Here is a 115,343-nt window from a genome sequence, read left to right as displayed (position 1 = left end):
GTGCCCGACACGTGAGGCCCGACCACGGCGGGACGGTGACCGTGGGCGAGGTGATGGTGCCGCTGGCGCAGCTCGTCGTCGTCGGACCGGACGACTCCCTGGCCGATCTGCTGCCCCGCATGTCGCCGGGGCCCGAGCACCGCGTCCTGGTCATGGAGGAGGGCAGGCTCGTCGGGATCCTGTCGCTGTCGGACGTCAGCCGGACGGTGAGGTACCTGGCGGAGACCTCCCCCCGCGCGAGACAGGGCCCCTGACCGCGGGCCACCGGCTCCTCGTACGCCATGGCCGTGTACGCCATGGCCGTGTACGCCATGGCCGTGGACGCCGTGCCCGTGGACGCCGTGCCCGTGGACGCCGTGCCCGTGCGCGGCCGTGCGGTGGTGTCGCTCACAGTTCGCCGGCCGCGGGACCGGTGCGGTGCGGCGGCGCGGTTACCCTGGCGTCGCTCCCGTACCCCCTGACCGCAGGCGAGGCCGCACGTGTTCCGGACGATGCTGAAGTCCAAGATCCACCGCGCCACCGTGACCCAGGCCGACCTGCACTACGTCGGGTCCCTCACCGTCGACGAGGACCTCATGGAGGCCGCGGACCTGCTGGCCGGCGAGCAGGTCGACGTCGTGGACATCGACAACGGCGCCCGGCTCACCACGTACGTCATCCCGGGCCCGCGCGGCAGCGGCGTGATCGGCATCAACGGCGCGGCGGCCCGGCTGGTCAGCCCCGGCGACCTGGTGATCGTCATCAGCTACGCGACGGTGGCCGACGCGGAGGCGAAGGCGCTGCTGCCGCGGATCGTCTTCGTGGACGGCGACAACCGCCCCGTCCGGCACGGCTCGGACCCGGCCGAGGCGCTGCCCGGCACGGCAACGGTGCGGGGCGACTCCGTGGCCGGCGACTGAGCGGACGTCACCGGCGGGGCCGCCCCGCACCGTGGTGGGCACAGCGGGCGGCGCCGCGGCCGCCCGCTGTCGTGCGCGTGGGCCTCAGGAACGGCCCGCCTCGATGTCCAGCGTGATCTTGATCTTGTCGCTCACCGCGGCACCGGCCGCGCCGCCGGTCACGCCGTAGTCGGAGCGGCTGATCTCCGTGCTCGCCGAGAACCCGACGACCATGCTGCCCTCCTGCTGGCCCGGCGCGAAGCCGCCGACCTCGGTCTCCAGGGTCACGGGGCGGGTCACGCCGCGCAGGGTCAGGTCGCCGTCGATCAGGTAGACGTCGTCCTTCTCGCGGATCCCGGTGGACTTGAAGGTCATCTCGGGGTGCGTCTCGACGTCCAGGAAGTCCGCCGTGCGTACGTGGTCGTCACGCATGTCGTTGCGCGTGTTGACCGAGGTGGTCTGGATGACCGCGGTGACCTCGGACTGCAGCGGGTCCTCGTGGGTCACGATGGTGCCCTCGACATGGTCGAACGTGCCGCGGACCCGCGTGACGCCCAGGTGCCGGACGACGAACGAGACGTCGGAGTGCACCGGGTCGATCGTCCAGGTGCCGGTCTGGTAAGCGGGGATCCGGTCGGCGTGACTGGTCATGGGGATATGCCTCTTCCGTAGCGGTGCCCACCACTGGGCAAGTGGTTGAACTCTCACCCAAAACTCTAACACTCTCTGGTTGAGGACTCAACTATAGGTATGCTGGACACATGACCGACGTACGCTGGCTCACCGATGACGAACAGCGGATATGGCGCCTCTTCATGAACGCCGTCCGCGACTTCAACGCGCATCTGGACCGCCAGTTGCGGCGCGACTCCGGGATGCCCGTGGCGTACTACGAGATCCTCGTGCACCTCTCCGAGGCTCCCGGGCGCAGCCTTCGGATGAGCCAGCTCGCCGAGCAGGCCCGCTCCTCGCGCAGCAGGCTGTCGCACGCGGTGGCGGCGCTGGAGAAGGCGGGGTACGTCTCCCGCTGCACCACCGACGCCGACCGCCGCGGCTCCGTGGCGCAGCTCACCGACGCCGGGTTCGGCGTGCTGGAGGCGGCGGCGCCGGGACATGTGACAGAGGTGCGCAAGCACCTCTTCGACGTGCTCACGCCCGAGCAGCAGCAGAAACTCGGCGAGATCAGCGGTGCGGTGCAGGACGGGCTGCGGCCGATCTGTGCGCAGGCGCGGGCCGAGGACGGGGAGGACGCCGAGGAGGCGGAGGGCGCTGCGGAGGCGGAGGGCGCTGCGGAGGCCACCGTGGAGGGCGCCGCGGGCAAGGCGCGGGAAGCCGTCGCGGACGCCTGACGCCCGCCGCTACGTCCCGCCCCCCGGCCCGCCGCGGCGCCGGCCGCCGCGCGGGTGCCCGCCCCGCCGCCGGGGAGCGTGTCCGCCGGAGCGGAGCGGGCGGGCCGCGTACGCCTTACTCGGACAGCGTCCACACCGCGTGCGCGAGCGCGTCGCTGTTCCGGTCCAGCGCCGTGTCGTTCACGTTCGACGTGGTGTCGCACGAGCTGTGGTAGCACCGGTCGAATGCCTGGCCGGCCGTGCCGCCCCATTTCGCCGCCTGCGCCGCCGACTTGGTCCGGCTCGCGCCCGTGAACAGCCCGCCGACCGGCACGCCAGCGCTCTTGAACGCCGCGTGGTCGGACCGGCCGTCGCCCTCGGTCTCGATCTCGGTGGGGACGCCGAGGCCGGCGTAGTAGTCCTTGAAGACCTTCTCGATCTGCGGGTCGTCGTCGTAGACGAAGTACCCGGGGTTGGGCGAGCCGATCATGTCGAAGTTCAGATAGCCGGAGAGCGCGGCGCGGTCGGCGGCCGGCAGGTTGCTGACGTAGTACCGCGAGCCGACCAGACCCAGTTCCTCCGCGCCCCACCAGGCGAAGCGCAGGTGCTCGCGCGGCTGGAAGCCGGACCGGGCGACGGCCAGCGCGGTCTCCAGGACGGCGGCGGAGCCGGTGCCGTTGTCGTTGATGCCGGCTCCCGAGGTGACCGAGTCGAGGTGCGCGCCGGCCATGAGGACCTGGTTCGCGTCGCCGCCCGGCCAGTCGGCGATGAGGTTGTAGCCGGTGCCGCCGCCGGCGCTGAACTGCTGGATCCTGGTGGTGAATCCGGCGGCGTCGAGCTTGCCCTTCACGTAGTCGAGCGAGGCCCGGTAGCCGGGGCGGCCGTGGGCGCGGTTGCCGCCGTTGGCGGCGGCGATGGACTGGAACTGCGACAGGTGCGCCTTGACGTTCGCGACGGGTATGTCCGGCGCCTGCTCGGGTGCGACGCGCGCCGCGGGCGCGGCGGTTGCACTGCCGGAAGCGGGCTGCGCCGCGGGTTCGGCGGCGACCGCGACCGGCACGAGCAGCGCGGTCAGCAGCCCGCCGGCGAGGAGCGCGGCGGCCGGCCGCGACCTGAGGCGTGCACGACGGAGGGGCATGGGTGCTCCCAACGGTGGGGGACTGTCGTGCACATGAGGCTGGCGGAGCTGTTGAGGCCGCGTCAAGAACCCATCCGGTCGCGCAAAACCGGTTATCGGACAGGTGGTGTACGCGGCCACCCGCCGTCGTACGCAGTCGCGCCCGGTCCCGCACCCGCTTCTGCGCCCGGTCCCGCGCCCCGTCGTACGCCGCCGGGCGCGCCCGCGCGCCGCCGCCCGCCCCGGTTCGTACGACCCCGCCGGCCGTCCTGACCGGCGCCGGGCCCCCGTCCCCGTATCGTCTCTGGCTATGAACATCATGGGAGTCGACATCGGCGGCTCGGGCATCAAGGGCGCCCCGGCCGACCTGGACACGGGCACCCTTGCGGAGGAGCGGTACAAGGTGCTCACCCCGCACCCCTCGGGCCCCGACGCCGTTGCCGACGGCGTCGCCGCGGTGGTCGAGCACTTCGCCGGGCACGAAGGGCCCGTCGGCGTCACCTTCCCCGGGGTCATCACCGACGGCGTCGTACGCACCGCCGCCAACGTCGACAAGAGCTGGGTCGACGTCGACGCCGCCGCCCTCCTCGGCAACCGCCTCGGCCGCCCCGTCCACATCGTCAACGACGCCGACGCCGCCGGTATCGCCGAACTGACCTTCGGCGCCGCCCGCGGCCGCACCGGCACCGTCATCGTGCTGACCTTCGGCACCGGCATCGGCAGCGCCGTCTTCACCGGCGGCCGGCTCGTCCCCAACACCGAGCTGGGCCACCTGGAGCTGCACGGCCACGAGGCGGAGAAGCGCGCCTCCGCCAAGGAGCGCGAGGACAAGGACCTGAGCTGGAAGCACTGGGCCCACCGGGTGCAGCGCTATCTCGCCCATCTGGAGATGCTCTTCACGCCCGAACTGTTCGTCATCGGCGGGGGCGTGAGCCGCAAGGCGGACAAGTTCCTCGACGACATCACCGGCATCCGCGCCGACGTCGTCCCCGCCGAGCTGCAGAACAACGCGGGCATCGTCGGCGCCGCGATGGCCGCCGCCGCAGCCGCGCGCTGACACCGCCGGTCCCCGGCGCTCCGGCCGCTCTCCCCTATGGTGAGTGGGTTCTGCACACGGAGCGTAGGGAGATGGTGACCGCACGTGCTCGACGAAGGGGTGGAGAAGCCCGCGGAAGGCGGCGGCGCACCGGGTCGCCCACCGCGTACCGACGCGGTGGTCTTCGGCGTCGCCGCCGCGCTGACGCTGGCGTTCGTGATCTGGGGTGCGGTGGCGACGGACTCCCTGGAGGACGTCTCCACGTCTCTGCTCAACGACACGATGCACTACGGCGGATGGGCCTTCGTGCTCGCCGCCTCCGGCTTCGTGATCTTCGCGCTGTGGCTGGCCTTCAGCCGCTACGGCCGCATCACCCTCGGCCGGGAGGGAGAACCGCCGGAGTTCCGCACGGTGTCGTGGGTGGCGATGATGTTCAGCGCCGGCATGGGCATCGGCCTGATGTTCTACGGCGTGAACGAGCCCCTCGCGCACTTCGCCACCCCGCCGCCCGACACCGTCTCCGCCAGCGCCGGTGCCGCCTCGCGGATGGAGGTCGCGATGGCGACCACCCTCTTCCACTGGACGCTGCACCCCTGGGCCATCTACGCCGCCGTCGGCCTCGCCATGGCGTACAGCGTCTTCCGCCGCAACCGCCGGCAGACCATCAGCGCCGTCTTCACCCCGCTCATCGGCCCGCGGCACGCCAACGGCGGCGTCGGCAAGGTCATCGACATCCTCGCCATCTTCGCCACCCTCTTCGGCTCCGCCGCCTCGCTCGGGCTCGGCGCGCTCCAGATCGGCAGCGGCGTCAAGGAGGTCGGCTGGACGTCGGAGGAGGTCGGCGAGGGGCTGCTGATCCTCGTCATCGGCGTGCTCACCGCCGCGTTCGTCGCCTCCGCGGTCTCCGGCATCGAGCGGGGCATCCAGTGGCTGTCGAACATCAACATGGTGCTCGCCGCGGTGCTCGCCGTGTTCGTCTTCATCGCGGGACCGACGATCCTGATCCTCGACCTTATTCCGACCTCCATCGGGTCGTTCTTCGCCGACCTGCCGCAGATGATGGCGCGTACGGAGGCCAGCGGCGGCTCGGACGTGGCCGGCTGGCTGTCGGGCTGGACGGTCTTCTACTGGGCGTGGTGGATCTCGTGGACGCCGTTCGTCGGCATGTTCATCGCGCGCATCAGCCGGGGGCGCACCATCAGGCAGTTCGTCGGCGGCGTGATCCTCGTGCCCAGCGTGGTCAGCCTCGTGTGGTTCTGCATCCTCGGCGGCACCGCGATGCAGCAGGAAGCCCACGGGGCGGGCATCACGGAGGAGTCGACGCAGGAGGGGCAGTTGTTCGCGGTGCTGAACGCGTACCCGATCGCCGGCGTCACGACGCTCCTGGTGATGGTCCTCGTCGGCATCTTCTTCGTCTCCGGCGCGGACGCCGCGTCGATCGTGATGGGCGCACTGTCGCAGAAGGGGACGCTGGAGCCGACGCGCATGGTGGTCGTGGTCTGGGGCGTGCTGACCGGCGCGGTCGCCGCCGTCATGCTGCTCGTCGGGGGCGGCGGGGACGCCGCGCTGACCGGGCTGAAGAACCTCACGATCCTCGTCGCGGTGCCGTTCACGGTGGTGATGATCGGGCTGTGCGTGGCGCTGATGCGCGACCTGCGGCACGACGAGCTGATCGTCATCGGCGAGCAGGGCGAGCAGGCGGTCGAGACGGCGGTACGGGCCGGACACCAGCACTACGACGGGGAGTTCGAGCTGCAGATCCGCGGGCTCGCGAGGCGGCTGCGGGGCGGCCGGGGCGCGGGCCGGGACCGCGGCGACGGCGAAGGCGACGGTGAGGGCGGGGGCACGGCTCCCGGGCCTGAGGACGGGCGGCCCGCGGACTGAGCAACGGGGCCCGGGGCCCGGTGCGTACGAGCCGGAAGCCCGGCCGTACGCGCCGGGACTCCCGGCAGGGGTCAACCGACCGGTGGACCCCCGGTTCCACCGGTCGCGGCTGTCGGGGACAGGGGCGCGATCGCGAGCATTTCCGGTATGAGAAATCTCCCTGTGCGCATGGCCCGCTGGAGCGCCCGGCATCCGTGGCGCGCGATCGCCGGCTGGTTCGTCTTCGTCGTGCTCTGCGTGGGCACCGGCGTCTCCGTCGGCGGCAACCCCGCCACCACCGAGGACTTCTGGGTCGGCGAGGGCGGCCGCGCCGAGCAGTTGGCGACCGAGGGCGGTCTGCAGCGCAAGCCCACCGAACACGTGCTCATCCGCGCCCAGTCCGGCCGCTCCCTCGACCACGCCGCCGCCCGCGCGGCCGCCCGGGACATCACCAGCCGGATGGAGCGGCTTCCCGAAGTGGCGTCCGTCGCCGCGCCCGTACGCTCCGCGAACGGCGAGGCGCTGCGGGTGCCGGTCGTGCTGAAGGGTGCCGAGCTGGACGGGAAGAAGAACGTCGGGCCCCTGCTGGAGCAGACCGGGAAGGCGGCCGCGGCGCACACCGGCGTCGTCATCGAGGAGACCGGTTCGCCCGCGATCAGCAAGGGGGTCAACGACCAGCGCGGCGAGGACCTGGCGCTCTCCGAGCGTATCTCGCTGCCCGTCACGCTCGTCACGCTGCTCGTCGTCTTCGGGTCCTTCGCCATGGCCGGCGTGCCGCTGCTGCTGGCGCTGACGTCGATCGCCGCGGCGCTCGGCCTGTCGATGCTGGCCTCCCACCTGCTGCCCGACCCCGGCGTCGGCACCAACCTGATCCTGCTCATCGGCCTCGCCGTCGGCGTCGACTACACGCTCTTCTACCTCAAGCGCGAGCGCGAGGAGCGCGCCCGCGCCGAGGGCAGGCTTTCGTCCCCCGCCCTCGTCGAACTGGCGGCGTCGACGGCGGGGCGCGCCATCGTCGTCTCCGGCCTCGCCGTCATCGTCTCCACCGCCACTCTCTACCTCGCCACCGACGTCATCTTCTCCTCCCTCGCCACGGGCACGATCCTCGTCGTGGCCGTGGCCGTCGTCAGCTCCCTGACGGCGTTGCCCGCGCTGCTCGTGACGATCGGCCGCCGCACCGAGCGGCGGGCCGCACGTCGTGAGGCGCGCGGGGCCGCCCGGCGCCAGCGCCGGCAACGCCCCGAGCACGGGCGGGTCTTCGCCGCCCTGCTGCGGCCCGCGCAGCGGCGTCCCGCCGCCACCCTGGTCGTCTCCGTGCTGGCCATGGTCGCGCTCGCCGTGCCCGCGCTCGGTATGAAGCTCGTGGACCCCGGCAAGGACACCTTCTCCCGCGACATCCCGGCCATGCAGACGTACGACCGGCTGACCGCCGCCTTCCCCGAGCTGAAGGTGCAGCACGAGGTCGTCGCCCGGGCCGCCGCTGAGCGCGCACCCGAGGTGCGGCGAGCGCTGGCCGGGCTGGGCCGGCGGGCGTCGGCCGACCCGCTGTTCGTCCGGGACGCCGAGCCCGCGGTACGTACCTCACCGGACGGCCGGACCAGCGTGCTCGTGCTCTCCGTACCGCACTTCGCCAACTCCCAGTCCGCGAAGGACTCGCTGCGGCATCTGCGCGACGACCACCTGCCCGCGACCGTCGGGCGGCTGGCCGGCGTCGAGACGGCCGTCAGCGGGGACGTCGCCCGCGGCACCGACTACGTCGAGGACGAGCGCGACAAGCTGCCGCTGGTCATCGGAGCCCTGCTGCTGCTCACCTTCGTGATGACGGTGATCGCGTTCCGCTCGGTGGTGATCGGGCTACTCGGCGTCGTGCTGAACCTGCTCTCCGCCGCCGCCGCGCTGGGCGCGCTCGTCGTCGTCTTCCAGGGCACGTGGGCCGAGGGGTTGCTCGACTTCGACTCGATGGGCGCGATCGCCTCCCGGGTGCCGCTGTTCCTCTTCGTGATCCTCTTCGGTCTTTCGATGGACTACCAGGTGTTCGTGGTCAGCCGGATCAAGGAGGCCCGGGACGCCGGGATGCCGGCGCGGGAGGCGGTGATCGCGGGCATCGGGGCGTCGGCGAAGGTCGTGACCAGCGCGGCGGTCGTGATGGTCACCGTCTTCGCCGGGTTCGTCGCGCTGCATCTGACCGAGATGAAGCAGATGGGCTTCTGCCTCGCGCTCGCCGTCCTGCTCGACGCGGTGGTGATCCGGTTGATGGTGCTGCCCGCGGCCCTGCTGCTCCTCGGCGAGCGGGCCTGGCGGCGGGCGCCGCGCCGGCCCGCACCGCCCCCGCCGGCGGTGGTGTCGGCGCCGGTGGACGGCGCGGACGGGGCGATGGCCCGTACGGCCCGGAACGTACCCTGAACGGCATGCTCCCCCGGCCACGGCGCGGCGACCCCCTCTGGATCTGGATGCTGCACGGCTGGGACGTCTTCTCCTGGGCGATCGTCGGCCTGCTGACACTGGTCACGATCCTCGGAGACGTCCCGGCCGGGGACCGGTACGGGTCGCTCGCGCTCGTGGCCGTGCTCGCTCTGGGCTATGCGGTCGTGCGCAGCCGTCCCGGGAACCCGGTGCGGCTCGCGTACGGCTACCTCGTCCTGCTGGTTCTCGTCCTGGGGTGCCTGTCCTGGCTCCGCGACGGCTTCGGCGTGCTCTACACGGTGACGCTGGCCCAGTTCGTGATCTTCGTGGACAGCCTGCGGGGCGCCGTCGTCAGCAGCGCCCTCGGCGCCGTCGCGATCACTCTCGGCGGTGCGCTGCGCGAGGGCTGGAGCATCGACAGCCTCGCCACCAACGCCCTCTCGTCCGTCGCCGTCTACGCCGTCAGCGTCATGATCGCGCTGCTGACCCCCCGGGCACTGGCGGTACGCGACGAGCGCGCCCGGTTGCGCAGCCGGCTGGCCGACGCCGAACAGCGGCTCGTGCAGGCGCAGAAGCGGCAGGGCGCCGCCGAGGAGCGGGAGCGCATCGCGCGGGAGATCCACGACACCCTCGCGCAGGGCTTCGCTTCGATCGTCGTCCTCGCCGAGGCGGCGCGCGCCGGGCTGGCCGCCGAGCCCGCGAAGAGCGCGCAGCAGTTGCGGTCCATCGAACGCACCGCCCGCGAGAACCTCGCCGAGGCCCGCGTCCTCGTCGGCGCCGCCCCGCGCAGCGGTGTCGCCACGGGTTCCGTCGCCACCACGCTGCGGCGCACCCTGGACCGCTTCGCCGAGGACACCGGGCTCGTGGTCGAGGCCCAGCTGCCCGACGTCGACTGCGACCAGCCGACCCGGATCGCACTGCTGCGCTGTACGCAGGAGTCGCTGGCCAACGTGCGCAAGCACGCGGAGGCGTCGACGGTCGGGGTGGTGCTGACGGCGGGCCCGGAGGGCATCGAGCTGGAGATCACCGACGACGGGAAGGGGTTCGCGCCGGGGGCGGTGGGGCAGGGCGCGACTCGTGACGGCGGTGCCGGTGACGACGGCGGCGAGGCGGACGGCGCCGTGCCGGCCGGGGGCTTCGGGCTGGACGGGATGCGCCGGCGGCTCGCCGAGTTCGGCGGCGAGCTCACCGTGACCAGCTCGCCCGGTGACGGTACCCGCATACTCGTCACCGTACCCGCCGCCGGGCCCACCCCGGACGGCACCCTCCCGGACGGGACCCGCGCAGCCGGGACGGCCGCCGGGACTGCCGCGGGCGGGACGCGCGCCACCGGACTCGCCACGGACGGACAGGTCTGAGATGACGACACACGCACATGGCACGCCGCTCCGGGTCGTCCTCGCCGACGACCACACCGTGATGCGCACCGGTCTCGTCGCGCTGCTCGCGGCCGAGCCCAGCATCGAGGTCGTCGGCGAGGCCGGCGACGGCCGCGAGGCCATCGCCCTCGTCGCCCGCCTCGATCCGGACGTCGCCCTGCTCGACCTGCGGATGCCGCAGCTCGACGGCGCCGGCGCCACCGCCGCGATCGTCGCGGCAGCGGCGCGTACCCGGGTGCTGATCCTCACCACGTACGACACGGACAGCGAGATCGAGCGCGCGGTCGAGGCCGGTGCCACCGGCTATCTGCTGAAGGACGCCACCCGCGCCCAGTTGGTCGACGCCATCCACGCCGCCTCCCGCGGGGAGACGGTCCTCGCGCCGCGCGTGGCCCAGCGCCTGGTCGCGAAGATGCGCAGCCCTGCCCCGGTGACGCTCACGCCGCGCGAGTCCGAGGTACTGGCCGGTGTGGCCGAAGGGCTGTCGAACGCGGAGATCGGCAAGCGCCTGTTCATCGGCGAGGCCACCGTGAAGACGCACCTGCTGCGCATCTTCGCCAAGCTCGACGTCGGCGACCGTACGCGCGCGGTCGTCGTCGCCCTGGAGAGCGGCTTGCTGCCGGGCCGCTGAGACCGGTGCTTTCCCGGCTGGCCCTCGGCACGACCCCTTCCCGCTTCCGCGCGGCGCGCGCACAATGCGGTCGAGACCGTCGCCGCCCGGAAGGCAGGGACCCGTGAGCCGACGCCGTACCGCACCTCCGTTACGCACCATCGCCACCGCCGCCGTCCTCGCCGTGCTCGGCGCGCTGCTGACCGTGCTCGCACCGCCCGCGTCGGCGTCCGCCTCGCCCTCCGCCCCGGCGCAGCCCGCCGCGGCGACCGCGGTGCGCGGCGGCGAGGCGCTGTACGGGGCCTCGTACGCCTGCACGCTCGGCTTCAACGCCGTGAGCGGCGGTACCTCGTACGGCATCATCGCCGGCCACTGCGCCGACGTCGGCAGCACCTGGGCCGTCGACGGGGAGAGCGGCCGCGTGTCCGTCGGCGTGACCTCGGGGGCGAGCTTCCCGGGGAACGACTACGGCGTCGTCCGCTACACCAACACCTCCCTGTCGTACCCCGGCGAGGTCAAGGGCAGCGGCGGCGCCCCGGTGGACATCACCGGCGCCGCCGACCCGGCGCCCGGCATGTCGCTGTGCCACTACGGGCGGGTCGGCGGCTACCGCTGCGGCACGGTGCAGGCGGTCAACCTGACCGTGAACTTCTCCGGCGGGGTCGTCTCAGGACTGTTCCGCTCCAACATCTGCTCGGAGCCCGGCGACACCGGCGGACCGGCGTTCTCCGGCGGCCGGGCGGTCGGCATCATCGTCGGCGGCAGCGGCGACTGCACCAGCGGCGGCGTGACGTACTACCAGCCCATCAAGGAGATCCTGGCGGCCTACGGCCTCACGCTGTCGTAGCCGCGGGCGTACGGGCGAGGAGGTCGCGCAGCGCCGCGGCCACCTCGTCCGGCGCCTCCTCGGCCATGAAGTGGCCGCAGGCCACGGTGGCGTGCCGCAGGTCGGGGGCCCAGGCGCGCCACCGCGCGGCGGCGTCGAAGCCGAGCGCGGCACCCCAGTCCTGCTGGAGGACGGCGACCGGCATGCGCAGCAGGTTGCCGGCGTCGCGGTCGGCGGTGTCGTGCTCGACGTCGACGCCCGCGGAGGCGCGGTAGTCCGCCACGATCGACGGCACCGCTTCGCGGGACGCGGCGAGATACGCGGCGCGTACGTCTGCGGGGATGGCGTCGGCGCCGCCGGACCAGATGTCGAGGAAGTGGCCGAAGAACGCGTCCGGGGCGGCGGCGATCATCTCCTCTGGCAGGCCGGGCGGTTGCGCCATGAGGTACAGGTGGAAGCCGACCGCGGCCGACACCCCGTGCATCACGTCCCACATGTCGAGCGTCGGCAGCACGTCCAGGCACGCCAGGTGGGTCACCGCGTCCGGGTGGTCGAGCCCGGCGCGGAACGCCACCAGCGCGCCGCGGTCGTGCCCCGCGAGCGCGAAGCGCTCGTACCCCAGCGCGCGGGCGAGCGCCACGACGTCCTCGGCCATCGTGCGCTTCGCGTACGTGCCGCCGCCGGGCCCGCCCGCCGCCTCGGCCGGCTTGTCGCTGGCGCCGTAGCCGCGCAGGTCGGGGCAGATGACGGTGTGGTCGGCGGCGAGCCGGGCGGCGACGTGCCGCCACATGAGGTGGGTCTGCGGGAAGCCGTGCAGCAGCACGACGGGGCTGCCGTCGGGGTTGCCGCCGACGGCGGCGCTCAGGGCGACGCCGTCGGCGACGGGGACGCGCCGGTAGTCGAAGCCGGGGATGCGGGGGGACATCGGGGGATTCCCTTCGTAGCCGATCGTTGCCCCCAGCGTGCGCGGCGCGGATGAGCAGCGGATGAGCGCGCTGTACGGTGGCGCCCGGCGGGGCCCGGGCAAGGCCGGGGCCGGGTCTGGAGAGGTGGTCGGCGGTGCGGGTCCTTTTCGGCGTACTGGGTCCTGTGGCGGCCTGGGACGGCGACGGGGCCGGGTCCTCCGGCGCCGGGGACGGCAGCGCGGAGGGCGGCGCGATCGCGCTGAAGGGGCCGCGGCACCGGGCCGTACTCGCCCGCCTGATCGTCGCGCGCCGCCGCGTCGTCCCCGTCGGCCTGCTGGTCGAGGACCTGTGGACCGACCCGCCCGCGAACGCCGTGGGTACGGTACGCACCTTCGTCGCCGCGCTGCGCCGCGCCCTCGAACCCGGCCGCCCGCCGCGCGCGCCCGCGCGGCTGCTGGTCACGCAGGGCCCGGGGTACGCGCTGCGCGCAGAACCTGACGCCGTCGACGCCTGGCGCTTCGAGAGCGCGGTGGCCGAGGCGGGAGCCCTGCCGCCGGGGGAGGCGGTGGCGCGGCTGGACCGGGCGCTGGGCTGGTGGCGCGGCCCCGCGTACGCGGAGTTCGCCGACCTGCCGTGGGCCCGTACCGAGCGCTCCCGCCTCGCCGACCTGCGCCTGCACGCCGTCGAGTTGCACGCGGAGGCCCGGCTGTCGCTGGGCCGCGCCGCCGAGACCGCGGCGGACCTGGACGCCCACGTGGCCGAGCACCCCTGGCGCGAGGACGCCTGGCGCCTGCTGGCGCTGGCCCTGTACCGCGCGGGCCGCCAGGCCGACGCGCTCGCGGTGCTGCGCAGGGCGCGCACGATGCTGGGCGAGCAGTTGGGCGTGGACCCGGGCCCGGCGCTGCGGCGACTGGAGACGGACATCCTGGTGCAGGCGGACCACCTGGAGGCGCCGGGCGGGCCGGGGGACGGCGGTGGTCCGGCGCCGGGCGCCGGTGGCGGTGGCACGGACGAGGGCGGCGGTCCCGGTCGTGACGGCCGCGTGTCCGGCGGGCGGGCCGGTGCCGGGCGGGACGGCGCGGCTGCCGGTGGCGGTGAGGGGGAGGAGGCACGGCGGGTGTGGGCCGAGGCGGCTGCCGCGTACGACCGGGCCGTCGCCGGCGGGGCACGGGCCCGGCTGGAGTCCACGGTCGGGCTGCTGCGCAGCCTCGCGGTCACCGGGGGCGGCGGGCTCCAGGCCGCGCGGCGGCACCGGGTGGCGGCCGTCGAGGCGGCCGAGGAGTCGGGCGACCCGGAGCTGACCGCCCGGGTCATCGGCGCGTACGACGTGCCCGCGGTCTGGACCCGCGTCGACGACCCGGAGCAGGCCGCCCGCGTCGTGGCCACCGCCGAACGCGCCCTCGCCGCGCTGCCGCCCGCCGAGCACGCCGCGGTACGGGCCCGGCTGCTGGCCACCGTCGCCGTCGAGTCCCGCGGCACCCGCTCGGCGCGCGGGCCGCAGGCCGCCCGGGAGGCGGAGCGGCTGGCCCGCGGCCTGGACGATCCGGCGCTGCTGGCGTTCGCGCTCAACGGCGTGTTCATGCAGACCTTCGGGCGCACCGGTCTGGCCGCGGAACGGGACCGGATCGGCGCCGAGTTGGTCGCGCTCGCCGCGCGGCACGGCCTCGCGACGTACGAGGTGCTGGGCCACCTCATCCGGCTCCAGGCCCGCGCCGCGCTGGCGGACTTCCCCGGCGCGGACGAGCACGCCGCGGCTGCCGACCGGCTCGCCCAGCGCCACGAACTGCCGCTGGTCGCGGTGTTCACCGGCTGGTACGCGGCCCTCCGCCTCGCCGAGACCGGCACCCCGCCCGCGTACGCGCACGCCCCCGCCGCAGCCGGGACCCGCCCTCCGCCCCCGCCGGACCTCTCCGACGCCGAGGACGCCTACGGTGCCGCCGCCCGGCTCCTCGACGGGGCCGGGATGCCCGGTCTGGAGCGGGGGCTGCTCCCCTTGGCCCTGCTCTGCCTGCGGCTGCGGCGTGGGCTCGCCGTGTCCGCCGGCGGCGGCGCCGACTGGGGCCCGTACGAGCCGTGGGTGCGGCCTCTGCTCCTGCTGGGCGAGGAGCGGCGGGCCGAGGCGGCGACCGCGCTGCGGGCTGTGGGCGAGCCGCCGCGCGATCTGATGCAGGAGGCCGTCTGGTGCCTCGTGGCGCGGGCCGCCGTCGAACTCGGCGACCGCGAGACCATGGCGCGCGCCCGCGACCGCCTCGCCCCCGCTGCGGGCGAGATCGCCGGCGCCGGGACCGGGCTGCTGACCGTGGGTCCCGTCGCGAGCCACCTCGCCGCGCTCACCGCCGCACTGGGCGATTCGCCGCCCGCGTAGCCCGCCTCAGAGCCGGACCTCGCGGCGGGTGTCTATGCCCGTGCCGTACACGGGGTCGCGGCCCGGGACGTGGACCTCGCAGCTCGTCGCCCGCGCCCGGTACAGGCGCAGTCCGGCGTCGCCGCTGAGGTCCTCGGGCCGGAACCGTATCGCCCCGGCGGCGACCGCGCCCGCGAACGCCTCGTCGCACGCCGCCGCGAGCTGCGTCTCGGGCACCTGCTCCGCCGTCGCGCCGACGTACACCGCGCGGCCCGCTCCGATCGCCGCCGTGGAGTCGTAGACGACGAACTCGACGCCGGGCCGCGCGGCGAGGTTGGCGGAGTGCCGCGCCCGGGGCGAGGAGACCCAGTAGAAGGTGCGGTAACCGGCGTGCGTGAAGAACACCGGCGAGACCCGCGGCCGTCCGTCGGGCTCCGCGGTGCCCAGGGTGAGATAGCGGTTCGCGTCGAGCACGCTGCGCGCCATCCCGGCCAGGTCGTCGGGAAGTGTCACGGCTGTCCCCCTTCACCGTATGCGGCCGCCGTCGGCCGTCAGGCGACGGTATCCGACGCGACTGACAACCGCCGCCGGGCCGCCCCGGCCCAGCCCTCCCCGCTCAGCCCCGCGCCTCCACCGGGTCCGCCGCCAGCAGCGACGTCAGCGCGGCGATGTCCGCCGCCCCGTCCAGCCCGTCCACCGCCGCCTTGATCTCCCGCGCCCGCTCCCCGCCCAGCACGTCCGCCGTCAGCGCCGCGAACTTGCGCTCCAGGTCCGCCTCCGACAGCGGGTTCTCGGCCGCGCCCAGCGGGTGTTCGACGTCGCGTACGTACGTCTCGCCCGAGCGCGTGGTCACTTCGGTCACCGACGCCACCGACTGCCGCAGCGCGCCCGCGCGTTCGTCCAGGCCCGCGTCCCCCGTGACCGTGATGCGCGCGCCGAGCGCGGCGATCGCCGGGTCGGTCGTGCGGAGGTCGGCCATGATGTCGGCGAAGCCGACGTGGCCGCGGTGTGCGGCGACCGCCAGGACGTACTGCATGCAGTGCGAGCGCAGCGGGTTGGCGTCCACCACGTGGTACGACGAGCGCGGGGCGCGGACGGCGACGCGGTCGACGTCCCCGGGGCGCAGGTCGTGGGAGCGCATGATGTCCAGCAGCCCGTCGAGGGCGGCGGGGATGAACACGCAGCAGGAGTTGCGCTTGAAGAACAGCTCCCCGACCGCGTACCGCTCGCCGATGCCGGCGAGCAGCGCCTCCTGGTCCCACTGCCCCGTGAAGGCCAGCCCGAAGGGGTACTTGCCGCCGAAGACGTCCGCCGGACCGCGCAGCCCGATCCCCGCGAGCGTGGCGGCCTGCACCCCGGCCTGGGCGGCGAGGCCGATGTTGAGGGGGCGGGACTGCTCCGTGGGGTCGTCCACCCACGACAGCAGCCCGGACGCGCTCGTGCCCGCCAGCCCCAGCGCGGCCGCGAACCGCTCCTCGTCCAGGCCCAGCAGCAGCCCCGCGGCGACCGCGCTGCCGAACGTGCCCGCGACCGTCGTCGGGTGGAAGCCGCGCGCGTACTGGACGGCGGGGCCGAGGGCGTAGCTGACGCGGGCGGCGACGTCGATGCCGGCGACCGTGGCGGCCAGCACGTCGGCCCCGGAGGAGTGCTCCCGCTCTCCCACGGCGAGCGCGGCGGGGGCGACGACGGCGATGGCGTGGACGTTGGCGGAGGGGTGGTGGCTCTCGATGTCGCAGTAGTAGGCGAGGGTGCCGTTGGCGAGGGCGGCGGTGCTCGCGTCGGTGCGCAGCGCGGAGCCGAAGAGGCGGGAGGTGCCGGGGCCGGCTTCGGCGGCGGTCTTCTCCAGCAGGTCCATCACCGGGTAGCGGCGGGAGGTGGCGGCCAAGAGGGCGCCGAGGCAGTCGTAGAGCGCGTTCTTCGCCTGGCGGACGACGGGGGCGGGGAGGCGGTCGTACGCGAAGACGTCGAGGCGGTCGAGGAGTTGCTGCGTGCGGGTGCGGGTGCGGGTGCGGGTGCGGGTGCGGGTGCGGGACATGGCGGGACCTCCGGAGTGCGGTGGTACGGAATCGGCGCGATCAGCGCGCGAGGGCGCGCAGCGCCGTGGTCATCCGGCCGAGGGCGGCCGCCCACACCGCCTCGTCGCGGGCGTAGCAAACCCGGAACGAGCCGATGCCGCGCGGCCCGAACTGGTAGCCGGGGCTGACCAGGACGCCCGCCTCGCGCACGAGCCGGTCGGCGAGGACGTGGTCGGGCACGCCGAGCGCGGAGGCGTCGACGAAGAGGTACGCGGTCCCCGGCGGCCGGGGGCCGCCCCGGGCCCGTAGCCCGAGGTCCGCCGCGTCCGCCAGCCACGCCGCCGTCTGCTCGCGCAGGGCGCGCAGGTCGGCCAGCCGGTCCCGGACGAACTCCTCGTCGTCGCGCAGCCACCGCGTCAGCAGGTGCTGCGCGTACGCGGGCGCCCGCAGGGACATCGCGGCGAGCACGTCCTCCGCGCCGTCGGCCACCTCTCCGGGCGCGACGACGACGCCGACGCGGTAGCCCGACAGGGACTCGGTCTTGGACGGTCCCGTGACGGTGGCGCAGCGCCCTCGCATGCCGGGCTCGGCGATCAGGCGGGGGAGCGGGGCGTCGTAGACGAGGCGGGCGTACAGCTCGTCGACGACGGCGAAGGCGTCGTACTCGCGCACGAGCGCGGCGATCCCGGCGACGACCTCGGGCGGGTAGACCGCGCCGGTCGGGTTGTTGGGGTGCGAGAACAGCACGACGGAGGCACCGCCGCGCAGCGCCGCGGCCAGCTCGTCCAGATCGGGTACGAGGCCGTCGTGCGGTCCTGCGCCGGCCGGGACCGGGATCAGCGGCACGTGGTGGACGTGCGCGCCGAGGAGCCGCAGGATGCGCTCGCTGAACAGGTAGTCGGGATCGACGAGCGCGACCGTGTCGCCGGGGGAGACGAGCGCGGCGAGGGTGGCGAAGAGCCCGGCCTGCGAGCCGGGGGTGAGGAGCAGTTCGCGGTCCGGGTCGACGGGGATGCCGAGGCGGCGGCCCAGCTCCTGTGCCACCGGCCGGCGGACGGCCTCGGCGCCGCGGTACGGGGTGTAGGCGTGGGCCCCGTCCGCCGCCGCGGCGGCGAACGTCTCGGCGGCCCAGGGCGGCGGCGGGAAGCGGACGGTGTCGAAGTGCGTGGTGTCCAGCACGTCGCCGGTCACGCCTGCGGCCACGAAGCGGTCGGCCTCGCGGACGGAGAGGCCCATGCGCCCGGCACGCTCGGGCAGGTGGAGGCGGCGGACGGCGGTGGCGCGGCCGTAGCCGGGCTTCCGGTCCGTACGCGGGGATCCGGGCTCCCGGCTCATCACGCCGCCTCAGGCAGGCCCAGCAGCTCCGGCAGGCCGCGCAGGTCGGGCAGTTGGGCCGTGGGCGCGGGAGTGGTCGGGCGCAGCTCCTGGCCCTGCCGGTTGATCCATACGGTCGGGATGCCCATCGGTACGGAGCGCGGCAGGTCGACGTACTGCGACTGGGCCACGTGCACCGCCTCGTGCGGCTCCACGCCCGCGCGGCCGAGGACCAGTTCGAAGAGCGCGCGGTGCGGCTTGTACGCGCCGACCGCCTCGCCGGTGAAGACGTACGTGAAGGGGTTGCCCAGCTTGCGCACGCTGACGTCGATGATGTCGCGCTGGCTGTTGGAGATCGTGGCCAGCGGCGCGTGCGCGCCCAGCAGGCGCAGCGTCCCGACGCTGTCGGCGAAGGGGTCGGCTTCGGCCATCACGTCGCCGAGCGCGGCCAGTTCCGCGTCGTCCGCGGTGATCCCGGCCTCCGCGGCGAGGGCCTCGGCCATGGTCGTGGCGAGCAGGTCGCGGTAGGGCAGGAAGCGGCCGTGGACGGCGGGCAGGGCGTAGCCGTAGTACCAGCGGCGGTAAAAGGCGGCGACGTCCGTGTCCTGCGCCCGCGCTGCGAACAGCGCGCGCAGGTGGGCGCGGAGGGCGCCGTCCCAGTCGATGAGGGTGCCGTAGGTGTCGAAGGTGATGAGCCGGGGGCGGGCCGGCAGCGGAGTGGGCATGGCTCGACCGTAGGATGGCTCATTGACATTGGTCAAGAGCTAATAACTCATGTACGCGGCGGGAGTGGCCAGCCGGCGCTCCGCGTGCGCTTGCGCTCCCGGTAGGCGGTGACGTGGGCGCGGTTGCCGCAGCTCTTGGTGTCGCAGTAACGGCGCAGCCCCGGGCGGGAGGCGTCGACGAAGACGTTGGCGCAGTCGGCGCCCTCGCAGATCCGCAGCCGCCCCGCGCCGCCGTCGGCGATCGCGGTCAGCAGCGCGACCACGCACGACGTCGCCACCCGCTCGCCCAGCGGCGCCCGCGGGCGGGCGTAGTGCCAGTGCCAGGCGCCGTCGTGGTCGGTGAGGTGGGGCTGCGCGCGCAGGTCGCGCAGGAGCGCGTTGAGGTCGGCGACGGACTTCTGCACGGGCGTGCCGCCGAAGACGAACCGCAGCCGCGGGCGCAGTCGCCGCAGCCGCTCCAGGTCGGCTGCGGACACCGTGCGGCCGACGTCCCAGTGGTGCCGGGCGAGGAGCGCGGCCGCGTCCTCGCTGTCGCGCAGCCGGTCCCTGCCGGTGATGACGTCCAGGCTGTTGACCAGGTCGACGGCCGTGAGTGCGGCCTGCCCCGTGTAATCACTTACGGCCATGGTGACTTCCGCTCGTACCCATTACTTAAGGCAAAGATACCAATGTCGGCGGGGTGCGGCCTGCCCGTCACGCGACGCCCAGCGCCGCCCGTCCCGCGAGGACCACGGCGGTGTGCCGCGCGACCCGCGCGCCCAGGTGCTCGGCGGTCGCGACGTCGGCCTTGTGCACGGCGTCGGTGCCCAGGTCGCCCATGGTGGCCGCGGCGGCGCCGTTGAAGTAGCCGAGGCGGTTGAGGTCGTTCTCGCTCTCGTGGCTGAGGTGCCAGCCGGGCGCGAGGCCGAGGTTGACCCAGTGCATCTGGTGCTGGGCGGCGAGGGTCGCGAAGTACCCGAGGGTGATGTGCTTGTCGCCGGCCTTGCACGACGAGTGCGTGAAGCCCGCCCCGATCTTGTCCTTCCAGGACTGCGTCGACCAGCGCGTGCTGGTCGACTCGGCGAAGACGTGGAACGCGCCGGAGGCGGAGCCCATGAGCGTCGGCGCCCCGAACACGATGGCGTCCGCGGCGTCCAGCGTCTCCCAGTCGCCGTCCTGCATCTCCTCGACGAGCACCATGGCCACCGTGCCGCCCGCCGCCTCGGCGCCGGCCCTGACGGCCTCCGCCAGCACGTGGGTGTGGCCGCGGCGCGAGTGGTAGGCGATCGCGATGCTGGGTGCCGTGTCCATCGAGTGGTTCCCCCGTTACCGGTCCATGGCCGATGCCTTAAAGGGCCAGGATCGGGCCGGGAGGTTGGCCGAGACTAACCCCTGACTTGACGCCCACTTGGCGCGGCAGCGCGCGGGGAAGGGGGGCGGTCCCGGCCGCTCATCCGTGGCCGCTCTCGTAGTGGGCGCGAAGGAGGTCCAGGCCCCAGTCGTGGCGCGTGTGGCGCCATACGGAGTGGGCGTGGTTGCCGTCGTCCTGGGTGTTGTCGTACTCGATGAGGAAGTCCGGGGCGCGTACGCAGTAGTAGTGCCGGTCGCCCGGGGCGAGGCCGCCGGCCCAGGCGAAGGAGAGCCGCTCCAGCCCCCCGGCCACCGTGTCCGACCAGCATGCGCGCGCGTACGCCTCGGGTGCCCGGGCCAGGTAGCGGCGGACCAGGCGCTCCAGCAGCGCGCGCTGGGCCGGGGTCATGGCCGCGTACGGCAGGCCCGGCGGCAGCAGGTCCGGGTCGGCGAAGGGGTCGGCGCGGGTGAGGATGTCGTCCGGGGGCTCGGCGGCGTAGACCGCCGTGGTGCGGGCGGCGGTGTCCAGGTCCGTGACCAGTTCGCGGGCCAGGTCCTCCTCGGGGCCCAGCAGCCGGCCCGCCCGCGGTCCCGAGGCGACGACCGCGGGCTCCGAGCCGACGAAGTGCGGCGTGACCCGCAGCCCGGCGGGCGTGATCAGCACGTGTACGGCCAGGTGGTGGCCGTTCATCCGCCAGCCCCACGGTCCTTCGCCGTCCGGGTCGCCGAGCAGCCGCAGCCAGTAGCGGTCGGGCCCGGGGCGGCCGACCAGCTCGCGGCGGTGGCGCTCCACCTCGATCGCCCCGGCCGCCAGCCGCCCGCCGTGCGCGCTGTGCGCCGCGGCGAGCAGCGCGTCGACGGCTGCGCGCTGGTCGTCGTCCAGCTCCTCGGTGGACAGGCCGGGGCGGGGTCCCGGCACGTACTTCCACTCGCGCAGCTCCGGCGCGTCCAGCCGGGCGGGCCCGGCGCGTAGCTCCCGTACCTGCTCAGGCGCCAGCACCGACAGCAGCGCCCGCGCGGCCTCCCGCATCCGCGCCGCGGTCGCCGCCGCGCCGGACGGCCCCGTCCCGGCCGTCGCCGTTGGTTCGTCGGACCCGCCCACCCGTTCCTCCCTCCCGTCACGCGGTCACCGGGGGCCGCGCCCCCGGTGACCCATGGTGCAGTACGCGCGCTGCGCGCGGGCGGGGCTCACGCCGTGTTGAGCGTCCACTTCTGGTTGGCGCCGCCCGTACACGACCAGATCTGCGTCTTCGTGCCGGTCCGCGGAGGTGTTGCCGGTGACGTCGAGGCACTTCCCCGAGCCCGCGCCCACGACGTCGTGGGTCACGGGATCGTACGACCACTGCTGCGCCGCCGTGCCGTTGCAGCCGTAGAGCTGGACGACGGTGCCGTTCGCCGTGCCCGCGCCGGCGACGTCCAGGCACTTGCCGAGCGCCCGTACGGTGCCGTCCGCGCCCACGGTCCAGCGCTGCGCGGCGCTGCCGTTGCAGCCGTAGATCTGCACGGGGGTGCCGTCCGCGGTGGCGCCGCCCGCGACGTCGAGGCACTTGCCCGCGATGCCGGTCAGCGTGCCCGTGCCCGTACCGGGTGCGGTGCCGGAGGGGGTGCCGGACCAGGTGAAGGTGGCGGTGGTGCGGGCGGGCAGGGAGTAGACGAAGGACTGGCCGCCCCAGTCGACGCGTACGGAGCGCGGGGACGTGCCGCCGTTGTGGGCGATCAGGGCCTTGGAGCCGTCCGGGTTGCGCCAGGCCACGTTCTGCACCGTGCTGCTCGCTGTGGAGGAGATGCGCCGGGCGCCGGGCTTGACGAACTTGGTGAGGTGGCCGGTGGTGTAGTACTCGATGGTGTTGTCGACCTGACCCGCCCGCGGGCCGCCCTCCTGCACCGTGACCAGGCCCGTGCAGGTGCCGCAGCCGCCGTTGTGCGGGCCCATGTTCTGGTTGAGCGCGAGGCTCCACTTGACCACGCTGCCGCTCCAGTTGCGGGTGTAGTTGACGATGTCGGCCATGTCCTCGTTGTGCTGGTTGCCGATCCAGGTGCCGCCGGGGCCGGGCCGCCGGGCACCCGGGGCGGCCGCTCCGGCCGGATTGTCAGAGGGGGGTTCTAGGGTGGCGGAGACCGCCGGCCGAGAGGGCCGCGCGACCGCTGACACACGGAGAGACGAGCATGGCCACCAGGAAGGACACGCCGGCGCCCGAGCAGCACGCCGCCGACAGCCACGACCTGATCCGGGTGCACGGAGCGCGCGAGAACAATCTGCGGAACGTCGACGTGGAGATCCCCAAGAGGCGGCTGACGGTCTTCACCGGCGTCTCCGGCTCGGGCAAGAGCTCGCTGGTCTTCGACACGATCGCCGCCGAGTCGCAGCGGATGATCAACGAGACGTACAGCACCTTCGTGCAGGGCTTCATGCCCACCCTCGCCCGGCCGGACGTGGATGTCCTCGAAGGACTGACCACCGCGATCATCGTCGACCAGGAGCGCATGGGCGCCAACGCCCGCTCCACCGTCGGTACCGCCACCGACGCCAACGCGCTGCTGCGCATCCTCTTCAGCCGCCTCGGCGAGCCGCACGTCGGCCCGCCGAACGCCTTCTCCTTCAACGTCGCCTCCGCCCAGGGCACCGGCGCCGTCACCGTCGACCGCGGTGCGGGGGAGACGGTCAAGGTGGCCTTCACCAGCACCGGCGGTATGTGCCCGCGCTGCGAGGGCATGGGCAGCATCTCCGACATCGACCTGAGCGAGCTGTACGACGAGACGAAGTCGCTCGCCGAGGGCGCGATCACCATCCCCGGCTACAAGGCCGGCGGCTGGATGGTGCGCCTCTACGCGGACTCCGGCTTCTTCGACCCGGACAAGCCGATCGGCAAGTTCACCGACAAGGAACTGCACGACTTCCTGCACCACGAGCAGACCAAGCTCAAGGTGAGCGGCATGAACGTGACCTACGAGGGTCTCGTGCCGCGGGTGCAGAAGTCCTTCCTGTCCAAGGACCGCGAGTCGATGCAGCCGCACATCCGGGCCTTCGTGGACCGGATCGCGACCTTCACCGCCTGCCCCGAGTGCGAAGGCACCCGGCTCAGCGCGGCCGCCCGCTCGTCCAAGGTCGCCGGCATCAGCATCGCCGACGCCTGCGCCATGCAGATCAACGACCTGGCCGAGTGGGCGCGCGCCCTGGACGAGCCCTCCGTGGCGCCGCTGCTCAAGACGCTGCGGGAAGCCCTCGACTCGTTCGTGGAGATCGGCCTCGGCTATCTGTCGCTCGACCGCCCCTCGGGCACGCTGTCCGGCGGCGAGGCGCAGCGCACCAAGATGATCCGCCACCTCGGCTCCTCGCTCACCGACACCACCTACGTCTTCGACGAGCCCACCACCGGGCTGCACCCGCACGACATCCGGCGGATGAACGACCTGCTGCTGCGGCTGCGCGACAAGGGCAACACGGTGATGGTCGTGGAGCACAAGTCGGAGGTCATCTCGATCGCCGACCACATCGTGGACCTCGGCCCCGGCGCCGGCACCGCCGGCGGCACGGTCTGCTTCGAGGGCACGGTGGACGGGCTGCGCGCCGCCGGCACGGTCACCGGCCGCCACCTGGACGACCGTGCCGGGCTCAAGGACACCGTGCGGAAGGCCACCGGTGCCCTGGAGATCCGCGGCGCCGGCACGCACAACCTCCAGAACGTCGACGTCGACATCCCGCTCGGCGTCCTCTGCGTGGTCACCGGCGTCGCCGGCTCCGGCAAGAGCTCGCTGGTGCACTCCTCGCTCCCCGCCGGCGCGGGCGTGGTCTCCGTCGACCAGGGCGCCATCCGCGGTTCCCGGCGCAGCAACCCGGCGACGTACACCGGGCTGCTCGACCCCATCCGCAAGGCGTTCGCGAACGCCAACGACGTGAAGCCGGCGCTCTTCAGCGCCAACTCCGAGGGCGCCTGCCCCGCCTGCAAGGGCGCCGGCGTGATCTACACCGACCTCGGCATCATGGCCGGCGTCTCCACCACCTGCGAGGAGTGCGACGGCAAGAGGTTCCAGGCGTCCGTCCTCGACTACCGCTTCGGCGGGCGCGACATCAGCGAGGTGCTGGCCATGCCCGTCGCGGAGGCCGAGGAGTTCTTCGCCCAGGGCGAGGCCCGTACGCCCGCGGCGCACCGGATACTCCGGCGGCTGACCGACGTCGGCCTCGGCTACGTCAGCATCGGTCAGCCGCTGACCACCCTGTCCGGCGGCGAGCGGCAGCGGCTCAAGCTGGCCACGCACATGGGCGACAAGGGCGGGATCTACGTCCTGGACGAGCCGACGACAGGACTGCACCTGGCGGACGTGGAGCAGTTGCTCGGGCTGCTCGACCGGCTGGTCGACGGCGGCAAGTCGGTCATCGTCATCGAGCACCACCAGGCCGTCATGGCGCACGCCGACTGGATCGTCGACCTCGGCCCCGGCGCCGGCCACGACGGCGGCCGGGTCGTCTTCGAGGGCACGCCGGCCGACCTGGTCGCCGACCGGTCGACGCTCACCGGGGAGCACCTCGCGGAGTACGTCGGGGCGTAGCGCGGCGGCGCGGGCGGATACGCGAAGCCGCCGGTCGGAGGTGCTGGGGGAGCGGGCCGACCAGCCCTTCGGGGTACGGGACCGCGCGTTCCGCGCCCCGGCCGGTAACCTGCTCCGCTTCAGCCGGCCGCCCGCGCCTGATCCCGCCGGGCTAGCGCGCGCCCTCCAGCCGGGCCGAGCGGGCCGCGGCGGCCTCCGCGACCCGGCGGCTCTCCCGCGCGGTGCGCTCGGCGTCCGCCACCCGCTCGCGGGCCTTCTCCACCTGCCAGTGCGCCGCGTCCCGCGCCGCGCTCGCCGCCTCCATCTCCCGCTCCAGGACGGCGATGTACTCCTGTGACTGGCGCAGCCCGGCTTCGGCCCTGGCGCGCTGCTGCTCGGCCTGGCGCACCTCGCCGTCCAGCCGGACGGCCTGCCACTGCGCCTCCTCGGCCTCCTGGCGCGCGCTGAGCATCTCCAGGAAGCCGGCCAGGTTCCGCACCGCGCCGGCCATCTGCTGAAGCATGAACGCGGCGGCCGCCACGTCGTGCACCTCGAAGTTGTTGGCGCTGCCGGTCTCGTCCGACACCCGCAGGAACGGCCGCCCGGGACTGCCGTCGGTCAACGAGTACGCGCACAGATCCACATCGAACCCCACTGTCTGGCGCGGGTCGCCCCGCCCCTGGAACATCGCCCCGGCATTCCAGCCCAGGTGCAGCACCCGGGTCAGGTCGTCACCGAGAGCCCCGAAATGGTCTTCCGGTGAGTCGGCCATGTTGCACCACGGCGGACAGACGAATTGGAGGCATTCATCCATGACGGTCACCCTCTTCGTATCGTCACGAACCGCCCCGGACTGGAGTGTTGTCGCCCGCAGGGGGTAAGAGGGGGCGGGAGTGCCGATGACGCGGGGTGTCGAACTCGCCGCGTACGGACCGGTGATGGCGGTGCTCGCGGCCCGGGACGCACCTGCATGCGCATGCGTACGCAGCAGCAAGTCCCGTGCCGCGAAGGGGAGTTACTTGTCGGCGAGCGCCCGGTCCACGAGCGCGCCGGCCGCGCCGGTGTACGAAGCGGGGTCGAGGAGCGCCGCAAGCGCCCGTTCGTCGAAGTGTTCGGCGATCGCGGGCACGGCCGCGAGGAGCCCCGGCAGGCCCGCGCCCGTACGCTCCGACTCCGCCGCCGCGTCGGTCAGCAACTGCTTCGCCCGCGCCTTGCCGAGCAGCGGCGCGAGCACCGCCGCGACCCGCTCGGAGGTGACCAGGTCCTCCGTCAGCCGCATGTTGGCGCGCATGCGCTCGGGCCTGACCTGAAGCCCCTCGGCCAGCTCGACGGCGGTGTGCGCCGCGCCGCCCGCCAGCCGCAGGCACTCGCGCAGCAGATGCCACTCGGCGTGCCACGCGCCGGCGGAGCGCTCGTCCTCGGTGACCATGCACTGGGTCACCGCGGCGGCCAGCGCGGGGACTTGGAGGGAGGCGCTGCGGATCAGGGTGGCGAGGACAGGGTTCCGCTTGTGCGGCATCGCGGAGGAGCCGCCGCGTCCGGCGACCGCGGGCTCGGCCACCTCGGCGACCTCGGTCCTGCCCAGGGACTGCACGTCGACGGCGATCTTGCCGAGCGCCCCGGCGACGACGGCGGTGACGGCCGCGACGTCGGCGATCGGGGTGCGCAGCACGTGCCAGGGGAGGGTGGCGGGCGCGAGCCTGGTCTCGTCGGCGAACGCCGCGGTCAGCCGCTCGACGTACGCACCGGAGTCCTCCGTGCCCGCGCCGTCCAGCGCCGCGTACTCCAGGTACCCGGCCAGCGTCCCCGCCGCCCCGCCGAGCGCCACGGGCAGCCCGCCGGCCAGCACCCGCTCCAGCCGCTCGGCCGCATCCAGCACCAGCGCCCGCCAGCCGGCGGCCTTCAGCCCGAACGTCGTCGGCACCGCGTGCAGCGTCAGGGTCCGCCCGGCCATCAGCGTGTCGCGGTGGCCGGCCGCCAGCTCCGCCAGGGCGCCCGCGGTGCGCAGCAGGTCGGCGTGGACGAGGCGCAGCGCCCGGTCGCACACCAGCATCGCGCCGGTGTCGAAGACGTCCTGGCTGGTCGAGCCCCGGTGCACGTACTCGGCGGCCGCGGGGTCGCGTTCGGCCACCACCCCGCTGAGCGCCTTGACCAGCCCGACGACCGGGTTGGCCGTCTCGCGGGCGGCGCAGGCGAGCGCGCGCAGGTCGAGCAGTTCGGCGCGGGCCGCAGCCGTGATCGCGGCGGCGGCGGTCGCGGGCATCGTGCCCGTACGGGCCTGGGCGCGCGCCAGCGCCGCCTCGGCGTCCAGCATCGCCTGCAGCCACGCGCGGTCCGACACGGCGGCTTCGACGGGGGTGCCGGCCCGTACGGGGGACAGGAGGCCGGCGTCGAGGTCGGTGGTCACGAAAGCTCCTTGGTGGCGTGTGGGCGTGGGCCGTCCGCGGGGGTGAGGGCGAGGACGGCGCGGGCGATGGCGTCGGAGTCGCCGAGCGTCACGGAGTTCACCCCGGGGCGTATGCCCGCGGCGGTCACCCAGTGCACGGCCTCGGTCGGTACGCCGTAGGCGAAGCGGCGGGGGTGGAGCCGTCCCGCGGCGTCGAGCAGGCGGTACGGGCGCTCGCCGACGGCCAGTCCGCCGGTCACCACGTCGGCGCCGGAGTCGCTGGAGATGCGGTACGGGCGGCACTGGCCGGTGGCGAGGAGGTGGGTGAGCAGCGGGTCGGCGGTGCGCCGGATGTCGGGCTCGGGCAGCCGCGCCTCGATGAGCGCCGCGGCCCGCACCGGCGGGCCCTTGACCCGGCTCGACTCGGCGACGAACGCCGGTTCCCCGCCCGTACGGTCGATGCGCACGCGCAGCTCCGGGCCCATGAACTCCAGGACGCCCGCGTTGGCGAGCGCGATGGTCTCCTCGATCCGGGAGGCGGGCGGGCCGATGGACAGGTAGGCGTTCAGCGGCGTGTACCAGTTCTGCAGGTCGTCGCGGTACGAGATGCCCTCCAAGCCGCCGTGGTCGACCACGAGGCGGATCTCGTTGCGCAGGTCGCGCAGCACGTCGAGCGCCGCCTTGAGCGGCCCGCTGACGTTGCCCTCGCGGGCCTCGCGGACGTCGTCGGCGAGGTGCCCGAGCAGCCAGTCGCGGAACTCGTCCCGTCCTGCGAACTCGCGTGTCGCGTACGGGCGGTCGATACGGTCCCAGTCCCAGCGGTCCGCGGCGGGGATCTGGTGCTCGTCGAGCAGCGCGGCCTCCACCTCGGCGGTCGGCGCGGCCAGGTACCGCGCGACGAACGCCTCCCGCTCCGCGCCCCGGCCCCGCGCCGCGAGGAGCGCGCCGTAGTAGACGCTCGCGACCTCCTTGGCGATCAGCGGCCACAGGTCGACGGCGAAGTACACCCGCCGGCCCGCGGCGCCGCGCTCGCGCAGCCGGGCGATGACCTCGGGGGTGAGCAGCCGCGGCTCGTAACGGCCGTGCGCGCCCTTCTCGTTGTGGCCGCGGGCGTGGTACGGAACGCCGCGCCGGGAGCCCGCGAACAGCCGCGGCTCGCGGCCCGACGGCCGGTACACCAGCCTGTCGCCGCTGCGTTCGAACCGGCCGCCGCGGCCGGTGGTGAGCAGGGCGAGGTGGTCGAAGAAGTTCAGCCCGAGCCCGCGCAGCACCACGTTCTCCCCCGGCCGGATCCCGGACAGGTCGGCGTCGGCGGGGTTCACGGGCGTGACGAGCACGAGCCCGCACGCGGCCGCCTCCCGCGCCAGTTCCTTCTCGCGTTCGGTGGCGCGCGCCGGCAGGTGCCCCTGGACGAGGACGACGGCGTCGAGGCGGCGTAAGCGGGTGCCGTCCGCGAGGGCGAGGCACTGGCCGGCCCCGTCCTCCTCCTCGTCCAGCGCGATCGCCGTGGACCGGTGGACGAGCACGGTCACGTGCTCCGGGGCGCCGGCCACCACCCGGCGGAAGGTGTCGCCGAGGTAGTGCCCGTAGAACGCCCGCGTCGGGTAGTCGTCGGGCCCCAACTGCCGTGCCTCGGCCAGCGCCCCGCCCGGCAGCCCGGGGCCGGCCCCGTCGCCCCGTACGACGGACCGCGCCCACTCGTACAGGCTGGGCCCGGCCTCGATCGGCCCCTCCATCTCCACGCTGTCGTCGGTGTAGACGGTGACCTGGGAGGCGACGGTGTTCATGAGCAGCAGATCCGGCTGGTCGGTGCGCCACACCCGGCCCGCCCCCGGCGGGTGGGGGTCGACGACGTGGATGCGCAGCTCCCCGTGGGCCGGGGACTTGCGTTCGTTGGCGCAGATCCGCTCAAGGACCGACAGGCCGCGCGGCCCGGCGCCGACGACGCAGACGTTCAACTGCCCGTTGGACATGGACACCTACTCCTCGGAAGCGATGTACAGACCCTTGGCGGGAGAATTCCACAATGCCCGACCTCACATCGATGACAAGTTCCTGTGAGGTGCGCGGGCCGGCTCCAGCGGCAGGGCGCTGACGTGCGGATTACCGCCCCGGCGGGCGCCTTGATGCGGTAGGAAGGCCGGGGCGGTCGTCGGTCCGGGAGGTGGCGCGGGTGGAGAACGTTCTTCCGGGCGTGGTGGGCGCGCTCATCGGACTGGCGGGGGTGCTGCTCGGCACCCCTGGTCGACCGGGCGCAGCGAGGACCGGCGGTGGCTGCGGGAGCAGAAGCTGAAGAGCGCGGCCGACATGATCACGGCCGGGCTGCACCCGTACGAGGCCCAGCTCGACGGCAGCGACCAGCGCCGGCTGAGCACGGCGGACCGGGTGGCGTGGCAGGACCGGCTGCAGACGGGCAGGTCGCACATCCACCTGCTCTGCGGTCCCGAGACGCGCGCCGCGGCGGACCGCTTCTCGGGGCTGGTGTGGCGGAACGAGGGCACCCGGAACGTGTCGGACCAGGCGGACGTGACGGCGTCGCTGCGCGCGTTCAACCGGCATCTGCGCGGCGAGATCCGGTCGGACGGGCGCCGGCGCGGGCCGCGAACCGCCTCCGGGCGCTGACCGCGCGCCGGGCAAGGACCCGCCGCCTCCGCACGTCCGGCCGGTGGAGCCGCCCCGCCACGTCAGCCCCCGGCCCGCGGCCGTCACGCGGTAGCGTCGGCCGAGTGCGCTACGTGACCACCACCCCGGTGTGCCGGTCGTGACCCCGGGCAGTACGGGCCTGCGTACCCGGTGGATGCGCATCCGCCGGTTCTGGTGGGTGCTGGCGGCCATGCTGATCACGGTGGGGCTGCTGCTGGCGGTCTCGCAGCGCGGCGAACTGCGCCGCGCCCTCGAATTGCTGACCCACGTGAGCCCGGCCAAGGCGCTGGTCGCGCTGGGGTGCCAGGCGGCATGCCTGGCGTGCCTGGCCGGGCTGCAGCAGTGGCTGCTGGCGGTCGGCGGGGTGCGGGTGCCGCTGGCCGCGATGGGCCGGATGGTGCTGGCGGCGAACGCGATGGCCGGTGCGCTGCCGGGCGGCGCGGCCTTCGGTGCGGCCTGGCTCTATCGCGAGTTCCGGCGCCGGGGCGCCGACCGGGCGCTGACGGCGGGGGTGCTGGCGGCCTCCGGGGTGCTGTCCGCGCTGGCCCTGGTGGCCGTGATCGTGCTGGGCGTGCTCCTGGCCGGGACCCGGGGTCCCGGTATGGCCCTGCTGTGGACGCTGGCCATCCTGGCGCTGCTGGCCGTGGCCGGCCTGATCGTGCTGCGCTCGCCGGCCGTACGGAAGGCGATCATCCGCCGCTGGGAGCGGATCGCCGCCCGGCACGAGAACCTCGGCTCGGCCGGCCGGGCGACGCGGGACCTGATCGCGCACGCCCGCACCGCCCGGCCGGGGCTGCGGCCCTGGCTGACGCCGGCCGGGCTGGCCCTGCTCAACTGGCTGCTCGACGCGGCCTGTCTGCTGGCCAGCCTGTGGGCGCTGGGCCTCCCGGTGCCCTGGAGCGGCCTGCTGCTCGCCTTCGCGCTGGTGCAGATCCCGGTCAGCGCCCGCATCACCCCGGGCGGCCTCGGCATCGCGGAGGCCAGCCTGACGGGCCTGCTCGTCGTCTACGGCCTGAACCCCGGCCAGGCGTTCGCCGCCACCCTGCTCTACCGGATCTTCAGCTACTGGCTGCTCGAACCGATCGGCTGGGGGTGCTGGCTCGCCACCGTGCTGGAGCGGAAGCGGTGAGCGGGCCGCGGGTGGTGCGGCCGGCCGTGGCATCCGGAGTCATCCGCCGCCCAGGCGGACGGCCTTGACCAGCAGGAGCACCGCGCCGAGCAGCAGGTGGCAGCGCAGCAGGATCATGGCGGTCCTGCGCCCCGCCGACCACCGTACGGGCGCGAGGAGGGGGCCGGCGGCGGCATGCGCCAGGCCGCCTCCAGCAGATCCGCCAGCACGGCAGGCTTCAGCCGTCCCAGCCGGCCGTGCACCCGCCGGCCAGGCACCGTGGCGGCGTGCCCGATCAGCGGCTCGAACGACTTCCAGTCCCGCCAGCCGGAACCGGCCCGGCCGCCGCGGCGCAGCCAGCGGGGCCTGCGCCGCCGGGTGCCGACCCGGGTCACCGCCCAGCCCGCGGCCACCGGCTCCAGCGGCACGTCGTACACCCGGACGAACTCGGCCTCCCGCACGTCGATCAGGCGGTGCCCCAGCACGTCGGTACGGAGCAGCACCTCGCCCCCGCGCCGTTCGAACGCGCGCACGTCCAGCCGCCCGCTCGTGGGCGTCACTCCTTCCGTGCCCCACCGCTCCACCTGGTCGGCGGGCACGAACACCTCGCGCTGCCCCAGTTCCCCGACCACCCCCGTCACCAGCGGGTACTCCGGTCCGCGCAGCCGCACGATGACGTCGGAAAGACGCCCGACGACCTCCCCGTGCCGGCCGAACAACGGCCTGCCCACGACCTCCGCCAGCCCCAGGGAACCCTCCATGGGGAACAAAATAGACATTCAGCCCAGGTCGCGCGGGCGCGGACACGATCCCGGCCCGTGCCCCTGACGCCGCGGACGCCGCGGACGCCGGGGGACGCCGGGTGAAGGGGCGGTGTCGCTGACCTGCAGCCCGGGATCGGTGCCCCACGCTTGCCGGGTGACGGGAACGACGGGGCACGTGGGCGGCAGCACGGCGGGTCCGCCGGGGCCCGCCGCGGTGCTGCCGAGCCTGAGCGAGGAGCAGGTCCGGGCGCTGCGGCGGGTCGGCAGGGCCTGGGGGCGGGTGTCGGCGGCCCCCGAGGTGTGGCGGCGGGCGCTGCCGGTGGAGCCGGACGTCGGGTCGTTCCCGGCGAAGGCGGAGGCGAGCGCGGCGTGGTTCGGGCGGGTGGTGCCGCTCTCCCCGCTGCGGGCGCGGGCCGCGGAGGGCCGGGAGGTGCCGGAGGGCGGCGGCCCGGCGGAGGCGGGCTCACACGTGCGCCGGGTGCTGTTCGGGGCGCCGCTGGCGAGTTCGGCCTTCGTCAAGGAGCGGATGCGGAAGCTGGTGGCGCTGCCGGTGCTGTCGGCGGACGTGCTGTCGTCGGTGGCGTACGCGCCGGAGGCCATGCTCGCCGTGCTGGTGCTGGCGGGCGCGGCGGGTCTCGCGTACTCGCTGCCCGTCGCCGCGGTGGTCGTCTTCCTGATGCTGGCGGTGGGCGTGTCGTACCGCCAGACGATCCGCGCCTATCCGCACGGCGGCGGCTCGTACATCGTCGCGGGCGACAACCTGGGGCCCGTCGCGGGGCTGGTGGCCGCGGCCGGGCTGATGACGGACTACATCCTCACCGTCGCGGTCTCGATCGCGTCCGGGATCGCCGCCGTCACCTCCGCGCTGCCGGGGCTGCGGCCGCTGGCGGTGCCGCTGGGCGTGCTGGTGATCACGGTGCTCCTCGCCGGGAACCTGCGGGGCATCCGGCAGGCCGGCAGCCTGTTCGCCGCCCCCACCTACGCGTTCATCATCGCCATGCTCGCCCTGATCGGGTACGGGCTCTTCGACGCGGCGCGCGGCGGCTTCCACCGGGTGCCCGCGCCCCAGGTGCCCGTCACCGAGACCGTCGGCGTCCTGCTGATCGCCAGGGCCTTCTCCTCGGGGGCGACCGCCATGACCGGGATCGAGGCCATCTCCAACGCCGTTCCCGCCTTCCGGCCGGTGGAGTGGCGCAACGCCCGTGCCACCCTGACCGGGATGCTGGGCCTGCTGATCACGATGTTCGTCGGCGTCGTGGCCCTGATCCACCTCACCGGGGTGGTGCCCACCGCCAAGGAGACCGTGCTCTCCCAGCTCGCCCATCTCTTCTTCGGGAACGGATGGTTCTACGTCTACGTCCAGGCGGCCACCGCCGCCGTGCTGCTCCTGGCCGCCAACACCGCCTTCAACGACTTCCCCCGGGTCCTGTCGCTGCTGGCCCGGGACGAGTACGTACCCAAATTGTTCCTGCGGCTCGGGGACCGGCTGGCGTACAGCGGCGGCATCGTGCTGCTGTCCCTGGCCGCGGCCCTGGTGTACGTCGCTTTCGACGGCAAGACCAACGCCCTCATCCCGCTCTATGCCGTCGGCGTCTTCCTCGCCTTCACGCTCTCCCAGACCGGCATGGTCGTGCACTGGTGGCGGCGGCGTGACGCGCACTGGCGCAAGAGCCTCGTCTTCAACGCCACCGGCGCCGCGCTGTCCGGGCTCGTCCTCCTGACCGCCGGAGTCAGCAAGTTCACCGCGGGCGCCTGGGCCGCGCTCATCGCCATCGCCCTCTTCCTGCTGGTGACCACCCGCATCAAGCGCCACTACGTCACCGCGCGCGAGACCCTGCGGCTGCGGCCGCACGCCGTCGACCTCCCCACGCGCATCGAGGCCGGACCGCTGGCCCCCGCCGGCCGCGCCGCGGACGGGCTGCCGGCCGACCGGGAGACCGAGGAGATCCCCGGGGAGATCCACCACCTGTCGGTGGTCCCCATCGCCACCCTGGACCTCGCCGGCATGCGCACGCTGGCGTACGCCGCCTCCCTCGGGCAGCCCGTGCTGGCCGTCCACATCAGCATCTCCGAGGAGGAGGAGCGGCGCTTCCGGGCCTACTGGAGCCTGTGGGGCGACCACCTCCCGCTGCAGACCGTCCTGTCGCCGTACCGCGCCCTCGTCGCCCCTCTGGTGCACTACATCGAAACCCTCCACCGGCTCAATCCGGACCTGACCCTGACGGTGATCCTGCCGGAGGTCGTCACCCGGCACCGGCGGCACCAGATCCTGCACAGCCGCACGGCGGGCAGGCTGCGGCGGGGCCTGCGCCATCTGCCGAAGATCGTCATCACGACGGTCCCGTTCCACCTGCCGTGCTGAGGGCCGGCGGGCGGGGCCGGCCGGATGCCGCCCGATTTTCGGGAATGGGGGTGGCGAAACGGGGGATGCGAGGCGCAGGGAGCGCGGTGACCGGCGGCGGGGTCCGCAGGTTGGGCCCTCCCTGGGGGAGGAGGGCAGCCCTGCGCCCCCGGCAGGACTCGAACCTGCGACCAAGCGCTTAGAAGGCGCCTGCTCTATCCGCTGAGCTACGGGGGCCGGTGTGGCGTGGAACGGTGGCCGGGCTCGGCGGATCCGTGACCTTGCCAGGGGTCAAGGATAGGGCTCCGTTGAGCCACACCCGGTAGCTTCACTCCGGCACCACCTTGTGGAGGTTCAGTGAAGCGTCCCGATAATCGCAGGCGAGTGCGATTCGCGCACCGCTTTTTCCCCGCGGTGCCGGTGGTGTTGTGCAGTCGTTATGCCCGCCGGGCGGGAGCTTCCGGGTTGAAGAAGGCGCGCTGCGGGGCTAAACGCTTTCAAATTCGGATGGAAGCGGGCATTCTTCGCATGTGGCGACCTCGGACGTACGGCCTGACCTGCTGAACGCACTCTCCACGCTCCGCGAGAGCGTCGCCGCCGCGCGCTTTCCGCTCCCCCTTCCCGGGGCGGACGGAGCGCGGCGGAGCAGAGCGGAACTGCTGGCCCAGCTCGACGACTACCTGGTGCCCAGGCTGCACCGGCCGGACGCGCCGCTGCTCGCGGTGGTGGGCGGATCGACGGGGGCAGGGAAGTCGACGCTCGTCAATTCGCTCGTCGGCAGATGCGTCAGCGAGTCCGGCGTGTTGCGGCCCACGACGCGGATGCCCGTCCTGGTCTGCCACCCCGACGACCAGTCGTGGTTCGCCGGGCAGCGGGTGCTGCCGCATCTGACGCGGGTGTGGATGCCGCGGCAGGACGCGGCGCACGGGCGCGTCGAAGCCTATGAGTCGTACGGGGCGTACGAGGCCCAGGAAGTCGAGGAGCCGTACGGGGACGGCGGGTGTGCGGGGGACGGCGGCGGGGCGCGTCAGCCGTTCGGGGATGGTGGTTCCCGTGCGGCGTACGGGGGGAGCCCGCGTGAGGCGTACGGGGCGAACAGGGGTGCCTTCGGTGCGTACGACGTGCGTGACCCGTACCCCCCGCGGCAGGGCCCGGCGCCCGGCGCTCTGACGCGGGACGGTGTGACGCCGGACGGTGTGACGCGGCGCGGTCTTGCCCGCGGGGCGGCGACCTTCGGCGAGGGCGGGGGCGGGCCCGACGGGACGCTGCTGCGGATCGAGGTCGACGAGAACGTCCCCAGCGGGCTCGCCCTCCTCGACGCCCCCGACATCGACTCCCTCGCCGGGCACGCGCGTGAGCTGGCCGCCGAGCTGGTGTGCGCCGCGGACGTGTGGGTGCTGGTGACGACCGCCTCGCGGTACGCGGACGCGGTGCCCTGGCACCTGCTGCGTACGGCGAAGGAGTACGACGTCAGCCTGGTCACCGTGCTCGACCGGGTGCCGCACCAGGTCGCCGGCGAGATCTCCCTGCAGTACGCGACGCTGCTGCGCAAGGCGGGGCTCGGCGACGTGCCGCGCTTCACCGTCCCCGAACTCCCCGAGTCCGCAGGCGGCGGCAGCGGGCTGCTGCCCGCCACGGCGGTGCGGGAGCTGCGCGACTGGCTCGCCCACCGCGCCCAGGACCCCGCGGCCCGCGCCGACGCGGCCGTACGGACCGCGAACGGCGTGCTGGCGTCGCTGCGTTCGCGGGTCACGTCGCTGGCCGGGGCGTGCGCCGCGCAGCACGCGGCGTCGTCGCGGATGGCGCACCGGGTGGAGCGGTCGTACGAGGAGGCCGCGGAGCAGGCGCACGCCGACCTCGTCGGCGGCGCCGCATTCGCCGGCGACGCCCTCGCGCACTACCGCAACCGCGCCCTCACCGGCGCCTCCGGCGCCCTTCTCGACGCCCTGACCGGCAGCGTCGCCGCCGTCCTGTACTGCGCCGTGGCCGCCGCCGACGAACGGTTCACCGCCGAGCTGCGCCGCGAGCCGGGCGCGGCGGCGGTGCCGTTCCGCGAGGCGGGCGTGGGGGCGCAGGAGCGGGTGGGCGTGCTCGTACGGCGCTGGCAGCGGTGCCTGGAGGAGCTGGCCGACGAGGCGGTGCGGGTGGCGGAGCGGCCAGGCGACGCGGATCCGGAGGAGGTCGCGGCTCTGCTGGCGGTGGCCCTGCTCGGCGGTGAGAACGGACACGGGGCGGCGGACGAACTGGCGGCGCTGCTGGGGGCGAAGGAAGGGCTGCGGCTGCGGAGCCGGGGCGGAGGGCTGCTCGGCACGTACTTCGAGCGGGTGCTGGACGGCGAGCGGGACCGCCGGCTGGCGGCGATCGACGCCCTGGAGGGGCAGTCGGGTCAGCAGGCGCAGTTGATCGCGGCCATGTCGGTGCTGCAGCGGGAGAAGTGACGGGAGAGGTGCGCGAGGTGACGGGCGAGGTGCGCGGCGTGACGGGCGAGGCGGGCGAGGTGGGCGGCGAGGTGGGCGAGATGCGTGCGGAGGAGACGCCGGGGCGCGGCGAGTCGGCGGAGGTTCCGGTTCCAATTGGGGAGGCGGCGGAGCCGGTGGCGAGGGTCGCCGGGGTGGATGGGGCAGGTGAGATGGCTGAGTTGTGTGGGGTCGCGGGGGCGGATGGCTCCGGTGGGGATGCGGCTGGGGATGCGGGTGGGGCGGGGGATGTGCAGGGTTCAGGGGACGTGCGGGGTGGGGTCGGCGCGGGGGCGGTGCCCGCGGCCGGGGGGATGTGGGACGACGGGTTGATCGCGCGGCGCGCGGCGCGCTGGGGCGTGCGGCGGGAGCGCCGGGAGGCGGTACGGGCGGAGGGCGGCGCGGGGGTGGGCGACTCGGTGCCGGTGCCGGTGCCGGTGCCGGTGCCGGTGCCGGGGTGCGAGGGGGAGGCGGGGGACGGGGCTGACTCCTGCGGCGGGGCGGTGGCGACTGCCGCGGGGGATAGGGCGGTTGGGGTTGTCGTTGGGGCGGTGAGGGCTGGTCGGGCTGACGGGGTGGCCGAGTCGGGGGGTGCGGTTGCGGGGTCCGGGGATCCGGCCGCGGTCGGCGTGGATACGGGGGGCGGTTCCGGCGCCGGGTTCGGTGCGGAGCACGGGGGTCCGGCGGATGGCGGTGGGCGAGAGGGCGGTGTCGCGGAGATGGGCGCGGACGGCGGGTTGGACGTAGGGGCGGAGGGGGTGCCGGAGCCGGTGGGTGGTGCGGCGGCGGGGTCGGCGGAAGAGGGCGGCGGCGGTGCGGGTGCCGGCGCGGAGGGCGGGGGGCGGCCGGGCACCGGTGCCGGTGCCGTTGCGGATCCGGGTTCCGGCGCCGGTGCCGCCGCCGGTACGGGCCCGGGCGGCGACGACTTCTGGGTGGGCCAGGAGGACGGGGACTCCGCGGACGGCCGGGGGCGCGGCGGTGCGTACGACGGTGACGGTGCCGTGCCGCGTGCTGCGGGCCGGGGTCGCGGCGGGGCCCGCGCGGGGTACGGGGCGGACGCGCGGCTGCCCGGAGGATTCGTACCACGTGCCGAAGGCCCCCTGCGGGGGCGCCTCGACGCTCTGCGCGAACTCGTCGGCCTCTCCCGTACGCGACTCGACGGGCGCACGCTCGCCGAGGCGGGGCGCGTCCTCGACGAGGCCGCCGACCGGCAGCGGCTCTCCCTCGACCACGCCGTCGTCGCCATCGCGGGCGCCACCGGCAGCGGCAAGTCCAGCCTCTTCAACGCGCTCGCCGGCGCCCCCCTCTCCGACGTCGGCGTGCGCAGGCCCACCACCTCCCAGCCCGCCGCGTGCGCCTGGCGCGGCGCCGGCGACCACGCGCCCACCCTGCTCCTTGAACGCCTCGGGCTGCCGGCGCGCGCCGCCCGCCCGCTCCGCGACGACCTCGGGCTGCGCGGGCTCGTCCTGGTCGACCTCCCCGACCACGACTCGGCGGTGGACGAGCACCGCCGCCGCGTGGAAGACCTGCTGCGCCGGGTGGACGCGGTGATCTGGGTGGTCGACCCGGAGAAGTACGCGGACGCGGCGCTGCACGAGCGCTACCTGCAACCGCTGGCCGGCTACGCCGAGGTGATGTTCGTCGTCCTCAACCAGGTCGACCGGCTGCCCGCGAACGCCGTCGGGCAGGTACTCGACGACCTGCGCCGCCTCCTCGACGAGGACGGCCTGGCGCTCGGCGAGCACGGCGAGCCCGGCGCGTGCGTGCTGTCGCTGTCCGCGCTCACCGGCGAGGGCGTGGGCGATCTGCGCGCGGAGCTGGTGTCGTTCATCGCGGAGCGCCGGGTGGCGGAACGCCGGCTGACCGCGGACGTGGACGAGGCGACGGCGCGGCTGCGCGAGGTGTACGTCGGCGACGGCGGCGGGGGCGGTCTCGACGAGCGGGTCAGGGCGGAGTTCGAGGACCGGCTCGCGGAGGCGGTCGGGGCGGCGGCGACGGGGCAGGCGGCGGAGCAGTTGTGGCTCCGCGAGGCGGAACAGGCGTGCGGGGCCCGGCTGGCGGAGCTGTGGCGACGCCGGCGGGCGGGTACGGCGCCGGTCGGCGGGGCCAAGGGACGGGTGCGCCCGGGCGGTGCGGGGGATCGGCTGAGCCGACCCGGATCGGACGGGCAGCCGGCGGACGCCGGCGCGCTGATGCCGGAACCCCGGGACGGGCAGCAGGGGCTGGTCCCCGCGCGGGCGGTGGTCGAGCAGGCCGTACGGACCGTGGCGGAGGAGGCGGGCGCCGGGCTGCCTGCACCGTGGGCGAAGGCGGTGCGGGAGGCGGGGGTGCGCGGCGCGGAAGGGCTCGCCGACGGGCTGACGCGGCAGGCGGCGGACCCCGAGGCGGGCGTGGAGTCGCCGGGCCCCGATGCGTCCGGCGCCGGCGGTCCTGCCGCGGGTGAACCGGCCGCGGGCGACGGGCCCGGGCCCGGGGCCGTGCCGCGGCCGCGGTGGTGGTCGGTGGTGGGTGCCGTGCAGCGCGGCCTGCTCGGCGCGCAGGCGCTGGCGGTGCTGTGGCTGGTCGCGGCGCTGTCCGGCGTCACCGGGGTGCCGTGGCCGCTGCCGCTGGCCGTCGTGGCGGTCACCGCGGCCGCCGGTCCCGGGCTGGCGCTGGCCTGCCGGTTCGCGGCGCGCGGCGCGGCGCGGCGGTACGGCGAGGAGGCGGAGCGCCGGCTGCGCGAGTCGGCGGCCGCGAGCGGGCGCGCACGGGTGCTGGAACCGATGGTGGCGGAGCTGCTGCGCTACCGCGAGGTGCGGGAGCAGTACGCCGTCGCGTCAGGCGGCGGTACGCGGCCCTGACCTGCTGCTACGTGGTCCGGGCCGGAGTTATCCACAGGGGTCGCGGGGGCGGGGAGGAGCAGGCAGCATGGGGGTCAGCGGGCAGGTGAAGTGCCCGGACGGGGGAGGTGCGTTGGAGATGAACGAAACGATGGTGACCGTGGTCGGGAATGCGGCCACGAACGCGGATTACCGCACGACGCAGTCGGGGGTGCCGGCGGTGCGTTTCCGCCTGGCGGCGACGGTGCGGCGGTTCGACCAGGCGACCGGTAGCTGGAGCGATTCATATACAAATTTCTTTACGGTCTGGGCGTGGCGCCAGTTGGCGGACAATGTGGCGGCTTCCGTGGCCATCGGCGAACCGCTGCTGGTGCGGGGCCGATTGCGGGTCAGGGAGTACGAGAAGGACGGCGTGCGCTGCACGGACCCGACGATCGACGCGACGGCGGTGGGCCACGACCTCGGCTGGGGCACCGCGGCGTTCCGCCGGGTCTCGCGAGTCAGGCCGTCCTTCGCGGACCCGGCGAGGACGGAACTGGACGCCGCGGTTCGGGACGCCCTGACCCCGGCGCTGGAGCCCGGGACACCGGACACGGCGGACCAGGAGCCCCGACAGCCGGTGCTGACCCCGGACTTGGGCTGACGCGCCCCCCGGGGCCAGGGGGCGGACCGAGCCCGGGAAGGTCTGAGCCGGGCCCGGACACGGCGGTCCGTGATGCAGGGGTCGGAGTCCGGCTCCCGGGCCCGCCTCCTGGCCCAACTCCTGGGTCCGGCACCGGAGTTGCGCGGCCGGCGGCCGGCCACGCGAGGGCCGGACGGTGACGGTTCTGAGACGATCAGTTCGACTGGGGCACGAGAACTTCTGCCGGTCCGCTGGGGTCTGCCCGAAATAGTCGTTGCCCCATGTAACGATTACGTTCTAAAAACCTGTTCCCTTGGGGCATTTGAGGTTCGCGGGACGAGGGGAGTCCATAGGATTCCGAGCGGCTCGACGAGCCCGGAGCGAAGGCGTTTCTTACGGCGGGGGCAATCCGAGCCTTGACCAACCCGCCCGGAGGGGATTTTCGACCATGACTTCTGTTCGGAGGCCGTCGCATCGGCGGTCTGCTCGGTTCACCGCGGCTGTACTGGCCGCGGGCCTGGCCACTGCCGGTGCGATAGCCGGAGCCGCTCCCGCGGCGGCGCAGGACGCGCCGCCCGCCAACGGCGCCACCGCCACCCTGGGCGGGCTCACGATCAAGGACACCGCCATCGTCGACGGTGGCAAGGAGATCGGTGCCGGTCTGTTCGAGATGGCCGTCGACCAGGGCGGCACCATCCAGACCTACTGCATCGACTTCGGCAACCCGACCCAGCCGGAGGCCAAGTACCAGGAGGTGCCCTGGAGCGCATCCTCGCTGCAGAACAACCCCGACGCGGGGAAGATCAACTGGATTCTGCAGAACTCCTACCCGCAGGTGGACGACCTGACGGCGCTCGCGGAGGCGGCCGGTGCGGACGGGCTGACGGAGAACACCGCCGCGGCCGGCACCCAGATCGCCATCTGGCGCTTCTCCGACAAGGTGAACGTCGAGGCCAAGGACCCCGCGGCGGAGCAGCTCGCCGACTACCTGGAGGCCGGTGCCGAGGCCATCGAGGAGCCCGCGCCCTCGCTGAACCTCGGCCCGACCGCGGTCTCCGGCAAGTCCGGTGAGAAGCTCGGCCCGGTCACGGTGAACACCGACGCCGGCAGCGCCAACCTGTCGCTGTCGCCGGAGGCCGAGTCCGCGGGCGTCAAGGTCGTCGACGCCGACGGCAAGGCGCTGACCAGCGCCTCCGACGGCGCCGAGGTCTTCCTCGACGTCCCCGCCGGTACCCCCGACGGGTCGGCGACGCTGACCGCCGAGGCCACCACCCAGGTGCCCGTCGGCCGCGCCTTCGCCGGCGTCGGTGAGCACGCGAAGAGCCAGACCCAGATCCTGGCCGGCTCCAGCGACACCACCGTCACCGCGCAGGCCACCGCCAACTGGGCGAGCGAGGGTCCGATCCCGGCCCTGTCCGCCGACAAGAACTGCGCCAAGGGCGGCGTGGACGTGACCGCCGAGAACAAGGGCGACCAGCCCTTCTCCTTCGAGCTGGCGGGCGAGTCCCACACCGTGGCGCCGGGCGAGTCCAAGACCGTGCTGGTCGAGGTCGCCGAGGACCAGGCGTACGAGATCACCATCAACGGTGACGACGGCTTCAGCGAGAAGTTCACCGGCGTGCTCGACTGCGAGACCGCGGGCAACGACACTCCGGCGCCCAGCGAGCCGAGCCCGGCCTCCGCGGGCGGCTCCGCCGGCGGCGACGACGCCGGTGACGACGGCGGCGACCTGGCGAACACCGGTGGCAGCAGTGCCACCCCGGTGATCGCGGGCGTGGCGATCGGCCTGGTCGTGGTCGGCGGTGCGACCGTCTTCCTGCTCCGCCGGCGCGGCAGCGGCGGCGCCGGCGCCGCCTGACGACGGCCCTCCGGCCGGCGCCGGGAAGCGCGTAGCAGCGCCGAACGGTGCCGGCCGGCGGACGCCGGCTGACGGCTGACGCTCTGCACGGCACAGGGGCCGGATCCTCCGGGATCCGGCCCCTTCGCGTGCCCGCCCGGCGGCCCCGGCGGCGCCCCGTGCCCGTCCCGGCCGCCGCGGGCGGCGGCCGGGACCGGGGGCGTTTTCGTGCGGGGGCGCCCGTGCGGCAAGATGGGTGCATCTGCCCACCTCGGATCTGCCGGACGGTTTCTCTTGGCTGAGTTCATCTACACCATGCGCAAGGCACGCAAGGCGCACGGCGACAAGGTCATCCTTGACAACGTCACCTTGAACTTCCTGCCCGGCGCCAAGATCGGTGTCGTGGGCCCCAACGGCGCCGGGAAGTCCACCGTGCTCAAGATCATGGCGGGCCTGGAGCAGCCGTCGAACGGCGACGCCTTCCTCTCGCCCGGCTACAGCGTCGGCATCCTCCTCCAGGAGCCCCCGCTCAACGAGGAGAAGACCGTCCTCGAAAACGTCCAGGAAGGTGTCGCCGACACCAAGGGCAAGCTCGACCGGTTCAACGAGATCGCCGAGCAGATGGCGACCGAGTACACCGACGAGCTGATGGCGGAGATGGGCAAGCTCCAGGAGGAGCTGGACCACGAGAACGCCTGGGACCTCGACGCGCAGCTCGAACAGGCCATGGACGCCCTCGGCTGCCCGCCCGGCGACTGGCCCGTCACCAACCTCTCCGGCGGCGAGCGCCGCCGCGTCGCGCTCTGCAAGCTGCTGCTGGAGGCCCCCGACCTCCTCCTCCTCGACGAGCCCACCAACCACCTCGACGCCGAGTCCGTGGCCTGGCTGGAGCAGCACCTCGCGCAGTACGCGGGCACCGTCGTCGCCATCACCCACGACCGGTACTTCCTCGACAACGTCGCCGGCTGGATCCTGGAGCTCGACCGCGGCCGTGCCTTCCCCTACGAGGGCAACTACTCCACGTACCTGGAGACCAAGGCCGCGCGCCTGAAGGTCGAGGGCCAGAAGGACGCCAAGCGGCAGAAGCGGCTGAAGGAAGAGCTGGAGTGGGTCCGCTCCAACGCCAAGGGCCGGCAGGCGAAGTCCAAGGCGCGCCTCGCCCGGTACGAGGAGATGGCGGCCGAGGCCGAGAAGATGCGCAAGCTCGACTTCGAGGAGATCCAGATCCCGCCGGGTCCGCGCCTGGGCAACGTGGTCGTCGAGGTCGAGAAGCTCAGCAAGGGCTTCGGTGACAAGCTGCTCATCGACGACCTGTCCTTCACGCTCCCGCGCAACGGCATCGTCGGCGTCATCGGCCCCAACGGCGCCGGCAAGACGACCCTGTTCAAGATGATCCTCGGCCAGGAGAAGCCGGACTCCGGCAGCATCCGCGTGGGCGACACCGTGAACGTCAGCTACGTCGACCAGTCCCGCGGCAACATCGACGCCAAGAAGACGCTGTGGGAGGTCGTCTCCGACGGCCTCGACTACATCAACGTCGGCCAGGTCGAGATGCCCTCGCGGGCGTACGTGTCCGCCTTCGGCTTCAAGGGCCCGGACCAGCAGAAGCCGGCCGGCGTCCTCTCCGGCGGCGAGCGCAACCGGCTCAACCTCGCGCTCACCCTCAAGCAGGGCGGCAACCTGCTGCTGCTCGACGAGCCGACCAACGACCTCGACGTCGAGACCCTGTCCTCGCTGGAGAACGCGCTGCTGGAGTTCCCGGGCTGCGCCGTGGTCATCACCCACGACCGCTGGTTCCTGGACCGCATCGCCACGCACATCCTCGCGTACGAGGGCGACAGCAAGTGGTTCTGGTTCGAGGGCAACTTCGAGTCGTACGAGAAGAACAAGATCGAGCGGCTCGGCCCGGACGCGGCGCGCCCGCACCGGGCGACGTACAAGAAGCTCACCCGTGGCTGACGTGGCCCGGCACGTCTACCGCTGCCCGCTGCGGTGGGCGGACATGGACGCGTACGGCCACGTCAACAACGTGGAGTTCCTCCGCTATCTGGAGGAGGCCAGGATCGACTTCATGTTCCGGCTGGCGCCCGGCGAGGGCGCCGGCGGGGGCGGTACGTCCTTCGCGGGCGGGTCGGTCGTGGCCCGGCACGAGATCGACTACCGGCGCCAGCTCGTGCACCGGTACGAGCCGGTGACGATCGAGGTGTGGGTGACGGAGATCCGCGCGGCGGCGGCGACGCTGGCGTACGAGGTGAAGGACGCCCCGGAGGACGGCGGCGCGGTGTACGCGCAGGCGTCGACGGTCATCGTCCCGTTCGACTTCGCGGCCGGCCGGCCGCGGCGGATCACGGCGGGGGAGCGGGCGTTCCTGGAGAAGTATCTGGGGCCTCCGCCGCCCGCGGGATCGGGGAAGCCCCGGAGACCGGGGGAGGCAGCGGCGGCATGACGCGGCGGCTGGTGTTCGCCGAGGGACGGCAGGCGGAGAGCCTGGCGGTGTTCCTGGGGCGGCTGTTGCGGTACGACAGGGGCGCGGCGGTACGGCTGCGGGTGGCGCCCGGCGCCGGGGGCGGGACCGGGGGAGCGGCGCTGGCCGTCTTCGGGCACGCGCCGGCGCTGGAGGTGATCGTGGTCCGTACGGCGCTGCTGACGACGGCGGCGGAGCTGGACGAGACGGTGTCGGCGGGGGAGCTGGCGGAGGCGATCGACGCGGCGAACGCCGGGGCGGCGAACGCCGGGGCGGGGTCCGCGGAGGCCGCGGCTGCGGCCCCTGGTGCCGGATCCCCGGCCCCGGGGCGGGAGCCGGCCGTGGACCTGCCGCAGCCGGTGAGCGGGCCCGGGTGGGCCGGGCTGCTGCCGCCGCGGAGCGGCTGGGAGCCGGTGGCGGGGCTGCCGCGGCCGGAGGAGTTGCGCGTCGCGGTGGTGGCGGGGGTCGCGGAGTTCAAGTCCCGGGTGGAGGCGCTGCCCGAGGAGAAGCGGACGCGCTCGGAGGTGGACCGCATAGGCGGCGACATCTGGAGCCGCCCGCTGGGCGAGACCCCGCTGCCCCTGCGCGCCGCGCACGCGGCCCGCGTCTTCGGCCTCCTGCCGCACCCCGCGGACCCGGCCGAGCCGGCCCTGCTCGCCGCCGGCAACTGGCTCCGCCTGCGCACCCCGTACGGCTCGGTGGCCCTCCGCCGCACGGGCGGCCTGGGCCGCCTGGGCGTCACCCCGGTCTGACCCGCCCCGCGGGTCGCCGCCCGGGCGGCGACGGAGCCGTCACGGTCGTCCGTACGGTACGCAACCCGCGGACGCTCCACGCCCGTTGGCGCGTTGGGCGAACACGACGGGAGGGCAGGGCCTCGCCGGGACGCGACGAGCCTGCGGCCGCCGCGCGTCCGGTCCGCAGAGCCCGGCTGTCGCGGGCCCTGCGTGCCCGGGGCGGTGCCTGCCTGCCTTCCGGGTCCCGCCTGCCGACCCGTTCCCAAGCCCCCCGCCTACTTCTCGTCCTCCCGGTCCGGGCTCACTCTGATGTGGTCCTCCTCCAGGTCCAGGACCACCCGGTCGCGGATGTCCAGTGCCTCCGCGTACTGCTGGGGGAGCTGGAGGCGGCCCGTGCGGTCCACCGCGGCGTACTCGCGGGCCACCACCCTCTCCTCGCCGCTCGCGTCGACCTCCGTGCGGCGGACGACCTCCGACGCCATCCGGCCGTCGCGGATCGCGACCGTGCGGCGGACCTGCGTGGCCACCGCCTGGTCGTGGGTGACGATGACGATCGTCGTGCCCAGTTCCTCGTTCGCCGTGCGGAAGGCGGCGAAGATCTGCTCCGCCGTCGCCGAGTCCAGTTCGCCCGTCGGCTCGTCCGCCAGGATCACCGCAGGGGAGTTGGCCAGCGCGACCGCGATCGCCGCGCGCTGCTGTTCGCCGCCCGACATCTGCTGCGGGCGGCGGTCGCGGCAGTGGGCGAGGCCCAGGAGGCCCAGGAGGTCCTCGGCGAACGCCACCCGGCGGCGGCGCGCGTGGCGGCCGCCGCCGCCCTCGCTGAGCTGCATCGGGAGCACGACGTTCTGCACGGCCGTCAGGTACGGCAGCAGGTTGCGCGCGGTCTGCTGCCAGACGAAGCCGACGACCTCCCGGCGGTAGCGCAGCCGCGCCCGCGCGTCCATCGCCAGCAGGTCGAAGCCCGCCACGGTGGCGGTGCCCGCGGTGGGGACGTCGAGGCCGGCGAGGATGCCGAGCAGGGTCGACTTGCCGCTGCCGGAGGCACCGACCAGGGCCAGCAACTCGCCCTCGGCGACCAGCAGGTCGAGGCCCTGGAGCGCCTGCACCTCCACGCCGTCGGTGCGGAAGATACGGACGAGCTGGTCGCAGGAGATCAGCGCGTCGTGCCCGTACGCCGGTTTGGCGCGCTGCTCCGCCGCCCGCCGCTCCAGGTCCTCCAGCGTCGTCCCGCTCCTCATACCGCCCGTGCTCTCTTGCGTCTGGGCCATCTCACTCCCTCTCCTAGGGCCTGTCGTCAATCTCGCGTCGTTCGCCCGCAGGGCGGGCGGCGCGGCGTCCGGTGCGTGCGATCGCAAGGCGGAGGGTCGTCCGCACAGTGGGCCCGTTCGGTCGATCCCGACAACGCAGCGAGCGTGCGTGCCGGGGGTCGCGCCGCAGGCGGGAGGTTGACGACAGGTCCTAGGCCCGCAGTTCCTGTACGGCCCGCCGTCTGCCGCCCCACCACGCCTGCACCAGCACCGCCGCCAGCGCCAGCGCCGGCACCGCCACCGACGGCAGCGCCAGCGCCAGCGGGTCCGCCCGCAGTTCCGCGCCGCCGGGGCCGAGCAGGTCGGGGCTCTCCTCGCCGAGCGCGAGCGCGCTCAGGTCGATGCCGGGCCCCAGCAGCCGTACGGTGACCAGCCCCGCCAGCGCCCCGACCAGACCGGCCGCGACCAACTGCGGCAGCGCCTCCAGCACCAGCAGCCGCCGCCCGTGCCGCCGGCTGAAGCCCATCGTGCGCAGCCGCGCCAGCAGCGCGACGCGCTCGGGGGCGGCCCGCAGGAGCGACAGCAGGACGGCGAGCAGGGCGTAGCCGGTGGCGGCGACCGCGGCGGCGGCGTACAGCCGCTCCGCGCCGCGCTGGAGCTCCGAGGCGGCCAGGTCGTCCGTCACGTCGTCGCGCAGCAGCAGGGCGGCGCCGGGCGCGGAGTCGCGGGCCAGCTCGCGCAGCGCGGCGCCGTCCAGGCCGCCGCCGGCGGCGGAGAGCAGCAGCGTGTCGGGGCGGGCCTCGGTGACCGCCTCCGTGCCGGGCAGTTGCCGCGCCACGCTCTCGGCGTCCACCACGGCGAACTGGCCGCCCGTCAGCGCCGGCGTCATGGTCCGTACCGCGGCGACCTCCGCCGTGATCCGGCCCCGGGACGACTGCAGCCCCAGCGTGCCGTCGCCGATCAGGTCGGCCACGCCGGGGGAGACGAGCGCGGGCAGCGCCCTGCCGCCGTTCCCGTCCCGCAGCCGGGCGGCGTCGAAGGGGCCGAGGCCCAGGTCGGCGCTGAGCCGCGCGTACGCGCTCGCGTCGACGGTCAGCAGCGTGAGGTCGCCGCTCAGCCCGATGACCTGGAGTCCGCTCTCGGTGCTGACGGACGCCACGTGCCGTACGCCCCCGACCTTCTCCGCCTTGGCGGCGAGGCCGTCGGGCAGCGGCGCGGCCGAGGTGAGGCGGGCGTCGCCGCCGACGCTGTGCAGCGACGCCGTCTCGCGCGCGTCGGCGACGCCCGCGAGCACCGAGCCGCCGAAGGAGGCGGTCGTCAGCGCCACGAGCAGCGCCAGCAGCGGCAGCGCCGACGCCGCGGGGGCGCGCCCGGCGCGGGCCAGCGACAGGAAGCCGAGTGCACCGCGCGCCCACGCCGCCGGCCGGGCGGCCAGCCGCAGCGGCAGCGGATAGAGGCGTACGAACACCGCCGCGGCGACCACCCCGACGAGCACCGGCGCCGCGCTGACCAGCGCGTCGGCGCCGCCGCCCGCGTCGCCCCTGCGGCGCAGCACCACGATGGCGCCCACCGCCAGCACCACCGCCGTCACCTCCGCCACCAGCCGCTGCCGTGAGGGCCGCGCCCTGACCAGGTCGGTACGGACCGGGGGCCGCGGCCTGCGGACGGCCGCCACCGCGAGCAGCGGCAGCGCGCACAGCGCCGGCGCCGCCGTCGCGCCCGCCGCGAGCAGCGCGGGCGTGTGCCGGGCACCGGGCAGCAGCAGGACGGCGAGGCCGTAGCCGGCCGCGGCGGCGGGCAGCACGGCGGCGGCGTTCTCGGCGAGGAGGCGGGTGGCGATGCCCCGTAGCGAACCGCCGCGGGAGCGGAGCAGCGCCAGCTCGGCGCGGCGCCGGGACGCGGCGAGGCCGCCGCTCATGCCCAGCACGACCGCCGCGACCGCGCCGACGCCGAAGGCGGCGACGGCCACGACGGGCGTGACGGCGTCGCGCACCTCCGTGTAGCCGGCGAGCAGCCCGGTGGCGCCGGTGGAGATGTCGAGCGTACCGCCGGTCTTCTGGGCGAGCCGCTCGAAGCCGGGGCCCTCCTGGAGGGTGGACAGGGCGTCGAGCACGGCGGCGACGTTCCGGCCGCGGAGCGCGCCGCCGGCCACGGGCACGTTCCAGTACGGCGAGGTGCCCGCGTCCTCGAAGGACGGGCCGAACGACTGCGTCCCGGCGAAGAGCGCGGGGCCGCTGTCGGGGTGGAGGAGGAAGGCGGCGGCCCAGTAGCGCTGCGGTTCGAGCGACTGCGGCTTCTGGCGCAGCTCGGGGGTGCGCAGGAGCGGGTCGACGGACCAGTAGTCGCTGCCCGGCGCCTTCGGCTCCAGGATGCCGGTGACCTCGACGACGACCGTGCCCTGGGACTGCGGGATGTGGACGCGGGAGCCGACGCGCAGGTGCAGCTTGCCGGCCGTGGCGACGGTGACGGCGGCCTCGAAGGCGACGTCGCCGCCGCCCTCGGCCCCGTACGCCGTCGGCTCCGGCAGCCGTCCCTCGACCACCCGGGCGCGCTCCTCGACCCCGGCGCGCGCGTCGAGCTGCACCTCGGGCCGCTGCCCGTCGGTCTTCGGCAGCCACGGGTCGTCGGTGACGAGCACGGGCTTGGTCCGTACGCCGTACGAGACCTGTCCGCGCTCCGCCCGCAGCGGGTCGCGGAACTCCCCCAGGACCGGCTGCACGAACCGCTCGACGACCCGCCCGCCCATCGACTCCGCCTGGTCCTCGGACATCACCTCGGGGTCCGGCTGCGCGGTCACCGCCACGTTGCGCTCGGCGGCCGTGGCGCCGTCGATGAGCCGGCGGGCCTCGCGGTCCTCGTACGTGTCGACGCCGCGCGGGAACGCGGCGGCGAGGAAGGCGGTGACGAGCACGAGCAGCGCCAGCGCGACCGCGCCGCCGGGCGCGGCCCGCAGCCGGGTCCGCACCCAGGGGGCGGCGCCGGGCGGGCGGGGGCCGTGCTGCGGGTCCGCGGGGGCGTCCGGGGTGACCGCGGCCTCCGGGACGTCCGGGGACTCGGGTGCCTCCGGCGGGTCCTGTGCGGGCATGTCACCGACCTCCCGGTCTCGAAGGGGCGGGCCGGGCAGCGGCGCGGGCGGGCGGCATGTCACTCGCCTCCCAGGCGCAGTGCCGTCGCCGGGTCGCCGCGGCGCAGCGCGACGAGCACGGTGACGAGGACGGGAACGGCCGCGACCGCCGCCAGCAGACCCGCCACGGACCCCGCCGGCAGCTCCACCACCACCGGCGGCACCGGCTGCGCGGCCCGTCCTGTGAGGGTGATGAGCGGGATGACGGAGCGGGCCAGCGCCCAGCCGAGCAGCATCCCGGCGGCCAGCGCGAGCGCGATGAGCACGCCCTGCTCGGCGGCGAACGTGCGCGCCAGCTGCCGCTGCGGGGCGCCGAGCGCGCGCAGCACGGCGAACTCGCGGGTGCGTTCGCGTACGGACGCCGCCGCGCTGACGGCGAAGCCGAGCGCCGCCAGCACCGCCGCGGCGACGGCGGTGGCGGCGAGCGCGGCCTGCGGTCCCGCGCCGAGCGGGTCGCTGCCGAGTGCGTCGGCGAGTTCGTCGCGTACGAGGACGTTGCCCGGGTCGGTGTCGGCGCGGTCGCGCAGGGCGGCGACGGTGGTGTCCGTCTCGCCCGGCCGCGTCGTCAGCCACCACTCCGAGGGCAGCAGCGTGGCGAGGCCGCGCTGGGTCAGCGCGCTGTTGGCGGTGGGCAGGTCGAGCAGCAGGGCGCCGCCGAACCGGGCGCGCGAGGGCTCCGCGGCGGCCGCGGGGGAGCCGGGTCCTGTGGTCGGCAGCTCCTGCACCGAGCCGGTGATCTTCGCGGAGAGGCTGCCGCCGGGGACGGGGACGCTGATCGTGTCGCCGACCTTCGCGCCGGTGGACTTCAGCATCTCGTCGGTGGCCAGCGCGGTGAGCGGCGGGGTGGGCCCGCGCGCGGCGGTGACGGTGAGGGTGACCAGGGGCGGTCCTGTCCAGGTGTCGTAGTTCTGGTCGCCGGTGTCGTAGTTCAGGGAGAGCGCGGAGTCGCCGGTGGTACGGGGCCGGTCGGCGACCGCCGCGGGGATCTCGTCGTGCAGCGCCTCGGGTTCGGAGACCGCGCGGGCATGCCACTTGAACCCGTCGGGCAGCGGCACCTCCCGGGCGCCGGTGGCTGCGTCCTCGTCGCCGATGGGCTTGGCGACCTCGATGCGCGCGACGTCCAGCCGGCGCTCCCCGCCGTCCCTCGGCTGCGGGTGTACGAGCCGGAGCCCTGTGAGCCGCAGCGGCCCCGCGGGGCGGCCGTCGGGGGCGCCCGCGGCGGCCGCGACGTCGGCGGTGAGGGTGTGCGTACGGCCGTCGGCGGGGAGGTCGCCGGCGGGCAGTTCGTACGCGGCCCCGTACCGGTCCTCGACGAGCACGGTCACCGCGGCCCGCCCGCGCGCGGTCGCGTCGGCGTCGAGCCGCGCCACCACCCGCACCTCCCCGGGCAGCCCGGGCAGCTCCAGCCCGCCGGCACGGGTCCGCTCCGCGGGGGCTGCGGAGGCAGCGGGGGCCGCAGCGCCCGCGCCTCCGGCGCGCGCCGCGGCCGGGACCGCCTGGTCCGGCGAAGCCGGTTGGTTGACCGGGTCCGGGTCGCCGACGGCGCGCTCCGCGCGCGCGGCGGGGTGGGCCGCGGTGTCTGCGGGCGCGGTTTCCGCGCGCCGCGCGTCCGGGGGCGGGCTGCCCGCAGGGCGCTCCGCGCCCGCGGCAGGGTGCCGCGTGCCGCCTGCGGCGCCCGTGCCGCCCGTGGCGCCCGTGGCGCCCGTGGCGTACGCGCCGGAGCCTGCGTCTTCCGCGCCCGCGGCCGACTCCCGCTTGTCCTCCGGACCCGGCGGAGCCGACTCCTGCTTCCCCACCGGACCCCCCAGGGCCAGTTTGCGTAGCAGCTCCGCGCCTCCGGTGCCGGCCGCCAGGTCGTCCCGCAGCCGCAGGCCCTCCGCCGCCTGGGCCGTGTCCAGCGCCAGGACCTCCGCAGAACCGCCGCCCGACAGGCTCATGCCCCACCGGGCCGCCGGTGCCGCGGCGGCCACGCCCGGGACGCGCTCCATCATGCCGCCCTGGCCCAGCTCGGGGAGCCGGCTGGTCAGGACCCGTACGTCGGTGCCCGCGTGGAAGTCCGCCTGGTCGCGCTGCGAGCGGTCCCAGGAGGCGCCCTGGGCCAGCGCCAGCATGCCGATCGCCACCGCCAGCACCAGCAGCAGCACGGGACCCGCGCCGCGCAGCGGGCGGCGGCTCAACTGCCAGCCCGCGAGCGCCGAGGGCAGCCCCCGCCCCGCCGCCGCGCGGCGCTCCGCGAGGCGGGCGACGGGCGGCAGGAGGCGCAGCGTCAGCACCGTGCCGGCCAGCAGCGCCAGCGCGGGCGCGGCGACCAGCACCGGGTCGATGCCCAGGGTGCCGGAGCGGTCGCCGCTCAGCGCGCCGCTGCCGGAGGTCTGCCGGTCCAACTGCCAGTAGGCCACGCCCGCCACCACCAGCAGCGCCCCGTCCGCGCCTGCGCGCAGCGGCGCGGGCAGCGGCTTGGCCCGTACCGTACGGCCCGCGGACAGCACCCCGTCGCCGCCGCCGCGCAGCAGCGTCGGCGCGACGACCGCCGCCGCGCAGCCCAGCGCGCAGGCCGCGGCGACCAGCCAGGTGCCGCGGCCCGCGGCGGAGTCCGGGGTGAGCCCGGCCCGCTCCAGCGGGCCCCGCGCGGACAGCAGCCGGATCAGCGGCCCGGCGAGCAGCGGCGCGGCGATCGCTGCGGGCAGCGCGAGGAGCAGCGACTCGGCGGCGGTCAGCACGCCGATGCGCTGCCGCGAGCCGCCGCGGGCGCGCAGCAGGTCCGTCTCGCCGCGGCGCTCCGCGCCGAGCAGCCGGGCGACGAGCATCAGCGCGTACGCGGCGAGCAGCACGAGCTGGAGGGCGACGATCAGCAGCGTCGACCGGCTGACGAGCAGGGCCCGTTCGGTGCCGTCGAGGAGCTGCGGGAGCCGGGTGGCGGCCACGGCGCGGCCGTCGAAGACCGGCTCGTCCGCGAGTGCGCCGGAAGCTTTCTTCACCGACGCGCGCAGGGCGTCCGCGCGGCCGGCGGTCATCTCGCCGAAGTCGCCGCGCAGCACCCACGCCCCGGCGGCCTGCGCCACCCGGCCGGAGGCGAAGGAGCCGGGGTCGGCGAGGAGGGGGCCGTAGGTGGTGTAGCCGCCCTGCTGGACGCCCTTGCCGCGGAGTTCGTCGGCGAGCCAGTACGGGGCCTCGCGGTCGCGGGGGCGGTAGACGCCGGTGATCTCGACGGGCAGCGGCGGGTCGTCGTCGCTCCGGCCTGCGAGGGTGAGGGTGTCGCCGGGGGCGAGGCCGAGCCGGTCGGCGGCGATCTGCGGCACGGCGACCTGCACGGTGCCGCCGTCCCGCGTATCCGACGTGTCCCCGGCGTCCGGTGCCTTGGCCGCCGCCCCCGGCCAGCGGCCCGCCGTCAGCGCGACCTCCGACCGCTCCAGCGCCCCCAGATGGGTCAGGTCCGGGTCCTCCCCGGCCCGCGCCGCCGGCGGCTGGAGCCGGCGCGGCAGCTCGTAGGGCCCGGAGCGGTCCAGGCTCTGGACCCGTACCGGCAGGCCCGCGAAGGCCGCGCGCGCGTTGTCCTCGACCGCCTTGCCCGCCGCCTCCCGGTCCGCGCCGGTCAGATACGGGACTTCCAGGGTCAGCGCCGCGTCGGCCGCCGCGTCACCGGCCAGCGTGCGGCGCAGCGCGGCGTCGCCGACGGTGCTGGAGAAGGCGGCGAGCGTGGCCAGCACGGCGGTGGTGAGCAGCACGGCGAGGAGGGCCGCGGCGAGGAGCAGCCGGTGGGCGCGTGCCCGCAGCAGAACGAACCCCGTCACGCATCCCCCTGACACCACCGTCGAATTGTCTGGATGCTGTCAGAGCGCGCTCGCACGCGGTAGCGAGTGACGGGGGAAATTGACCGGATCGTGACCGGCTGTAACCCGCGGGTACGGAGCGGAATCCGCCGGTCAGCCGGGGGTGTTGACCATCGAGGCCGCGGCGTACACGAGGTAGTCCCAGAGCTGCTTCTCCTGCGCGGGGGGCAGCTCCAGCTCGTCCACCGCCGTGCGCATGTGGCGCAGCCAGGCGTCGTGCGCCGCGCGGTCCACGGCGAACGGCGCGTGCCGCATGCGCAGCCGCGGGTGGCCGCGCGCCTCGCTGTACGTGCGCGGGCCGCCCCAGTACTGGATGAGGAACAGCGTCAGCCGCTCCTCCGCGGGCCCGAGGTCCTCCTCGGGGTACATCGGGCGCAGCAGCGGATCCTCCGCCACGCCCTCGTAGAACCGGTGCACGAGGCGGCGGAACGTCTCTTCGCCGCCCACCTGCTCGTAGAACGTCCCGGGCGGCGGCGGTCCCACTGGAATCTCTGTCATCGGATCCATCGTCTCATCCCGCCCGGCCGAGTACGGAAGTCGTAGGACCAGGGCTCGGCCGGGCGGGATGAGGGAAGCCACGGGCAGGCCGGGCCACAGGCTTGCGGAGTACTGGCCCACCCGCCAGCACCCCGCCGCGGCGGCGGCCCGAGCAGAGCCCGGTTGCGGTCACCGTCCGCTGAGTTTCACTGTGCGTCGGCTGGGCGTGCCAGCCCCCCGCCCGGCGTCGCGTTCGGGGAGTCTGTGAGCGGGGCGCCCATGGCGTGGTAGCCACCGTCGACGTGCAGGATGCTGCCGGTGATGCCCCGCGACAGCTCGCTGAACAGGAAGGTCGCGGTCCCCGCGACCACGTCCGGATCACGGACGTCCCAGCCGAGGGGTGCCTGTTCCTGCCAGGGGCCCGCCAGCGACTCGAAGCCCGGGATGGACTTGCTGGCGATGGTGTTGAGCGGGCCGGCCGAGATGGTGTTGAAGCGGATGTTCGAGGGTCCGAGGTCGCGTGCGAGGTAGCGGTTGACGGATTCCAGTGCGGCCTTGGCCGGGCCCATCCAGTCGTAGATCGGCCAGGCGACCTGGGCGTCGAAGTCAAGCGATACCACGGAGGCGCCTGATGGCGCTTTCTCCATGAGGGGCCGTAGCGCTACGGCCATGGCCTTGAGGCTGTAAGCCGAGACGTGCATGGCGGTGGCGACGGACTCGAAGGGGGTGTTGAGGAAGTTCCCTCCGAGGGCGTCGCCGGGTGCATAGGCGATGGCGTGCAGAAAGCCGTCCACATGGTCCCACACCGCGGCGGTCTCGGCGGCGAGCCGTTCCATGTCATCCAGCTGGGTGACATCTGCCGGTACCAGAGCGACCGGCGTGCTCGGGAGCCGCTTGGCGATGCGTTCCATGATCGAGGCTGGTCGTCCCGGCGCGTTTGTCAGGACGACCTCCGCGCCGTGTTCCATGGCCTGGCGGGCGATGGCGAAGGCGATGGAGTCGTCGGTGAGGACGCCGGAAAGAACGAGGCGTTTGCCGTCGAGCAGCACGGGCTCTCCCAGGAGTTGCGGTGGTCGGTGCCGGCCACGTATTCGTCCAGGCGGGACGCTTCAACATAGCGGCCGTCGGACGTGGTCAGCGGCAAGGCGAGGTCGGGCCGCAGGACGCAGCCGGTGGCCTTGAGGTCGGGGGTGATGCGGATGCCGCAGCCCATCCATCCCTCCAGGCACGCGTCTTTGACGCGGCAGTTCTGGCAGACAGGCGCCGTGTGCTGGGTGCGCGGATAGTTCAGGTTCGTCTCGATCGAAGCGCCGCCGCGCAGCCACCACACCATGTTGACGCGGCCGGGCAGTCCGTAGGTCCACACGGTGATCCGTTCGGTACGGCCGGACCACAGGTGGGTGATCTCCTGCCAGGAGATGTGATTGCGCAACCACTGGTCGTCCTGGCGTGGCATCCACATCACGTCGTAGAGGCGGACCCGGAGCCGGCGACGGTCGATCCAGTCGAGGAAGCCGGGGATGTCGTCGTGGAAGCCCCGTAGCAGTACCCGGTTGATCGCGACCGGCATGCCGATGGCGACGGCCAGGTCGATGACCTTCAGCGCGTTGGGGAAGGCGTCGTGGCCCATGATGTCGGCGTACGCTTCCCGCTCGAATGCCTGCACCGAGAGCACGATGTCGGACAGACCCGCGTCCTTGAGCCGTTCGAGCCAGTCCAAAAGCTTCAGCCCGTGGCTGACGAGCGAGATTTTCGCGATGCCGTCAGCGCGCAGGTGCGCAATGAATCGAACGAAGTCGTCGCTCAGCCGGGGTTCGAGTCCTGCCAGGGTGACCTGGGTGATGCCGCGTTCACGCCGGATGCCGGCGACCGTGGCCCGCAGTGCGTCCAGGTCGGCGTCGCGCAGCCCGTTACGGATCATGCCCTCGTTGTGACACCAGACGGTGTCGTCCCCCGGGTAGCCACAACGCATCGCGCACGTGGCGGTGCTCAGCAGCCGAATGTTCTGAAAGTGGCTCGCGGTCCGGATCTCCTCGACGGGGATGCCGGGGAACGCTGCGCTGATGTTGTCGACCGTTTGCAGCGGTAGTGAGTGCAGCCGCTCCACGACGGCCGGTGAGGGGGCGATGGAGCCCGTGCCTTGCACGGGCACCAGCGGCAGCGTACGGCGGGGGCTCATCGGGTCGGCTCCCTCGTCCACAGACCGCACAGGCCGTCGTCGGGGGTGCCGTAGAAGGTGTGGACGGTGGTGTGGAGGCCCCATGCCTGTAGCTGGTCGCGGGTGACGGCGTGGACGTGGTCGCTGTCCATGGCGAGGACGTCGACCACGTCGGCGTTCGGTGTCGTCAGCACAAAGCCACGGCCCGCACGCTTCATCATCTCGATGAGCCGCCCCGGGTTCTGTAGATGCTCCAGGATCTCCAGGGCTGCGAACCAGTCGGCGTCACGGGGCGGCGTCCATGTCTCCAGGTCCGTGCCGTCGATCCAGCCGTCCACTGGTACGTATCGGCCGCGCCAGCGGTGTTCGGTGCGCAGGCAGTAATCCAGTTCGGTGCCGCCGGCGCCGAGGTCCAAGAGGATGTCGCGGTCGCAGAATCCGCCTCGGTGGAGCCGATCGGAAGCAACCTGGTACCGCGCTTTCCGCTCGTTGTAAGGGCGTCGATCCGTGCAGATGTAGGCCGCGCAACGATCCATCATGCGCTGCGCCTCGTCGGGTACCGGCGACCTCGGGGCCGTATCGCGCGCCGACTCGGTGCAGACGGGCTTGGCGGCCGGCTTGGGCTTGAGGTGTTCCACCGTCACGCGGACGTGGCGGCCCATCCGCCGGTGCATCGCGGTCGCGACGGTCGCGGAGAGATGGCCGTCCGCGCCTCCCACGGCTACGCTGACCGGCCCGTCACCCGGCCCGCTACGGAACGCACTTACCACGGGAACGATGCCCTCGATCAACTCTGGAAGACCGTCCGCTTCCGGCGCCAGGGGGGCGCACGTGTCACAGACGGTGATGCCGGTGAGGTTGTCAGGCTCCAGCTCCAAGGAGTCGCCGAACTGACGCAGATCGAGCGTGATGTCCGCGACGGGGATCGGACCGTGCTCGTAGGTGAAGCTCGTGACGTGGACAGCTGCGGGCAGTTCCTCGGCCAAGTCGCTCGTCGTCGGGTGGCGGTTCGCATGCTCGGGGCCGACTGCTAACGGCACCTGCCACCGGTTGGCTGTGCCCTTGACGTTGCCGTTGGTCATCGTTCTTCCCTCGTCTCTTCGCGGTGGGCGGATCGCGACGGTCTCGCCGATCGGCGGACTCCGGGGCGCGTCTGGGATGTGCTCGGTGCGTGCTGGCTGCGGGCCCGGGGGCGGACGGGCTGCTGCCGGGGTCCCGCGGTTCGCGGCCGGTCCGGTTCCGGGAGGGCGGGCCGTCCGTCCCTCGGGGAGAGGGCGGAGTCTGTGAGGTGCTCGGCGCGGTGTCGGAAGCCCGACTCGTCGCCGGGACGCCGGCCCGCGGCCCGGCGCAGGGCCCGGTGCAGGGCCTCGCGGAATTCGCGGTCCGCTCGTTCGGGAGGAAAGAGCGCGTGGGCCTCCAGCCGGTGAGCGACCCGGTTGGCGATGCGCTCCTCTTCCTCGGGGGTAAGCTCGCGCGGCGGCGGCAGATGCGCGGCGTGGAACTGCCGGTACAGCCCGGGGCACTCGCGGCAGGCCCGCGCCTCTCCCAGAATCCACCACACCCTCGCGAGTACGTCACGGAAGCGGTTCACCCCTTACCCGCCGATCTCGTGTCGTCGGACTGCTCGTAACGCCGACTTCGCTGTGGTCGCCGGGATGGCCAGTTGCGCCCACACGCTGGTGCCCGCGAGCCCTCGGACTGCGCCCCACCGATCCGCCAGTTCTCCGACCAGGAACAGCCCGCGGCCGGTGAGGGCGAGCGCGTCGCTCCCGGCGGCCTCGTTGGTCTGCCGGTCGGCCCAGTCCGGCCCGGAAGGACCCTGGTCGATCACTCTGATCGTCAGCCGCCGTCGCTCCCGGCCGGTGATCTGGACGACCACGATGATCTGTGAACTATCTGTGTGCACCGTTGCGTTGGTCGTCAGCTCACTGGCGATCAACACGGTGTCGTGGACCGGATCAGGCGGGATCTGCCAGGCAGTCAGCCAGGATCGGACGATGCCCCGAGCGCACTCGGGCGTCGCTGTGGATCCGCCCGGCAACACAGCGCACGCGCGGCGAGCCATCACGTCACGTCGTAAGGCCCTGGTCGTGCGTAGAACGTCGATGCAGGGTGCATCGCCGCAGGTCTTTCGGGGGTTGCTCGGACTCGGCATGAACGGCCTCGGCTTCGTCGGAGGGGGCAGCGGAGGCCCGCCCTCACGGGGGTGGGAGTGCGGACCTCTGCCCGGACCGGCGGCCCGGCCCGTGCGGCGGCAGGCGTAACCGTGCGTCACGACTGACCGTGAATTGACGCACAGTCACGCCCCGTTGGACTCTGAGTGTGCTCCTTTTGGCGGTCTTGACGCAACTCGATCCTGATACCGCCAAAGGGATCGATCTCTTGTGCCCATGGCGACCGGAGTCGCTAACGTGCCAAACTGCTGCCATGACGCAGAAGCGAGCAACGCCGACTATCAAACGTCGGCGAGTTGGCGGTCAGTTGCGTCGGTGGATGGGGTCGATGAAGTCAGGCGACGCTGCCAGACTCATGGGCTGGGACACCACCAGGCTCAGCCGCATCCTGCGTGGGACGTACAGGATCTCCGGTGACGATGTCCGCACGTTCTGCGGCAAGTTGGGCGTGGACGACCCGGCCGGCGTGGACGAGGTCGCGCGGGTCGCCGAGGAACCCATCGGCGAAGGGTGGTGGGCGGCCTATGCCCGTCGCATCGGCCAGAACTACCTCGACTTCATCGAGCTGGAAGCCGAGGCCCAGACGCTCCAGATCCAACACCCCGTGATCATCCCCGGCTTGCTCCAGTCTCCGGGGTACGTCCGGGAAATGATCACCCGCAGGCCCACCACCGTATCGCCGGCTCAGGCCGAGATGCTGGTGTCGATCCGTCTGGCACGTCAAGCCGTTCTCAGCAAGGCAGCGAAGCTGCATGCCCTGGTGCCCGAGTCGGCGCTTCATGCCACGTTCGACTCAGGACCGGCAATCATGCGGGACCAGATCCGCAAACTTCTCGACGCATCACAGATGACAAACGTCGATCTTCAGCTCATTCCACTCACGGCCCACCCCACGTACGGATCGAACGGGGCCATCACCGTCCTGTCCTACAAGCACCCGTGGGCGAACGTGGCCAGCGTCGACAGCCCATTGGGCGGCAACCACACCGACGACGCACAGCAGGTGAGCTATCTGGAGAAGGAGTTCACCGCCATCGCCGAAGTCGCACTTCCCGTAGACAAGTCACGGGATGTTCTTTACGAGTACCTGGAAGGACAGCGGAAGTGACCACGAAGATCGGACACGCCCTGATGGCACCTGAGCTGGAAGCTGCTGCCTGGAAGAAGTCCTCTTACAGCGGGGGAAGCGAGGGTCAGTGCGTCGAGTGCGCCGACGTGATCCAGACGCATGCCCATATCGCGGTTCGCGACTCGAAGGACCCTGAAGGTCCTGCCTTGCTGTTCACTTCCGATGCGTTTGACGGATTCATTGCAGCCGTGAAGAGGGAAGAATTCGACATCTGACCGACAAACACAAGCCCGACCGTGACCAGAAGCGGTGGCGGTCGGGCCGCGTGCTGTACGGAAGTCGTAGGACCCCGCCCGGGGGCTACGCCGCGTCCCAGCGGAAGAACCGGTGCGCCAGCGCCGTGAACACCGCCGCCGTCAGCAGCAGCACGCCCATCGTCGGCAGCGCGTCCGACCAGCTCCCGCCGCTCGTCAGCACGTCCTGCATGGCCTGCACCAGGTGCTTCAGCGGCAGCGCCTCCGCAATCGTCCGCACCCACGGCGGCGCCTGGTCGAGCGGGAAGAACGAACCGGACAGGAAGGCCATCGGCAGCACGACGATCTGCGCCAGCCCGTTGGCGGCGTCCTCGGTCTTCGCCCACGCGCCGATCGCGAAGCCGATCGACATGAACGCCACGCTGCCGCAGGCCACCAGCGGGATCACCAGCCACCAGTCGCCGGTCAGCTTCAGCCCGTAGAACGGCACCGTGGCCACCAGCAGGAAGATGGCGGTCTGCCCGAACGCCAGCAGCATGTTGACGCCGAGGCGGGCGGAGATCACCGGGCCCGCGCGCACCGGCGCCAGCCACAGCCGCCGCAGGATGCGCTTCTTGCGCCAGTTGACCAGCCCGAGCGCGGCGCTGAACACCCCGCCCATCGCCACCGCCCAGCCCAGCAGCCCGGGGGTGAAGTACTGGATCGCCTGCAGCGACTCGTCCTCGACCTCCCCGCCGGTCAGCGTGTACGCGGGCGGCTGCCCGGTCGCCGCGATGCTCGCCTGGTCCACGACGGACCTGAGGACCCCGCCGACGCTGCCCGCCTGCACCGGGTCGGCGGCCGAGACCCGCATCTGCACCTTGCCGCCGGGCTCCTCCCACACGGCGGCGTCGGCGTCCCCGTCCCGTACCTTCGCCAGCGCCCCGGCCCGGTCCCCGGACTTCTCGATCTCCAGTACCTCGTCGAGGCCGGCCCGCGCCTTCGCCGGCATCTCGTCGAACACCTCGACGGCCCCGACCTGCACCACCGTGGCGCGGGAGACGCCCGCGTCCTTGAAGAGCACGCCGAACAGCGCGAGGAACATCAGCGGGAAGACCAGGATGAAGAACACGGAGGCCCGGTCGCGCAGCAGCCCCAGGGCCATGGCCTTCGACAGGCTCACGAACGGCTTCACTCGCGGTACTCCCGCCCGGTCAACTGCAGGAAGACGTCCTCCAGCGAGTCCACTTCCAGCTCCGCGGCCAGCTCGGCGGGCTTCCCGACGCGCAGGATGCGGCCCGCGTCCATCACCGCGACGCGGTCGCAGAGCACCTCGGCCTCGTCCATGTAGTGCGTGGTCAGCACCACGGTGCGGCCCGCGGCGTTGATGCCGCGCAGCAGGTCCCACAGGTTGCGCCGGGCCTGCGGGTCGAGTCCCGTGGTCGGCTCGTCGAGGAAGACCAGCTCGGGGTCGTGCACCAGCGCGCAGGCGATCGACAGTCGCTGCGCCTGGCCGCCGGAGAGCTTGTCCTCGCGGGTGCCGGCCTTCTCGGTGAGGCCGACCTCGGCGAGCATCGCGTCGGCGCGCTCGTCGGGGATGCCGTAGAGGGAGGCGAAGGTGCGTATCTGCTCGCGGGCGGTGAGCTTCTCGAAGAACGCGGACGCCTGGAGCTGGACGCCCATGCGCCGCAGCAGCGCCGGGTTGCGCGGCCAGGACGGCTCGCCGAGCAGCACCGCCCGGCCCTCGTCGGGCCGGCGCAGGCCCTCGACCATCTCCAGGGTGGTGGTCTTGCCGGCGCCGTTCGGCCCCAGCAGCCCGAAGAACTCGCCCTCGCGGACCTCGAAGCTCACCCCGTCGACGGCGCGCACGTCGCCGTAGCGCTTGCGCAGGCCGGTGACGGAGATCGCGGCGGTCATGGGGCCGACCCTAATGGCGGAACTATTTCTTCCGGGAGGGGTGGGGGGTTGCCGTTTCTGCAGTTCGGGGGTGGTACGCGCGCGAGGGCGCGGGTCAGCCGCAGATCCCCGTCATCCACGGCCGCCGCTCCTCGAACTCCTGCACCTTCTGGATGTTCCGCAGCCACGGCAGCGGGTCGAGCCCGTCCGCGGCCAGGTACTCCAGCGCCGCGTCGTAGAACGCGTCGCGCACCGCGGGGGGCATCACGTCGGAGGCGTCCAGACAGCGCGGCAGGGTGGTGTCCTCCAGGTCGCGGACGATCCGCCGCGTCACCGCGTTCTCCTTCCCCTGATCCGGCATGCCCCGTTCGGAGTTGGCGCTGTAGACCGGCGACTCCGAGGTCCTGGCCCAGGCCCGCTGTCCCTCCCTGGAGGCGAGGAACCGGAACACCTCCCGCGTCTTCTCGCGGTCGTCGAAGAGCGCCGCGAAGTCCCCGCTCACCTCCCGCCCGCGTGCCCCGGTCGTGCCCGGCAGGTACCGCCTCGAAGCGCGCGGTGTTCCGGCTGATGTCGTCCGCGTACGCCCAGACCTCGCTGGCGTCGTACGGGTAGCAGATCCGCGGCGCGCCGCCGCCGTGCAGGACCGCGAACGCCATGCCGTCCGGCAGCGCCGTGATCGCCGCGGCGACCGCCCGGCGGGTCTCCGCCAGCCGCTGCGGCGCGAAGTCCAGGGCCACGAGGACGCCGGTGTCCGCGGCCGCCGGGACCGGCCCGCCCGCGGCCTCCGCGGTGATCTCCACGGTGCTGTCCCCGGTGTGCGCGGCCACGTCGGCGCGCAGCCGGTGCTGCGCCTCCGCCGCGTCCGCGAGCGTGACGCCGAACCGCAGCGTGTCCATCGGGGTGCGCCTCCAGGGGGGCGGGTCAGACGACGGTGGGCGGGCGGACCGCGTTGTGCAGCTCGATGAGCTTCGCGCGGTCCTCGTCCCGGCAGTGCCGGGACAGCCTCCGGTAACAGGCCGCGAGCAGCAGCCGGATGGTCCGCTCGGGGGTGTCGCGGGCGGCGGCGGGCCGGGACGGCAGCGCGCGGGGCAGGGGGCGTTCGCCGGCGCGCGGGCGGTACGGCTCGCCGAAGAGCCGGCCGTACGGGAAGCCGTCGCCGTCGCCCGCCGCGTCCGGCCCCGTGACCAGGTCCAGGGCCCACTCCAGGAACTCCGCCTCCAGCAGCAGCCCGTGCTCCTGCGCCAGATGGAGCGGCGCCGCGCTGCCGGTGTCGGCGGCGTCGGCGAGCCGCGCGCGGGCCCCTCCGATCTCGGCGAGCGGTGGCAGCGCCCGTCCGCCGGCGCCCAGCCGCGCCGCCGAGACCCGCAGGGTCGCGATCCACGCGGCGCCGTGGTCGGGGGAGTCCATCGGCATGTTGTCCAGCACGTCGACCGCCTCCTGCCGGCTGCCGCGGGGGAGTGCGAGCCGGGCCAGGCCGAACGCCCCGTTGCCCTGCATGCGGTTGCGGTACCAGACGGTGCGGTAGTGGTCGGTGGCGATCCGGCGCAGTTCCTCCGGCGTGCGCCCGCCGGCCGTTCCGGCCGGGTCGGCCGCCGCGGCGGCGGCCAGCCGCTCGGCGCAGTAGCCGAGCGCCGGCTTCGGCGCGTACTCGCCGGGCAGCCGCCGGTAGACCGCCTCGTAGTGGCCGTACGCCCGGTTCAGCGCCGCCACTTCGGGTGACACCGCGTCGCCCGGGCCCTGTTCACCCTCCCGGAGCCACCCGGGCCCGTACCCATAACCCCTCGTCGCCCTTCGCCGGGAAGCCGCCGATGAGCACCTTCGCGCCGGTGTACCGGGGGATGCGGCGCAGCGGCGCCGGGCGGGCCTCGGTGCGGGGCGGGTCGAGGGACAGCAGCGCGACGTCGCCGTCGGCCGGTTCGGTGCCGCAGGGCCTGACGGAGCCGGGCAGCGGGCGGGCGCGGCTGGGCGCGACGGCGCCGCGGTAGTCGGCGTAATCGACGGTCAGCTCGCCGTCGGTGCCGTCGAGGACGTGTGCCGAGGTCAGGGCCCGGTCGGGGGTGATGAGGATGCCCGCGCCCAGCACTCTGCCGCCGGCGCGCAGCCGCAGCCGCCAGCCGTTTCCCTCCGCGGCAGCCCGATCCCCCATGACGGCTGACGATAACGCTCCCGGCGGCTCCCCCTCTACACTCTGGCACGCCTCAATGACAGGTAGTCATGAGGTGAAGGGGGGGCTCGCTGATGGCGCACGAGGCGCGGAGCGACGAGTCGGTGGGGCTGGCGGACGCGATCGCCGAGGTACGGCGGGAGCTGGCGCAGGCGGAGCGCGAGGAGGAGCGGAGCGACTGGCGGTTCCGGGTGGACCGGGTGAGCCTGGAGTTCGCGGTGGAGCTGCACCGTACGGGGGAGGGGCGGCTGTCGCTGCGGCTCGGCGTGGTGGAGGCGGGGGCGGGGGATCCGCGACCCGGGTGGGTACGCACCGGGTGCAGCTCGATCTGGTGCCGCACGGCGCGGCCGGGGACCGGCCGATCAGCCGCTGAGGGCGCCTCGCCGTTGAGGCGGCGGTGGTGCGGGGTGGTGCAGTGGTGCGGGGTGGTGCGGTGTTCGGCGGTGGCGTACGGGATGGGGTCCGTACGACATCGCCTCTGCCGTCCGGCTCGGAACGATGCGGCACCGGGCCTTCCGGGTCCTGCGGGATGAACGGGCGGCTAGCCCCGCTCGATGCGGATCGTCGTCCACGCGCCGACGTGCACCCGGTCGCCCTCTTTCAGCGGCACCGGGACGAAGGGCTGGATCGGGTCGGCCGCGCCGTTGACGGTCGTGCCGTTGGTGCTGTTCTGGTCGACCACCGCCCAGCCGCCCTCCGGCTGCTCGACGAGCATCGCGTGCTTGTGCGAGACACCCGGATCCTCCGGCGGTCTGGCGAGGTCGATGTCGGGCACCTCGCCCGTCGACTGCCGTTTGCGGCCGATCGTGATCTGCGGCCCGACCAGCGGCACCTTCTGCTCGGGCGAGTACGCCGGCAGGTTCAGCCCGTGCGCCTCGGGACCGCTGCGCGACATCATCGCCGCGAAGTACTCCCGGTCCGGCGCGACGACCGCCACCCAGCCCACCGGCTGCGGCGGCGGCCCCTGGCCGGGGAACTGCTGCCCGTGCTGCCCGTGCTGCTGCGGCGGCGGCTGCGCGGAACTGGGCGGCGTGATCACGAAGTCGCCGCCCATCCGCGGGTCCTGCTGCGGCGGCGCCTGCGGCGGCATGCCGAGCCCGGGGCCGGGCGGCGGCGGGGGCGGCGGAGGCGGAGGCGGTGGCGCCTGCGCCGCGCCGGTGTCCGGGCCCAGCGGCTCGGGGCCGCGGTGGACCTGCGAGGGTCCCGAGGGCTGGTACGTCAGCCCCTGCGGGTGCTGCGGGTGGAAGCCCTGCGAGAAGCCCTGGGCCATCGTCGGCGGCACGTACGGCTGGGCGCTCTGAGTGACGAAGTTGTACCGGCACTCCTCGCAGAACTGCGCCTGCCCCTCCCGGGGCGTGCCGCACGACGGGCAGGGCTCCGCGGGCTGGGTGGGCTCGCCGGCGGGGGGACCGGGGTAGCCGTAGCCCCCCGGGCCCGGCGGCGGGACCTGGGCGGCTGGTGGCGGGACGGCGCCCGGCATGCGGATACCGCACACCTCGCACCAGTCCTCGGCTCCTGACGGGTGACCGTTCGGGCAGGTCGCCATCTCGGTGGATCCCCCTGTCTCACTCTCGTCACTTCTTGACGCGGACGGTCTTCGTCGACCGTGTCTCCAGTGTCATCTCGTCGGCCTCCGCGACCTTGGCCTTCAGACGCACAGTACCGCTCGCCGCGTCCACCACGTCCACCACCTTCGACAGTAGCTTTGCGGTGTCCGCGTTGCCGGAGGCGCTCGCGAGCTGGACCGCGCGCCCCAGTTTGGCCGTGGCGCCGTCCATGTCGCCGGCCTTGCGGTCCTCCAGGCCCGCCTGGATGACCTGGGCGAGTTCCGCCTGCCCCGTGTAGTGCGCGACCTGCGCGTTGATCCGGGTCGAGGCCGCCATGTCGTCCGTCCACACCGCCCGGATCAGCCCCTGGGAGAGGGTCTGCGCGCTGCCGTCGGGGCGCGGCAGGATCAGCGAGACGCGGGCGGCGAGCATCTCCTGGCCCACGGAGGCGGGGGGCACCTCGACGCAGACGTGGTAGTCGCGGGACTCGTCGCCCCACGAGCCCGTGGGGTAGTCGCCGGCGCGCGGGCCGGCCTCCGTACGCCGCTCGGTCAGCTCCTCGACCGTGGGGGCGACCTGCTTGACGAACTTTATGACCGAGCCCTGCGGCGTCCACAGCCGCAGCGCCACGTCCGCGACCTCCTTGCCCATCGCGGTCTCCATCATCTGCGTGAAGTCCGCGGCCAGGCCGGCCGGGTCGGCGACGATGTCGGCGGTGCCGAGCAGCGCGGAGGCGATGCCGGTGACCTCCTTGACCTCCCAGTCCGTGCCGACGCCGCGGGCGTCGCAGGTGAACCGGCCGGCGCAGGCGTCGAGTGCGGCGCGCAGGTCCTCCGGCGACTCGTGCTCGTTGCGGCCGTCGGTGAGCAGGATGCCGTGCCGGATCGCCACCTCGGAGGAGCCCAGCAGCTTGTCCGCGAGCCGCAGCCAGGTGCCGATCGCCGTGCCGCCGCCGGCGCTCAGCTTGCGCAGCGCCTCCTTGGCCTCGGTACGGGTCCCGGCGTCGGCGACCGCGAGCCGGCCGCCGCCGGGGTAGACCTCGCGGGCCACGTGGGTGCCGGCGACGACGGCGAACGCGACGCCGTCGCGTACCGTCTCGATCGCGGCGGCCGTGGCGTCCCTGGCATTGCGCATCTTGGTGGGGGGATAGTCCATCGAACCCGAGCAGTCGACCATGATCACCACGCCCGCGTCGGGACCCGCGGAACCGAACTGCATACGCGCCGGATCGGCGGCGGGCAGCGGCATGCCGCCCGTCGTGCCGCCGCCCGTCGAGGCGACGGTGACGATCGCGTTGACCTCGCGGCCGCCCTCGGGCAGGTACTCGTTCTGGTAGACCTCGACCGAGAACTCCGGCGCGTTCGACTTCGAGAAATTGGCCATCTCGTCCCCTCCCACTGATGGTATTTAGATCTATGTAGACAATTCACCGGGCAAGAGAGGCTGACTACGTTACGCGCGCCGCCCCCCGTGGCGGATCAAACCCCCTCGCGTTCCCCCTCCATCACGAAGGGCCTGCCCCGCCCGCCGGTCCTGGGAACGGGAGTACCGCCACTGTTACGTTGTCGTGGCCGCCCCCGTCCAGCGCGTGGCCGACGAGCACCTGGGCCGCGTGCAGCGGCCGGGTCGCGGCGTCCGGCGGCACCGCGGCGGCCAGTTCGGCCGCGGCCTCGGCGTAGTTCCACAGCCCGTCGGTGCACACGATCACCACGCCGGGCCCGTCCGGCTTGAACGAGGCCGTGTGCGGGTCGAGTTCGTGCGCGTCCGCGCCCAGCCAGCCGGTGATCGCGTGCGCGCGCTCGTCCGCGTACGCGTCCGCCTCGGACATCAGCCCGGCGGCGACCATCTGGGCGGCCCACGAGTCGTCCTCGGTGAGCCGGGCCGACGGCGCGGCGCGGTCGTCCGGCACCCAGTAGGCGCGCGAGTCGCCGACCCAGCCGACAGTCAGGATGCCGCCGGCGATCACCGCGCTGACGATCGTGCAGGCCGGCGCGTTCTGGTGGCTCAGCGGCGAGTGCTGCGCGGCCAGTTCGTTGACCGAGCCCGCGGCGGCCAGCAGCGCCTCGTGCATCGCCTGTTGCGGGTGCAGCCCGCGGCCCAGCGTGGTCTGCAGCGACGCCCCCGCGGCGACGCTGGCGGCGGCGGACGCCTCGTCCGGGCGGCCGGCGGAGGACACGCCGTCGCAGACGACGGCGACCGTCGCCGGTGCGCCGTTGGGCAGGGCGGTCTCGGCGATGGCGAAGAAGTCCTCGTTGCGGTGGTGGCGCAGGCCCCGGTCGCTGACCGCGGCGACGCCCTCCACCTCGTGCTCCATGTGGTCCCGCTCGCGCGGCTGCGCGTGGCCGCAGCGCTCGCAGTAGCCGTCGACGTCGATCGCGCCCGTACGGCACGCGACGCAGCGCCGCCCGGGCGGCACCGGACCGGCGGCCGGCGCCTCGGCGGCGGCCGGGGCGTCCGGGGCGGCGGTGCCGAGCGCCGCGCGCGGGTCGGCGCCCTGCGGCGCCACCGGCTCGGCGATGCGGTAGTGCTCCGGGTCCTCCGCGGGCGTGTCGAGCAGGAACTCGCCGGAGTCCCCGCCGCCCTGCGGGGCGGTCCCGGGGCCCGCGATGCGGTAACTGCCGGTGCGCTGTCCCTCGGAAGACCGGCTGTCCGGCACGGCGGCCTGGCCGGCGGGCGGCCCGCCCGCGGGAGCCGCGGCGGGCGCGGCGCCGTTGGGGCCGGCCGCGGGTGCCGCGGCCGCCGGTGCGGCCGCCGCGGGCGCGGGGGCGGGGGCGGGGGCGGCGAGATCCGCGCCGCACGCCCCGCAGAACAGGTCACCCTCCTCCAGCGGCTCCTCGCACGAGGGGCACGAGTTCAGTTGGGATACGGGAGGTGTGTTCGCCATGGGCTTTCCTCTCATACCCAGGTCTTCGGCCGGTAGCGGTTGGCCCGTTCGACCATGTCGATCCGCTCATGGCCGTGCTGTGCGAGACGGGCCAGCACCCGGAAGGAGTTTTCCAGACCGAGCCGCAGCCCGTCCTCGTCCAGCGTGCACCCCAGCAGCGGCTGCTGCGGCGGCGGACCCGCCGGTGCGGCCGGGACCGCGCCGGCCCCGGTGCGGCCGGTCAGCACCCAGTCCAGCGCACTGCCCAGCACCTCGGTGGACAGCCGGGCTCTGCGGCCCGCGTCCAGGCCCACGTCCTGTAGCCGCTCCACCTGCGTACCGGCCGCCTGCAGATCGGTCAGCAGCGGCTCCTGCGGGGCGCGCTGGCGCAGCCGGGCCCTGATCGCCGCGACCCGCGCCGCGGTGTAGTGGATCGACGCCTCTGGTACGGACTCCAGCGCCCGTACCGCACCGGACCTGTCGGCCGCGGCGAGCCGCACCCGGGCGAGCCCGAACGCGGCGCTGACGTAGGCCGGGTCGGTCGTCCACACCAGCCGGTAGTACTCGGTGGCGTTGTCCAGCTGGCCCAGCACCTCGGCGCAGATGCCCAGCGCCAGCTTCGGCGCGGGCTCGCCGGGGAAGGCGTCGTAGATCGCGTCGAAGGACAGCGCGGCGGTCTCGAAGTCGCGGGTGGCCAGGGCCTGGAGCCCGCGGTACCAGACGATCCGCCAGTCGTCGGGGTGCTGCTCGCCCAGCTCGGCCAGCGCGGAGCCGGTCGCGGCCAGGTCGCCCAGCTCCAGATGGGCGCGTACCCGGCGCAACTGCAGCTCGATGGAGTCCGTCGGCGCGTTGGACAGCGCCGCGGTCAGCTCCGCCGGCGCGGACGCCATCAGGCCCGCGAGGAAGCCCGCGTTGGGGTCGCTGGGGCTCACCCGCGGCACCGGCAGCGCCAGCGCCGCCGCGGGGGAGTCCAGCGGCAGCGTGTCCGCGATCTGCGCGGGCAGCGCCACCTGCGTGCCCATCCCCTGCCCGCCGCCCGGCAACTGCGGCGGTACGCCCTGCGCGGGCGGCAGCGCCGGGACGCCGTTGCCCGCGGCCCGCGCCGCGCGCTCGCGCTTGTTGACGGGCCGGGCGCCGAGCTGCGAGGTCTCGCCGGTCGCCGGCGGGAACAGCTCGGTGTCCACCACCCGCAGCTCGGGACCGAAGAGCGTGGACAGCGCCGGCTGCGGCTTGCCCGTCTGCAGCGCCACGACCTCCCGCAGCACGCCCGTCAGTTGCTCGGACATCTCCGCGGCCGAGGCGAACCGGCGGGCCGGGTCGGGGTCGGTGGCGCGGACCAGCAGGCGGTAGAAGGACTCGTACCGGTTGAAGACGTCGATCGAGTCGGGGTCGGGCAGGGTGTCGACGAAGACGTTGGTGTAGCCCTGGAAGTCGAAGGTCAGCACGGCCAGCGTGCGCGCCACCGTGTACAGGTCGGAGGCGATGGACGGGCCGACGTCGGCCACCTCCGGCGCCTGGTAGCCCACCGTGCCGAAGATCGCGGACTCGTCGTCGTCCATGCGGCGCACCGCGCCCATGTCGATCAGCTTGAGCTGGTCGCCCTGCTGGATCGCGTTGTCGACCTTGAAGTCGCAGTAGAGCAGGTTGCGGCTGTGCAGGTGGCCGAGCGCCTCCAGCGCCTCGATGCCGTACGCACACGCCACCTCGACCGGCAGCGGGTCGCGCTTGCCGTCCGGCGTGCGCCGCTCGTTGGCGATCTCCTTCATCGACTTGCCGCCGACGTACTCCATGACGATGTAGCCGTCGAGGCTGCCGGTGCGCTGGTCGAGGTGCTCGACGAAGTTGTAGATCCGCACGATGCCCGCGTGCTCGATCTCCGCGAGGAACCGGCGCTCGGAGACGGCCGCCGCGATGGCGTCCTCGTCACCGGTGTTCAGCAGGCCCTTCAGGACCACCCAGCGGTCGGCGACCGCGCGGTCGATGGCCAGGTAGATCCAGCCCAGGCCGCCGTGCGCGAGGCAGCCCGCGACCTGGTACTGCCCGTGGACGATGTCGCCCTCCTGGAGCTTGGGCACGAAGGAGTACGGCTGTCCGCACTTGGTGCAGAAGCCCTCCGTACGCCCCGGCCGGCCGCCGCGCGAACGGCCCACCGGCGCCCCGCACTCGCTGCGGCTGCAGTACCGCTTGCGCTCGGGCACCTCGGGGTTCGCCAGCACCGCCGTGCGCGGGTCGGGCCGCGGTACCTCCGGCACCGTCACCAGGCCCGCGCCCAGCTTGCCGCGGGAGGCCACCGCGGACGTACGCGAGCTCTTCACCGAGACGGAACGGCTCGTCGACTCCCCGGTCAGCGCGCGCGACAGCCGCCCGGACACCGACCGGCGCGACGCCCGCGAACTGCTCCGCGACGTGCTGCTCGACCGGCTCGACGCGCTGGAACCGCTCGACGAGGAACTGCCCCTGCTGCCCCGGCTGCCACGGCGGTGCCCCGTCACCCCGGTGGGCGCCGAGCCGACCACGCCGTCCGGCGAGACGACGGGGGCGAGCCCGCAGGTGTCGCAGTACAGCTCGCCGCCGCCGACGTCTTCGTACGTGCCTCCGCAGCCCGGCCGCTGACATGCCTGCGCGTTGCTCATGACTCCCCCAACTCCGTTCCGTCCAGCCTCACGCCGTGCCCCCGGGCCGATCCACCGGACCCGCCGCGAGCACCTCCGCCGTGGCCCGCTGGTAGCGCAGCACCGCCTGCTCCGCCGCGATCAGATCGCAGGGCGCCGACCACAGCAGCCGGCGCGCCGCGTCGTACCGCTCCACCAGGATGCGGTCCTCGGCGAAGCCGTGCCGGGCCACCTTCGCCTTGTACGCGTCCAGCCGGCCGCGCAGCTCCGCGCGCACGGCCAGCGGCGCGGTCACCGCCGTCAGCGACTCCCGCGCCCGTAGCAACTCCTCCTCGGCCCGCTGCTCCAGGCTCTCCAGCAGCGGCGAGAGCCGGTGCCACTGGGCGCGCCTGCGGAACTCGACCGCGTTGGCCAACTGCTCGTTCAACGCGGTCGGCGGGCCGCTGACCGCCGGCACCTCGGAGGCCGCTATCTTCGCCAGCACCTCGCCGCGCGCCCGCCGCGCCTCGCCCAGCGTACGGTCCGCGCGCGACAGCACGTCGCGCACCTTGATCAGCCGCTCCTCCGCGTCCTGCCGGACGTGCAGCACGGCGTCGATCTCCCGGCGCACGTCCTCGAGACCGCGCGCCGCCGCGTCGTAGCGCGCGGTGTCCGGCGTGCCGCCGCCGGGCGCCGCACCGGGGCTGCGCCCCGCGGGCCGGGACCAGAACGCCAGCGGGTCGCGCACCACCTCGTCGCGCAGCGACGCCAGTTCCGCGGTGATCCGCTCCAGGTCGTCGCCCGCCGGGTGCTCCCCGGAACGTACGCCGACGGAGTGGGCCAGCGACCGGGTGCGCTGCAGCTCGGCGGCGAGCAGGTCGATGCGCGCGGGCAGCGCCGACCACACGGAGTCCGCCGCCGCGACGACGTCGATCACCTCCGCGTACCACCGGTTCATCCGCTCCACCAGCTCGTCCAGCTTCAGCGACTCCGACAGCCGGGCAGGACCCGTCAGCGACGCCGGATAGCCGCCGGCGAGGGTACGCGGCAGGGCCGCGGCGCCCGGCGCGATGGTGACGCCGTGGTCCCGCAGCAGCGACGTCAGCTCGGCCAGCTCCGCGGCGCCCGGCGAGCGGCGGCGGGCCCGGATCTCCCGGGCCGAGCGCAGCGCGCCGGTGTACGCGTCGAAGTGCGCCCACAGCAGCGAGATCGCCTGCTCGGCGGCGGCCCAGCGCTCCTTGGTCGTCCCGGACAGCTCGGCGCCCTCCAGCAGCCGGCGTCCCGCGTGGTCCTGGAGCGCGAGCAGCGAGGTCTCGATCGCCTCGTGCTCGGCTCCCAGCCGCGCGAGCGCACGATCGACCTCCTCGCGGTCCATCGAACCCCGTGGCGGGAGCGGCATCTGTTTCCCTCCGTGCTGCCGTACTCTGCCCGTTGCCCTGCTGTTCCTGCTCCGGCGTGCGCCGGCTCAGTCCTGGTACTTGGGGGCCGGCGGTCCTTCGATCCCCGGCATGGCGTCGGCCAGCCACTTGTCGTACGCGTCCTGCCAGCGCCCGTCCTTGCGGTAGTCATCGAGCAGCTTGTTGACCCGGCGCACGAGGTCCTCGTCGCCCTTGTTCATCGCCACGCCGTACGGCTCGGTGGAGTTCAGGGTGCCGAAGAGCTTCATCGACGGGTCCTGCGCGGCCTGGCCCGCCGCCAGAGCGTTGTCGGTGACGACCGCGTCGGCCTCGCCGAGCTGCACCCGCACCAGGCAGTCGAGCTGGTTGGGCACCAGCATGACCTCCGCGCCGTGCGAGTCCTCCTCCAGGGCGGCCTGGCCCGTGGAGCCTTCGGCGGTGCAGACGCGCTTGCCGTCCAAGGTCTCGTCGAAGCCGGTGATGCCCGCGTCCTCGGGCGCCAGCACCTGCTGGTCGCCGGTGAAGTACTCGGTGGAGAAGGACACGTCCTGGATGCGCTCGCAGTTGATGGTCATCGTGCGCACCACGATGTCGACGTCCTTGGCCTGCAGCGCCGGGATGCGCTGGCTGGTCGGGATGGAGCGGAAGACGATCTTCTTCTCGTCGCCGAGGATCTCCCCGGCGATGGCCCGCGCCAGGTCGATGTCGAAGCCTTCGAGCTGGCCGGTGAGCGGGTTGCGGTAACCCCACTGGAAGCTGTTCTGGTCGATGCCGGCGATCAGATACCCGCGATCCTGGATCCGTTTGACGCCGTCGCCCGACGCGGTCGCGGACGGCCGCAGGCTCGCCTCCGGCGTCTCGCACTCCTCCTGGCTCGACTTCGCCGACTTCGCCGGCTGCGCCGCGACCGCGCCGCCGGCAGCGCGGTCGTCCGAGGCGCCGTCCTGGCGGCCGTCGCCCGTGAGACCGGGCAGCAGGGCGGCGGTCAGCGCGACGGCCGCCGCCGTCCCGGCCACGCCGCCCCAGCCGCGCAGGTTCCGCCTCGTCCTCGGTGCCTTCGCCGTCCGCATCGCTGCCTCCCCCTTCGCCGTCATCGGTACTCCGAGAGCCTGCGGCCGATGCCGAACACCGCGCCGGCCGCGCCGAGCACGGCGAGCACCCCGGCGCCGATCCACAGCCCGGCGAGCGCCCCGCGGCCGTCCTCGGCCGCGGACTTGAACTCCTGCCGCTCGTGCTCCAGGGCCTCCCTGAGGCTCTCGTCGACCTGGTCGAAGAACTCGCTGGTCGACTTCTCCCCGTCGCCGCCGATGACCATGTCCTTGGCGTCCTCGTACTCGCCCGCGACGTTCTTCTGCTGCGCCTCGCCGTGCAGCTTGCGCCATGCGCGTACGTTGTCCACGGCCTCGGCGACCGGCTCGCGGCCCTGGTCGTCGTCGGCCAGCTCCAGGGCGCGGCCGAGCAGGCTCTGCTCCGGCGCCGCCTTGGCGTCGGCGTTCTTGCCGGCCAGCTCGGTCATCCCCTTGAGGTAGCTGTCCTCGTACTTGTCGAGGCCGTCCTCGGTGGTGACGGAGCCGCGGTTGACGTACGTCAGGTTCTCGTCGGCGCGGGCCCGCAGGGTGTTGATCCGCGCCTCGTTGAGCGCGTGCATCGACTGGGCGCCGTGCCGGTCGGAGTCGCCGAGTCCCGAGCGGGCGAAGGTGTGCCCGACGGTCAGCCAGAGCAGCACGATCACGGTGGCCGCGGAGGCGGCCAGCAGGCCCTGGTTGAACACCCGGTTCGTGCGGAGGTAGTGGCGGCGCTGCGCCCAGAACAGGACGCCGAGGGTGAGCAGCCCGCCGGCCAGCGCGGCCCACGGCCACGACTTGGCGTCGGAGTAGTCCTTCTCCAACTGGCCGGTCTCGGACAGGTAGAGCTGCTCGGCGGCGGGCAGCAGCGTCTCGCGCATCTGCTCGTCCGCGTAGCGCAGGTACGCGCCGCCGAGCGGCAGGCCCTGGCGGTTGTTGGCGCGGGCGGTCTCGACCAGCGAGGTGTAGACCGGCAGCGCCTGGTTCAGCTTCTCGATCTGCTTCTGCGACTCCGCGGCGCCCTGGGAGTTGGCCGCGGCCTTCACCAGCAGCTTCGACGCCTGCTGGATGTCCGCGTCGTACCGCTCGCGCACCTTGGCCGGCTCCTGCCCGCCCTCCAGGAAGCCGGTGGCCGCCGTGGTGTTGGCGCCGGCCAGCGAGCGGTAGATGTCGGCGGCGTCGGCGCTCAGCGGCTGGCTGCGGTTGATGACGTCGTCGGCCGCGGCGGAACGGTCGGACACCTGCCAGGCGGTGAGCGCCCCGAACAGCACGACCAGCGCCGCCAGTACGGCCCCGATGATCCGCAGCCGGCCCGGCTCGGTGGCGGCGGCGGCGCGCAGCCGGTCGACACCCTCGGCGAACGCGGAGCGCCGCCCCGGTGGCACGGCGGGCGGCGGCGGTGCGGCGGAGCCGCCCGCGGGGGAGCCCGGCTGCGGTACGAGTGGGCCGTCAGGGCCGGCCTGCGCGGGAAACGCAGGCGCGGTCCGATGCTCCGGCGGCGCGGCGCTGCCGGCCGGCGGCGGGTACGTCACGTGACCTCCCCCTGGGTCGCTGGCTGTTCGCCCGGTCGCGTGGGCGGGTCCAGTCCACCCCGGGCACGTCGGCAAGTATGGCGGCCCGCTCAGGCCGTCACACCGCCATTCCCGGGATCTTGTTCGGATCGGTACCGTAGCGCGCCACGCGATGGACGTCTGGGTCCCATCCTGCCCTTCTTCACGCGCAGCGCATCCGTTCGGTTCCTGTTCCGACCGGCCTGTGCGCCCCGGGGGGAGTACCGGGGTGCCGGGGCCGCGGCGGGGGTCGCCGCGGGCATAACAAAGGCCCGGTTCTAGGCAGAGATGCCGTCGATCCGGGCCAGGGCCTCGTCCGCGCCGTATGGCTGCAGGTAGGGCAACCAGCGCGGGTCCCTATGCCCTGTCCCGATGATCCGCCAGGCCAGTCCGGACGGCGGCTCGGGCTGGTGGCGCAACCGCCAGCCCAGCTCGTGGATCGGCCGGTCGGCCTTCACATGGTTGCAGCGGCGGCAGGCCGCCACGACGTTGTCCCAGCGGTGCTGGCCGCCGCGGCTGCGCGGGATCACGTGGTCGACGCTGGTGGCCACTCCGCCGCAGTACGCGCAGCGCCCGCCGTCGCGGGCGAAGAGCGCCCGGCGGGTGAGCGGAACGGGCCCCCTCACGGGGACCCGTACGAACCTCTGCAGCCGCACGACGCTTGGCGCCGCTATCACCCGCGTGGCGCTGTGCAGGAAGGCACCGGATTCCTCCAGGCTGACCGCTTTGCCGTTCAGCACCAGCACGAGCGCGCGGCGCAGTGGCACGACGCCGAGCGGCTCGTACGAAGCATTGAGGACGAGGACGTGCGGCACGGTGCCTCCTTGTACGCCGGCGGCGCGTGGCTTGCGCCGGGACGATCTGGTCAACAGTGTGTCCTGCACTCCCGCCTCCGCGCCACCACGATCAGGTAAACGGGCCAACCGCCCGGCAAGGTTCCACGGCCGCCCCCGTGATGTTGATCCCCCCTTCCGGCCCGCCCTACGCCTGGTCCCACCGGGCGGTAACCGGACCGCAACAACGGGCGCCGCCGGCGGGCCCCGCGGCGCCCGCCGGACGGCGCCGGGATGGTAAAGCGACGCTAAAGGGGCAGGCCGGAGCGGCGGGTAGGGTGAGGGCGTCCACCCCTGAACGGAAGGTTCCACGCCGTGTTCGCCACCGCTCGCCCGGCTGCCGAGAGCCCCTCCCCGACGCCGCTAGAGGACTCGCGCAAGAGCGCGGAGGAGACGGCCGGGTGGATCCAGGAGAACTGGGCCTCCTGGCTGGGCGTGGGCCTGCGGATCCTGCTCGTCGTCGTGATCGCGTACGTGCTGCGCCGCGTGGTCCAGCGTATGATCACCAAGCTGATAACGCGGATGACGCGCACCGCCGACGCCGTGGACGGCACCGCCCTCGGCGGGCTCCTCGTCAACCACGAGAGACGCAGACAGCGGTCCGAAGCACTCGGTTCCATCCTGCGCAGCAGCGCCTCCTTTGTGATCCTCGGCACAGCCGCCCTGACCGTGCTCTCCGCCCTCAAGATCGACCTGGCGCCGCTGCTGGCCAGCGCCGGCGTCGCGGGCGTCGCGCTCGGCTTCGGCGCCCGCAATCTGGTGATGGACTTCCTCTCCGGCGTCTTCATGCTCATCGAGGACCAGTACGGGGTCGGGGACACCATCGACGTCGGCGAGGTCACCGGCGAGGTGATCGAGGTCGGGCTGCGCGTGACCAAGCTGCGCGGCGACGACGGGGCGATCTGGTACATGCGCAACGGCGAGGTCAAGCGGATCGGCAACCTCAGCCAGGGCTGGGCGACGGCCGTGGTCGATGTGCCGGTGGCGGCCGGCGAGGACCTGGACCGGGTGCGCGACGTGATCGCCGCCGCCGGCGAGGAGTTCGGCGGCACCGAGCCGTGGAGCGAGCAGTTGTGGGGCGAGGTCGACGTGCTCGGCCTGACCGCCGTCGCGCAGGGCACGGCCATCATCCAGGTGCAGGTCAGGACGATGCCGGGGAAGTCCATCGGCGTCGAGCGCGAGTTGCGCTGGCGGATCCGGGAGGCGCTGCTCGCGGCCGGGGTCGTCATGTCGGACGTACCGCCGGGCGCCATGGTGCCGCCCCGGGCGGAGCAGGTGGCGGTGCCGCGGCAGGCGCCGTCGGGCGGCGGTGGCGGCGGGGAGTAGGCCCGGCCCCGGGCCGCCGCGGGCGGCCCGGCGCGCGTTTCGCCCGCACTCTTGACGCGCTTCGTCCGCGGCATTACTTTCGCCGCACTCCGATAGGAAAGTTTCCTAACCATTCGGGGCGGCGAGCGGGACGGCACCCGTCCGGACCGGGGAGAGGTGACGCCCATGGCCGGTGGCCCGGGGACGCTGCGCGCGATGAACGACCGCGCCGCGCTGGAGCTGCTGCTGGAGCACGGCACGCTCTCGCGCACCCGGCTCGGCAAGCTCACCGGCCTCTCCAAGCCGACCGCCTCGCAGTTGCTGGCCCGTCTTGAGGCGGCCGGGCTGGTCATCGCCACCGGCACCAGCGAGGGCAGCCCCGGACCCAACGCCCAGCTCTACGCCCTCAACCCCGCCGTCGCCCACGTCGTCGGGCTCGACGTCACCGCCGCCCGGATCCGCGCGGCCGTCGCCGACGTCACCGGGCGCACGGTCGGCTCGTACGAACTGGCCACCGCCAAGCGCACCGGCGGCGGCGCCGCGGAGGGGACCGTGCGCCGCGTCGTCCGCGCCGTCGACGGCGCCGCCAAGGACGCCGGGCTCACCCGTGCCGAACTGCACCGCGCCGTCATCGGCACCCCCGGGGCCTTCGACCCCGGCACCGGCCGCCTGCGCTACGCCTCCCACCTGCCCGGCTGGCACTCCCCGACGCTGCTGGAGGAGCTGGCCGCCGCCCTGCCCATGCCGCTCGCGTACGACAACGACGTGAACCTCGCCGCCGTCGCCGAACAGCGCCGCGGCGCCGCCCGCGGCCACGACGACTTCGTCCTGCTCTGGAACGAGGAGGGTCTCGGCGCCGCCGTCGTCATCGGCGGCCGGCTGCACCGCGGCGGCACCGGCGGCGCCGGCGAGGTCGGCTTCCTGCCGGTGCCCGGCGCCACCCTCGTCCGCCAGGTCACCCGCGCCAACAGCGGCGGCTTCCAGGAGCTGGCCGGCGCCCAGGCGCTCGCCCCGCTCGCCCGCGAACTGGGCCTCACCCCCGGCCGCGGGCACTACGCCGAGGTCGCCGCGGGACTCGTCGCCCGCGCCGCCGCCGCACCCGAAGAACCCGGCCACGCCGAACTGCTCGACCGCTACGCGCAGCGCCTGGCCGTCGGCCTCGCCTCCGTCGTCGCCGTCCTCGACCCGCAGCTCATCGTGCTCTCCGGCGCCGTGCTGACCGCCGGCGGCGACCGGCTGCGCGCCCTCGTCCAGTCCGAGCTGGCCGAACTGGCCGCGCCCCGGCCGCGCCTGGTGACCGGCGCGGTCGAGCGGCACCCCGTCCTCACCGGCGCGCTGGAGAGCGCGCTCGCCACCACCCGCGACGAGGTCTTCGACACCACCGCCCGCTGACACCCGCCCGGCCCGTCTCCCGGAACGCCCGCCCCACCCGGCTCGCCCGCTCCCGCCCCACCCACAACCTCACCGTGGCGGCCACGGTCCTGGTCATGGCCCCGGTGATCGTGGTCTTCTTCTTCGCCCGGAAAGTCTTCATCGAGGGCGTCACGCTGACAGGAGTCAAAGGGTGAAACTCGCAGTGGTAGGCGGCGGCTCGACCTATACGCCCGAGCTGGTCGACGGGTTCGCGCGGCTGCGCGAGACGCTGCCCGTCGACGAGCTGGTGCTCATCGACCCCGCCGCCGAGCGGCTGGACCTGATCGGCGCCCTGGCGCGGCGGATGTTCGCCCGGCAGGGCCACGACGGGCGGGTCGTGACCACCGCCCGGCTCGAAGAGGGCGTCGAGGGCGCCGACGCCGTGCTCGTCCAACTGCGCGTCGGCGGGCAGGCGGCGCGGCAGCAGGACGAGACCTGGCCGCTGGACTGCGGCTGCGTCGGGCAGGAGACGACCGGCGCAGGCGGGCTGGCCAAGGCGCTGCGCACCGTGCCCGTGGTGCTCGACATCGCCGAACGGGTGCGCCGGGCCGCGCCCGACGCGTGGATCATCGACTTCACCAACCCCGTCGGCATCGTCACCCGCGCGCTGCTGCAGGCCGGGCACCGCGCGATGGGGCTGTGCAACGTCGCGATACATCTCCAGCGGACGTTCGCGCGACTCCTGGATGCCCCTCCCGCGGACGTCCACCTGGAGCACGTCGGCCTCAACCACCTCACCTGGGAGCTGGGCGTACGCCTCGGCGGGCCGGGCGGCGTCGACGTGACGCCGAAGCTCATCGGCGAGCACGGCGCCCGGATCGCCGCGGAGCTGCGGCTGCCGCCGGACCTGCTGACCCGGCTCGGCGTCGTGCCCTCGTACTACCTGCGCTACTACTACGCCCACGACCAGGTCGTAGGCGAACAGCGCGAGGGTCCCTCGCGGGGCGCGCAGGTCGCCGGGATGGAGGCCGAGCTGCTGCGGATGTACGCAGACCCGACGCTCGACACCAAGCCGGAGCTGCTGTCGCAGCGCGGCGGTGCGTACTACTCCGAGGCCGCCGTCGCGCTCGCCGCGTCGCTGCTGGGCGGGGACGCGGGCGCGGTGCAGGTCGTCAACACCGTCAACCGCGGCACCCTGCCCTTCCTCCCCGACGACGCGGTCGTCGAGGTGCAGGCCGAGGTCACCGCCGAGGGCGCCAGGCCGCTGCCGGTCCCGGAGCTGGACCCGCTGTTCGCCGGCCTCGTCGCGCACACCACCGCGTACGAGCGCCTCGCGCTGGAGGCGGCGCTGGCGGGCGGGCGCGAGCGCGTCTTCCGCGCGCTGCTCGCGCACCCGCTGGTCGGGCAGTACGACCGGGCCGAGAAGCTGACGGACGCGCTGATCGCGCACAACCGGGAGCATCTGCCGTGGGCCTGAGCCCGGTCGCCGTGCTGGCGATCGACGCCGGGAACAGCAAGACGGACGCGGCGGTGGTCGCGGCGGACGGCACGGTGCTGGGCCAGGGGCGCAGCGGCGGCTTCCGGCCGCCGGTGACCGGGGTGGCGGCGGCGGTCGACGTGCTGGCGGAGGCGGTGGCCGGGGCGGTACGGCAGGCGGGGGGCGACGGCTCCGGCGGCGCCGTCGCCGCGCATGTGTCCGCGTGCCTGGCCAACGTCGACCTGCCCGTGGAGGAACGCACCATCCGCGCGGAACTGGAGGCGCGCGGCTGGGGCCGTACGGTCGCCGTCCACAACGACACGTTCGCCCTGCTGCGGGCCGGCCTGCCGCCGGGCGCGCAGCCGCGCGGCGTCGCCGTCGTCTGCGGCGCCGGCATCAACTGCGCCGGATTGCTTCCCGACGGCCGCACCCACCGGTTCCTCGCCCTCGGCAGGCTGTCCGGCGACTGGGGCGGCGGCGCGGGGCTCGCGGCCGAGGCGGTCTGGTACGCGGCGCGGGCGGAGGACGGCCGCGGCGAGCCGACCGCCCTGGCCACGGCGGTGCCGGAGCACTTCGGCCTCGGCACGATGTACGAGCTGATCGAGGGCGTCCACCTCGGCACCGTCCCGGCGGCGCGCACCCAGCGGCTGGCGCCGCTGCTCTTCGCGGTGGCGGCGGCGGGTGATCCCGTGGCGCGGTCGATCGTGGACCGGCAGGCGGACGAGGTGGTGGCGCTGGCGGCGGTGGCGCTGGAGCGGCTCGGCCTGCTGGACGAGGAGGTGCCGGTGGTGCTCGGCGGCAGCGTCCTGGCCGCGGGCCACGCGCAGTTGGACGACCGGATACGCGCCCTGCTCACGGCCCGCGCTCCGAAGGCGGTCCCCCGGGTGGTCACCGCCCCGCCGGTCCTGGGCGCGGCCCTCCTGGGCCTGGACCGCACGGACGCCCCGGAGGGAGCCGAGTCCCGCACCCGCGCGCACTACGGCTGAGCGCCGGGCGCCGCCGCGCAGCGGTCAGTCGCGGACGGCCCGTACCTCCAGGGCGTAGAGCGAGTAGCCGAACTCCGTCGCGCGCTCCACGCCCTGGACGCGGACGTAGCGCACCTCGCGCTCGTCCATCCGGACCGACTCGCGGCCGCCCCCGCCGTCGTTCACCGCCGCCGCCGTGCGCCAGCGGCGGCCGTCGGCGGAGACCTGCACGCGGTAGCGCTTCGCGTACGCGCTCTCCCAGTTCAGCGCCACCTCGCCGACCCGCACCGGCTTCGCGAGCCGCACCTGCACCCAGGCGCCGTCCTCGGCCGGCGACGACCACCGGGTCTCCGGGTCGCCGTCCGCCACCGCCGCCGCCGGGAAGTCCGGCGTCTCGTCCGCCGACGACGAGGCGCGGCCGTCCCGCGCCAGGTCGGGGCCGCCGACCGCGGGATAGGCGTGCACGGTGACGCTACGGACCTGGGCGGCGCCGCCGTCGTCCAGCTTCACCGGAATCTCGTACGTGCCCGGCGCCACGTCCTCCGTCGCCCGGATCTCGATCGGGGCCCTGGCCGTCGTGCCGCGGGCTATCCGCACCTCGCCGGGGGACTCCGCCTTCAGCCCCTCCGGCGCCTTCGCCGTCACCTTGCCGCCCGCGTCGCCGGGGCGCCGCGCGGACAACTCCGCGTCCACGACCACCGGATCGCCGCCGATCGTCACGTCCGCCTCGTCGCGGGAGAGCGACAGCCGGGCGCCCGGCTCCGCGGCGGACCACGGCACCACCTCGTGCACCACGGGCGCGGTGGTGTCGGCGGCCCACACGAGCCGTACGGCGTCGGAGTCGGCGCGCTCGGCGGGCAGCTCCGTCCAGCCGCCGCCGTCGAGTTCGCCGACCGGGCGCCAGGAGGTCCCGCCGCCGTCGCGTACCCGGATCTGCACCTCGGCGCGGGTGCCCGTGCCGGGCTGGGTCAGCACCGTCACCGCGCGCAGCGGCTGCCGGTCGAACTCCACCACCAGCGCCTCGTGCGTGCCGGGCGACGGCGGCCTGGCGGCCTCGTACGCCGTGGCCGGCTCGCCGTCGGCCGCCGCCGCCACCGACGAGCCCTCCAGCGGCTCCGCGCCGCCCGAGACGGCCGCCCCGGTGCCGGCGGAGCGCTTCGCGCCGCCGCCCGCGCCCAGCCAGGAGTCGGAGTCCGTCAGCGCCCGGCTGAGGAAGGCGTCGAGCACCCCCGCGCCCACCACCCCGCCGCCTGGGGGTACCGCCCACGCGCGCCCTGGCGCGCTGTGGGGGACGGCCTCGCCGGCGAGGCGCTGCAGCTCCAGCCGCGCCTGCCACGCCTCCTCGTTGCGGCCCGCGGCCTGCGCGGTGACCATGTCCACCGCCCGCTCGCCGGCCGCCCCGTACCGCGCCAACTGCGCCAGCCACGGCCGCACCTCGTCGCCGAACGTGCCGTCCGCCAGCGGCGCCAGCTCCTCCGGCGCGCGGCGCATCACGGTGAACGCCTCCCGCAGCCGCGCCGCCGCCTTCTCCGCGTCCCGCCTGCCGCCCGCCGCGCTCTCCCGCGCGCGCCAGAAGTCCGCGATCAGCGGCCGCAGATACGCCGACTCCGTGGCGCCCAGCTCCGACGACGCCGAGTTCCCGGCCAGCGCGGCGAGCGCGGCGCCCGCCTTCTCCGGTTCCGGGGCGTCCGCGGCGAGGTCGCGCACGGCGGCCCGCCAGGAGGCATCCGGGTCGTACGCGCGCGGGTTCCAGGCGTAGTCCGCGACCGTGAACAGCGGCACCCGGGAGGCGGCGGGCTGCTCCATCGCGCCGGCCAGCACGCCCGCGGAGCCGGCGGCGACCGCCGGGTCGCGGCCGTCGTACGGGCCGAGGAAGATGCGGTCGCGGGCGTAGTCGTTGACGGGGTAGTTGTCCTGCGTGACCAGCGGGTGGCCGCCGAACGCGGCCTGGGTGTCGCGCAGTTGACCGCCGCTGATCTCCTTGGGCACCGCGCCGACGCCGGACCAGGCGACCTCGACCCGCTCGTCCAGCTCGCCGGCGAGCGCGGAGCGGTAGTCGGTGGTGCCGTCCTGGTAGTACTCGGTCGGCAGCAGCGACAGCGGCGCCGCGTCCGGGTGCCGCCGGGACAGGTGCGCGGCCAGCGCGTTGGCGGTCTCGGCCTGCGCGCGGGCGGCGGCCTCGGGGCCCGAGCCGTACTCGTCGGCGTCCTCGCCGCAGGCCCACTCGCTGTAGCTGACGTCCTGGAACTGGAGCTGGAAGGCCCGTACGCCCAGCGCCCACATCGCGTCCGCCTTGGCCAGCAGGTCCTTGCGGTCGCGCGCCGAGGAGAAGCAGAAGTCCTGGCCCGGTGCCACCGCCCAGGCGAGCGTCACGTGGTTGGCGCGGGCCCGCTCGGCCAGCTCGCGGAACCGGGCGCGCTGGTCTGCCGGGTACGCCTCGCGCCAGCCGGCCTGGCGGTACCGGTCGTCGCCGGGGGAGTAGAGGTAGCGGTTGAGCTTCGTGCGGCCCATGAAGTCGAGCTGCGCCAGGCGCTGTTCGTGGCTCCAGGGGCGGCCGTAGTGGTTCTCCGCGATGCCGCGCACGGCGGTGCCCGGCCAGTCGCGTACGGACACGGCGGGCAGCGTGTTCTCCGTACGGGCCGCGCGGGCCAGTTCGCGCAGCGTCTGCACGCCGTGGAAGAGGCCCGCGGCGTCGGTCCCGGCCAGCGCGACGACGTCGCGGCCCTCGTACTGCCCGGCGGCCAGCCGGTAGCCGCCCGCCGGCAGGTCGGCCTGCTCGCCCGCGCCCAGGGCGCGCAGCGCCGTGTCGGCGGGGGAGCGGCGCGGCGGCGGGCCCGCGACGCCCGCGGGGCCGGCCGGCGCCTGGTCGGCGTAGACCACGAGTCCCGTCGCCGGCAGCGCGGCGCCGGGGCGTACCTGCGTGAACTCCCGTACGCCGACTGCCCGCAGCACCTCGTGCAGCTCCGCGAGCGCCCGCGGGTCCGCGCCCTCGGGGGTGACGAGCACCGCCTCCCCGCCCGCGTGCACCTCGCCGGCGCGGGCGCGCAACTGCTGCGGGCGCGGCCACACCGCGTCGCGCAGCGCCTCCTCCGCGGCCGGCGTCTCGGCTGCACCGGCCGATCCGGCGCCGCCGGCGTCCGGCTGCTGCGGCTGGGCGGCGGCCTCCGGCGCGCGGCCGCCGAGCAGCCCGCCGATCACGGCGGCGGACAGCGCCGTCGCCGTGGCCATCCGCCGCCTGACAGCTCCGCCCAACTCCGCCCGCCCTCCGTCCGTTTCCGGTCCCGCTCCCCGGCTGCCGGCCGTCTTGCCGACCGTAAGCCGACGCTGTCGACTGCTCATCGCCCCCGCGTTTCACGGCGGTTAAGGATGCGCGTACGTGTGCCGTACACCAGTCCCGCGCCGCCCGTGCCCGCGCGGGGCGCAGGCCGAGAGCCCACCACCGCGATGCCGCCGCTGTCAACGCGCCGGTCGGCCCCGATCCGCCGGGCGAGCGAGCCAGGGTACCCGCGCCGTACCGCCGCGGCACCCCCGGCCTGCGCGGGAGTGGTGCGCGGGAACCACCGCGGTGCGGCGAGGCGCTCCGCCCGGTGCGCGGTCCCGTGCGCGGCCGTCTTCCGCCCCGCCCGCCCCGGCGGAAAAAGCGGGCCGCAAGGGCGCACGTGCCCCAGCTCTTGCGTTCCACAGGGCCCCCTACAGTGAATTCGCCCGTTCCGGGTACTGTGACGTATGGCACGAACGCGTGTCGCCACGACTGCCGGGCCCTTGATCGGGTAGCGGCGGACGTGACCAGCCGTCGACCGAGGAGGACCCGCGGTGGCCGCTCCCGCTCCGCTCGAAGTCAGCCACGACCATCACCACAAACCCGTCGAGGGCGCCGACCCCGACTACGGCCTGGCGGGCTCCTGCTCCTGCGCCGAGCTGCCGCTGACCAGCGAACCCCCGCTGGCCGCGGGCACTCCGCTGACCAGCGAGCCGCCGCTCGCCGCCGACGACAACCTCATCAGCGAGCCGCTGCCGCCCGTTCACTTCACGTGACGGCCTGCTGACGGCGCGCGGCTGCCGCAGTACGATCAGCCTTCCGGCTCACCCCGGCGGCGACCCCCCGGGGCCCGCGACTGGTACATGTGGGTGACGCCGGAGCCGATGACGTCGCATACCACCTGGGGGTGGCATGTCTCTGGCGCGGTTAGCTGCGCTGCACGGAGTCGCGGTCTCGTACGAACGCACGCCAGGCCGCGCCGTCCCGGTCCCCGAGGACACCCTCGTGGCCGTCCTCGCCGCGCTCGGCGTGGACGCCGCCGGGCCCGCCGCCGTCGCCGCATCGCTCGCGGCGTACGAAGCGGCCGAACGGGACCGCCTCCTGCCCGCGACCCTCGTGCCGCGCGCGGGCACCGTCCTCGACCCCGGGCCGCTGCCGCCCGGCACCGGGACCGCCGTAGCCGGCGAGGACGGCGCGGAACTCGACCCGCGTGCCCCGCTCCCGCCCGGCGTGCACACCCTCACCGCCACCACCCCCGACGGGCGCACCGGCAAGGCCACCGTCATCGCCGCCCCCGCGCGCGTGCCGCAGCCGGCCAGGCGCGGCGCCGGGCTCGCGCTCCCGCTGCCCGCGCTGCTGTCGACCCGCTCCTGGGGCATGGGCGACCTCGGCGACCTGGCGGAGCTGGCCGCATGGTCGGCGCGTACCCACGGCCTGGACTTCGTGCAGTTGGGCCCGTTGCACGCCGCGGTCCCCGGCGCCGCGGGCCGGACCGCGGAACCGTCCCCGTACCGGCCGTCCTCCCGGCGCTTCGCCGACCCCGTGCACCTGCGGATCGAGGACATACCCGAGTACCGCTACCTCGCCCCCGCCGACCGCGCGCAGGCCGCGGAACTGGCCGGCCGCGCCGCCGCGTTGCGCGACCAGGTGCGCGCCAAGGGCGGGCTCGTCGACCGCGACGAGGTGTGGCGGCTCAAGCGCGCCGCGCTGGAGCTGCTGCTGCGCGTCGAGCTGACGCCCGGCCGCCGCGTCGCGTACCACCACTTCCTCGCCGAACAGGGGCAGCCCCTCGACGACTACGCCGCCTGGTGTGCGCTGGCCGAGATCCACGGCCCCGACTGGCGCTCCTGGCCCGGCGGCCTCGCCGACCCGCGCTCCACCGCCACCACCCGCGCCCGGCACGACCTGCTCGACCGCATCGACTTCCACTGCCGGCTCGCCTGGCTCACCGACAACCAGCTCTGGCGGGCCCAGCGGATCGCCCGGGACGCGGGCATGGCCGTCGGCGTCATCCACGACCTGGTGGCCGGCGTGCACCCCTCGGGCGCCGACGCGTGGGCGGAGCAGTCCGTCCACGCCGCCGGCTGCACCGCGGGCACCGCGCCGCGCGGCGCCGACGCCCGCGGCACCGACCGGGGCGTGCCGGTGTGGCGGCCCGACCGGCTGGCGGCGGCGGGCTACGGCCCGTACCGCTCGGTGCTGCGCGCCGCGCTGCGGCGGGCGGGGGCGCTGCGCGTCGGGCACGTGAGCGGGCTGTTCCGGCAGTGGTGGGTGCCGGCGGGCCGGCCGGCGGCGGAGGGCACGTACGTCTCGTACGACGCGGACGCGATGCTCGGCGTGCTGGCGCTGGAGGCGCACCGGGCGGGTACGCCGCTGATCGGCGACGACCAGGAAGACCCGGCGGAGCCCGCGGTACGGGACGCGCTGGCGGCGCGCGGCGTGCTGGGCACGTCGGCGCTGTGGACCCAGCGCGAACCGGCGCCGGAGATCCCCGGCGGCGTACCGTGCCCGCGGCCGCCGGAGCGCTGGCGGGCCGACACGCTCGCCGCCGTCACCGGGCACGGCCTGCCGCCCACCGCCGCCCGGCTCAGCGGCGCGCACCTGGCGCTCCGCCACGAACTCGGCCTCGTCGAAGGACCGCTGCCCGCCGCCCGCGCCGCCGACGCGGTGGAGGTCGGCGTCTGGCTCGACCTGCTCGAACGGCTGCGGCTGCTGCCCGGCGGCCGGGCCGACGAGGCGTCCGTCATCACCGGCCTGTACCGCTTCCTCGCCCGCACCCCCGCCCGGCTCGTCGCCGTCTGGCTGCCCGACGCGGCCGGCGACCGGCGCCCGCAGCACGTGCCGGGCGCGGGCGCGGAGTACCCGGGCTGGCGGCTGCCGGTCGCCGATCCGGACGGCCGCACGCTCCTCTTCGAGGAACTGGCCGACGCGCCGCGGACGCACCGGCTGCTGGCGGAGGTGGTACGCGAACTCGGCGGCCGGGCCGGCGCGGACCGGAGCGTTCTGCTCGGCGGCGAGTCCGGCGCCGGGTCCGCGGGCGCGGCGTCCGGTCGTACGAGCGAGGAGGCACCCCGTGCGTAGAGCCGCCCGTTCCGTCGGCACCGGAGCCGCGGCCGTCGCCCTTACGGCGACCGCCCTGCTGCCGGCGACCCGCGAGCCCGCGGCCGCCGCCGACGAGTGCACCCGGCCGATCGAGCCCGCCTCCCAGATGACCGTCGAGGACTGCGACACCCCCGAGCGCATTCTCGCCAAGGCCGCCCACATCGTGCCCACGCGCGGCCAGCTCGCCTGGCAGGGGCGTGAGGTGACCGCCTTCACCCACTTCGGCATGAACACCCTCACCGACCGCGAGTGGGGCTCCGGCGCGGAGGACCCGGCGCTCTTCGACCCGGGGCGCGTCGACGTCGCCCAGTGGATGCGCACGTACAAGGCGATGGGCGCCGAGATGGCCATGCTCACCGCCAAGCACCACGACGGCTTCAACCTCTACCCGACGCGCTACTCCGACCACTCCGTGGCCGCCAGCCCGCACAGCCGCGACCTCCTCGGCACGTACGTCAAGGAAGCCCGCAGGGCCGGGCTCGGCGTCGGCGTCTACCTCTCGCCGTCCGACGGCGCGGAACTGCCGCACGCCTGGCACGCCGGCTGGCTCGCGGACCTGCGGAAGAAGCAGGAGGCCGGCGAGCCGCTGACGAGCGTCGAGCGCACCGCGCTCGCGGACGGCGGCCCGCCCTCGGGCCACGGCCGCTACGGCAACGGCAGCCCCGTGCGCACGCACACCATCCCCACCCTCGCCGACGGCGACGACCGCGCCGACGACGTGGCGGCCGGGCGGCTGCCCACGTTCACGGTGCGCGCGAACGACTACGACGCGTACTACCTGAACCAGGTCTACGAGCTGTTCACCGAGTACGGCCCCATCGACGAGCTGTGGCTCGACGGCGCCAACCCGTGGCGGGACGCGGGCATCACGCAGGAGTACGACTTCCGGCAGTGGTACGACCTGATCCACGCGCTCTCCCCCGACACCGTCGTCTTCCAGGGCCCGCAGGGCATCCGCTGGGTCGGCAACGAGCGCGGCGTCGCCCGCGAGACCGAGTGGAGCGTCACCCCGCACACCGTCGACCCCCGGTCCACGCACGGCGCGCTGCCCAACGACTCCACCGACGCCGACATCGGTTCGCGCGCCAAGCTGCTGGCCGACGGCGTGCGGTACCTGCAGTGGTATCCGGCGGAGGCCGACGTCTCCAACCGCCCCGGCTGGTTCCACCACCCCGGGGAGCGGCCGAAGACCGCGGACGAGCTGTTCGCGCTGTACGAGCAGAGCGTCGGCCGCAACGCCCCGCTGCTGCTCAACGTGCCGCCCGCGCGCGACGGCCGGATCGCCCCCGAGGACGTACGCGAACTGCGCGCCTTCGGCGACCGGGTGCGCGCGGTGTACGGCGAGAACGTGCTGGACCGGCGCGGGCCGCAGACCTTCGACCGGGTCCGTCTCGCGGAGGACATCCGGCACGGCCAGCGGGTCGAGCGCTTCGCGGTGGAGGTGCGGGATCCGGCGACGGGCCAGTGGCGCCGGATCGCGGCGGGCACGACGATCGGTGCGTACCGGATCCTGCCGCTGGCCGCGCCGGTGACGGCGGACGAACTGCGGGTACGGGTGGAGGAGGCGCGGGGCAAGCCGCGGCTGCTCCCGGTGACGGCGCATCTGAGCACGGCGGGGAGCGCGTAGCACGTTAGGGGACCCCGGGCGCGCGGGTGGCGGCGGTGTTCGCTACGGTTTGAGCGTGGACAGGAAGAAGACTCTGCGCGCCGGCGCGCTCGCCGCCGGGACGGCGCTGATCATGCTGATGTCGTCCCCCGCCGCCTCCGCGCTCAACCGCGACGACGGCGACGACCCGGGCCCCGGGCTGAGCGTTGCGGAGACCCTGGGTCTCTTCGTGCTCACCCCGCTGGTGGCCTTCGCGGTGATCGCCGGACTGGTGGTCGCGGCGGAGAAGAAGAAGAGCTGACGCGGGCGGGTCATCCCGCCGCGCGCAGGCGCCTGCTCCCTTCCGCGGGGCGGGCGCTTTTGGCGCGCCCGCGCGGCCCGCGGCGCCTGACGCGCCCGGTGGGCCGGGGCCCGGCGACTCGGCACCCGGCCCCGGCTGCTGCCGTCCGCCTCAGGCGAAGTCCGGCATGTCACCGACCGCGCGGTTGACGTCGATCACGGTGAAAGCCGCACCCTGCGGGTCCTCAAGCGTCGCCATCCGCCCGAACGGCGAGTCCTGCGGCCCGAACGTCACGCTGCCGCCGCGCCGCCGCGTCGTCTCCACGGCCCGGTCGCAGTCGTCCACCGCGAAGCAGACGCCCACGTGCGGGGGTGTCCCGGCGGGGAAGACATCGCCGCTCATCTCCGCCCGGCCGATGAGCGGGTCGCCGTCCCCGACACTCCACACGGCGTAGTCCATGGTGTCGTCCTGCATCTTGCGCACCCGGTAGCCGAAGACCTCGGGGAAGAAGTCGTCGGCGTGCTCGGGGTGGTTGGTGTCGACCTCGGCCCAGCAGAAGGTGCCGGGCTGGCCGATCGCGGCGAAGCCCTCGTGGCTGCCGGATTCCCACAGGCCGAACCGGATGCCGTCCGGGTCCTCCGCGATGGCCATCGTGCCGTACCGGCCGACCTCCATCGGGCCCATGAGGACCCGCCCGCCGTGCTCGCCGACGTGCGCGGCGGTGGCATCGGCGTCGGGCGTGGCGAAGTAGAGCGTCCAGCCCGCGGGGGCCTCCTCCGCTCCCGGCATGGGCGGCGCGAGACCGGCGGCGACGCCGCTCTCCGCCATGGCCTGGGTGTAGTGCCCGGAGTCCTCGCCCCCGCCCTCGAAGGTCCAGCCGAAGACGTCGGCGTAGAAGCTCTTCGCGGCCTCGAGGTCGGGGAAGGTCGCGTCCGCCCAGGTGGGTGCGCCTTCGGGTCGTACGGTCATGATCTGTCGCCTCCTCTGAGGCTGGGGGATATTGCGCGGATTTGTGCACTTCTCACGCTAGCCCCGCGGCGCGCCGTTCGCGCGCGGACGGCTCAGGGGCGCCGTACCTCGTACAGGAAGCACCCGTACTCCACGGCCCGTACGTGCACGAACGCGACCTCGGACGCCGCGAAGGCCGCCGCCAGCGCCCGCCCCGTCGCCGCCTCCGCCTCGGCCGGGTCCTCCGGCAGCCGCAGCGCGGCCCCGCCGACGATCCGGCCGCCCGCGTCGTAGCGCCGGAACGCCCGCAGCGCGGCGGTCTCGGCGAACGGATAGCCGCCGCCGGGCCCGGGCCCGGCGCACTCCCCGGCGTGCACGAAGACCGGGCCCTGCTCGTCGTACGCCCCGGGATCCACCCCGGCCGCGGCGGCCCACCGCCGCAGGGGCGCGTACGAGACGAGCGCGATCCGCTCCCCGGCCCGGCTCCGCCGCAGACAGCAACGCAGCGGGGCACCGCCTTCACCGTCGGTCACGGCCCGGGCGGTACGCCCGGCGTCGTCGGCTTCGCGGAGCCGCGCGAGAACGGCCGGGGGGATGGGGGCGGCGCGGTAGGCGGCGGGGGTTTCCGATGTCGTCGTCATGCCGTCCAGGCTGCGGGCCGCGGGCCGCGGACGCTGGCGGGAATCCGACGTCAGGTTCGGTGTCGGCGGGCGCTGGCAGAATTGCGTCACGCACCGACGGCGTGACGCAGACCAGGGGAGGAACCGTGTCCGCACCGGACGCCACGTGCCCGGCCTGCGCCGGCCCCGTGCCCGCGCGCGCCGGCCGCCGGGGCCGTACGTCCGTCTACTGCTCCGCCGCCTGCCGCCAGCGGGCCTACCGCGAGCGCCGCGCCCCCGGGGCGGCCGGGTCCGTGCGGGAGCTGATATCCGACGTCGCCGAGCGCGCCGGGCGGCTCACGCCGCAGCCGCCGGAGACGTTCTACGCGGACGTGACGGAGCTGTCGTCGTCGGTGGGGCGGCTGCGGCGCATCGCGCGTACGGCCAGGGACGCGGCGGGGGCCGCGGAGGACGGCGCGTCGGACAACGTCACGCCGGAGGATGTCACGCCGGGGACGGAAAACGTCACGCCGGAGGAAGCGCCGGAATACGTCACGCCGCGGCCCGTGACGAATCACGCGGCGGACTCCGGCGCCCCCGGCGACGCGGACTTCGCCGCCCTCATGGAGGCGTACCGCCGCGAACTGCAGGTCCACTGCTACCGGATGACCGGCTCGTACGACGAGTCGGAGGACCTCGTACAGGAGACGTTCCTCAAGGCGTGGCGCCGCCGCGAGACCTACGAGGGCCGCGCCGCCGTGCGCGCCTGGCTCTACCGCATCGCCACCAACACCTGCCTCGACCACCTCCGCCGCAACTCCCGCACCCCCGCCCGCTACGAGCGGCTGCCCGGCATGGCCCACGGCGACGCCGAGCCGCCCGCCCGTATCACCTGGCTCCAGCCCTACCCCGACGAGCTGCTGGCCGACGTGCCCGCGGCCGACGCGGGCCCGGAGGCCCAGGCCGTCGCCCGCGAGACCGTCGACCTGGTCTTCCTCGCCGCGCTCCAGCACCTGCCGCCCCGCCAGCGGGCGGCGCTCGTGCTCCGCGACGTCGTCGGCCTGCCCGCCGCGGAGACCGCCCACCTGCTGGACCTGAGCACCGCGGCCGTCAACAGCGCCCTGCAGCGCGCCCGGCCCGCGCTGCGCGCGCACCTGCCCGCCGGCAAGCGCGCGGAGTGGGCGCCCCTCACGCCGCCGACGCCGGAGGAACTGGCCGCCGTCGACCGGTACCGGGAGGCGGCCGAGCGGCTCGACATGGCGGCGATGGCGGCGCTGCTGACCGAGGACGCGACGCTGACGATGCCGCCGAACCCGTTCTGGTTCGTCGGGCGGCGGACGATCGTGGACTTCGTCTCCCAGTCGCTCGACCCGGCCCTGCCCGGCTTCTTCGGCGACTGGCGGCACGTGCCGACCCGCGCCAACGGCCGCCCGGCGGTCGCCGGTTACGTGCGCCGGCCGGGCACGACGGTGTACCGGGCGCAGACGCTGGAGGTGCTGCGGGTGGAAGGCGGGCGCATCGCCGAGATCACCACGTTCGAGCCGCATCTGCTGCCGGCGTTCGGGCTGCCGATGACGCTCTGAGCATCGGCGTCTCCCCGCCGTACGGCAGTGCGCGGGCGGCTACCGGTACTGCCACCGCTCGAATGACACCACCAGCCCGTCCGCCGCGGGGATGGCCTGGTTGTAGAGGGCCGCACCGCTCTGGGCCGTCGGTGGTGACGGCCGGTGCCCAGGTGAGCCGCTCCCCTCGGCACACACACCTCACCCCGATGGCGCCGGGAGTCCTGCTCGGCGGGGGTCATTCGGGCGAACACCGGGGGCCGCACCGCGGACGCCGGGCGGGGAGCGATGACTGCCGCGGCCCGCGTGCGTCTCAATGGCCGACATCACCCGATGACGACAGCCAGGAGAGACCATGCTGCTGCAGGACAAGAACGCGATCGTCTACGGCGCCGGCGGCGCCATCGGCTCCGCGGTCGCCCGCACCTTCGCCCGTGAGGGCGCCCGCGTCCACCTCACCGGCCGGCACGCGGCGAACGTCGAACTGGTCGCGAGGGACATCAACGAGTCCGGCGGCGCCGCCCACGCGGCCGTCGTGGACGCGCTGGACGAGCACGCGGTGGAGGAGCACGCGGCCCGGGTGGCCGAGGAGGCGGGCTCCATCGACGTGAGCATCAACCTGATCACCCGCAACGACGTCCAGGGCACCCCGCTGGTCGACCTCTCCGTCTCGGACTACGTCTCCTGCGTCACCCGCGGCCTCACGACGAACTTCGTCACCGCCCGCGCCGCGGGCAAGCGGATGGCGGCGCAGGGCTCAGGCGTCATCCTCGCGCTCAACAGCGGCTCGTCCCACACCAGCCCGATGATGGGCGGCACCTGCCCCGCGGACGCGGCGATCGACACCCTCATCCGCTCCCTCGCCCAGGAACTGGGCCCCAGCGGCGTCCGCGCCGCGGGCCTGTGGGCGGCAGGCGTCCCGGAGACCCTCACCCCGCAGAAGCTCGGCGCGGTCAACCCGGCGATGGCCACCCCGGAAGCCCTCCGCGGCGTCCTCGACACCCTCGACAACCTCCGCATGCTCCCGGCCTCCCCCCGCCTCCAGGAGATCGCCGACCTGGCCGCCTTCCTCGCCTCCGATCACGCGGCTGCGGTCACGGGCACCTGGGTCAACGCCACGGCGATGTTCCCGAGCTGACGCCCGGGCCGGGGGCGCGGCGCGGAGCCGCGCCGGCGGCTTGGGGCCGGGGGCACCTCCTGCCTGTCCCCGGCCCCCGCCGGGTGGACGGCTGAAGTCAACGGGTCCGCATCAGTTCGGTGTTGCGGTCGGTCTCCAGGCCCGACAGGGCGCGGCGGCGCGGGGAGTGGGGGGCGTTCAGGGCCAGCTCGCGGTAGAGGGACGCCAGGCCCGCCTGGCCGAGATCGCCGCCGTCCGCGCGGTACGGGGCCGCCGACTCGATCAGCGTCGTGAAGAGCGACAGCGTCCCGTCGCCGTTGTCCGCCAGCTCCACCACCCGGGCCAGTTGCGGGAAGTCCACGTGCGAGGCGGTGGTGATCTCCCACAGCCCGCCCTTGGCGTCGCCGTGCGGGGTGATCTCGTTGCGGTGGCTGTGCCCGTTCACCCACGCGACCACGTTGCGGCGGGCCAGCAGCAGCTCCAGCAGCTCCGCCCCCGTGTGCCGCTTGTCATCCGGCCGGAAGGGGTCGGGCGTCGTGTTGTTCATCGACTTGCTGGTGTGGTGGCTGAAGACGACGACGTACGAGTTCGCGTGCTCCGCCAGCTTCTGCTCCAGCCAGCGCAACTGCGCCGTGCCCAGCGAGCCGCGGTAGTCGCCGCCCTGGTCGGTGGTGTCCAGGCTGATGCCGACGACGCCCGGTCCCGCCTCGCCGAGGGCGAAGTCGTAGTACAGCTCGCCGGAGGCGCTGTGGGCCTCCGTGTAGCCGTGGCCCACGGGCCCCGCCCCGGCGAAGCGCCCCTGGAGGTGCGCGGCGACGTACTCCTGCGACGTGAACGGCACCCGCCGCTCGTCCGCCGTGACCGTACGCATCAGGTGCCGCTGCGTGCGCAGCATCTCGGCGAACGCCTCGCCCCGCGGGTCGGTGCCCGCGCGCAGGGCGTCGAAGAGCGGCCCGGCGATCGACTCCGGCAGCGTCATCAGCTTCCGGTCGCCGGCCGCGTACTCGGCGAAGTACGGCTGGCGGGCCGCGTAACAGCCGCCGGGCAGCAGGTCGTGGTTGCCGACGGTGGAGTACCACGGCAGGTGCAGCCCGGGGCTTGCGACCTCCCGGATCGCCGCTTCGAGGAAGCCGTCGACGCGAGGGAAGCCGAGCGCCTTGTCGGCGTCGCGCAGCCGGCTCTCCGGGTGCCAGTAGCGGTCGACGCCGCTGTTCTGAACCCCCTCGTACGACCTGGGGTCACCGCTGTTGGGCACGATCCGGCCGCCGCTCATCGCGGTGAGGAACCACTCCAGCTCCAGGCCGTTGTTGTTGTCCGTGTTGTCGCCGGTGGTGACCGCGCAGCCGAGCGCGAGCCCGGTGGCGGGCCCGGCGGTCAGCGAGTTGATCCGCTCGATGAGCGCGATCGCGCCCGGCACGCTCAGCGCCTCCTGCGGGCGCCAGCCGTCGCCCTCGCGCTCGCGGAAGTACTCTGAGCGCAGCGGCGTCTGCACGTCCACGATGTGCAGGTCGGTGAGCTGGACGAAGGCGGCGAGCGGGGTCCGCTTGTCCTCGCGCCGCGCGCCCGCGGCGCCGAGTTCCGCGCGTACGACCCGGGGCCAGCCCGCGCCCTCCGTGAGGTGCCGGTAGCCGCCGGACCCGACGGCCGCCGCCGTCGTACGGATCGTGGTGCCCGCGGACGACGGCGCGGGCGGCGCGCCGGGCGCCAGCCCCCGGGCGCCGCCCCGTGAGGCCAGCGCCGGCGGTCCTGCGGACCGGGCGGTCGCCTGCGGCTGGCCGGGGCCGAGGGCCAACCCGAGCCCGGCGGCCGCACCCGCGGCCCCGGCGGCGCCCAGGAGGACGGCGCGCCGGTGGGGGCCCGGGGGCCTGGTGGACGTGCTTTCGCGGTGCATCAGCGCTCCTGGGGGGATGAGCGGGAGGCTTCGGCGCGGGTGGGTCACCCGTACACTCGGAGCCTTGGCACGCCGGGTGACCTGCTACTTAACGCAACCGGAACGACGGCGGCCGGGAAGCCCACAAATACCTTCACCGGCTGAAAACACCGCGCAATGGACACGCGAATCTCGCCCGTTCGAGTGGCCGCGGTCACCGTGGGTTCATCGCGGCGGGAAAGCGCCGCGCGCGCCCTTCTGGCGGCTATGCGCCAACGCCGCAATCCGCCACTCTCAACTCCCCCCGCGCACGCGTTGCTTGCTGATAAATATGCGGACAGCCGGCACCGGATGCCGGTTTCCACACAGGTGGGGGTTGAACAAGAGATGACGATCTCTCCCAGACGCATGCCCGGACGCATACCGGGGGGCGGACGGCCGCGCGCCGCCGCCCGAATAGCCCTCGCGGCCGGGCTGGCCGCCGCGCTCACCGCGACCGGCTCGGCGGCCACCCAGGCCGCGGAGGGCGCACCGGAGCCCGACCGGCCCAAGGCCGCGGCGGACAAACTCGGCGCGAAGGACGCCGAGCTGCTCGCCGAGGCGAAGGCCGGGGGCGACAAGAACGTCACGCTGCTGGTCGCCGTCGAGCCCGGGCAGGCCGCCGAGGTCGCGGACACCTTCCGCGCCGTACGCGGCGCCTCCGTCGGCCGTACGCACGACAAACTCGGCTACGTCCGCGCCACGGTGCCCACCGGCCGCGCCGATGCCGCCATCGCCAGGGCCGCGAAGCTCGCCGCGGTCCAGGGCATCGATCTGAACGAGGAGATCGAGCTGCCCGACCCGCGCCCTGCCGCCGACCGGGCCACGGGCGACAAGGGCGGCACGGGCAGCGGCACGCAGGGCGCCTACCCGGCCCCCGGCCGCTCGACCCCGGCCAAGAACCCGTACCAGCCGGCCCACGAGACCGGCGCCGTCGACTTCGTCGAGAAGCACCCGAAGGCCGACGGCCGCGGCGTCACCATCGGCATCCTCGACTCCGGCGTCGACCTCGCCCACCCCGCGCTGCGCAAGACCACCACCGGCGAGCGCAAGATCACCGACTGGGTGACGGCCACCGACCCGATCGTCGACGGCGACCGCACCTGGCGCCCGATGGTCACCGACGTCTCGGGCCCCTCCTTCACGTTCAACGACCGCGAGTACACCGCCCCGCGCGGCGACTACTCCGTCAGCCTCTTCAGCGAGAACGCCACGCTGGGCGGCGAGATGCAGGGCGACCTGAACCGCGACGGCGACACCACCGACTCCTGGGCGCTGCTGTACGACGCGGCGGCCGGGACCGTGCGCGTCGACCTCGGCGACGACGGCGACTTCACGAACGACAACCCGATGGCCCCGTACGGCGAGGACCACGAGTTCCGGTACTTCGGCGCCGACGACCCGAGCACGGCGATCGCCGAGGCGATCCCGTTCGTCGTGGAGATCCGCAAGGACGTGCCGATGGACCCGTACGGCGGGGACTGGATCGGCAAGAAGGAAGACTTCGTCAACATCGGCGTCGTCGAGGGCGCGCACGGCACCCACGTCGCCGGCATCACCGCGGCCAACGGCCTCTTCGGCGGCAAGATGAACGGCGCCGCGCCCGGCGCCGAGATCGTCTCCTCCCGGGCCTGCACCTGGAGCGGCGGCTGCACCGCGGTCGCGCTCACCGAGGGCATGATCGACCTCGTCGCCAACCGCGGCGTCGACGTCGTCAACATGTCGATCGGCGGCCTGCCGCCGCTCAACGACGGCAACAACGCACGCGCCGCGCTCTACAACCGGCTCATCGACACCTACGGCGTCCAGCTCGTCATCTCCGCGGGCAACGACGGCCCCGGCGCCAACACCATCGGCGACCCCGGCCTGGCCGGCAAGGTCATCAGCGTCGGCGCGGCCGTGTCCCGCGAGACCTGGGCCGCCAACTACGGCAGCCAGGTCAGGACGGAGTACGCGATGATGCCGTTCTCCTCCCGCGGTCCGCGCGAGGACGGCGGCGCCACCCCGACGATCACCGCCCCCGGCGCGTCGGTCAACACCATCCCGACCTGGCAGCCCGGCTCGCCCGTCGCCGAGGCCGGCTACGAACTGCCGCCCGGCTACGGCATGCTCCAGGGCACCTCGATGTCCTCGCCGCAGACCGCGGGCGCCGCGGCGCTGCTGCTGTCCGCCGCCGAGCGGGAGGGCGTCGACGTCACGCCGAACGCCCTGCGCACCGCGCTGACCTCCACCGCCGACCACATCCCCGGCGTGCAGACGTACGCCGAGGGCGCCGGCCGGGTCGACGTCGTCGACGCCTGGGACTCCCTGGAGGACGGCGCCACGGCGTACGAGTACAAGGTCGAGGCGCCCGTCGACACCGTGCTCGACGGCTTCCTCGCCACCCCCGGCGTGGGCACCGGCGTCTACGACCGCGAGAGCGGCCCGGCGCGCGGCGAGTCCGAGACGTACGAGATCACCCTCACCCGCACCTCGGGCCCGGCCGGCGGCACGCCGCACGAGCTGGAGTGGCAGGGCAACGACGGCACGTTCAAGCTGCTCGGCGACGACGACGTCACGCTGCGCCGCGGCCAGCCCGTGACCGTGAAGGTGCAGGCCGAGCCGCGCTCTGCGGGGCTGCACAGCGCCGCCCTGCTGGTCGACGGCAAGCGCACCGAGGGCATCGACCACCGGGTGCTGACCACCGTGGTCACCTCGCAGGAGCTGGCGGCGCCGGCGTACGGGCACCAGGTGTCGAACGAGGTGCAGCGCAACTCCACCCGCTCGTACTTCGTGAAGGTCCCCGAGGGCGCGAAGACCCTGGAGGTGGCGATGAGCGGGCTCAAGGGCAAGAGCCAGACCCGCTGGATCGCGATCGACCCGTGGGGCATTCCGGCCGACGAGACGTCGACGCCGTTCTGCTACAACAACTACGACAACCCGGCCAACACCTGCCGCCCCGACCTGCGCTCCTACGACAACCCGATGCCGGGCGTGTGGGAGATCGAGGTCGAGTCGCGGCGCACCTCGCCGGAGCTGGACAACCCCTTCACGGTCGAGGCGGCCGTGCTCGGCGCGGCCTTCGACCCCGAGGTGCAGACGATCGACGAGGCGAAGGTCGGCACCCCGAGTCCGGTGGAGTGGACGGTGACCAACGGGTTCGCCCTGGTGGCCGGCAAGCTCGCCGGCGGGCCGCTCGGCTCCGGTCTGTCGACCCGGCCGGAGATCGCGAACGGTGAGACGAACACCACGACGGTCGAGGTCGGCGAGGGGGTCACCCGGTTCGACGCCGTGATCGGCGCCACCTCGGACGCCAACGCGGACCTGGACCTGACGGTCTACCGCGACGGCGAGCCGGTCGCGCAGTCCGCGGACGCCGACTCGGAGGAGGGCGTCACCCTCACCGACCCGGAGCCCGGGACGTACACGGTGGAGGTCTACGCCTACGACGTGCCGGCGGGCACGACGGAGTACGGCTACCGCGACGTGTACTTCTCCCCGGCGCTGGGCGAGGTGAGCGTCGCCGACGAGCCGGTGGAGCTGGACAGCGGCGCGAGCGCCGAGGTCGGTGCGGAGGTCACGGTCGCGGCGCCCGGGCCCGAGGGGCGCGAGTTCTTCGGCGAGGTGCAGTTGCAGAACGCCCGCGGCACGGTGGCGGGCGCGGGCAGCGTGCGCATCGGGACGGTGGTGCCGTAGCACGCCCGGCGTACGCCGTGGGTGCCGTGTGCGCCGCCCGTACGCTCTGAACGACCACCCGCGGGGGCGGGACGCCGGGCCTGCCGGTGTCCCGCCCCTGTGGCGTGTGTCTCAGTCCGTACGCGCGAGCGCGCCTGTGGCCGGCGGCTGGGCAGGGGAAACGACTGGAGTCAGCCGCCCGGCGCCCGGCATCATGGTGGGCGGACCCGCACCCGTGAACGGAGAGCCATGAAGATCGGAATCGTCGGAGCCACCGGCCAGGTCGGCGGAGTGATGCGCGACATCCTCGCCGAGCGGGCCTTCCCGGTGGACCAGCTTCGCCTGTTCGCGTCGGCCCGGTCCGCGGGGCGCACGCTGCCGTGGCGGGACGCTCCGGGCGGTACGGTCACGGTGGAGGACGCCGGCACCGCGGACTACTCCGGGCTCGACATCGTGCTGTTCTCCGCCGGCGGCGCCACCTCCAAGGCCATCGCCGAGAAGGTCGCCGCGCAGGGGCCCGTCGTGATCGACAACTCCTCCGCGTGGCGCCGCGACCCCGCGGTGCCGCTGGTGGTCTCCGAGGTCAACCCGCACGCGGTGGCCGACCGCCCCAAGGGCATCATCGCCAACCCGAACTGCACCACGATGGCCGCGATGCCCGTGCTCAAGCCGCTGCACCGCGAGGCGGGCCTGGTCTCCATGGTCGTCGCCACCTACCAGGCGGTCTCCGGCTCCGGCCTGGCCGGCGTGGACGAGCTGTACGAGCAGGTCCGCGCCGCAGGCGAGGACGCGCCGAAGCTGACGCGGGACGGCGCGGCGGTCGCGTTCCCCGAGCCGGCGAAGTACGTGGCCCCGATCGCGTACAACGTGCTGCCGATGGCCGGCTCCCTCGTCGACGACGGGCTCGACGAGACGGACGAGGAGCAGAAGCTGCGGCACGAGTCGCGCAAGATCCTGGAGATCCCGGAGCTGAAGGTCTCCGGCACCTGCGTCCGCGTCCCCGTCTTCACCGGGCACTCGCTCCAGGTCAACGCCCGCTTCGCGGAGCCGCTGAGCCCCGCGCGGGCCACCGAGGTGCTGGCCGGTGCGGAGGGCGTGGCCCTCGCGGACGTGCCGACGCCGCTGGGCGCGGCCGGGCGGGACGTGTCGTACGTGGGGCGCATCCGCCGGGACGAGACCGCGGAGAACGGGCTGGCGCTCTTCCTCTCCGGCGACAACCTGCGCAAGGGGGCCGCGCTGAACGCGGTGCAGATCGCGGAGCTGGTGGCGGCGGAACTGCGGTCCTGAGCCGGGGCGGGCCTCCGTCCGACCGGGTTTTCCACAGGCCGGCACGGGCCGTACGGGCGGGGGTGCCGCCGTCATCCACAGGCCGCTTCGCGCGGGGGGCGGGCGTGCGAGGATTGCGGTCAGTCGTAGGCGTAAGGAGTAGCCCCAGGTGCCTGGCACGAATCTGACCCGGGAAGAGGCGCAGGAGCGCGCGCGCCTGCTGAAGGTGGACGCGTACGAGATCGATCTCGACATCTCCGGCGCCAAGGAGGCCCAGGAGGGCGGCACCTTCCGGTCGGTGACGACGGTGCGGTTCTCGGCCGCCGAGGAGGGCGCGGAGACCTTCGCGGACCTCATCGCGCCCGAGGTGCACGAGGTGGTGCTGAACGGTACCGCGCTCGACGCCGCCGAGGTCTTCGCCGACTCCCGGATCGCCCTGCGGGGGCTGCGCGCGGGGGAGAACGAGCTGCGGGTCGTCGCGGACTGCGCGTACACCAATACGGGTGAAGGTCTGCACCGCTTCGTCGACCCGGTGGACGGCGAGACGTATCTGTACACGCAGTTCGAGGTCCCGGACGCGCGCCGGGTGTTCGCCAACTTCGAGCAGCCGGACCTGAAGGCGACGTTCGCCTTCACGGTGACCGCGCCGGAGGGCTGGCAGGTCATCTCCAACTCGCCGTCGCCGGAGCCGGCGGCCGGGGTGTGGCGCTTCACGGCCACGCCGCGGATGTCGACGTACATCACCGCGCTGATCGCCGGTCCCTACACGTCGGTGCACGGCACCTGGGAGGGCGACGGACGGACGGTGCCGCTGGGCGTGTACTGCCGGCCCTCGCTCGCGGAGTTCCTGGACGCGGAGGCCATCTTCGACGTCACCCGGCAGGGCTTCGACTGGTTCCAGAAGCGGTTCGACTACCCGTACCCGTTCGAGAAGTACGACCAGCTCTTCGTCCCGGAGTTCAACGCCGGCGCGATGGAGAACGCGGGCGCGGTCACCTTCCGCGACCAGTACGTCTTCCGCTCCAAGGTCACCGACGCGGCGTACGAGATGCGGGCCGACACGATCCTGCACGAGCTGGCCCACATGTGGTTCGGCGACCTGGTGACCATGGAGTGGTGGAACGACCTCTGGCTGAACGAGTCGTTCGCCACCTACTCCTCCACCGCCTGCCTCGCCCAGGCGCCCGGCTCGCGCTGGCCGCACGCGTGGACGTCGTTCGCGAACCAGATGAAGACGTGGGCCTACCGCCAGGACCAACTGCCGTCCACCCACCCGATCATGGCCGAGATCACCGATCTCGACGACGTGCTCGTCAACTTCGACGGCATCACGTACGCCAAGGGCGCCTCGGTGCTCAAGCAGCTCGTGGCGTACGTCGGCGAGGACGAGTTCTTCCGCGGCGTGCAGGCGTACTTCAAGCGCCACGCCTTCGGCAACACCCGGCTGAGCGACCTGCTCGGCGCCCTGGAGGAGACCAGCGGGCGCGACCTGGCGGCCTGGTCCAAGGCGTGGCTGGAGACCGCCGGGATCAACGTCCTGCGGCCCGAGCTGGAGACCGACGCCGACGGCGTGGTCAGGTCGTTCGCCATCCGCCAGGAGGCCCCCGCGCTGCCCGCGGGCGCCAAGGGCGAGCCGGTGCTGCGCCCGCACCGCATCGCCGTCGGGCTGTACGAGCTGAAGGACGGCCGGCTGGTCCGTACCGACCGGCTGGAGCTGGACATCGACGGCGAGCTGACCGACGTGCCGCAACTGGCGGGCCGCCCCCGCCCCGCGGTCGTCCTGCTCAACGACGACGACCTCACCTACGCCAAGGTCCGGCTCGACCCCGCCTCCCTGGACGTGGTCACCAAGCACCTCGGCGACTTCGAGACCACGCTGCCGCGCGCGCTGTGCTGGGCGTCCGCCTGGGACATGACCCGCGACGGCGAGCTGGCCACCCGCGACTACCTGGACCTCGTCCTCTCCGGCATCCGCAAGGAGAGCGACATCGGCGTGGTGCAGTCCCTGCACCGCCAGGTGAAGCTGGCCCTCGACCTCTACGCGGCCCCCGACTGGCGCGAGACCGGCCTGGCCCGCTGGTCGGCGGAGGCCGAGACACGGCTCCACGCCGCCGAGCCGGGCGGCGACCACCAGCTCGCCTGGGCCCGCGCCCTCGCGGCCACCGCCCGCACCGACGGCCAACTCGACCTGCTCGCGGGCCTCCTCGACGGCTCCCGCACGATCGAGGGACTCGACGTCGACACCGAGCTGCGCTGGGCCCTGCTGCACCGCCTGGCCGCCACCGGACGGGCCGGCGAGGACGCCATCGCGGCGGAGCTGGAGCGCGACAAGACCGCGGCCGGCGAACGCCACGCGGCCTCTGCCCGGGCGGCCCAGCCGACCGCGGCGGCCAAGTCGCGGGCGTGGACGGAGGTCGTGGAGGAGGGCAACCTGGCCAACGCGGTGCAGGAGGCGGTGATCGCCGGCTTCGTCCAGACCGACCAGCGTGACCTGCTGGCCCCGTTCACGGCGAAGTACTTCGACGCGGTCAAGGACGTCTTCGACTCCCGCAGCCACGAGATCGCCCAGCAGATCGTCGTCGGCCTCTACCCGGCCCTCCAGGTCTCCCAGGCCACCCTGGACGCCACGGACGCCTGGCTCACGGAGACCCAGCCGTCCCCGGCCCTGCGCCGTATGGTGACGGAATCCCGCGCCGGCGTAGAACGCGCCCTCCGGGCCCAACAGGCCGACGCGGCAGCGGCCGGGTCCTGACTCGGCTCCCGCGCCGCCCGCTCCGGCCGCCCGCACGCGGCCGGAGCGGGGGCACAGGGGGCGGGCGGCCGCGGGTGACGGATCCATCGGCGGCCAGCTCCGCCTGGGCGAGGGCCTCGGGCTCCCCGATGACCTCGTACCTCACGCCTCAGTGCTGCCGAACACGCGGCGGTAAGCCTCGTCATGCGAGACGCCGGCGTTCTCGCCGCGGGCCTGGCGGGCGCGGTAGGCGGCCAGCGGGCGCAGCTCTTGCAGTTCCACGGCGTCGGTGGGGGGCTTGGCCGCGTACGCCTGAAGGCGCTGTTCCGCCAAGTAGCAGTGCTCACGGTTGAAGTTGCAGCCCTTGTTGATCTCCTCTGGTTCGGTGGCATGCTGGCCGAACGGCAGCTAGAGGTAGGCCATCTGGAGGCCGTCGTGTGCGACGTGGAATCGGGTTCTGAACGATTACCCCACGGTGCACTCAGGCCGGGTTGATGAACGGGTGGCCAAGATGAAGGCACTCCTCCGGCCGTACCGGTCCAATAAGGCAGCACGTGAGGTTTATGAGCGTGCCCATCGGATGTCCGCAGCCAGACATGTGACGGTCAAAGCGTGACGGAGATGAGTAAAAGGCGAGCCTCGCCCCGGACTGACCCCCGCGCGCTCCTCCCGGCCGCCGGCGCCTGGCACGCCGCGCGGTCGGCGGGGGCGGGCGCGGCGGTCAGGGGCGGGTGGCCTTGCCGGATCTTCGAAGGCAGGCGGGGTGGAGGTGTCCACTGGCTCGCCGGGTGGTGACGCAAGTGTGTGGCAAGTCGACTCAGCGGACTGTCGGAGCCGGCAGTGTGACCGCCTCGCGCAGCTCGGCGGCGGCCTGGGCCATGAGCTGAGCGAGGGTGGTGTCCGGCTCGGCTAGCCAGCGGGGCATGGCGCGCCGGTGGATCGCCAGCACCACGTCGATGATGAAGCGTGCTTTGCCGGGCTCGACGCCGCGGCGCTCGAGCGCCGGTGCCAGCGCGTCGGCGATGTCGGCGAGCTTGATCAGATCGCGCTCGGCCAGTGCCGGGTTGGCGGCGATCACTCTTCCCCGGCGCAGCAGGAACTCGCGTGGGCGGAAGATCTCCTCGGCGGTTCCCAGCGCGGTCAGCAGCGCCTCGATCGGGGTGAGGCCCGGGTCGGCCGCCTCGACCTGGGCGACGAGGTGGGCCTCGAGTTCGTTGCCGGCGAAGAGGACTTCCCGCTTGTCGGGGAAGTAGCGATAGAAGGAGCGCTCCTTCAGGCCGGCGGCGCCTGCGATCTGCGCGACCGAGGTGCGCTCGAAGCCCTGCGTCTCGAACAGCTCGAGCGCCGCGCGTTCGAGCCGGCCCTGTGCGTCGGATTCCCATCGCGGCATGCCCACCAGGATACGACAACAGGAGCTGTTATCAGCCTGGTACGGTCAATGACAACAGATGCTGTTATCAGCCAGGAGATCGTCATGAAGGCTCTGCAATTCGACCGGCTCGGTTCCCCGGACGTGATCGTGCTCCGCGACGTCCCACAGCCGGAGCCGGGACCCGGCCAGATCCGGATCGCCGTGCGGGCATGCGGCCTGACACCGGCCGACTGGCACGTCGTCGACGGTCTCCTCGCCGACCATCTGCCGCCGCTGCCGCGCGGGCTCGGCCTCGAGGTCGCGGGCACCGTCGACACGCTCGGCGAGGGCGTCACCGGCGTCCAGATCGGCGACCGCGTGTTCGGCCCGGCCACCTTCGACGGCCCGACGGCCGGCGCCGCCGAGTACGCGCTGATGCCGGCCTGGGCACGCATTCCCGAGGGCGTCACCGCCGAGCAGGCCGCCGCGCTGCCGATGGCGGCCGAGACGGCGTGGCGCGCGCTCGACGACCTCGGCGTCCAGCCGGGTGAGCTGCTGCTCGTCCACGGCGCGGGCACCACCGTGGGTGAGGCGGCGGTGCGCCTCGCGCTGCACCGGGGTATTCGGGTGATCGCCACAGCCGGGCCGACCCGGGCCGCCGCCCTGGAAGAGATCGGCGCCCAGGTGACCGCCTACGGCGAGGGCATGGCCGAACGCGTCAGCGCACTGACCCCGGGCCCCGTGGACCGCGCCCTGGACACCTCACCGACCGGGGGCCGGATCGACCGCGCCGACCAGCCCAGCCCGGCCGGCGGCTCGCTACCGACCTTGATCGAGCTGACCGGGGATCCCGACCGTGTCCTCACCGTCTCGGACTTCGCCGCCGCAGCCGAACTGGGCGTCCGGATCACCACCGAGATCCGCTACGACCAGATTGAAGAGTTCGCCAGGCTCGCCGGCGAAGGCATCCTGGTCGTACCGGTCGCCCGCACCTACACCCTCGACCAGATCCAGGAAGCGGCCAAGCTCAGCCAATCCCGCCGCCCCGGCGGCAAACTCATGCTCGTCCTGTGATCGCCCTGCCAGCCTGATGAAGCGAGACCACCTCGACGAGGAACGGGGCCAGCCGGCCTTGCCACCACAACTGGCGGTGCCGAGGACACCTTGTCCGGCACGAAGCCCAGCCACGGCAACGTGCACAACGTCACGCCCAGACCGAGCCGGTCCGCCGGACCGCGACCCCGGCCGGGATCGACGAACGCGATATCCGCCGGGTCAGCGTGAAGAACCTCGCCAGCTCGTCCCGGCCGATCTCCGGGAACCCTCGCAGGCGCTCCAGTTCCTCGCCCGCGAACACCTGCGTCGCCACGAACGACCTCCCCAACTCCGCCAGATCCGCAGGTCGGAAGCCTACTCAGCCATATCCGCCCGATTTTCGGCGAGTACTGCGGGGATCCCTGACTCGGGGTCGACGAGGACTATTCCGGAGCGGATGGGGTTGGGGATGCCGACGCAGCGGGTCACAGGCGGGCCTCTAGCCGTTCGCGTGGGTGTCCATGTTGGTTCCGGAAGGGCTACGACGTCATGGACTAAGGGGATGTCTCATGTGGCGAGTTTCGCGGGCTTCTTGTAGCAGGTGAGGGCGGCGGCCAGGCCGAGGAAGGCGAGGAAGTGGGAGCACTTTCGCTCGTACCGGATGGTGAGGCGGCGGTAGCCGAACAGCCAGGCGATCGACCGCTCGATCTTCCAGCGGTGTCGGCCGAGCCGTTCGCTCGATTCGATCCCCCAGACCGTTCTGGCGCTCCTGCGGGACGCCTGCCGCCGCGGCGAGGTCTGCCGGCCGCTGGACTGGGGCTCCCGAGCGTTCGTGGATAAGGGCTTGGCCGCCCCGCCTGGCCTGGGCCAACGGTCACGGCGGCGCGTCGGGAGGACCCAGCTGGGCCAGTGCGGTGGCGCTCGGGCTACCGGGATCTGCGGTGTAGAGAACCAGCCGCAGGCTGGTGCCGGGCATGAGCAGGGTTTGACGGTCAAGTTCCAGCTCGCCGAGTTCGGGATGATGCAGGCGTTTGCGCAGCGTCGGTCGGGGGCGCACGTCGTGGCTGCGCCAGCCGGCGACGAAGTCCGGGTTGTGCGCGGCGTATTCGTTGACCAGCTCGCCCAGCGCACGGTCCGCCGGATGGCGGGCGCCGGCCGCGCGCAGGTGGGCGGCGGACTGCCGGGCGAAGTCGCCTTCCGCGCCGACGGGAGCCGAGCAGAGGGTGCCGCCCAGCCGGATGGCGAGGCGCACGGTGTTGCGCTCGTGGACGGGCAGCTGCGCGAAGTCGATGATCAACGCGGCCGCCGCAGCGTTCCAGGCCACGATGTCCTCTAGGTCGTTCACCAGATAGGCGGGAATCGGGCCGAGCCGGTGCAGCAGTCGGCGTGCGTCGGCAGGCACCGGGGCGCGATCGGCGTCCGTACTGGGCGGGATCTGCCCGGCCAGCCGTGCCAGGTGCTCACGCTCTGTGGCGGTGAGGCGCAGCGCCGTGCCCAGCGCGGTCAGCACCTGCGGCGACGGACGCGGCGCGCGGGCCTGCTCCAGTCGCTCGTAGTAGCTCGTGGACACCCCGGCCAGGGCGGCCACCTCTTCCCGGCGCAGCCCGGGGGTGCGCCGGGCACGCAGGCCGGGTGGGTGGACAGCCGTGGTCGGCATCTGGGCCGGGCGCAGCGCCTCCCGCCGACGGCGCAGGAAGTCGGCCAGTTCTCCTCTGCTCACCCGGCCAGGTTGGCACAACGGCACTCGGCTTAGCCACGGACCAGTGGTCCGGGGCTCACTGGTGCGTTCCACGGCACTGCCTCGTGCGCCCACTCTGGTGCGGTCACACGTCCTGCTGAACGCTGGAGAATCACCGTGTCACCACGCACTTCCGAAGAGACCTTTGGCCAGCTGCTGGAGCTGCTGCTGGCCAAAGACATGGATGCCATCGCCGATCTGTGGGCGGAGTACGGCACCGCCGAGTTCCCCTTCGCCGAAGGGGCCTCACCGAGATGGCTGACTGGACGTGAGGCCGTCCGGGGCTATCTGGCCGGCTACCCGGACCTGATGGACGTGCAGGCGATCCCGACCCTCACCGTGCGCCACACGGACCAGCCGGACACCATCGTGGTGGAGTTCACCGCGCGCGGCCGCACGGTGGCCACCGATGAGCCGTACCAGTTGGACTACATCACGGTGCTCACCACCCACCAGGGCCTGATCACCCGTTATCGGGACTACTGGAACCCGCTGGCCGCCGCCTCAGCGGCAGGCACGCTGCCCGAACTGCTCGGCTCGCTGCGCTCGCAGGCCACCCGATGACCGGCGTGCTGATCACCGGCGGCACCGGGAAGACGGGAAGCGCCCTGGCCGAACTGCTCCGCAAAAGCGGTGTGCCGGTCCGGGTGGCCAGCCGCATCCCACCGGCCGACGCCCCGGACGCGGTTCGGTTCGACTGGAGCGACCCGGTCACCCATCCGGCCGCGCTGCACGGGATGGACCGGGTCTACCTGGTGCCTCCGGTGGACACCACGGACCCGATGCCGCTGGTCGAACCGTTCTTGGCCGAGGCCGAACGCCTCGGCGTGCGCCGGGTGGTGCTGCTCGGCTCCGCTATCGTGCTGCCCGGTGCCCCAAGTGCGCTGGAACTGGCCGCGCACGTGCGGGCCCGGCCCGGATGGGTGGTGCTGCGCGCCTCCGGGTTCATGCAGAACTTCCTGGCCCCCCACCCGCTGGGTGAGCGGATCCGGCGACGCGGTGAGATCCGCACCGCCGCCGGAACCGGCCGGGTGGGCTGGATCGACGCTCGCGACATCGCGGCGGTGGCCGCCGTGCTACTGGCCGAACCCGACGGCCACCCCGACGAGCGGCGTGACTACCTGCTCACCGGGCCGAAGGCGCTGAATTACCAGGACGCGGCACAGATCATCACCATCCACACCGGCCGGCCGATCCGGGTCGTGCCCGTCGGGGTCGCCGAGCAGGTAGACACCTACCGTGCGTCCGGCATGCCGGACGCCTTCGCGACCGCCCTCGCCGCTGTCGACGCCGGCATCCAAACCGGCCGTGACGACCAGGTCAGCACCGCGGTGCTGGACCTGACCGGACGCCCGCCCCGCACCTTCGCCGAGTTCGTCCAGGACCACGCACCCCAGTGGGCGAACGCCGGGACACCCGAAGACTGACCGACACCTGTGCTGGCCCCGGCGTGAACTCCTCCCTGGACCAGCCCGTGAACTCGGCCACCCATCGTGCTCAACCCGCCAGATCAACTGGCAACTCGCCAACGGAAGTGCTCAGTCACAACAGCTCACGGCAGCACCACATGAGACATCCTCTAAAGGTCCAATCCGCCCCCGCCCAGTTGATGCAATGCAATGGCCCACCAGTCTTCGGGCAGCTCGAAGGAGAACGGGTCGATGCCTGCGAGGGTGCTCCGCAGCGCATCGAGCGACTCCTGCTCGATGCCGGGGTCGGCGGCCACATTTTCCCTGTGCAGCTCGATGCGGTACAGAAACTCAATGAATTCGGGAAGGTTGTTGTTCACGACTTCACCGCGAGGCTTTGTGCCGCCGAATTGAATCAGCGTAATGAAGCGGTCATAGGCGGACAGCGAGAACCGGATACCCGAATCGCCAGGAGGCCCGCCGATGACGATCTCCCGATGCTCCTTGCCCTTACCGGTGGTGACATCGGTGACGTTCAGGAAGCCGGGCTCTCCGTGAACTTCGGTAGTGAAGTACGGTGAACTGGTTCGAGGGAGTCCGATGGACGTGATCGCCGCAGCGTCTTCCGCGTGCAGGCCGAGGTGCTCGATGTCCTGATCGGTGAGCGTCAAGATGTTTTCGGGGCCGTAGAGGTCAGTCATCTGCTGGTGCTTGATCATTTATCTTCTTCTCGGGATTACGGGTTTTTCGGTTCTTCGAGCTTGAGCGGGGTCTGCCGCAGTCGGCCTGTCACACCGTCACAGACGAGGAAAACGGGGTGAGTTGGGCCTGGATGCCGGAAGCCCGTGGTCGTGGGTGATCACCACTGTTCTCTACGCAGCTTGATCACCTGGACACACGGGCTTGGACGATAGTACGACGTTGCTCGACCTGGACGGCCTGGCCGTTCAGAAGGTCGAGCGCCTCGCGGACGGTTGATCACGTGCACCAGCGCCATCCCGTGCCCGCGCCCGAGGTCGTGGTCCTCCTTCAGCCCGACGAACTGACGCGGCGTGAGGCCGGTCTTGTCCGGGACATCGGGGCTACTCCCGTTTCGTCATTGTCCGCATCGTCGACGCGGACAACAACGACGCCCCGATATCCCTTCCCACCAGCGATAACGCCGGTACGGCGCCGGCACGGCGCGGTCAGCGCGGCAGGACCACCACGTGGGTGGCGTGGTCCCGTTCCGCCGAGGCGATCATCGCGGCCCGTACCACCTCCGCCTGCTGCTCCGGCGCCTCGCGCAGCCCCCGCGTGGTGACGTGGACGACCGTGATGCCCAGGCGTTCCAGGGTCTCCCGCTTCCGCGCGTACTGGGACCACAGCGCCTCCTCGTCGTGGGAGGTGCGGCGCGGGGTGCGGGCGTCGATCTCCACGGCGACCGCGTGGTCCGGCCAGTAGGCGTCGACGCCGCCGAGGTGGGGGCCGCCGGGCAGGCGGAGGTCGACGTTCCAGAGGGGGTCGGGCAGGGCGTGGGCGTCGACCATGGCGTACAGGCGGCCCTCGGCCAGCGCGCGGCCCTCCGCGATCAGGGTGTCGACCGCGTCGATCACGTGCGCGCGGCCCAGCAGCCGGGCCCGGCTCAGCTCACGCACCACCGCCGCCGCCTCGCAGTGCCCGCCGCGCACCGCCTCCGTCAGCAGCCGGTGCACGTCGGCGGCGTCGGTGAGGACCGCGACCGTGTCGGCGAGGGCGCGCGGGACCGGGGCCACGGGCAGGCCCGTGATGCGGTCCGGGCGGGGGAGGGTGTGGGCGCGGACGAGGCGGACGGAGGTGGTGGAGCGCAGTCGGCGGGTGCGGGGGAGGAGGACGTCGATCCGGTCGAGGGCCAGCAGCGGCGGGGCGGCGGTGAAGCCGTGCAGCGCGAGCGCCGCGAGCCCGGTGATCATCGCGTCGCCGTACGGCGCCGGGGTGGCGTCCTGCGCCGGGGCTGAGGCGGCCGGGCCGCGGGTCTGGCCGGGTACGGTGGCGCGGCCCGGCGACCGGCCGGCGTAGAGCAGGGCCGCGTGCAGCCGCTCGGCCGGCGTCGGTGGCCCCGCGTGCAGCAGGTAGACGCCGGGCAGGAGTTGCTGCCACGGGCCGCCGGGGCGGCAGCGCTGCGCGGCGTCGGCGGCGGCGATGCCGTGCTCGCGCAGTTGCCGGGCGGTCATGACCTGGTCGCGGGCGCCGGCGGCGTCGCGGAGCGGGCGCGGGCTGAGCGGTGCCGGGGAGGCTGAGTTCGCGTTCATGGCCGCTGGATTCCCGGCGTCCCACCCTCCCCTAACCGCTGTTACAGGGCCGTCGAAGAATACGGACAAGCCGGGGCCAATGGGCACACGTTCGACTGTCGAGCAGAGGTGCCGTCAGCCGGTGCGGGCCGCGCCTCCCGACGGCTCACTCCTGCCCGTCGCGCTCCTGCGCGCGCAGCGCGCGCGCCAGGTCGTCGCGCGCCTCCCACACCAGCCGCCGCAGCGCCGGTGGCGCCGATCCTTCGGTCTCCCGCAGCCAGGCGTCCGTCGCGTCCAGCGTCCCCCGGTGCGCCTGCAGCGCCGGGTAGAGGCCCCGTACGACCGCCATGGCGCTCTCGATCGTCCGCTCCCGCCAGATCCGCTCGATCGAGGCGAAGTACCGCGGCGCGTACGGCGCGAGGAGGTCCCGCTGTCCCGGCCGGGTGAAGCCGGAGATGGTCGCCTCGACGATCGCGTTGGACAGCTCGTCGGAGTCCACGACGGCCGTCCACGCCGCCTCCTTGACCCGCGCGTCGGGCCGGGCGGCCAGGCAGCGCACCTGGTGGCGCTTGCCGGACGCGGTGTCGTCGCGGGCCAGTTCTGCGTCGACGGCCGCCGCGTCGGCGGCGCCGTGGGCGACGAGCGGCAGCAGCACCTCCCAGCGCAGCTCCTGGTCGACGTCCAGCCCGTCGATCTTCGCCTGGCCGTCGAGGAGGCCGTGGAGCAGTTGCAGGTCCTGCTCCGTACCGGCGACGGAGGCGAAGAAGCGGGCCCACGCCAACTGGTGGTCGCTGCCGGGCGGCGCCAGCCGCAGCTCGCCCAGCGCGCCCTCGGCGAGGGCCTCTTCCGCCGCGGCGCGGTGCCCGGGCGCGGCGTAGTGGTCGACGGTGTAGTGCGCCTGCTGGTGCAGGCCCTGGAGCACGCCGATGTCGGTCTCGCGGCCGGCGAAGCGCAGCACGAGGTCGAGGTAGTCGCGGGCGGGCATGAGGCCGTCGCGGGTGAGGTCCCAGGCGGCGGCCCACAGCAGGGCGCGGGCGAGGGGGTCGGAGACGTCGTCGAGGCGCTCGCGCACGGTGTCGAGCGAGTCCTCGTCGAAGCGGGCCTTGCAGAAGGTCAGGTCGTCGTCGTTGACGAGGATCAGCTCCGGGCGTGGCTGCCCGGCCAGCTCCGCGACGACCGCGTGCCCGTCGGTGACGTCGACCTCGGCGCGCGCGTAGCGCACCAGCTCGCCGGAGGCGTCCGGCTGCCCGTAGAGGCCGACGGCCACCCGGTGCGGCCGCGGGGCCGGGGCGGCGGCGCCCGGGCCGGACTCGGGGCTCTCGCGCAGGATCGCCAGCTCGGTGATCCGCTCGTTCGCGTCGTACGTCACCTGCGGCGTGAGGGTGTCGACGCCGGCGGTCTGCAGCCACGGCCCGGCCCACGCCGACATGTCCCGGCCCGACGTCTCCTCCAGCGCGGCCAGCAGGTCGGCGAGGCGGGTGTTGCGGAAGGCGTGCCGCTTGAAGTAGCGGCGGGCGCCCTCCATGAAGGCGTCCCGGCCGACGTACGCGACGAGCTGCTTGAGCACCGCGGCGCCCTTGGCGTACGTGATGCCGTCGAAGTTGAGCTTGGCCGCCTCCAGGTCGTGGATGTCGGCCGTGATCGGGTGGGTCGTCGGCAGTTGGTCGGCCCGGTAGGCCCACGCCTTGCGGCGGTTGGCGAAGGTGATCCAGCTCCCGGTGAACCGGGTGGCCTCGGCGAGCGCCAGCGCGCCCATGTAGTCGGCGAACGACTCCTTGAGCCAGAGGTCGTCCCACCACTCCATGGTCACCAGGTCGCCGAACCACATGTGCGCCATCTCGTGCAGCACGACGTTCGCCCGGCGCTCGTACGCCGCGTCGGTGACCTTGCCGCGGAAGACGAACTCCTCGCGGAAGGTGACGAGGCCGGGGTTCTCCATCGCGCCGATGTTGTACTCGGGTACGAACGCCTGGTCGTACTTGCCCCACGGGTAGGGGTAGTCGAAGTGGTCGTGGAAGAAGTCCAGGCCCTGCTTGGTGACGGTGAAGACGTCGTCGGCGTCGAAGTGCCGGGCGAGGGACCTGCGGCAGAGCGCGCCGAGCGGCACGACCAGCTCCCGGCCGTCGTCGAACGTGCGCGTGTAGCGGTCCTCCAGGTGGGCGTACGGTCCTGCGAGGACGGCCGTGATGTACGTGGAGATCGGCTTGGTCGGCTCGAACCGCCAGGTCGCCGACTCGTCCTGGTGCGGCTCCGCGGCGCCGGCCAGGGCCGCGCCGGAGAGCACCGTCCAGTGCCCGGGCGCCGTGACGGTGAAGGTGAACGGGGCCTTGAGGTCGGGCTGTTCGAAGGTGGCGAAGACCCGGCGGGCGTCGGCCGGCTCGTACTGCGTGTAGAGGTAGACCTCTCCGTCCTCCGGGTCGACGAAGCGGTGCATGCCCTCGCCGGTGCGGCTGAACGCGCAGCGCGCGTCGACCACGACCTCGTTCTCCGCCGCCAGGTCCTCCAGCGTGATCCGCGATCCGTCGAAGACCGCCCCCGGGTCGAGGTCACGCCCGTTGAGGGTCACCGCGGTCACGTCCGGCGCGATGAGGTCGAGGAAGGTCGCCGCGCCCGGCTGGGCGCAGCGGAACCGCACGGTGGTCACCGACCGGAAGGGCCCGGGCGCGGGGGCCACCGCCGTGCGCAGGTCGAGCTCGACCTCGTACGCCTCGACCTCCAGCAGCCGCGCGCGCTCCCGGGCCTCCTCGCGGGTCAGGTTCTCACCGGGCACGGGGTGACTCCTTCGTCTCGCAGGTCCGATGGCGAAATCATGTCATGCGGGTACCCCGCCGGCGGTGCTGACGTACCAGGCCCACGAGGGAGAGTGCCGCGGTCAGACCCGCCGTGGTCAGCAGTTGGGTGCGCGAGTCCGGCTTGCGCAGCATCAGCACCAGGATCCCGCCCATGGCGGCCAGCGCCGCCCAGGTCAGGTACGGGTACGCCCACATCCGTACCGTCAGCAGCTCCGGCGCCTCGCGCTCCAGCCGGCGGCGGGTGCGCAACTGGGCGGCGGCGGTGAACGCCCAGACCACGAGGATCGCGGCGCCGACCATGTTGAGCAGCCACTGGAAGAGCGTGTCGGGCCAGCGGTAGCTGAGCAGCACGGCGGCGAAGCCGAAGGAGCAGGTGGCGACGACCGCGCGGCGCGGCACGCGGTGGGTCAGCTTGCCGAGGAAGCGCGGGCCCTGGCCGCGGGCGACGAGGGAGTACGCCATGCGCGAGGCGCCGTAGATGTTGGCGTTCATCGCGGACAGCAGCGCCACCAGCACGACGACGTTCATCACCTGGCCCGCGGCCGGGATGCCGAGGTGGTCGAGCGCGGCGGCGTACGGCCCTGACTTCACCGCCGGGTCGTCCCACGGGATCAGCGCGACGACGACCAGCATCGAGCCGACGTAGAAGATCGCGATCCAGGGGCCGCGCCGCCCAGGGCGCCCGCGGGGGCGCCGGCGGTGCCGTCGGTGTGGGGGGATGTGCTCATGCTGGTGTCCTGGGGGGTGGTGCGTGGGGACGATTCAGTCTGCGGCATCGCGCCGGGCGCGCGCCGCGGCCGGGGAGCCGGCGTTGGAGGGGTTCCACAGCGGGAGTCGGGCGTACGGCCGGGCAGTTGGCCCGGCGCGAAACCCGATCACTGTGTGGCGTATCTCACGTGACCTGCTCGGATGCTGGAATCGCGGTCCCCGGGCCGGTAGCCGCGGGGGTGCGGGGGAGTGACAGGTATGTGCGGCGGGGAATTGGCACCTTTCCACGGTGATCGGCCCGAGGCCGTCGGCTAGCGTACGCAGCGTCCCCGTACCCCGTGACGGACCCGCGAACCGAGACCGGAGAACCCGATGAGCACTGCCGCCGTCTCCTCCCCGCACCACGCGCGCCCCGGCGCCGTACTCGCCGACGTGCTGCCCGCCTCGACCGCGGCCCGCGCCCGGCTGCGCGACATCGCGCTCGTGGCCGGCGGCGCGGCGCTCACCGGCGCCGCCGCCCAGTTGTCGGTGCCCGTGCCCGGCTCGCCGGTGCCGGTCACCGGGCAGACCTTCGCCGCGCTGCTCGTCGGCGCCTCGCTGGGCACCGGGCGGGCGTTCCTCTCGCTCATGCTCTACGCGGTCGCGGGCGTGGCGGGGATGCCGTGGTTCGCGGAGGGCTCCTCGGGGTGGGGCATGCCCTCGTTCGGGTACGTCCTCGGGATGCTCCTCGCCGCCGCCGCCGTCGGCGCGCTGGCCCGCCGCGGCGGCGACCGCGACGTGTGGCGCACGGCCGGCACGATGGTCCTCGGCAGCGTCGTCATCTACGCCGTGGGCGTGCCGTATCTGGCGCTCTCGCTGAACGTCCCCCTGGGCGAGGCGGTCTCCCTCGGCCTCACCCCGTACCTCCTCGGCGACGCCCTGAAGGCCGCCCTCGCGATGGGCGCGCTGCCCGCCGCCTGGCACATCGCCGGGCGTGCGCACCGGGGCTGACCCGGGGCCCGTAGACTCCGGGCCATGCGCGTGTACCTCGGCAGCGACCATGCCGGCTACGAACTCAAGGAACACCTCCTCGCCTGGCTCCGGGAGCGCGGGCACGAGCCCGTCGACTGCGGCCCGCTGATCTACGACGCCGACGACGACTACCCGCCGTTCTGCCTCCGCGCCGCCGAGCGCACCGCCGCCGACCCCGGCAGCCTCGGGGTCGTCATCGGCGGCTCGGGCAACGGCGAGCAGATCGCCGCCAACAAGGTCGCGGGGGTGCGCTCGGCGCTGGCGTGGAGCGAGGAGACGGCGCGGCTGGCGCGCGAGCACAACGACGCCAACGTCGTCAGCGTCGGCGCCCGGATGCACACCCGCGACGAGGCCACGAGCTTCGTCGAGGTGTTCCTCGCCACCCCGTACACCGGCGAGGAGCGCCACCAGCGGCGCATCGACATGCTCAGCGCGTACGAGCAGAGCGGCAAGCTCCCCGACGTGCCGGCGCACCACCCGCAGCCGTAGCGGCCACCACGGCCACCACGAGCGGGACGGGCGGGACGGGCGGGACAGGACAGGACCGAGAGGGGGCGTATGCCCGAGGGCCACACCATCCACCGGCTGTCCGTCGAGTACGGCGTGCGCTTCGGCGGCCGGGCGGTCCGCGCGGCCAGCCCGCAGGGCAAGTTCGCCGACGGCGCCGCGCTCATCGACGGCTGCCGGCTCACCGGCACCGACGCCCACGGCAAGCACCTCTTCCTCGGCTTCGGACCCGTCGGCCATCTCCACGTCCACCTCGGGATCTACGGCAAGGTCGGCTTCGGCGACGGCCCCGCGCCGCCGCCCGTCGGCGCGGTCCGGCTGCGGCTGGCCACCGGCGCCGGCTACGCGGACCTGCGCGGCCCCTCGGCGTGCGAGCTGGTCACCGAGGAGGAGAAGGACGCCGTGCACGCCCGGCTCGGC

General features: G+C 74.0%; 91 protein-coding genes, 1 tRNA gene and 4 pseudogenes (2 of these 96 running past the window's edge). 45 read left to right on the top strand and 51 right to left on the bottom strand.

Translation table 11 applies throughout. The features are described from left to right. A protein-coding gene (locus OG946_RS11275) for a site-2 protease family protein (RefSeq protein ID WP_326795993.1) crosses the window boundary here: on the top strand, nt 1-254 show its 3' end. It extends 886 nt beyond the left edge of the window; the window shows 254 of its 1,140 coding nt (coding positions 887-1,140); the start codon falls outside the window, past its left edge; it ends in the stop codon at nt 252-254. A gap of 225 nt (nt 255-479) precedes the next feature. Further along, nucleotides 480-899 carry an aspartate 1-decarboxylase gene (panD, locus tag OG946_RS11270; protein WP_047015869.1) on the top strand — a complete coding sequence of 140 codons (420 nt, stop codon included), beginning with the start codon at nt 480-482 and terminating at the stop codon, nt 897-899. 84 nt (nt 900-983) lie between these two features. Here panD and OG946_RS11265 read toward each other — a convergent pair whose 3' ends face one another. Continuing rightward, on the bottom strand, nt 984-1,529 hold the full coding sequence (locus tag OG946_RS11265) for a YceI family protein (RefSeq protein WP_326795992.1): 546 nt from the start codon (nt 1,527-1,529) through the stop codon (nt 984-986). A gap of 110 nt (nt 1,530-1,639) precedes the next feature. Here OG946_RS11265 and OG946_RS11260 point away from each other — a divergent pair, with 110 nt between their 5' ends. Beyond that, on the top strand, nt 1,640-2,227 hold the full coding sequence (locus tag OG946_RS11260; protein WP_326795991.1) for a MarR family winged helix-turn-helix transcriptional regulator: 588 nt from the start codon (nt 1,640-1,642) through the stop codon (nt 2,225-2,227). A 115-nt stretch (nt 2,228-2,342) separates the two neighbouring features. On the opposite strand, the gene OG946_RS11255 is transcribed toward OG946_RS11260, so the two are convergent. Further along, a complete protein-coding gene (locus OG946_RS11255) occupies nt 2,343-3,344 on the bottom strand; it encodes a M28 family metallopeptidase (protein WP_326795990.1) in 1,002 nt (333 codons plus the stop codon). A gap of 289 nt (nt 3,345-3,633) precedes the next feature. Here OG946_RS11255 and ppgK point away from each other — a divergent pair, with 289 nt between their 5' ends. The 6 genes from ppgK (at nt 3,634) to OG946_RS11225 (ending at nt 11,461) form a co-directional block, all read left to right on the top strand. Then, nucleotides 3,634-4,380 carry a polyphosphate--glucose phosphotransferase gene (gene ppgK, locus OG946_RS11250; RefSeq protein ID WP_326795989.1) on the top strand — a complete coding sequence of 249 codons (747 nt, stop codon included), beginning with the start codon at nt 3,634-3,636 and terminating at the stop codon, nt 4,378-4,380. Between the two features lie 84 nt (nt 4,381-4,464). After that, a complete protein-coding gene (locus OG946_RS11245; protein ID WP_326795988.1) occupies nt 4,465-6,243 on the top strand; it encodes a BCCT family transporter in 1,779 nt (592 codons plus the stop codon). Nucleotides 6,244-6,390: 147 nt separating this feature from the next. Then, nucleotides 6,391-8,625, top strand: a complete 2,235-nt coding sequence (locus tag OG946_RS11240; protein ID WP_326795987.1) for an MMPL family transporter — start codon at nt 6,391-6,393, stop codon at nt 8,623-8,625. Nucleotides 8,626-8,630: 5 nt separating this feature from the next. Next, nucleotides 8,631-9,983: a sensor histidine kinase gene (locus OG946_RS11235; RefSeq protein WP_326795986.1), complete on the top strand. Its 1,353-nt coding sequence runs from the start codon at nt 8,631-8,633 to the stop codon at nt 9,981-9,983. Between the two features lies 1 nt (nt 9,984). Beyond that, nucleotides 9,985-10,635: a response regulator transcription factor gene (locus OG946_RS11230; RefSeq protein ID WP_326795985.1), complete on the top strand. Its 651-nt coding sequence runs from the start codon at nt 9,985-9,987 to the stop codon at nt 10,633-10,635. Nucleotides 10,636-10,738: 103 nt separating this feature from the next. Then, complete coding sequence (locus OG946_RS11225) at nt 10,739-11,461, top strand: S1 family peptidase (RefSeq protein ID WP_326795984.1); 723 nt, start codon at nt 10,739-10,741, stop codon at nt 11,459-11,461. Here OG946_RS11225 and OG946_RS11220 read toward each other — a convergent pair. After that, nucleotides 11,448-12,365: an alpha/beta fold hydrolase gene (locus OG946_RS11220; RefSeq protein WP_326795983.1), complete on the bottom strand. Its 918-nt coding sequence runs from the start codon at nt 12,363-12,365 to the stop codon at nt 11,448-11,450. The genes OG946_RS11225 and OG946_RS11220 overlap by 14 nt on opposite strands. Nucleotides 12,366-12,499: 134 nt before the next feature. On the opposite strand from OG946_RS11220, the gene OG946_RS11215 reads away from it, so the two are divergent. Further along, nucleotides 12,500-14,710: an AfsR/SARP family transcriptional regulator gene (locus OG946_RS11215; RefSeq protein ID WP_326795982.1), complete on the top strand. Its 2,211-nt coding sequence runs from the start codon at nt 12,500-12,502 to the stop codon at nt 14,708-14,710. Between the two features lie 6 nt (nt 14,711-14,716). Here the strand turns inward: OG946_RS11215 and OG946_RS11210 are convergent, their stop codons facing one another. The 8 genes and pseudogenes from OG946_RS11210 to OG946_RS11175 form a co-directional block, all read right to left on the bottom strand. Further along, a complete protein-coding gene (locus OG946_RS11210) occupies nt 14,717-15,202 on the bottom strand; it encodes a pyridoxamine 5'-phosphate oxidase family protein (RefSeq protein ID WP_326795981.1) in 486 nt (161 codons plus the stop codon). A gap of 103 nt (nt 15,203-15,305) precedes the next feature. Further along, nucleotides 15,306-16,724: an MmgE/PrpD family protein gene (locus tag OG946_RS11205; RefSeq protein WP_326795980.1), complete on the bottom strand. Its 1,419-nt coding sequence runs from the start codon at nt 16,722-16,724 to the stop codon at nt 15,306-15,308. Between the two features lie 40 nt (nt 16,725-16,764). Beyond that, nucleotides 16,765-18,039, bottom strand: coding sequence for a pyridoxal phosphate-dependent aminotransferase (locus tag OG946_RS11200; RefSeq protein ID WP_326795979.1), 1,275 nt, complete (start codon nt 18,037-18,039; stop codon nt 16,765-16,767). After that, complete coding sequence (locus tag OG946_RS11195; RefSeq protein ID WP_326795978.1) at nt 18,039-18,743, bottom strand: HAD-IA family hydrolase; 705 nt, start codon at nt 18,741-18,743, stop codon at nt 18,039-18,041. Before OG946_RS11195 ends, OG946_RS11200 begins: the two co-directional genes overlap by 1 nt. Nucleotides 18,744-18,790: 47 nt before the next feature. Then, nucleotides 18,791-19,369 carry a CGNR zinc finger domain-containing protein gene (locus OG946_RS11190; protein ID WP_326795977.1) on the bottom strand — a complete coding sequence of 193 codons (579 nt, stop codon included), beginning with the start codon at nt 19,367-19,369 and terminating at the stop codon, nt 18,791-18,793. Nucleotides 19,370-19,436: 67 nt separating this feature from the next. After that, nucleotides 19,437-20,033 carry a flavodoxin family protein gene (locus tag OG946_RS11185; protein ID WP_326795976.1) on the bottom strand — a complete coding sequence of 199 codons (597 nt, stop codon included), beginning with the start codon at nt 20,031-20,033 and terminating at the stop codon, nt 19,437-19,439. A 139-nt stretch (nt 20,034-20,172) separates the two neighbouring features. Further along, nucleotides 20,173-21,174 (bottom strand): DUF3500 domain-containing protein, encoded by a 1,002-nt coding sequence (locus OG946_RS11180; RefSeq protein ID WP_326795975.1) that lies wholly within the window; start codon nt 21,172-21,174, stop codon nt 20,173-20,175. A gap of 86 nt (nt 21,175-21,260) precedes the next feature. After that, nucleotides 21,261-22,116: pseudogene (locus OG946_RS11175) on the bottom strand (ricin-type beta-trefoil lectin domain protein); the annotation flags it as partial. Nucleotides 22,117-22,238: 122 nt separating this feature from the next. Here OG946_RS11175 and OG946_RS11170 point away from each other — a divergent pair. After that, nucleotides 22,239-24,620 carry an excinuclease ABC subunit UvrA gene (locus OG946_RS11170; protein ID WP_326795974.1) on the top strand — a complete coding sequence of 794 codons (2,382 nt, stop codon included), beginning with the start codon at nt 22,239-22,241 and terminating at the stop codon, nt 24,618-24,620. Between the two features lie 151 nt (nt 24,621-24,771). On the opposite strand, the gene OG946_RS11160 is transcribed toward OG946_RS11170, so the two are convergent. The 3 genes from OG946_RS11160 to OG946_RS11150 form a co-directional block, all read right to left on the bottom strand. Next, nucleotides 24,772-25,371 carry a hypothetical protein gene (locus OG946_RS11160; RefSeq protein ID WP_326795973.1) on the bottom strand — a complete coding sequence of 200 codons (600 nt, stop codon included), beginning with the start codon at nt 25,369-25,371 and terminating at the stop codon, nt 24,772-24,774. Nucleotides 25,372-25,614: 243 nt separating this feature from the next. Beyond that, a complete protein-coding gene (locus tag OG946_RS11155; RefSeq protein WP_326795972.1) occupies nt 25,615-27,006 on the bottom strand; it encodes a lyase family protein in 1,392 nt (463 codons plus the stop codon). After that, entirely contained in the window at nt 27,003-28,958 is a 1,956-nt protein-coding gene (locus OG946_RS11150) for an FAD/NAD(P)-binding protein (RefSeq protein WP_326795971.1), read from the bottom strand. Before OG946_RS11150 ends, OG946_RS11155 begins: the two co-directional genes overlap by 4 nt. Nucleotides 28,959-29,292: 334 nt before the next feature. On the opposite strand from OG946_RS11150, the gene OG946_RS11145 reads away from it, so the two are divergent. Together OG946_RS11145 and OG946_RS11140 are read left to right on the top strand one after the other, a co-directional pair. Next, on the top strand, nt 29,293-29,607 hold the full coding sequence (locus OG946_RS11145; protein WP_326795970.1) for a hypothetical protein: 315 nt from the start codon (nt 29,293-29,295) through the stop codon (nt 29,605-29,607). A gap of 130 nt (nt 29,608-29,737) precedes the next feature. Then, complete coding sequence (locus OG946_RS11140) at nt 29,738-30,757, top strand: lysylphosphatidylglycerol synthase transmembrane domain-containing protein (protein WP_326795969.1); 1,020 nt, start codon at nt 29,738-29,740, stop codon at nt 30,755-30,757. A gap of 113 nt (nt 30,758-30,870) precedes the next feature. Here OG946_RS11140 and OG946_RS11135 read toward each other — a convergent pair whose 3' ends face one another. Further along, nucleotides 30,871-31,497, bottom strand: a complete 627-nt coding sequence (locus OG946_RS11135; protein WP_326795968.1) for a PRC-barrel domain-containing protein — start codon at nt 31,495-31,497, stop codon at nt 30,871-30,873. A 217-nt stretch (nt 31,498-31,714) separates the two neighbouring features. On the opposite strand from OG946_RS11135, the gene OG946_RS11130 reads away from it, so the two are divergent. Next, on the top strand, nt 31,715-33,862 hold the full coding sequence (locus OG946_RS11130; protein ID WP_326800211.1) for an APC family permease: 2,148 nt from the start codon (nt 31,715-31,717) through the stop codon (nt 33,860-33,862). A gap of 143 nt (nt 33,863-34,005) precedes the next feature. Here OG946_RS11130 and OG946_RS11125 read toward each other — a convergent pair. After that, nucleotides 34,006-34,078 (bottom strand) — tRNA-Arg (locus OG946_RS11125). A gap of 293 nt (nt 34,079-34,371) precedes the next feature. Between OG946_RS11125 and OG946_RS11120 the strand changes: the two genes are divergently transcribed. The 7 genes from OG946_RS11120 to OG946_RS11090 all read left to right on the top strand — a co-directional run bounded on the left by OG946_RS11120 (nt 34,372) and on the right by OG946_RS11090 (nt 44,791). Beyond that, complete coding sequence (locus tag OG946_RS11120) at nt 34,372-36,279, top strand: GTPase domain-containing protein (protein ID WP_326795967.1); 1,908 nt, start codon at nt 34,372-34,374, stop codon at nt 36,277-36,279. A 737-nt stretch (nt 36,280-37,016) separates the two neighbouring features. Continuing rightward, a complete protein-coding gene (locus OG946_RS11115; RefSeq protein ID WP_326795966.1) occupies nt 37,017-39,137 on the top strand; it encodes a GTPase in 2,121 nt (706 codons plus the stop codon). Nucleotides 39,138-39,255: 118 nt separating this feature from the next. Further along, a complete protein-coding gene (ssb, locus tag OG946_RS11110) occupies nt 39,256-39,759 on the top strand; it encodes a single-stranded DNA-binding protein (RefSeq protein ID WP_326795965.1) in 504 nt (167 codons plus the stop codon). Nucleotides 39,760-40,186: 427 nt separating this feature from the next. Next, the gene (locus tag OG946_RS11105; RefSeq protein ID WP_326795964.1) at nt 40,187-41,596 is read left to right on the top strand and encodes a thioester domain-containing protein; all 1,410 of its coding nucleotides are present in this window, start codon (nt 40,187-40,189) and stop codon (nt 41,594-41,596) included. Nucleotides 41,597-41,869: 273 nt separating this feature from the next. After that, a complete protein-coding gene (ettA, locus tag OG946_RS11100; RefSeq protein WP_326795963.1) occupies nt 41,870-43,534 on the top strand; it encodes an energy-dependent translational throttle protein EttA in 1,665 nt (554 codons plus the stop codon). A gap of 1 nt (nt 43,535) precedes the next feature. After that, entirely contained in the window at nt 43,536-44,021 is a 486-nt protein-coding gene (locus tag OG946_RS11095) for an acyl-CoA thioesterase (protein WP_326800210.1), read from the top strand. Next, nucleotides 44,018-44,791 (top strand): hypothetical protein, encoded by a 774-nt coding sequence (locus tag OG946_RS11090; protein WP_326795962.1) that lies wholly within the window; start codon nt 44,018-44,020, stop codon nt 44,789-44,791. The genes OG946_RS11095 and OG946_RS11090 overlap by 4 nt, the downstream gene beginning before the upstream one ends. A gap of 257 nt (nt 44,792-45,048) precedes the next feature. Here the strand turns inward: OG946_RS11090 and OG946_RS11085 are convergent, their stop codons facing one another. The 8 genes and pseudogenes from OG946_RS11085 to OG946_RS11050 all read right to left on the bottom strand — a co-directional run bounded on the left by OG946_RS11085 (nt 45,049) and on the right by OG946_RS11050 (nt 57,674). After that, nucleotides 45,049-46,011: an ABC transporter ATP-binding protein gene (locus tag OG946_RS11085; RefSeq protein WP_326800209.1), complete on the bottom strand. Its 963-nt coding sequence runs from the start codon at nt 46,009-46,011 to the stop codon at nt 45,049-45,051. Between the two features lie 220 nt (nt 46,012-46,231). Further along, the gene (locus OG946_RS11080; protein ID WP_326795961.1) at nt 46,232-49,105 is read right to left on the bottom strand and encodes a hypothetical protein; all 2,874 of its coding nucleotides are present in this window, start codon (nt 49,103-49,105) and stop codon (nt 46,232-46,234) included. Nucleotides 49,106-49,164: 59 nt separating this feature from the next. Further along, a complete protein-coding gene (locus OG946_RS11075; protein WP_326795960.1) occupies nt 49,165-52,935 on the bottom strand; it encodes an FtsX-like permease family protein in 3,771 nt (1,256 codons plus the stop codon). A 132-nt stretch (nt 52,936-53,067) separates the two neighbouring features. After that, nucleotides 53,068-53,472, bottom strand: a complete 405-nt coding sequence (locus OG946_RS11070; RefSeq protein ID WP_101424475.1) for a globin — start codon at nt 53,470-53,472, stop codon at nt 53,068-53,070. Between the two features lie 251 nt (nt 53,473-53,723). Further along, nucleotides 53,724-54,500: pseudogene (gene fabI / locus OG946_RS11065) on the bottom strand (enoyl-ACP reductase FabI); the annotation flags it as partial. After that, on the bottom strand, nt 54,392-55,630 hold the full coding sequence (locus OG946_RS11060) for a radical SAM protein (protein WP_326795959.1): 1,239 nt from the start codon (nt 55,628-55,630) through the stop codon (nt 54,392-54,394). The gene OG946_RS11060 and the pseudogene fabI, both read right to left, overlap by 109 nt. Further along, nucleotides 55,627-56,691: a hypothetical protein gene (locus tag OG946_RS11055; protein ID WP_326795958.1), complete on the bottom strand. Its 1,065-nt coding sequence runs from the start codon at nt 56,689-56,691 to the stop codon at nt 55,627-55,629. Before OG946_RS11055 ends, OG946_RS11060 begins: the two co-directional genes overlap by 4 nt. Nucleotides 56,692-57,203: 512 nt before the next feature. After that, the gene (locus OG946_RS11050) at nt 57,204-57,674 is read right to left on the bottom strand and encodes an ATP-binding protein (protein ID WP_326795957.1); all 471 of its coding nucleotides are present in this window, start codon (nt 57,672-57,674) and stop codon (nt 57,204-57,206) included. 362 nt (nt 57,675-58,036) lie between these two features. Here OG946_RS11050 and OG946_RS11045 point away from each other — a divergent pair, with 362 nt between their 5' ends. Continuing rightward, a complete protein-coding gene (locus OG946_RS11045) occupies nt 58,037-58,891 on the top strand; it encodes a helix-turn-helix domain-containing protein (protein ID WP_326795956.1) in 855 nt (284 codons plus the stop codon). Beyond that, entirely contained in the window at nt 58,888-59,127 is a 240-nt protein-coding gene (locus OG946_RS11040) for a DUF397 domain-containing protein (RefSeq protein WP_326795955.1), read from the top strand. The genes OG946_RS11045 and OG946_RS11040 overlap by 4 nt, the downstream gene beginning before the upstream one ends. An 85-nt stretch (nt 59,128-59,212) precedes the next feature. On the opposite strand, the gene OG946_RS11035 is transcribed toward OG946_RS11040, so the two are convergent. The 5 genes from OG946_RS11035 to OG946_RS11015 all read right to left on the bottom strand — a co-directional run bounded on the left by OG946_RS11035 (nt 59,213) and on the right by OG946_RS11015 (nt 63,127). After that, on the bottom strand, nt 59,213-60,280 hold the full coding sequence (locus tag OG946_RS11035; RefSeq protein WP_326795954.1) for an ABC transporter permease: 1,068 nt from the start codon (nt 60,278-60,280) through the stop codon (nt 59,213-59,215). Next, nucleotides 60,277-61,002 carry an ABC transporter ATP-binding protein gene (locus OG946_RS11030; RefSeq protein ID WP_125934869.1) on the bottom strand — a complete coding sequence of 242 codons (726 nt, stop codon included), beginning with the start codon at nt 61,000-61,002 and terminating at the stop codon, nt 60,277-60,279. The genes OG946_RS11035 and OG946_RS11030 overlap by 4 nt, the downstream gene beginning before the upstream one ends. A gap of 94 nt (nt 61,003-61,096) precedes the next feature. Then, nucleotides 61,097-61,483 (bottom strand): hypothetical protein, encoded by a 387-nt coding sequence (locus OG946_RS11025; RefSeq protein ID WP_326795953.1) that lies wholly within the window; start codon nt 61,481-61,483, stop codon nt 61,097-61,099. Between the two features lie 419 nt (nt 61,484-61,902). Beyond that, nucleotides 61,903-62,703, bottom strand: a complete 801-nt coding sequence (locus tag OG946_RS11020; RefSeq protein ID WP_326795952.1) for a tetratricopeptide repeat protein — start codon at nt 62,701-62,703, stop codon at nt 61,903-61,905. Nucleotides 62,704-62,722: 19 nt separating this feature from the next. After that, on the bottom strand, nt 62,723-63,127 hold the full coding sequence (locus tag OG946_RS11015; RefSeq protein WP_326795951.1) for a trypsin-like peptidase domain-containing protein: 405 nt from the start codon (nt 63,125-63,127) through the stop codon (nt 62,723-62,725). A 92-nt stretch (nt 63,128-63,219) separates the two neighbouring features. Between OG946_RS11015 and OG946_RS11010 the strand changes: the two genes are divergently transcribed. Next, on the top strand, nt 63,220-63,678 hold the full coding sequence (locus tag OG946_RS11010) for a trypco2 family protein (protein ID WP_326795950.1): 459 nt from the start codon (nt 63,220-63,222) through the stop codon (nt 63,676-63,678). A gap of 8 nt (nt 63,679-63,686) precedes the next feature. Here OG946_RS11010 and OG946_RS11005 read toward each other — a convergent pair whose 3' ends face one another. The 4 genes from OG946_RS11005 to OG946_RS10990 form a co-directional block, all read right to left on the bottom strand. Continuing rightward, nucleotides 63,687-64,691 carry an FHA domain-containing protein gene (locus tag OG946_RS11005; RefSeq protein ID WP_326795949.1) on the bottom strand — a complete coding sequence of 335 codons (1,005 nt, stop codon included), beginning with the start codon at nt 64,689-64,691 and terminating at the stop codon, nt 63,687-63,689. Nucleotides 64,692-64,719: 28 nt separating this feature from the next. Further along, complete coding sequence (locus OG946_RS11000) at nt 64,720-66,075, bottom strand: vWA domain-containing protein (protein ID WP_326795948.1); 1,356 nt, start codon at nt 66,073-66,075, stop codon at nt 64,720-64,722. Between the two features lie 121 nt (nt 66,076-66,196). After that, nucleotides 66,197-67,576 (bottom strand): PP2C family serine/threonine-protein phosphatase, encoded by a 1,380-nt coding sequence (locus OG946_RS10995; protein ID WP_326795947.1) that lies wholly within the window; start codon nt 67,574-67,576, stop codon nt 66,197-66,199. Between the two features lie 11 nt (nt 67,577-67,587). Beyond that, nucleotides 67,588-69,846, bottom strand: coding sequence for a tetratricopeptide repeat protein (locus OG946_RS10990; protein WP_442814316.1), 2,259 nt, complete (start codon nt 69,844-69,846; stop codon nt 67,588-67,590). Between OG946_RS10990 and OG946_RS36060 the strand changes: the two genes are divergently transcribed. Next, nucleotides 69,830-70,168 carry a hypothetical protein gene (locus OG946_RS36060; protein WP_442814314.1) on the top strand — a complete coding sequence of 113 codons (339 nt, stop codon included), beginning with the start codon at nt 69,830-69,832 and terminating at the stop codon, nt 70,166-70,168. The genes OG946_RS10990 and OG946_RS36060 overlap by 17 nt on opposite strands. 48 nt (nt 70,169-70,216) lie before the next feature. Here the strand turns inward: OG946_RS36060 and OG946_RS10985 are convergent, their stop codons facing one another. The 4 genes from OG946_RS10985 to OG946_RS10970 form a co-directional block, all read right to left on the bottom strand. After that, a complete protein-coding gene (locus tag OG946_RS10985) occupies nt 70,217-71,521 on the bottom strand; it encodes a hypothetical protein (protein ID WP_326800208.1) in 1,305 nt (434 codons plus the stop codon). 90 nt (nt 71,522-71,611) lie between these two features. Then, nucleotides 71,612-72,613 carry a glutamate ABC transporter substrate-binding protein gene (locus OG946_RS10980; RefSeq protein ID WP_326795945.1) on the bottom strand — a complete coding sequence of 334 codons (1,002 nt, stop codon included), beginning with the start codon at nt 72,611-72,613 and terminating at the stop codon, nt 71,612-71,614. A 20-nt stretch (nt 72,614-72,633) separates the two neighbouring features. Further along, nucleotides 72,634-74,139, bottom strand: coding sequence for a hypothetical protein (locus tag OG946_RS10975; RefSeq protein WP_326795944.1), 1,506 nt, complete (start codon nt 74,137-74,139; stop codon nt 72,634-72,636). A 296-nt stretch (nt 74,140-74,435) separates the two neighbouring features. Next, nucleotides 74,436-74,972, bottom strand: a complete 537-nt coding sequence (locus OG946_RS10970; protein ID WP_326795943.1) for an HNH endonuclease — start codon at nt 74,970-74,972, stop codon at nt 74,436-74,438. A 333-nt stretch (nt 74,973-75,305) separates the two neighbouring features. Here OG946_RS10970 and OG946_RS10965 point away from each other — a divergent pair, with 333 nt between their 5' ends. The 5 genes and pseudogenes from OG946_RS10965 (at nt 75,306) to OG946_RS10945 (ending at nt 80,111) form a co-directional block, all read left to right on the top strand. Next, the gene (locus tag OG946_RS10965) at nt 75,306-76,316 is read left to right on the top strand and encodes a mechanosensitive ion channel family protein (RefSeq protein WP_326795942.1); all 1,011 of its coding nucleotides are present in this window, start codon (nt 75,306-75,308) and stop codon (nt 76,314-76,316) included. Nucleotides 76,317-76,481: 165 nt separating this feature from the next. Further along, entirely contained in the window at nt 76,482-77,687 is a 1,206-nt protein-coding gene (locus OG946_RS10960) for an ROK family transcriptional regulator (RefSeq protein WP_326795941.1), read from the top strand. Between the two features lie 65 nt (nt 77,688-77,752). Next, nucleotides 77,753-77,863, top strand: a pseudogene (locus OG946_RS10955) (carbohydrate ABC transporter permease); the annotation flags it as partial. Beyond that, a complete protein-coding gene (locus tag OG946_RS10950) occupies nt 77,860-79,125 on the top strand; it encodes a 6-phospho-beta-glucosidase (protein ID WP_326795940.1) in 1,266 nt (421 codons plus the stop codon). The pseudogene OG946_RS10955 and the gene OG946_RS10950, both read left to right, overlap by 4 nt. Beyond that, nucleotides 79,116-80,111: an N-acetylglucosamine kinase gene (locus OG946_RS10945; protein ID WP_326795939.1), complete on the top strand. Its 996-nt coding sequence runs from the start codon at nt 79,116-79,118 to the stop codon at nt 80,109-80,111. The genes OG946_RS10950 and OG946_RS10945 overlap by 10 nt, the downstream gene beginning before the upstream one ends. Nucleotides 80,112-80,135: 24 nt before the next feature. On the opposite strand, the gene OG946_RS10940 is transcribed toward OG946_RS10945, so the two are convergent. Continuing rightward, on the bottom strand, nt 80,136-83,318 hold the full coding sequence (locus OG946_RS10940) for a beta-N-acetylglucosaminidase domain-containing protein (protein ID WP_326795938.1): 3,183 nt from the start codon (nt 83,316-83,318) through the stop codon (nt 80,136-80,138). 585 nt (nt 83,319-83,903) lie between these two features. Here OG946_RS10940 and OG946_RS10935 point away from each other — a divergent pair. The 4 genes from OG946_RS10935 (at nt 83,904) to OG946_RS10920 (ending at nt 88,358) form a co-directional block, all read left to right on the top strand. Beyond that, complete coding sequence (locus tag OG946_RS10935; protein WP_326795937.1) at nt 83,904-84,125, top strand: hypothetical protein; 222 nt, start codon at nt 83,904-83,906, stop codon at nt 84,123-84,125. A gap of 136 nt (nt 84,126-84,261) precedes the next feature. After that, nucleotides 84,262-86,430: a 4-alpha-glucanotransferase gene (locus OG946_RS10930; protein ID WP_326795936.1), complete on the top strand. Its 2,169-nt coding sequence runs from the start codon at nt 84,262-84,264 to the stop codon at nt 86,428-86,430. After that, nucleotides 86,423-88,078, top strand: a complete 1,656-nt coding sequence (locus OG946_RS10925; protein ID WP_326795935.1) for an alpha-L-fucosidase — start codon at nt 86,423-86,425, stop codon at nt 88,076-88,078. Before OG946_RS10930 ends, OG946_RS10925 begins: the two co-directional genes overlap by 8 nt. Before the next feature lie 55 nt (nt 88,079-88,133). Further along, entirely contained in the window at nt 88,134-88,358 is a 225-nt protein-coding gene (locus tag OG946_RS10920; protein ID WP_018834246.1) for a hypothetical protein, read from the top strand. 150 nt (nt 88,359-88,508) lie between these two features. Here OG946_RS10920 and OG946_RS10915 read toward each other — a convergent pair whose 3' ends face one another. Together OG946_RS10915 and OG946_RS10910 are read right to left on the bottom strand one after the other, a co-directional pair. Continuing rightward, the gene (locus OG946_RS10915) at nt 88,509-89,306 is read right to left on the bottom strand and encodes a VOC family protein (RefSeq protein WP_326795934.1); all 798 of its coding nucleotides are present in this window, start codon (nt 89,304-89,306) and stop codon (nt 88,509-88,511) included. Nucleotides 89,307-89,398: 92 nt separating this feature from the next. Next, nucleotides 89,399-89,926, bottom strand: coding sequence for a DUF1203 domain-containing protein (locus OG946_RS10910; protein ID WP_326795933.1), 528 nt, complete (start codon nt 89,924-89,926; stop codon nt 89,399-89,401). Nucleotides 89,927-90,051: 125 nt separating this feature from the next. Between OG946_RS10910 and OG946_RS10905 the strand changes: the two genes are divergently transcribed. Continuing rightward, nucleotides 90,052-91,467 carry an RNA polymerase subunit sigma-70 gene (locus OG946_RS10905; protein WP_326795932.1) on the top strand — a complete coding sequence of 472 codons (1,416 nt, stop codon included), beginning with the start codon at nt 90,052-90,054 and terminating at the stop codon, nt 91,465-91,467. 334 nt (nt 91,468-91,801) lie between these two features. Continuing rightward, nucleotides 91,802-92,584, top strand: coding sequence for an SDR family NAD(P)-dependent oxidoreductase (locus OG946_RS10900; protein WP_326795931.1), 783 nt, complete (start codon nt 91,802-91,804; stop codon nt 92,582-92,584). 97 nt (nt 92,585-92,681) lie between these two features. On the opposite strand, the gene OG946_RS10895 is transcribed toward OG946_RS10900, so the two are convergent. Continuing rightward, on the bottom strand, nt 92,682-94,454 hold the full coding sequence (locus OG946_RS10895; RefSeq protein ID WP_326795930.1) for a TIGR03767 family metallophosphoesterase: 1,773 nt from the start codon (nt 94,452-94,454) through the stop codon (nt 92,682-92,684). A 366-nt stretch (nt 94,455-94,820) separates the two neighbouring features. On the opposite strand from OG946_RS10895, the gene OG946_RS10890 reads away from it, so the two are divergent. From OG946_RS10890 to pepN (OG946_RS10880), 3 genes are all read left to right on the top strand, one after another. After that, a complete protein-coding gene (locus OG946_RS10890) occupies nt 94,821-98,147 on the top strand; it encodes a S8 family serine peptidase (RefSeq protein WP_326795929.1) in 3,327 nt (1,108 codons plus the stop codon). Nucleotides 98,148-98,375: 228 nt separating this feature from the next. Further along, nucleotides 98,376-99,413 carry an aspartate-semialdehyde dehydrogenase gene (locus OG946_RS10885; RefSeq protein WP_326795928.1) on the top strand — a complete coding sequence of 346 codons (1,038 nt, stop codon included), beginning with the start codon at nt 98,376-98,378 and terminating at the stop codon, nt 99,411-99,413. Nucleotides 99,414-99,561: 148 nt separating this feature from the next. Beyond that, complete coding sequence (gene pepN / locus OG946_RS10880; protein ID WP_326795927.1) at nt 99,562-102,144, top strand: aminopeptidase N; 2,583 nt, start codon at nt 99,562-99,564, stop codon at nt 102,142-102,144. Nucleotides 102,145-102,285: 141 nt separating this feature from the next. Here pepN (OG946_RS10880) and OG946_RS10875 read toward each other — a convergent pair whose 3' ends face one another. Together OG946_RS10875 and OG946_RS10865 are read right to left on the bottom strand one after the other, a co-directional pair. Then, on the bottom strand, nt 102,286-102,456 hold the full coding sequence (locus tag OG946_RS10875; protein WP_326800477.1) for a hypothetical protein: 171 nt from the start codon (nt 102,454-102,456) through the stop codon (nt 102,286-102,288). A 484-nt stretch (nt 102,457-102,940) separates the two neighbouring features. Next, nucleotides 102,941-103,513, bottom strand: coding sequence for a TetR/AcrR family transcriptional regulator (locus OG946_RS10865; RefSeq protein ID WP_326795926.1), 573 nt, complete (start codon nt 103,511-103,513; stop codon nt 102,941-102,943). 84 nt (nt 103,514-103,597) lie between these two features. On the opposite strand from OG946_RS10865, the gene OG946_RS10860 reads away from it, so the two are divergent. Then, nucleotides 103,598-104,548: an NADP-dependent oxidoreductase gene (locus OG946_RS10860; protein WP_326795925.1), complete on the top strand. Its 951-nt coding sequence runs from the start codon at nt 103,598-103,600 to the stop codon at nt 104,546-104,548. A 130-nt stretch (nt 104,549-104,678) separates the two neighbouring features. On the opposite strand, the gene OG946_RS10855 is transcribed toward OG946_RS10860, so the two are convergent. The 3 genes from OG946_RS10855 to OG946_RS10845 form a co-directional block, all read right to left on the bottom strand. Next, nucleotides 104,679-104,843 carry a hypothetical protein gene (locus OG946_RS10855; protein ID WP_326795924.1) on the bottom strand — a complete coding sequence of 55 codons (165 nt, stop codon included), beginning with the start codon at nt 104,841-104,843 and terminating at the stop codon, nt 104,679-104,681. Between the two features lie 233 nt (nt 104,844-105,076). Next, nucleotides 105,077-105,445 (bottom strand): transposase, encoded by a 369-nt coding sequence (locus OG946_RS10850; RefSeq protein ID WP_326800207.1) that lies wholly within the window; start codon nt 105,443-105,445, stop codon nt 105,077-105,079. Continuing rightward, nucleotides 105,384-106,229: a helix-turn-helix transcriptional regulator gene (locus OG946_RS10845; protein ID WP_326795923.1), complete on the bottom strand. Its 846-nt coding sequence runs from the start codon at nt 106,227-106,229 to the stop codon at nt 105,384-105,386. Before OG946_RS10845 ends, OG946_RS10850 begins: the two co-directional genes overlap by 62 nt. A 135-nt stretch (nt 106,230-106,364) precedes the next feature. Between OG946_RS10845 and OG946_RS10840 the strand changes: the two genes are divergently transcribed. After that, nucleotides 106,365-106,811: a nuclear transport factor 2 family protein gene (locus OG946_RS10840; RefSeq protein WP_326795922.1), complete on the top strand. Its 447-nt coding sequence runs from the start codon at nt 106,365-106,367 to the stop codon at nt 106,809-106,811. After that, complete coding sequence (locus tag OG946_RS10835) at nt 106,808-107,674, top strand: NAD(P)H-binding protein (protein WP_326795921.1); 867 nt, start codon at nt 106,808-106,810, stop codon at nt 107,672-107,674. Before OG946_RS10840 ends, OG946_RS10835 begins: the two co-directional genes overlap by 4 nt. A gap of 152 nt (nt 107,675-107,826) precedes the next feature. Here OG946_RS10835 and OG946_RS10830 read toward each other — a convergent pair whose 3' ends face one another. The 5 genes and pseudogenes from OG946_RS10830 to OG946_RS10810 form a co-directional block, all read right to left on the bottom strand. Next, entirely contained in the window at nt 107,827-108,375 is a 549-nt protein-coding gene (locus OG946_RS10830; protein ID WP_326795920.1) for an SUKH-4 family immunity protein, read from the bottom strand. A 140-nt stretch (nt 108,376-108,515) separates the two neighbouring features. Beyond that, complete coding sequence (locus OG946_RS10825; RefSeq protein WP_326800206.1) at nt 108,516-108,689, bottom strand: hypothetical protein; 174 nt, start codon at nt 108,687-108,689, stop codon at nt 108,516-108,518. Nucleotides 108,690-108,843: 154 nt separating this feature from the next. Next, nucleotides 108,844-109,926: a hypothetical protein gene (locus OG946_RS10820; RefSeq protein ID WP_326795919.1), complete on the bottom strand. Its 1,083-nt coding sequence runs from the start codon at nt 109,924-109,926 to the stop codon at nt 108,844-108,846. A gap of 145 nt (nt 109,927-110,071) precedes the next feature. Further along, a complete protein-coding gene (gene pepN / locus OG946_RS10815; protein WP_326795918.1) occupies nt 110,072-112,675 on the bottom strand; it encodes an aminopeptidase N in 2,604 nt (867 codons plus the stop codon). Between the two features lie 37 nt (nt 112,676-112,712). Then, nucleotides 112,713-113,354, bottom strand: a pseudogene (locus OG946_RS10810) (amino acid permease); the annotation flags it as partial. 423 nt (nt 113,355-113,777) lie between these two features. Here OG946_RS10810 and OG946_RS10805 point away from each other — a divergent pair. From OG946_RS10805 to OG946_RS10795, 3 genes are all read left to right on the top strand, one after another. Then, a complete protein-coding gene (locus OG946_RS10805) occupies nt 113,778-114,395 on the top strand; it encodes a biotin transporter BioY (RefSeq protein WP_326795917.1) in 618 nt (205 codons plus the stop codon). Between the two features lie 24 nt (nt 114,396-114,419). Continuing rightward, on the top strand, nt 114,420-114,905 hold the full coding sequence (locus OG946_RS10800; protein WP_326795916.1) for a ribose-5-phosphate isomerase: 486 nt from the start codon (nt 114,420-114,422) through the stop codon (nt 114,903-114,905). A 69-nt stretch (nt 114,906-114,974) separates the two neighbouring features. Further along, nucleotides 114,975-115,343, top strand: partial view of an Fpg/Nei family DNA glycosylase gene (locus tag OG946_RS10795; RefSeq protein ID WP_326795915.1) — the beginning only. The gene runs 441 nt beyond the window's last position; 369 of the gene's 810 nt are visible here — the first part of the coding sequence; the start codon lies at nt 114,975-114,977; its stop codon lies beyond the right edge, outside the window.

The organism is Streptomyces sp. NBC_01808, assembly GCF_035917395.1.
Classification (GTDB): Bacteria; Actinomycetota; Actinomycetes; order Streptomycetales; family Streptomycetaceae; genus Streptomyces.
This window is presented reverse-complemented; position numbering and strand designations above follow the sequence as displayed.

What these genes read in the sequence shown, in the direction of transcription:
- OG946_RS11265 (WP_326795992.1), bottom strand. Translation starts at nt 1,529, where the DNA reads ATGACCAGTCACGCCGACCGGATCCCCGCTTACCAGACCGGCACCTGG.
- OG946_RS11260 (WP_326795991.1), top strand. Translation starts at nt 1,640, where the DNA reads ATGACCGACGTACGCTGGCTCACCGATGACGAACAGCGGATATGGCGC.
- OG946_RS11255 (WP_326795990.1), bottom strand. Translation starts at nt 3,344, where the DNA reads ATGCCCCTCCGTCGTGCACGCCTCAGGTCGCGGCCGGCCGCCGCGCTC.
- ppgK (WP_326795989.1), top strand. Translation starts at nt 3,634, where the DNA reads ATGAACATCATGGGAGTCGACATCGGCGGCTCGGGCATCAAGGGCGCC.
- OG946_RS11240 (WP_326795987.1), top strand. Translation starts at nt 6,391, where the DNA reads ATGAGAAATCTCCCTGTGCGCATGGCCCGCTGGAGCGCCCGGCATCCG.
- OG946_RS11235 (WP_326795986.1), top strand. Translation starts at nt 8,631, where the DNA reads ATGCTCCCCCGGCCACGGCGCGGCGACCCCCTCTGGATCTGGATGCTG.
- OG946_RS11230 (WP_326795985.1), top strand. Translation starts at nt 9,985, where the DNA reads ATGACGACACACGCACATGGCACGCCGCTCCGGGTCGTCCTCGCCGAC.
- OG946_RS11220 (WP_326795983.1), bottom strand. Translation starts at nt 12,365, where the DNA reads ATGTCCCCCCGCATCCCCGGCTTCGACTACCGGCGCGTCCCCGTCGCC.
- OG946_RS11205 (WP_326795980.1), bottom strand. Translation starts at nt 16,724, where the DNA reads ATGTCCCGCACCCGCACCCGCACCCGCACCCGCACCCGCACCCGCACG.
- OG946_RS11200 (WP_326795979.1), bottom strand. Translation starts at nt 18,039, where the DNA reads ATGAGCCGGGAGCCCGGATCCCCGCGTACGGACCGGAAGCCCGGCTAC.
- OG946_RS11195 (WP_326795978.1), bottom strand. Translation starts at nt 18,743, where the DNA reads ATGCCCACTCCGCTGCCGGCCCGCCCCCGGCTCATCACCTTCGACACC.
- OG946_RS11190 (WP_326795977.1), bottom strand. Translation starts at nt 19,369, where the DNA reads ATGGCCGTAAGTGATTACACGGGGCAGGCCGCACTCACGGCCGTCGAC.
- OG946_RS11185 (WP_326795976.1), bottom strand. Translation starts at nt 20,033, where the DNA reads ATGGACACGGCACCCAGCATCGCGATCGCCTACCACTCGCGCCGCGGC.
- OG946_RS11170 (WP_326795974.1), top strand. Translation starts at nt 22,239, where the DNA reads ATGGCCACCAGGAAGGACACGCCGGCGCCCGAGCAGCACGCCGCCGAC.
- OG946_RS11160 (WP_326795973.1), bottom strand. Translation starts at nt 25,371, where the DNA reads ATGGCCGACTCACCGGAAGACCATTTCGGGGCTCTCGGTGACGACCTG.
- OG946_RS11150 (WP_326795971.1), bottom strand. Translation starts at nt 28,958, where the DNA reads ATGTCCAACGGGCAGTTGAACGTCTGCGTCGTCGGCGCCGGGCCGCGC.
- OG946_RS11145 (WP_326795970.1), top strand. Translation starts at nt 29,293, where the DNA reads ATGATCACGGCCGGGCTGCACCCGTACGAGGCCCAGCTCGACGGCAGC.
- OG946_RS11135 (WP_326795968.1), bottom strand. Translation starts at nt 31,497, where the DNA reads ATGGAGGGTTCCCTGGGGCTGGCGGAGGTCGTGGGCAGGCCGTTGTTC.
- OG946_RS11115 (WP_326795966.1), top strand. Translation starts at nt 37,017, where the DNA reads ATGGGCGCGGACGGCGGGTTGGACGTAGGGGCGGAGGGGGTGCCGGAG.
- ssb (WP_326795965.1), top strand. Translation starts at nt 39,256, where the DNA reads ATGAACGAAACGATGGTGACCGTGGTCGGGAATGCGGCCACGAACGCG.
- OG946_RS11105 (WP_326795964.1), top strand. Translation starts at nt 40,187, where the DNA reads ATGACTTCTGTTCGGAGGCCGTCGCATCGGCGGTCTGCTCGGTTCACC.
- OG946_RS11090 (WP_326795962.1), top strand. Translation starts at nt 44,018, where the DNA reads ATGACGCGGCGGCTGGTGTTCGCCGAGGGACGGCAGGCGGAGAGCCTG.
- OG946_RS11085 (WP_326800209.1), bottom strand. Translation starts at nt 46,011, where the DNA reads ATGAGGAGCGGGACGACGCTGGAGGACCTGGAGCGGCGGGCGGCGGAG.
- OG946_RS11080 (WP_326795961.1), bottom strand. Translation starts at nt 49,105, where the DNA reads ATGCCCGCACAGGACCCGCCGGAGGCACCCGAGTCCCCGGACGTCCCG.
- OG946_RS11070 (WP_101424475.1), bottom strand. Translation starts at nt 53,472, where the DNA reads ATGACAGAGATTCCAGTGGGACCGCCGCCGCCCGGGACGTTCTACGAG.
- OG946_RS11060 (WP_326795959.1), bottom strand. Translation starts at nt 55,630, where the DNA reads ATGAGCCCCCGCCGTACGCTGCCGCTGGTGCCCGTGCAAGGCACGGGC.
- OG946_RS11055 (WP_326795958.1), bottom strand. Translation starts at nt 56,691, where the DNA reads ATGACCAACGGCAACGTCAAGGGCACAGCCAACCGGTGGCAGGTGCCG.
- OG946_RS11050 (WP_326795957.1), bottom strand. Translation starts at nt 57,674, where the DNA reads ATGGCTCGCCGCGCGTGCGCTGTGTTGCCGGGCGGATCCACAGCGACG.
- OG946_RS11045 (WP_326795956.1), top strand. Translation starts at nt 58,037, where the DNA reads ATGACGCAGAAGCGAGCAACGCCGACTATCAAACGTCGGCGAGTTGGC.
- OG946_RS11030 (WP_125934869.1), bottom strand. Translation starts at nt 61,002, where the DNA reads ATGACCGCCGCGATCTCCGTCACCGGCCTGCGCAAGCGCTACGGCGAC.
- OG946_RS11015 (WP_326795951.1), bottom strand. Translation starts at nt 63,127, where the DNA reads ATGGGGGATCGGGCTGCCGCGGAGGGAAACGGCTGGCGGCTGCGGCTG.
- OG946_RS11010 (WP_326795950.1), top strand. Translation starts at nt 63,220, where the DNA reads ATGGCGCACGAGGCGCGGAGCGACGAGTCGGTGGGGCTGGCGGACGCG.
- OG946_RS11005 (WP_326795949.1), bottom strand. Translation starts at nt 64,691, where the DNA reads ATGGCGACCTGCCCGAACGGTCACCCGTCAGGAGCCGAGGACTGGTGC.
- OG946_RS11000 (WP_326795948.1), bottom strand. Translation starts at nt 66,075, where the DNA reads ATGGCCAATTTCTCGAAGTCGAACGCGCCGGAGTTCTCGGTCGAGGTC.
- OG946_RS10995 (WP_326795947.1), bottom strand. Translation starts at nt 67,576, where the DNA reads ATGGCGAACACACCTCCCGTATCCCAACTGAACTCGTGCCCCTCGTGC.
- OG946_RS10985 (WP_326800208.1), bottom strand. Translation starts at nt 71,521, where the DNA reads ATGGACCGCGAGGAGGTCGATCGTGCGCTCGCGCGGCTGGGAGCCGAG.
- OG946_RS10980 (WP_326795945.1), bottom strand. Translation starts at nt 72,613, where the DNA reads ATGCGGACGGCGAAGGCACCGAGGACGAGGCGGAACCTGCGCGGCTGG.
- OG946_RS10960 (WP_326795941.1), top strand. Translation starts at nt 76,482, where the DNA reads ATGGCCGGTGGCCCGGGGACGCTGCGCGCGATGAACGACCGCGCCGCG.
- OG946_RS10940 (WP_326795938.1), bottom strand. Translation starts at nt 83,318, where the DNA reads ATGGCCACGGCGACGGCGCTGTCCGCCGCCGTGATCGGCGGGCTGCTC.
- OG946_RS10930 (WP_326795936.1), top strand. Translation starts at nt 84,262, where the DNA reads ATGTCTCTGGCGCGGTTAGCTGCGCTGCACGGAGTCGCGGTCTCGTAC.
- OG946_RS10915 (WP_326795934.1), bottom strand. Translation starts at nt 89,306, where the DNA reads ATGACCGTACGACCCGAAGGCGCACCCACCTGGGCGGACGCGACCTTC.
- OG946_RS10910 (WP_326795933.1), bottom strand. Translation starts at nt 89,926, where the DNA reads ATGACGACGACATCGGAAACCCCCGCCGCCTACCGCGCCGCCCCCATC.
- OG946_RS10900 (WP_326795931.1), top strand. Translation starts at nt 91,802, where the DNA reads ATGCTGCTGCAGGACAAGAACGCGATCGTCTACGGCGCCGGCGGCGCC.
- OG946_RS10895 (WP_326795930.1), bottom strand. Translation starts at nt 94,454, where the DNA reads ATGCACCGCGAAAGCACGTCCACCAGGCCCCCGGGCCCCCACCGGCGC.
- OG946_RS10890 (WP_326795929.1), top strand. Translation starts at nt 94,821, where the DNA reads ATGACGATCTCTCCCAGACGCATGCCCGGACGCATACCGGGGGGCGGA.
- OG946_RS10885 (WP_326795928.1), top strand. Translation starts at nt 98,376, where the DNA reads ATGAAGATCGGAATCGTCGGAGCCACCGGCCAGGTCGGCGGAGTGATG.
- OG946_RS10865 (WP_326795926.1), bottom strand. Translation starts at nt 103,513, where the DNA reads ATGCCGCGATGGGAATCCGACGCACAGGGCCGGCTCGAACGCGCGGCG.
- OG946_RS10860 (WP_326795925.1), top strand. Translation starts at nt 103,598, where the DNA reads ATGAAGGCTCTGCAATTCGACCGGCTCGGTTCCCCGGACGTGATCGTG.
- OG946_RS10835 (WP_326795921.1), top strand. Translation starts at nt 106,808, where the DNA reads ATGACCGGCGTGCTGATCACCGGCGGCACCGGGAAGACGGGAAGCGCC.
- OG946_RS10830 (WP_326795920.1), bottom strand. Translation starts at nt 108,375, where the DNA reads ATGATCAAGCACCAGCAGATGACTGACCTCTACGGCCCCGAAAACATC.
- OG946_RS10820 (WP_326795919.1), bottom strand. Translation starts at nt 109,926, where the DNA reads ATGAACGCGAACTCAGCCTCCCCGGCACCGCTCAGCCCGCGCCCGCTC.
- OG946_RS10805 (WP_326795917.1), top strand. Translation starts at nt 113,778, where the DNA reads ATGAGCACTGCCGCCGTCTCCTCCCCGCACCACGCGCGCCCCGGCGCC.
- OG946_RS10800 (WP_326795916.1), top strand. Translation starts at nt 114,420, where the DNA reads ATGCGCGTGTACCTCGGCAGCGACCATGCCGGCTACGAACTCAAGGAA.